This is a genomic window from Streptosporangium sp. NPDC049644, assembly GCF_040675205.1.
Lineage (GTDB): Bacteria > Actinomycetota > Actinomycetes > Streptosporangiales > Streptosporangiaceae > Streptosporangium > Streptosporangium fukuiense.
This window is the reverse complement of sequence record NZ_JBFAOJ010000008.1, coordinates 57,672-168,955: the sequence shown is the minus strand read 5'-3', so window position 1 is coordinate 168,955 and position 111,284 is coordinate 57,672. Positions and strand designations below refer to the sequence as shown.

General features: G+C 69.9%; 111 protein-coding genes and 1 pseudogene (2 of these 112 cut by a window edge). 64 read left to right on the top strand and 48 right to left on the bottom strand.

All coding sequences use genetic code 11. The annotated features are described in order from the left end of the window. From AB0J58_RS07235 to AB0J58_RS07215, 5 genes are all read right to left on the bottom strand, one after another. Window positions 1-71 carry the 5' portion of a hypothetical protein gene (locus AB0J58_RS07235; RefSeq protein ID WP_364211459.1) on the bottom strand. The gene continues 811 nt to the left of window position 1, outside the view, so 71 of the gene's 882 nt are visible here — the first part of the coding sequence; the start codon lies at window positions 69-71; its stop codon lies beyond the left edge, outside the window. Between the two features lie 261 nt (window positions 72-332). Continuing rightward, window positions 333-767, bottom strand: a complete 435-nt coding sequence (locus AB0J58_RS07230) for an acyl-CoA thioesterase (RefSeq protein ID WP_364211456.1) — start codon at window positions 765-767, stop codon at window positions 333-335. Beyond that, window positions 764-1,066: a hypothetical protein gene (locus AB0J58_RS07225; RefSeq protein ID WP_364211454.1), complete on the bottom strand. Its 303-nt coding sequence runs from the start codon at window positions 1,064-1,066 to the stop codon at window positions 764-766. The genes AB0J58_RS07230 and AB0J58_RS07225 overlap by 4 nt, the downstream gene beginning before the upstream one ends. A gap of 72 nt (window positions 1,067-1,138) precedes the next feature. Beyond that, complete coding sequence (locus tag AB0J58_RS07220) at window positions 1,139-2,023, bottom strand: TIGR03619 family F420-dependent LLM class oxidoreductase (RefSeq protein ID WP_364211451.1); 885 nt, start codon at window positions 2,021-2,023, stop codon at window positions 1,139-1,141. Between the two features lie 431 nt (window positions 2,024-2,454). After that, a complete protein-coding gene (locus AB0J58_RS07215) occupies window positions 2,455-3,387 on the bottom strand; it encodes a hypothetical protein (RefSeq protein WP_364211448.1) in 933 nt (310 codons plus the stop codon). 1,191 nt (window positions 3,388-4,578) lie between these two features. On the opposite strand from AB0J58_RS07215, the gene AB0J58_RS07210 reads away from it, so the two are divergent. After that, window positions 4,579-6,249: a TROVE domain-containing protein gene (locus AB0J58_RS07210; protein ID WP_364211445.1), complete on the top strand. Its 1,671-nt coding sequence runs from the start codon at window positions 4,579-4,581 to the stop codon at window positions 6,247-6,249. 157 nt (window positions 6,250-6,406) lie between these two features. Here AB0J58_RS07210 and AB0J58_RS07205 read toward each other — a convergent pair whose 3' ends face one another. Together AB0J58_RS07205 and AB0J58_RS07200 are read right to left on the bottom strand one after the other, a co-directional pair. Next, on the bottom strand, window positions 6,407-7,027 hold the full coding sequence (locus AB0J58_RS07205) for a hypothetical protein (protein WP_364211442.1): 621 nt from the start codon (window positions 7,025-7,027) through the stop codon (window positions 6,407-6,409). A gap of 204 nt (window positions 7,028-7,231) precedes the next feature. Next, a complete protein-coding gene (locus AB0J58_RS07200; protein WP_364211439.1) occupies window positions 7,232-7,987 on the bottom strand; it encodes a TetR/AcrR family transcriptional regulator in 756 nt (251 codons plus the stop codon). Between the two features lie 124 nt (window positions 7,988-8,111). Here AB0J58_RS07200 and AB0J58_RS07195 point away from each other — a divergent pair, with 124 nt between their 5' ends. From AB0J58_RS07195 to AB0J58_RS07180, 4 genes are all read left to right on the top strand, one after another. Next, window positions 8,112-9,044: an ATP-binding cassette domain-containing protein gene (locus AB0J58_RS07195; RefSeq protein WP_364211436.1), complete on the top strand. Its 933-nt coding sequence runs from the start codon at window positions 8,112-8,114 to the stop codon at window positions 9,042-9,044. Between the two features lie 24 nt (window positions 9,045-9,068). Further along, window positions 9,069-9,854, top strand: coding sequence for an ABC transporter permease (locus AB0J58_RS07190; RefSeq protein ID WP_364211433.1), 786 nt, complete (start codon window positions 9,069-9,071; stop codon window positions 9,852-9,854). A gap of 347 nt (window positions 9,855-10,201) precedes the next feature. Next, entirely contained in the window at window positions 10,202-11,068 is an 867-nt protein-coding gene (locus AB0J58_RS07185) for a hypothetical protein (RefSeq protein WP_364211430.1), read from the top strand. A gap of 245 nt (window positions 11,069-11,313) precedes the next feature. After that, entirely contained in the window at window positions 11,314-12,123 is an 810-nt protein-coding gene (locus tag AB0J58_RS07180) for an IclR family transcriptional regulator C-terminal domain-containing protein (RefSeq protein WP_364211427.1), read from the top strand. A gap of 10 nt (window positions 12,124-12,133) precedes the next feature. Here the strand turns inward: AB0J58_RS07180 and AB0J58_RS07175 are convergent, their stop codons facing one another. Genes AB0J58_RS07175 through AB0J58_RS07155 form a run of 5 tightly spaced genes read right to left on the bottom strand, consistent with a single transcriptional unit; the run spans window position 12,134 to window position 16,301 of the window. Beyond that, complete coding sequence (locus AB0J58_RS07175; RefSeq protein ID WP_364211424.1) at window positions 12,134-13,087, bottom strand: zinc-binding alcohol dehydrogenase family protein; 954 nt, start codon at window positions 13,085-13,087, stop codon at window positions 12,134-12,136. Window positions 13,088-13,091: 4 nt separating this feature from the next. After that, entirely contained in the window at window positions 13,092-13,454 is a 363-nt protein-coding gene (locus AB0J58_RS07170; protein WP_364211421.1) for a hypothetical protein, read from the bottom strand. Then, on the bottom strand, window positions 13,451-14,314 hold the full coding sequence (locus tag AB0J58_RS07165; protein ID WP_364211418.1) for an extradiol ring-cleavage dioxygenase: 864 nt from the start codon (window positions 14,312-14,314) through the stop codon (window positions 13,451-13,453). Before AB0J58_RS07165 ends, AB0J58_RS07170 begins: the two co-directional genes overlap by 4 nt. Before the next feature lie 12 nt (window positions 14,315-14,326). After that, window positions 14,327-15,148 (bottom strand): citryl-CoA lyase, encoded by an 822-nt coding sequence (locus tag AB0J58_RS07160; protein ID WP_364211415.1) that lies wholly within the window; start codon window positions 15,146-15,148, stop codon window positions 14,327-14,329. Continuing rightward, window positions 15,141-16,301, bottom strand: coding sequence for a CoA transferase (locus tag AB0J58_RS07155; RefSeq protein ID WP_364211412.1), 1,161 nt, complete (start codon window positions 16,299-16,301; stop codon window positions 15,141-15,143). The genes AB0J58_RS07160 and AB0J58_RS07155 overlap by 8 nt, the downstream gene beginning before the upstream one ends. A gap of 214 nt (window positions 16,302-16,515) precedes the next feature. On the opposite strand from AB0J58_RS07155, the gene AB0J58_RS07150 reads away from it, so the two are divergent. Beyond that, on the top strand, window positions 16,516-17,976 hold the full coding sequence (locus AB0J58_RS07150; RefSeq protein WP_364211409.1) for an amidohydrolase family protein: 1,461 nt from the start codon (window positions 16,516-16,518) through the stop codon (window positions 17,974-17,976). Between the two features lie 72 nt (window positions 17,977-18,048). Here AB0J58_RS07150 and AB0J58_RS07145 read toward each other — a convergent pair whose 3' ends face one another. From AB0J58_RS07145 to AB0J58_RS07135, 3 genes are all read right to left on the bottom strand, one after another. Next, window positions 18,049-18,786 carry a TetR/AcrR family transcriptional regulator gene (locus AB0J58_RS07145; RefSeq protein ID WP_364211406.1) on the bottom strand — a complete coding sequence of 246 codons (738 nt, stop codon included), beginning with the start codon at window positions 18,784-18,786 and terminating at the stop codon, window positions 18,049-18,051. A gap of 261 nt (window positions 18,787-19,047) precedes the next feature. Beyond that, window positions 19,048-20,340, bottom strand: a complete 1,293-nt coding sequence (locus tag AB0J58_RS07140) for a cytochrome P450 (RefSeq protein ID WP_364211403.1) — start codon at window positions 20,338-20,340, stop codon at window positions 19,048-19,050. A 231-nt stretch (window positions 20,341-20,571) separates the two neighbouring features. Then, window positions 20,572-21,237 carry an AIM24 family protein gene (locus AB0J58_RS07135; protein ID WP_343961309.1) on the bottom strand — a complete coding sequence of 222 codons (666 nt, stop codon included), beginning with the start codon at window positions 21,235-21,237 and terminating at the stop codon, window positions 20,572-20,574. A gap of 148 nt (window positions 21,238-21,385) precedes the next feature. On the opposite strand from AB0J58_RS07135, the gene AB0J58_RS07130 reads away from it, so the two are divergent. From AB0J58_RS07130 to AB0J58_RS07110, 5 genes are all read left to right on the top strand, one after another. Beyond that, a complete protein-coding gene (locus tag AB0J58_RS07130; RefSeq protein WP_364211400.1) occupies window positions 21,386-22,411 on the top strand; it encodes an aldo/keto reductase in 1,026 nt (341 codons plus the stop codon). 329 nt (window positions 22,412-22,740) lie between these two features. Beyond that, window positions 22,741-23,574: a CPBP family intramembrane glutamic endopeptidase gene (locus tag AB0J58_RS07125; RefSeq protein WP_364211397.1), complete on the top strand. Its 834-nt coding sequence runs from the start codon at window positions 22,741-22,743 to the stop codon at window positions 23,572-23,574. Then, the gene (locus AB0J58_RS07120) at window positions 23,571-24,725 is read left to right on the top strand and encodes a histidine kinase (RefSeq protein WP_364211393.1); all 1,155 of its coding nucleotides are present in this window, start codon (window positions 23,571-23,573) and stop codon (window positions 24,723-24,725) included. The genes AB0J58_RS07125 and AB0J58_RS07120 overlap by 4 nt, the downstream gene beginning before the upstream one ends. Further along, window positions 24,722-25,381, top strand: a complete 660-nt coding sequence (locus AB0J58_RS07115; protein ID WP_364211390.1) for a response regulator transcription factor — start codon at window positions 24,722-24,724, stop codon at window positions 25,379-25,381. The genes AB0J58_RS07120 and AB0J58_RS07115 overlap by 4 nt, the downstream gene beginning before the upstream one ends. A 229-nt stretch (window positions 25,382-25,610) precedes the next feature. Further along, the gene (locus AB0J58_RS07110; RefSeq protein ID WP_364211387.1) at window positions 25,611-26,870 is read left to right on the top strand and encodes a hypothetical protein; all 1,260 of its coding nucleotides are present in this window, start codon (window positions 25,611-25,613) and stop codon (window positions 26,868-26,870) included. 255 nt (window positions 26,871-27,125) lie between these two features. Here AB0J58_RS07110 and AB0J58_RS07105 read toward each other — a convergent pair whose 3' ends face one another. Beyond that, complete coding sequence (locus AB0J58_RS07105) at window positions 27,126-27,962, bottom strand: TetR/AcrR family transcriptional regulator (RefSeq protein WP_364211384.1); 837 nt, start codon at window positions 27,960-27,962, stop codon at window positions 27,126-27,128. Between the two features lie 114 nt (window positions 27,963-28,076). On the opposite strand from AB0J58_RS07105, the gene AB0J58_RS07100 reads away from it, so the two are divergent. The 5 genes from AB0J58_RS07100 (at window position 28,077) to AB0J58_RS07080 (ending at window position 31,798) form a co-directional block, all read left to right on the top strand. Beyond that, the gene (locus AB0J58_RS07100) at window positions 28,077-28,550 is read left to right on the top strand and encodes a flavodoxin domain-containing protein (protein WP_364211381.1); all 474 of its coding nucleotides are present in this window, start codon (window positions 28,077-28,079) and stop codon (window positions 28,548-28,550) included. A gap of 144 nt (window positions 28,551-28,694) precedes the next feature. Continuing rightward, on the top strand, window positions 28,695-29,348 hold the full coding sequence (locus AB0J58_RS07095) for a 4a-hydroxytetrahydrobiopterin dehydratase (RefSeq protein ID WP_364211378.1): 654 nt from the start codon (window positions 28,695-28,697) through the stop codon (window positions 29,346-29,348). Between the two features lie 341 nt (window positions 29,349-29,689). Further along, on the top strand, window positions 29,690-30,307 hold the full coding sequence (locus AB0J58_RS07090) for a TetR/AcrR family transcriptional regulator (RefSeq protein ID WP_364211375.1): 618 nt from the start codon (window positions 29,690-29,692) through the stop codon (window positions 30,305-30,307). After that, on the top strand, window positions 30,307-30,507 hold the full coding sequence (locus tag AB0J58_RS07085) for a ferredoxin (RefSeq protein WP_364211372.1): 201 nt from the start codon (window positions 30,307-30,309) through the stop codon (window positions 30,505-30,507). The genes AB0J58_RS07090 and AB0J58_RS07085 overlap by 1 nt, the downstream gene beginning before the upstream one ends. Before the next feature lies 1 nt (window position 30,508). Continuing rightward, the gene (locus AB0J58_RS07080) at window positions 30,509-31,798 is read left to right on the top strand and encodes a cytochrome P450 (RefSeq protein ID WP_364211369.1); all 1,290 of its coding nucleotides are present in this window, start codon (window positions 30,509-30,511) and stop codon (window positions 31,796-31,798) included. A 40-nt stretch (window positions 31,799-31,838) separates the two neighbouring features. Here the strand turns inward: AB0J58_RS07080 and AB0J58_RS07075 are convergent, their stop codons facing one another. Further along, window positions 31,839-33,257, bottom strand: coding sequence for a hypothetical protein (locus AB0J58_RS07075; RefSeq protein WP_364211367.1), 1,419 nt, complete (start codon window positions 33,255-33,257; stop codon window positions 31,839-31,841). A 43-nt stretch (window positions 33,258-33,300) separates the two neighbouring features. Here AB0J58_RS07075 and AB0J58_RS07070 point away from each other — a divergent pair, with 43 nt between their 5' ends. The 7 genes from AB0J58_RS07070 (at window position 33,301) to AB0J58_RS07040 (ending at window position 39,221) form a co-directional block, all read left to right on the top strand. Then, complete coding sequence (locus tag AB0J58_RS07070) at window positions 33,301-33,879, top strand: hypothetical protein (protein ID WP_364211364.1); 579 nt, start codon at window positions 33,301-33,303, stop codon at window positions 33,877-33,879. A 44-nt stretch (window positions 33,880-33,923) separates the two neighbouring features. Then, a complete protein-coding gene (locus AB0J58_RS07065) occupies window positions 33,924-34,454 on the top strand; it encodes a hypothetical protein (protein WP_364211361.1) in 531 nt (176 codons plus the stop codon). 42 nt (window positions 34,455-34,496) lie between these two features. Continuing rightward, a complete protein-coding gene (locus AB0J58_RS07060) occupies window positions 34,497-35,432 on the top strand; it encodes a methyltransferase domain-containing protein (RefSeq protein ID WP_364211358.1) in 936 nt (311 codons plus the stop codon). Between the two features lie 329 nt (window positions 35,433-35,761). Next, window positions 35,762-36,553 carry a hypothetical protein gene (locus AB0J58_RS07055; RefSeq protein ID WP_364211355.1) on the top strand — a complete coding sequence of 264 codons (792 nt, stop codon included), beginning with the start codon at window positions 35,762-35,764 and terminating at the stop codon, window positions 36,551-36,553. Next, window positions 36,550-37,167 carry a hypothetical protein gene (locus tag AB0J58_RS07050; RefSeq protein WP_364211352.1) on the top strand — a complete coding sequence of 206 codons (618 nt, stop codon included), beginning with the start codon at window positions 36,550-36,552 and terminating at the stop codon, window positions 37,165-37,167. Before AB0J58_RS07055 ends, AB0J58_RS07050 begins: the two co-directional genes overlap by 4 nt. Window positions 37,168-37,349: 182 nt before the next feature. Then, on the top strand, window positions 37,350-37,655 hold the full coding sequence (locus AB0J58_RS07045; protein ID WP_343961384.1) for an antibiotic biosynthesis monooxygenase: 306 nt from the start codon (window positions 37,350-37,352) through the stop codon (window positions 37,653-37,655). 423 nt (window positions 37,656-38,078) lie between these two features. Beyond that, window positions 38,079-39,221 (top strand): hypothetical protein, encoded by a 1,143-nt coding sequence (locus tag AB0J58_RS07040; protein WP_364211349.1) that lies wholly within the window; start codon window positions 38,079-38,081, stop codon window positions 39,219-39,221. Between the two features lie 587 nt (window positions 39,222-39,808). Here AB0J58_RS07040 and AB0J58_RS07035 read toward each other — a convergent pair. Continuing rightward, complete coding sequence (locus AB0J58_RS07035; RefSeq protein WP_364211346.1) at window positions 39,809-40,009, bottom strand: DUF397 domain-containing protein; 201 nt, start codon at window positions 40,007-40,009, stop codon at window positions 39,809-39,811. Further along, window positions 40,006-40,839, bottom strand: a complete 834-nt coding sequence (locus AB0J58_RS07030) for a helix-turn-helix transcriptional regulator (RefSeq protein WP_364211343.1) — start codon at window positions 40,837-40,839, stop codon at window positions 40,006-40,008. Before AB0J58_RS07030 ends, AB0J58_RS07035 begins: the two co-directional genes overlap by 4 nt. Before the next feature lie 880 nt (window positions 40,840-41,719). On the opposite strand from AB0J58_RS07030, the gene AB0J58_RS07025 reads away from it, so the two are divergent. Both AB0J58_RS07025 and AB0J58_RS07020 read left to right on the top strand, forming a co-directional pair. Next, a complete protein-coding gene (locus AB0J58_RS07025; protein ID WP_364211340.1) occupies window positions 41,720-41,944 on the top strand; it encodes a hypothetical protein in 225 nt (74 codons plus the stop codon). Further along, window positions 41,941-42,261 carry a hypothetical protein gene (locus tag AB0J58_RS07020; protein ID WP_364211337.1) on the top strand — a complete coding sequence of 107 codons (321 nt, stop codon included), beginning with the start codon at window positions 41,941-41,943 and terminating at the stop codon, window positions 42,259-42,261. The genes AB0J58_RS07025 and AB0J58_RS07020 overlap by 4 nt, the downstream gene beginning before the upstream one ends. Window positions 42,262-42,409: 148 nt before the next feature. Here the strand turns inward: AB0J58_RS07020 and AB0J58_RS07015 are convergent, their stop codons facing one another. Together AB0J58_RS07015 and AB0J58_RS07010 are read right to left on the bottom strand one after the other, a co-directional pair. Next, window positions 42,410-42,949 (bottom strand): YdeI/OmpD-associated family protein, encoded by a 540-nt coding sequence (locus AB0J58_RS07015; RefSeq protein ID WP_364211334.1) that lies wholly within the window; start codon window positions 42,947-42,949, stop codon window positions 42,410-42,412. Beyond that, window positions 42,946-43,353, bottom strand: coding sequence for a VOC family protein (locus AB0J58_RS07010; protein WP_364211331.1), 408 nt, complete (start codon window positions 43,351-43,353; stop codon window positions 42,946-42,948). The genes AB0J58_RS07015 and AB0J58_RS07010 overlap by 4 nt, the downstream gene beginning before the upstream one ends. Window positions 43,354-43,443: 90 nt before the next feature. Here AB0J58_RS07010 and AB0J58_RS07005 point away from each other — a divergent pair, with 90 nt between their 5' ends. Continuing rightward, on the top strand, window positions 43,444-44,394 hold the full coding sequence (locus AB0J58_RS07005) for a YafY family protein (RefSeq protein ID WP_364211328.1): 951 nt from the start codon (window positions 43,444-43,446) through the stop codon (window positions 44,392-44,394). A 29-nt stretch (window positions 44,395-44,423) separates the two neighbouring features. On the opposite strand, the gene AB0J58_RS07000 is transcribed toward AB0J58_RS07005, so the two are convergent. Next, on the bottom strand, window positions 44,424-44,942 hold the full coding sequence (locus AB0J58_RS07000) for a TetR/AcrR family transcriptional regulator (RefSeq protein ID WP_364211476.1): 519 nt from the start codon (window positions 44,940-44,942) through the stop codon (window positions 44,424-44,426). 155 nt (window positions 44,943-45,097) lie between these two features. Between AB0J58_RS07000 and AB0J58_RS06995 the strand changes: the two genes are divergently transcribed. Further along, window positions 45,098-45,973 (top strand): NAD(P)H-binding protein, encoded by an 876-nt coding sequence (locus AB0J58_RS06995; RefSeq protein ID WP_364211325.1) that lies wholly within the window; start codon window positions 45,098-45,100, stop codon window positions 45,971-45,973. Window positions 45,974-46,011: 38 nt separating this feature from the next. Here AB0J58_RS06995 and AB0J58_RS06990 read toward each other — a convergent pair whose 3' ends face one another. Further along, window positions 46,012-47,157 carry a methyltransferase gene (locus AB0J58_RS06990; RefSeq protein ID WP_364211322.1) on the bottom strand — a complete coding sequence of 382 codons (1,146 nt, stop codon included), beginning with the start codon at window positions 47,155-47,157 and terminating at the stop codon, window positions 46,012-46,014. 11 nt (window positions 47,158-47,168) lie between these two features. Further along, complete coding sequence (locus AB0J58_RS06985; RefSeq protein WP_364211319.1) at window positions 47,169-47,423, bottom strand: hypothetical protein; 255 nt, start codon at window positions 47,421-47,423, stop codon at window positions 47,169-47,171. Between the two features lie 158 nt (window positions 47,424-47,581). On the opposite strand from AB0J58_RS06985, the gene AB0J58_RS06980 reads away from it, so the two are divergent. Then, on the top strand, window positions 47,582-49,240 hold the full coding sequence (locus AB0J58_RS06980) for an MFS transporter (RefSeq protein WP_364211316.1): 1,659 nt from the start codon (window positions 47,582-47,584) through the stop codon (window positions 49,238-49,240). A gap of 31 nt (window positions 49,241-49,271) precedes the next feature. Then, a complete protein-coding gene (locus tag AB0J58_RS06975; RefSeq protein WP_343961416.1) occupies window positions 49,272-49,469 on the top strand; it encodes a 4-oxalocrotonate tautomerase family protein in 198 nt (65 codons plus the stop codon). A 54-nt stretch (window positions 49,470-49,523) separates the two neighbouring features. On the opposite strand, the gene AB0J58_RS06970 is transcribed toward AB0J58_RS06975, so the two are convergent. Further along, window positions 49,524-50,282, bottom strand: coding sequence for an SDR family NAD(P)-dependent oxidoreductase (locus tag AB0J58_RS06970; RefSeq protein WP_364211313.1), 759 nt, complete (start codon window positions 50,280-50,282; stop codon window positions 49,524-49,526). 130 nt (window positions 50,283-50,412) lie between these two features. On the opposite strand from AB0J58_RS06970, the gene AB0J58_RS06965 reads away from it, so the two are divergent. The 7 genes from AB0J58_RS06965 (at window position 50,413) to AB0J58_RS06935 (ending at window position 57,778) form a co-directional block, all read left to right on the top strand. Further along, on the top strand, window positions 50,413-51,186 hold the full coding sequence (locus AB0J58_RS06965; RefSeq protein WP_364211310.1) for an enoyl-CoA hydratase/isomerase family protein: 774 nt from the start codon (window positions 50,413-50,415) through the stop codon (window positions 51,184-51,186). Window positions 51,187-51,278: 92 nt separating this feature from the next. Continuing rightward, entirely contained in the window at window positions 51,279-52,709 is a 1,431-nt protein-coding gene (locus AB0J58_RS06960; RefSeq protein ID WP_364211307.1) for an aldehyde dehydrogenase, read from the top strand. Between the two features lie 47 nt (window positions 52,710-52,756). Then, window positions 52,757-53,173, top strand: a complete 417-nt coding sequence (locus tag AB0J58_RS06955; protein WP_343961425.1) for a RidA family protein — start codon at window positions 52,757-52,759, stop codon at window positions 53,171-53,173. Then, window positions 53,170-54,747 (top strand): amidohydrolase, encoded by a 1,578-nt coding sequence (locus AB0J58_RS06950; protein WP_364211304.1) that lies wholly within the window; start codon window positions 53,170-53,172, stop codon window positions 54,745-54,747. Before AB0J58_RS06955 ends, AB0J58_RS06950 begins: the two co-directional genes overlap by 4 nt. 21 nt (window positions 54,748-54,768) lie before the next feature. After that, window positions 54,769-55,290, top strand: a complete 522-nt coding sequence (locus AB0J58_RS06945; RefSeq protein ID WP_364211301.1) for a hypothetical protein — start codon at window positions 54,769-54,771, stop codon at window positions 55,288-55,290. Continuing rightward, window positions 55,287-56,762, top strand: a complete 1,476-nt coding sequence (locus tag AB0J58_RS06940) for an AMP-binding protein (RefSeq protein WP_364211298.1) — start codon at window positions 55,287-55,289, stop codon at window positions 56,760-56,762. The genes AB0J58_RS06945 and AB0J58_RS06940 overlap by 4 nt, the downstream gene beginning before the upstream one ends. Beyond that, window positions 56,759-57,778 carry an amidohydrolase family protein gene (locus AB0J58_RS06935; protein ID WP_364211295.1) on the top strand — a complete coding sequence of 340 codons (1,020 nt, stop codon included), beginning with the start codon at window positions 56,759-56,761 and terminating at the stop codon, window positions 57,776-57,778. Before AB0J58_RS06940 ends, AB0J58_RS06935 begins: the two co-directional genes overlap by 4 nt. Here the strand turns inward: AB0J58_RS06935 and AB0J58_RS06930 are convergent. From AB0J58_RS06930 to AB0J58_RS06915, 4 genes are read right to left on the bottom strand one after another with little or no spacing between them, the layout of a single operon-like run. Next, window positions 57,750-58,586, bottom strand: a complete 837-nt coding sequence (locus AB0J58_RS06930) for an IclR family transcriptional regulator (RefSeq protein WP_364211292.1) — start codon at window positions 58,584-58,586, stop codon at window positions 57,750-57,752. The two genes, AB0J58_RS06935 and AB0J58_RS06930, sit on opposite strands and share 29 nt — an antisense overlap. Window positions 58,587-58,630: 44 nt before the next feature. Further along, window positions 58,631-59,992: an MFS transporter gene (locus tag AB0J58_RS06925; RefSeq protein ID WP_364211289.1), complete on the bottom strand. Its 1,362-nt coding sequence runs from the start codon at window positions 59,990-59,992 to the stop codon at window positions 58,631-58,633. Continuing rightward, on the bottom strand, window positions 59,989-60,981 hold the full coding sequence (locus AB0J58_RS06920) for an NADPH:quinone oxidoreductase family protein (protein WP_364211286.1): 993 nt from the start codon (window positions 60,979-60,981) through the stop codon (window positions 59,989-59,991). The genes AB0J58_RS06925 and AB0J58_RS06920 overlap by 4 nt, the downstream gene beginning before the upstream one ends. A gap of 2 nt (window positions 60,982-60,983) precedes the next feature. After that, window positions 60,984-62,159, bottom strand: coding sequence for a CoA transferase (locus tag AB0J58_RS06915; protein WP_364211283.1), 1,176 nt, complete (start codon window positions 62,157-62,159; stop codon window positions 60,984-60,986). A 143-nt stretch (window positions 62,160-62,302) separates the two neighbouring features. On the opposite strand from AB0J58_RS06915, the gene AB0J58_RS06910 reads away from it, so the two are divergent. Together AB0J58_RS06910 and AB0J58_RS06905 are read left to right on the top strand one after the other, a co-directional pair. Beyond that, the gene (locus tag AB0J58_RS06910) at window positions 62,303-63,187 is read left to right on the top strand and encodes an alpha/beta fold hydrolase (protein WP_364211280.1); all 885 of its coding nucleotides are present in this window, start codon (window positions 62,303-62,305) and stop codon (window positions 63,185-63,187) included. Next, window positions 63,171-64,013, top strand: a complete 843-nt coding sequence (locus AB0J58_RS06905; protein WP_364211278.1) for an alpha/beta hydrolase — start codon at window positions 63,171-63,173, stop codon at window positions 64,011-64,013. Before AB0J58_RS06910 ends, AB0J58_RS06905 begins: the two co-directional genes overlap by 17 nt. A gap of 21 nt (window positions 64,014-64,034) precedes the next feature. On the opposite strand, the gene AB0J58_RS06900 is transcribed toward AB0J58_RS06905, so the two are convergent. From AB0J58_RS06900 to AB0J58_RS06880, 5 genes are read right to left on the bottom strand one after another with little or no spacing between them, the layout of a single operon-like run. Continuing rightward, entirely contained in the window at window positions 64,035-65,585 is a 1,551-nt protein-coding gene (locus AB0J58_RS06900) for an ABC transporter ATP-binding protein (protein ID WP_364211275.1), read from the bottom strand. Next, window positions 65,582-66,388 (bottom strand): ABC transporter permease, encoded by an 807-nt coding sequence (locus tag AB0J58_RS06895; RefSeq protein WP_364211272.1) that lies wholly within the window; start codon window positions 66,386-66,388, stop codon window positions 65,582-65,584. Before AB0J58_RS06895 ends, AB0J58_RS06900 begins: the two co-directional genes overlap by 4 nt. Further along, the gene (locus tag AB0J58_RS06890) at window positions 66,385-67,317 is read right to left on the bottom strand and encodes an ABC transporter permease (protein WP_364211269.1); all 933 of its coding nucleotides are present in this window, start codon (window positions 67,315-67,317) and stop codon (window positions 66,385-66,387) included. Before AB0J58_RS06890 ends, AB0J58_RS06895 begins: the two co-directional genes overlap by 4 nt. Window position 67,318: 1 nt before the next feature. Further along, the gene (locus AB0J58_RS06885; protein WP_364211266.1) at window positions 67,319-68,509 is read right to left on the bottom strand and encodes a hypothetical protein; all 1,191 of its coding nucleotides are present in this window, start codon (window positions 68,507-68,509) and stop codon (window positions 67,319-67,321) included. Then, on the bottom strand, window positions 68,506-70,074 hold the full coding sequence (locus AB0J58_RS06880) for an ABC transporter substrate-binding protein (protein WP_364211263.1): 1,569 nt from the start codon (window positions 70,072-70,074) through the stop codon (window positions 68,506-68,508). Before AB0J58_RS06880 ends, AB0J58_RS06885 begins: the two co-directional genes overlap by 4 nt. A 339-nt stretch (window positions 70,075-70,413) precedes the next feature. On the opposite strand from AB0J58_RS06880, the gene AB0J58_RS06875 reads away from it, so the two are divergent. From AB0J58_RS06875 to AB0J58_RS06865, 3 genes are all read left to right on the top strand, one after another. Then, window positions 70,414-70,653, top strand: a complete 240-nt coding sequence (locus AB0J58_RS06875; RefSeq protein WP_364211260.1) for a hypothetical protein — start codon at window positions 70,414-70,416, stop codon at window positions 70,651-70,653. 89 nt (window positions 70,654-70,742) lie between these two features. Then, window positions 70,743-71,603 carry an RNA polymerase sigma factor SigJ gene (sigJ, locus tag AB0J58_RS06870; protein ID WP_364211257.1) on the top strand — a complete coding sequence of 287 codons (861 nt, stop codon included), beginning with the start codon at window positions 70,743-70,745 and terminating at the stop codon, window positions 71,601-71,603. An 89-nt stretch (window positions 71,604-71,692) separates the two neighbouring features. After that, the gene (locus AB0J58_RS06865; RefSeq protein ID WP_364211255.1) at window positions 71,693-72,133 is read left to right on the top strand and encodes a carboxymuconolactone decarboxylase family protein; all 441 of its coding nucleotides are present in this window, start codon (window positions 71,693-71,695) and stop codon (window positions 72,131-72,133) included. Window positions 72,134-72,305: 172 nt separating this feature from the next. Here the strand turns inward: AB0J58_RS06865 and AB0J58_RS06860 are convergent, their stop codons facing one another. Continuing rightward, window positions 72,306-72,713, bottom strand: coding sequence for a helix-turn-helix domain-containing protein (locus AB0J58_RS06860; protein WP_343961470.1), 408 nt, complete (start codon window positions 72,711-72,713; stop codon window positions 72,306-72,308). A 74-nt stretch (window positions 72,714-72,787) separates the two neighbouring features. Between AB0J58_RS06860 and AB0J58_RS06855 the strand changes: the two genes are divergently transcribed. Then, window positions 72,788-73,618 (top strand): SDR family NAD(P)-dependent oxidoreductase, encoded by an 831-nt coding sequence (locus AB0J58_RS06855; RefSeq protein WP_364211253.1) that lies wholly within the window; start codon window positions 72,788-72,790, stop codon window positions 73,616-73,618. Window positions 73,619-73,809: 191 nt separating this feature from the next. On the opposite strand, the gene AB0J58_RS06850 is transcribed toward AB0J58_RS06855, so the two are convergent. From AB0J58_RS06850 to AB0J58_RS06830, 5 genes are all read right to left on the bottom strand, one after another. Beyond that, a complete protein-coding gene (locus tag AB0J58_RS06850; RefSeq protein WP_364211250.1) occupies window positions 73,810-74,439 on the bottom strand; it encodes a hypothetical protein in 630 nt (209 codons plus the stop codon). Next, window positions 74,426-76,024: a VWA domain-containing protein gene (locus AB0J58_RS06845; protein WP_364211247.1), complete on the bottom strand. Its 1,599-nt coding sequence runs from the start codon at window positions 76,022-76,024 to the stop codon at window positions 74,426-74,428. Before AB0J58_RS06845 ends, AB0J58_RS06850 begins: the two co-directional genes overlap by 14 nt. Then, entirely contained in the window at window positions 76,021-77,187 is a 1,167-nt protein-coding gene (locus AB0J58_RS06840; protein WP_364211244.1) for a toxic anion resistance protein, read from the bottom strand. Before AB0J58_RS06840 ends, AB0J58_RS06845 begins: the two co-directional genes overlap by 4 nt. A 34-nt stretch (window positions 77,188-77,221) precedes the next feature. Beyond that, complete coding sequence (locus AB0J58_RS06835; RefSeq protein ID WP_364211241.1) at window positions 77,222-78,334, bottom strand: hypothetical protein; 1,113 nt, start codon at window positions 78,332-78,334, stop codon at window positions 77,222-77,224. Between the two features lie 371 nt (window positions 78,335-78,705). Then, window positions 78,706-79,260 (bottom strand): YceI family protein, encoded by a 555-nt coding sequence (locus AB0J58_RS06830; protein ID WP_364211238.1) that lies wholly within the window; start codon window positions 79,258-79,260, stop codon window positions 78,706-78,708. Between the two features lie 238 nt (window positions 79,261-79,498). On the opposite strand from AB0J58_RS06830, the gene AB0J58_RS06825 reads away from it, so the two are divergent. The 3 genes from AB0J58_RS06825 (at window position 79,499) to AB0J58_RS06815 (ending at window position 81,516) form a co-directional block, all read left to right on the top strand. Next, window positions 79,499-80,086 carry a helix-turn-helix domain-containing protein gene (locus AB0J58_RS06825; RefSeq protein ID WP_343961484.1) on the top strand — a complete coding sequence of 196 codons (588 nt, stop codon included), beginning with the start codon at window positions 79,499-79,501 and terminating at the stop codon, window positions 80,084-80,086. After that, entirely contained in the window at window positions 80,083-80,814 is a 732-nt protein-coding gene (locus AB0J58_RS06820; RefSeq protein ID WP_343961486.1) for an SRPBCC domain-containing protein, read from the top strand. Before AB0J58_RS06825 ends, AB0J58_RS06820 begins: the two co-directional genes overlap by 4 nt. Window positions 80,815-80,919: 105 nt before the next feature. Next, window positions 80,920-81,516 (top strand): dihydrofolate reductase family protein, encoded by a 597-nt coding sequence (locus AB0J58_RS06815; RefSeq protein WP_364211234.1) that lies wholly within the window; start codon window positions 80,920-80,922, stop codon window positions 81,514-81,516. Here the strand turns inward: AB0J58_RS06815 and AB0J58_RS06810 are convergent. After that, entirely contained in the window at window positions 81,492-81,731 is a 240-nt protein-coding gene (locus AB0J58_RS06810) for a hypothetical protein (protein ID WP_364211231.1), read from the bottom strand. The two genes, AB0J58_RS06815 and AB0J58_RS06810, sit on opposite strands and share 25 nt — an antisense overlap. A 199-nt stretch (window positions 81,732-81,930) precedes the next feature. On the opposite strand from AB0J58_RS06810, the gene AB0J58_RS06805 reads away from it, so the two are divergent. Together AB0J58_RS06805 and AB0J58_RS06800 are read left to right on the top strand one after the other, a co-directional pair. After that, window positions 81,931-82,476, top strand: coding sequence for a carboxymuconolactone decarboxylase family protein (locus AB0J58_RS06805; protein WP_364211228.1), 546 nt, complete (start codon window positions 81,931-81,933; stop codon window positions 82,474-82,476). After that, window positions 82,473-83,288: an SDR family oxidoreductase gene (locus AB0J58_RS06800; protein ID WP_343961492.1), complete on the top strand. Its 816-nt coding sequence runs from the start codon at window positions 82,473-82,475 to the stop codon at window positions 83,286-83,288. The genes AB0J58_RS06805 and AB0J58_RS06800 overlap by 4 nt, the downstream gene beginning before the upstream one ends. Before the next feature lie 160 nt (window positions 83,289-83,448). Here the strand turns inward: AB0J58_RS06800 and AB0J58_RS06795 are convergent, their stop codons facing one another. The 3 genes from AB0J58_RS06795 to AB0J58_RS06785 all read right to left on the bottom strand — a co-directional run bounded on the left by AB0J58_RS06795 (window position 83,449) and on the right by AB0J58_RS06785 (window position 87,330). Further along, complete coding sequence (locus AB0J58_RS06795; RefSeq protein ID WP_364211225.1) at window positions 83,449-83,958, bottom strand: hypothetical protein; 510 nt, start codon at window positions 83,956-83,958, stop codon at window positions 83,449-83,451. Window positions 83,959-84,228: 270 nt separating this feature from the next. Next, complete coding sequence (locus AB0J58_RS06790) at window positions 84,229-86,076, bottom strand: APC family permease (RefSeq protein WP_364211222.1); 1,848 nt, start codon at window positions 86,074-86,076, stop codon at window positions 84,229-84,231. Window positions 86,077-86,106: 30 nt separating this feature from the next. Beyond that, window positions 86,107-87,330 carry an ammonium transporter gene (locus AB0J58_RS06785; protein ID WP_364211219.1) on the bottom strand — a complete coding sequence of 408 codons (1,224 nt, stop codon included), beginning with the start codon at window positions 87,328-87,330 and terminating at the stop codon, window positions 86,107-86,109. Between the two features lie 340 nt (window positions 87,331-87,670). Here AB0J58_RS06785 and AB0J58_RS06780 point away from each other — a divergent pair, with 340 nt between their 5' ends. The 10 genes and pseudogenes from AB0J58_RS06780 (at window position 87,671) to AB0J58_RS06735 (ending at window position 95,585) form a co-directional block, all read left to right on the top strand. Beyond that, window positions 87,671-88,573: an urea transporter gene (locus AB0J58_RS06780; RefSeq protein WP_364211217.1), complete on the top strand. Its 903-nt coding sequence runs from the start codon at window positions 87,671-87,673 to the stop codon at window positions 88,571-88,573. A gap of 21 nt (window positions 88,574-88,594) precedes the next feature. Further along, entirely contained in the window at window positions 88,595-88,903 is a 309-nt protein-coding gene (locus tag AB0J58_RS06775) for an urease subunit gamma (protein WP_343961505.1), read from the top strand. 126 nt (window positions 88,904-89,029) lie between these two features. Further along, a pseudogene (gene ureB, locus AB0J58_RS06770) lies at window positions 89,030-89,335 on the top strand (urease subunit beta); the annotation flags it as partial. 135 nt (window positions 89,336-89,470) lie between these two features. Next, entirely contained in the window at window positions 89,471-91,192 is a 1,722-nt protein-coding gene (gene ureC, locus AB0J58_RS06765; protein ID WP_364211214.1) for an urease subunit alpha, read from the top strand. Continuing rightward, on the top strand, window positions 91,192-91,890 hold the full coding sequence (locus AB0J58_RS06760) for an urease accessory UreF family protein (protein WP_364211212.1): 699 nt from the start codon (window positions 91,192-91,194) through the stop codon (window positions 91,888-91,890). The genes ureC and AB0J58_RS06760 overlap by 1 nt, the downstream gene beginning before the upstream one ends. Before the next feature lie 11 nt (window positions 91,891-91,901). After that, window positions 91,902-92,537, top strand: a complete 636-nt coding sequence (ureG, locus tag AB0J58_RS06755; protein ID WP_364211209.1) for an urease accessory protein UreG — start codon at window positions 91,902-91,904, stop codon at window positions 92,535-92,537. Next, window positions 92,519-93,463 (top strand): urease accessory protein UreD, encoded by a 945-nt coding sequence (locus AB0J58_RS06750; RefSeq protein ID WP_364211206.1) that lies wholly within the window; start codon window positions 92,519-92,521, stop codon window positions 93,461-93,463. The genes ureG and AB0J58_RS06750 overlap by 19 nt, the downstream gene beginning before the upstream one ends. 28 nt (window positions 93,464-93,491) lie before the next feature. Beyond that, window positions 93,492-93,998, top strand: a complete 507-nt coding sequence (gene crcB, locus AB0J58_RS06745) for a fluoride efflux transporter CrcB (protein ID WP_364211203.1) — start codon at window positions 93,492-93,494, stop codon at window positions 93,996-93,998. 1 nt (window position 93,999) lies between these two features. Then, complete coding sequence (gene crcB, locus AB0J58_RS06740; RefSeq protein ID WP_364211200.1) at window positions 94,000-94,356, top strand: fluoride efflux transporter CrcB; 357 nt, start codon at window positions 94,000-94,002, stop codon at window positions 94,354-94,356. An 83-nt stretch (window positions 94,357-94,439) separates the two neighbouring features. Next, the gene (locus tag AB0J58_RS06735; RefSeq protein WP_364211197.1) at window positions 94,440-95,585 is read left to right on the top strand and encodes an acyltransferase family protein; all 1,146 of its coding nucleotides are present in this window, start codon (window positions 94,440-94,442) and stop codon (window positions 95,583-95,585) included. On the opposite strand, the gene AB0J58_RS06730 is transcribed toward AB0J58_RS06735, so the two are convergent. Together AB0J58_RS06730 and AB0J58_RS06725 are read right to left on the bottom strand one after the other, a co-directional pair. Further along, window positions 95,572-97,080, bottom strand: a complete 1,509-nt coding sequence (locus tag AB0J58_RS06730; protein ID WP_364211194.1) for an alpha-N-arabinofuranosidase — start codon at window positions 97,078-97,080, stop codon at window positions 95,572-95,574. The genes AB0J58_RS06735 and AB0J58_RS06730 overlap by 14 nt on opposite strands. 347 nt (window positions 97,081-97,427) lie before the next feature. Beyond that, window positions 97,428-97,844: a VOC family protein gene (locus AB0J58_RS06725; protein ID WP_364211191.1), complete on the bottom strand. Its 417-nt coding sequence runs from the start codon at window positions 97,842-97,844 to the stop codon at window positions 97,428-97,430. Between the two features lie 60 nt (window positions 97,845-97,904). Here AB0J58_RS06725 and AB0J58_RS06720 point away from each other — a divergent pair, with 60 nt between their 5' ends. Further along, window positions 97,905-98,510, top strand: a complete 606-nt coding sequence (locus AB0J58_RS06720) for a TetR/AcrR family transcriptional regulator (protein ID WP_364211188.1) — start codon at window positions 97,905-97,907, stop codon at window positions 98,508-98,510. Between the two features lie 77 nt (window positions 98,511-98,587). Here the strand turns inward: AB0J58_RS06720 and AB0J58_RS06715 are convergent, their stop codons facing one another. Beyond that, window positions 98,588-98,860 carry a hypothetical protein gene (locus tag AB0J58_RS06715; protein WP_364211185.1) on the bottom strand — a complete coding sequence of 91 codons (273 nt, stop codon included), beginning with the start codon at window positions 98,858-98,860 and terminating at the stop codon, window positions 98,588-98,590. Continuing rightward, window positions 98,857-99,495 carry an HNH endonuclease family protein gene (locus AB0J58_RS06710; RefSeq protein WP_364211182.1) on the bottom strand — a complete coding sequence of 213 codons (639 nt, stop codon included), beginning with the start codon at window positions 99,493-99,495 and terminating at the stop codon, window positions 98,857-98,859. The genes AB0J58_RS06715 and AB0J58_RS06710 overlap by 4 nt, the downstream gene beginning before the upstream one ends. Window positions 99,496-99,743: 248 nt before the next feature. Between AB0J58_RS06710 and AB0J58_RS06705 the strand changes: the two genes are divergently transcribed. The 6 genes from AB0J58_RS06705 to AB0J58_RS06680 all read left to right on the top strand — a co-directional run. Continuing rightward, complete coding sequence (locus tag AB0J58_RS06705; RefSeq protein WP_343961524.1) at window positions 99,744-100,199, top strand: hypothetical protein; 456 nt, start codon at window positions 99,744-99,746, stop codon at window positions 100,197-100,199. 215 nt (window positions 100,200-100,414) lie between these two features. Continuing rightward, window positions 100,415-101,320, top strand: coding sequence for an SseB family protein (locus AB0J58_RS06700; protein ID WP_364211179.1), 906 nt, complete (start codon window positions 100,415-100,417; stop codon window positions 101,318-101,320). Then, window positions 101,317-101,706, top strand: coding sequence for a hypothetical protein (locus AB0J58_RS06695; protein ID WP_364211176.1), 390 nt, complete (start codon window positions 101,317-101,319; stop codon window positions 101,704-101,706). The genes AB0J58_RS06700 and AB0J58_RS06695 overlap by 4 nt, the downstream gene beginning before the upstream one ends. A gap of 175 nt (window positions 101,707-101,881) precedes the next feature. After that, entirely contained in the window at window positions 101,882-102,286 is a 405-nt protein-coding gene (locus tag AB0J58_RS06690) for a YbaB/EbfC family nucleoid-associated protein (RefSeq protein ID WP_364211173.1), read from the top strand. Next, window positions 102,283-102,630 carry a hypothetical protein gene (locus AB0J58_RS06685; protein ID WP_364211170.1) on the top strand — a complete coding sequence of 116 codons (348 nt, stop codon included), beginning with the start codon at window positions 102,283-102,285 and terminating at the stop codon, window positions 102,628-102,630. The genes AB0J58_RS06690 and AB0J58_RS06685 overlap by 4 nt, the downstream gene beginning before the upstream one ends. A gap of 57 nt (window positions 102,631-102,687) precedes the next feature. Further along, a protein-coding gene (locus tag AB0J58_RS06680; RefSeq protein ID WP_364211167.1) for a hypothetical protein crosses the window boundary here: on the top strand, window positions 102,688-111,284 show its 5' portion. Its footprint extends 1,108 nt past the window's final position; only the first 8,597 of its 9,705 coding nucleotides appear in the window; the start codon lies at window positions 102,688-102,690; its stop codon lies off the right edge, out of view.

The window sequence follows — 111,284 nt, the reverse complement described above, 5'->3', positions numbered from 1 at the left end:
GAGGCGGGACTCATGACGGCCGACACGGACGCGATCAGTACGGCGACTGCTGGGGCAGCCCATCGTCTCATGAGGCATCCGTCCTTGTTTTTAGGCTTTTGAAGCATTCAGCGGAAAAGTGAAGCTCAGCTCAGATGGTAACGGGTGCATTCCAGTAAGTGGCGGCGTCGAGCACACCTGCTATGAAGCGGAAGCGGTTCCTGAAACCCCGGCACCGCGCTTGATCTCCCTGTTGGAAGCGCTGACAGGGCGGATGTCACAGAAAACGATCAAGGGCTTGTGTGCGGCTGTGGACACCGGCGGACGATCTGAACAGAACGCCGCAGGTTCTTCTACCTGTTGGGCTTGAGGCCCAGAAGTTCCGGCCGGTCCGCTCGGATTCGCCATTCGTGCTCGGGGTCGGCGACCAGGCGGCGTGTCTTGATGTCGAGCAGTCCACTCACGTGGCTGACCTGGGCGGCCACGGTGCCGTCCGAATGCCGCAACTGATGGTGCACACGGTAGGTCTTGCCGCTACCCCATTCCCAGGCGCAGGAGACGTCGACCTGGTCACCGCCACGCAGTTCGCGGTGATACTTGATGACGGTCTCCAGATTGACGGGACCGACACCGCTGCCGAGAAGGTTCTCAATGGAGACTCCCGCGGCCTGGACGCAGGCGAAGCGCGCATGATCGGCATACTGGATGTAGAAGCCTCCATTGAGATGGAGTTGCGGGTCGATCTCGTAGCTGCGGACCTCCAGACGGACGCTGAATGGCTCGGTCAATTGGAGTCACCCCGTTCTGCCGGCCAGCTCAGCGAACGATCAGTCAGGTAGCGGCGGCCGTCGTCGCGGATTTCCAGCCAGTCGCCACGGACCCAACCGCCCGCTGCCTGGGGCGAGAAGCCGTGCTTGCGGAACAAGGCACTCGCCTCGGCTCTTGTCAGGCCCCGCTGTCCCCATTCGGAGATGAGTGCGCGATACCGGGTCTCCGTCGGGGTTTCGGCTTCGTCGGCGGAGACGGCGTCGGCCAGTGCCGCGAATCCAGCACTGATCTGGCGTAGCGCCGCGGCTACTTGACGCATCTGTGACGAGGGTGGCGGTTCCACGGCTATAGCTTATCAATTGATATCGATTGCTAAGCAATGACTATGCTCTCACCGGCCCAGAGGTGGATGGGGGAGGTGTTCGAGGAGGGCGAACCGCTGGGCGAACGCGGACATCTCCTCGCGTTGCTGGTCTGATTCGGTGGCGGTGGCACTCACGACGATGCGGGTCACGCCTTGAGCGGCGAATTCCTCCACCTGATCGATGGTCATGTCGATCGGCCCCGATCGCGTGTACTCCAGCGTTTCCGGGTTGCGGCCGGCCTCGACGGCGGTCGACCGGGCGAGGTCCATCTGGAGGGCTCGTTCATTCGAATCGAGCGCGCCGCCAGGGAAATAGCCGTCGCCGCGTCGTCCGGCGCGGCGTGCGGCCGCCCGGCTCGATCCGCCGATGTGGATCGGCAGGTGGGTGACCCCGTAGGGCTTTGGGAACTGGCACAGGTCATCGAAGGTGAAGAACTCCCCGGCGAAGCTGACACCGTCTTCGCCGCCGGCCCAGAGCAGCCGCATCACGTCGATCGCCTCGTCGGCACGACGCCCACGGGTGCTGAAGTCGACCCCCACCGCCTGAGCCTCACCGGGCAGGGCGCCGAGCCCCGCGGTCAGCAGCCGCATCCGCCCCTTGGACAGCACATCGATGGTCGCCAGACGCTTGGCGAGGACCACCGGATGATGGTAGGGCAGCAGCAGCACACCCGTTCCGAGCAGGATCCGTCGCGTAGCCGCGGCGACGAAGCTCAGGCAATCGAGCGGATCGAAGTACGGCAGCGACGGCGGGAGCTCAAAGCGCCCGACCATCGCACCGGGGTACAGCGCGATGTGCTCGGGAACATACAGTGTCTCGAAGCCGCAGTCCTCGGCATGCTGGGCGTAGGCCACGATCTTGTCGGGGTCGATGCCGTGATAGGGCGTGCTGTAGCTGACTGCGAACTTCATCGTCGCTCCTTCGGTTAGTCAGCCGGTGCGATGGATGGGCAGTCGCCGGTACTGCGGTGGCACCGTGGCCCCGCCATGCGTCGACAACCTTCCCCACCCGCTTGTCGCAGCCACGCTAGAACCTTGTCATCAGCGTCAAGGCAACTTGTGCCGGGTACGACTGCGGGAGGCGGACGATCTGGCCGTACCGCGAAAGCTGGGGTCGATCCACCTGTGAACAAGTGCTCCACCACCGGTCACCCGAACCGGCAGAAAGGCGGAGAGTAACCTGGTCGGGAAGGTGAGGGACCGTGATGACCGAAGACCATCGGGACGCCGTTCTTCCTGCCAGGGCACGAGTCTGCCAATTTGGACTCCGCCGTTGACTCGTAATGAAGTGCTCTGGGGGTAGATGTCGCTCCGGGTCGCATGGGATCCGTGTCGTTGTGTTCCTACCGGGTCGGTGTGAAGGACGAGATGACCAGCCAGACGGTGGTGGCCGCGATTACGGTTGCGATGACGAGATGCTTCGCCTGTTCGGGAATCGTGTTCTTCGATCGTTCGCGGATCATGTGTCGCGCCAGGCAGGCGGTTTCGGCCCAGGAGATCCGCTGCCGGGGGCTCCAGGCGGTCGATGCGACGAGGACGGCCGCGAGAAGCAGCGGCCACCGTACCGAATCGATGAGAGATGTCTGGAAGTCGTCGTCGTACCAGCGGACGTACGACACGACGTCGAGGAGCGGGAAGAGGAGGAGAACCGCCGCGGCCGTGGTGCCGGCCGGCCGTTCCCAGCGGGTGGAAGCCGCTGCCGCCAACGCGACGAGAACGACCGGCAGGCCGATCACGCCGGCATCGCAAGACCACTGTGCGAGGTCGCCCCAGAACGACTCCGGAGCCTCGATGCGGGTGTAGAGGACCACGAGGAACCTGTCGAACGTGACCGTGAAGCGGTGGAATGCCGCCGTCCACGCCGCGGCGCCGACGGCGGTCGCCCACAGGATGATCCCTTGCCATCTCCGGGGCAGTGGTGACCGGGCCGTCAGGAGCAGCGCCCCTGCGGCCACCGGATAGCAGGCGATCAAGGGCCAGGGTGGCACGGCCATCCGTTCCTGTCCGGTGCACGGGTCGGGACCCGGCAGGAGAAACGCGATGAAGAGTCCGAACGCGAGCACGGCGCCGACTGCGGCGACCGCCGTGAGTGTGGCCCGACGTGACCCGCGCAGGAGGAGGCCCGCCACGACGGCCGGCAGCAGGAGAACTGCCCAGAACAGCAGCTCTCCCGGCACGTTCTCCAGCGCGTAAGGACCCTCCGGCAGGTCGGAGCCCGTCGCGGAACAGAACCAGCCGACGCTCTGCCTGCCGACTTCGAAACTCGTCAGGATCACCGGCCCTGACACCGCCAGAACCGCACCACAGCGCAGCACCGCTGCCCTCGGGGATCGCACTTCTGATCCGGGTTCCTGTGTCACGGCACTCTCTTCCGGAAACGATCAACTCGGAGGGTAGCGGATGACCGCTGACTGAGCGGGAGGTTGGCTTTCTTCGGCTATCCCGCACTTCTGAGGTTCCCCTTGTGGTCAGGCTCCCGGGATCGGTGCCGAACGCCCGTGCCACCGCGTCGAAGTCCGGCAGATTTGACCACGTCAGGCAGGTGGGGTCCTCGGCGAACCAGGCTGAGATGAGCGCACCGTAATGTCAAAGGTGGGCGTTATGCAGTGGGAACGGATGGACCGTCGAGAAGCTGCACCGCGAAAGCTTGAACTCCCTGGGACATCGTTTGACGGGCTGAGTATCACGCGATGGCATCCACGACGTTCCTGGAGAGATGTCCCCTCGCCGCCTCATGAGCGTCAGGTCATCGCTAGGGGTGATTGCGTGACATTTCACGTGGTGCTGGAAATACAGGTGTGATGGACCGCCCTGCCCGGTAGCATCGCATGCAGTTCATCGGGCCTGGAGTTGGTGCGGGTAGAAGGACATCGGTTATCTCTTGCAAAGACTCTCCGATCTCTGTCCTGTATCCGCGCCTTTTCCTGACCCAGTGGTCTGGTCAGGTCTGGTGTTGGCACGGGTCGAAGCCTGTCGGTTATCCACTGTTAATGGGGCGGTTGCGGGTTCGAGTCCCGCCGCAGGTTTCGGCCTGTGTAGCTCAATCGGCAGAGCACCAAAAATACCGGTGAGCGTCCCCATATCCGTGCCTTCACCTGATCTGATCGTTCGTCAGTCCTGTCGGCGGTGCGGGTCGAATCTCGATCGGTTATCGCCTTCCAAGCGGGTGACACAGGTTCGAATCCTGTCGGGCCGACCACGTCGGCCTGTCGTCTAGCGGCCCAAGACACCTAAACGCCGGTCGGAATCCCCATATCCGCACCACCGGCAGGACTGACGAGCAGGGGAGCGGGTCGAAGAACGTCGGTTATCGGAACAATTTGTCGCGGGTTCGAATCCCGTCGCCGAGGTCTGGCTGCGGTGTAGCTCAGCCTGGTAGAGCGATTGTCAAACCCGGCGCTCATCACCACATCCGCTCCCCTTTCGCATATCCGCCCACGGGCGGGTCGAACAAGAGGGAGAGCAGCATGGCACGTGATCCGCTCGCGGGGATCTCCACGATCGCAACCCCGCAGACGCAGCGCATCCCCGGCCGCACCGACCAGGTCCTCAACAACGCCGGCGGCTACGTGTTCGCCAAGGACACCTGGAACCGGCTGGAGGACTTCCTGATCCTCGGCACCACGGGCGGCACGTACTACGTGGGCGAGGACAAGCTGACCGCGGACAACGCCGACGTCCTGTTCACCGCGATCAGCGAGGACGGGCCCCGCGTCGTCGACCTCATCGTGGCCATCTCCACCGCCCGGCCGCCCCGGGCGCCGAAGCCCCGCCCGGCCATCTTCGCTCTCGCCGCCGCGTTCGCCCGCGGCGACCTCGACACCCGCCAGGCCGTCAAGGCCGCGTTGCCGTTGGTGGTGCGGACCACGGATCATCTGGCGATGTTCGTCGGCTACCTGAAGAACCTCGGCGGCAAGGCGTCCCGTAACGGGTCCGGCCTGGTCGTGGGCCGCGCCCTGCGGACGGCGCTCGCGTCGTGGTTCCTGCGGGACGAGCCTGACAACGTGGCGTTCCGGGCGTGCAAGGCGATGCAGCGCAAGACGCCGCAGGGTGAGGCGCTCGCACTGCGGGACGTGCTGCGTATCGCCCATCCCAAGGCCGACACAGCACAGCACAAGGCGCTGTTCGGGTGGATCGCCGGCAACGTCACCGACGATCAGGCGCGCGAGGTACTGCCCGCGGTGGACCGGTTCGTCGCCGCGAAGGCCGTCACGTCCGTGGACGAGGCGATTCGCCTGGTAGGCGAGCTACGAGTGCCATGGGAGTTCCTTCCGGACGCGATGCTGCGCGAGTCCGCGGTGTGGGAGACGCTGGTCGACACAGTCGGCATGACCGCGCTGATTCGCAACCTCGCCCGCATGACGCGGCTTGGCGCGCTCAAGCCGATGGGTGACGCCACCGGCCGAGCGGTCGCGCGCCTCACGAACAGGGAGGCGATCGTTAGGGCGCGGATCCACCCGATGGACGCCTGGCTGGCCATGCGCGTCTACGCGTCCGGCACCGCCCAGCCGAACCCGCGCGCCGAGGTGCAGACGTGGAAGCCCGTCCCGGCGATCCTCGACGCGTTGGAGGAGACCTATGAGTTGGCATTCGGCTCGGTTGAGCCGTCCGGTAAGCGGCTCCTGGTGGCAGTCGACTCCTCGGGGTCGATGAGCGGCGGCTGGGGCGGACGCCTCGCGGTGGGCGGATCTCCGCTCGGCGCCCCCTACGAGGTGGGGTGCGCCATGGCGGTCATGCTGGCCCGTATCGAGAAGGGCAACGTCCACGTCATCGACGTCGACACGTCCGTCCACGCCTCGAAGGTGACGCCCCGCACGAACCTGCGGGAGATCGCCTCCTGGCGGCCCTCGGGTGGTGGTACGAACCTCGCGCTGCCGTTCGACTGGGCACGGCAGGAGCAGCTGAACGTGGACGGCGTCGTGGTCTTCACCGACAGCGAGACGTGGGCGGGTCGCTCTCACGCCTCCCAGTCGCTCACCGCGTACCGCAAGGCCGTCAACCCGCAGGCGTGCGTCGTGGTCGCCGCGATGACCGCCGCCGGCCACACGATCGGCGACCCGAACGACGCGGGTGTACTGAACATAGGAGGCCTGGACGCGTCGCTGCCGATGGTCGTGAACGGTTTTATCCGGGGCTGATCAGAGGGCGCGCGAGGGGTGAAGGCATGTCCCTCGCGCGCTCGTCAGACAAAAAAATCGATTTCCTGCAACGAAGGCCCCTGACCGCAGGTGTGGGGGGAGCCCAAGGGCGGTGGCGCCCGAGTCCGCGTGAACGTGTTCGCACGGACCCCGGCGATCACTTCCTGAGGGTCTTCTTGTACGCGGCGGCGGCTGCCTTGACGGCACTGGTGGCCGTCTGCGGATCGAACATGCTGTAGACCTTGATCTGTAGGTCTTCGCGTTCGGTGAACGGCCACTCCCCGCCGTTGTCGGGATCCCACCTGCGTAAACTCTGATTCTCTTCACATTTCAGGAGAAGCGTTTCACAGCCGCCTGCGACGACTTTCCAGTTGTGGAATCTCGCCCCGCATGCCGGGCGTTCCGTGAACACCCAGTCGATAACGTAGTTCCGAGGCCATTTTTCCGCTTTCCGTAGAGCGGCGAAATCCGTGTTGTGCTCGAAGAGCTGGTACTCCGAGTGGCTGGTGTTGAGTGTGATCTGCCGACCGTAGACGCCGACGTCCTGTTTGAACTGCACGCCGAGGCTGGGCGCCGTGATTATCAGGTCAGGGTAGTCGTTCGCCGAGTAACAGTCGACGACCTTGCCCTCGTCGTCCATGCCGCGCCGACGCGTCAGATGGAAGGTCGCAACGTTCTGCCCAGGCGTGATATTCGCATTATTGGCACGGAATTGCGCCGCGACAGTCGTTCGGGGATCGATGCCGTACTGGTCGACCGGAATGGTTTCTTTAATCATTTACGCTCCCGCGCCGGGGTGGTGTTGTCGCACTCGAACGCTACGTCTCGGTTCGTATCCTGTCGAGGCTGGACTTTTCTCCACCGAGCGGCTAGGCGGGAAGGCGGTCGTCGCATCGGCCTCCTCGGGTTATCTGCTTTTCGAAACCGGACTCGCCGACCCGACGGAAAAGACCGTCGAGAAACAGATCCGAGCGGCTTGGTGCTACCCCTGTCCCGTGGTTCTGCGCTCGATGAAGGCGGCCACGCCGTCCAGGTACAGGCCCAGGCTGAACTCGAACTCCCCTTCGACCTCCTCGTCGTAGGGGACTTCGGTCTCGAAGACGCCGGCGGCGATCACCTTGCTCAGTGCGGGAAACCGCTGCGCGTCCACTACCCGCGCCAGTGCCATGCCGTACTGACGGCCGAAGGCCTGCGGATTCTTCGCGTAACTCCTGGACAGGTCGATGCTCAGCCGGAGCTCGCCGTGCACCAAGGTCAGCAGGCCCATCACGACGCCGACCTTCTCCTCCTCGCTGAGGTCGGTGCCGTCCAACGCGCGCAACGCGCAGTCGAACCAGCGGAGGCTGTTGGGCCCCAGCGGTGGCCCGCTGATCGGGATCTGCGCGGTCCACGGGTGCTGTCGTGTCACCCCCAGCAGGCCCCGTGCCCACAGCGTCAGCCCGGTCCGCCAGTCCACGTCGTCCGGCAGGTCCGGTGGCCCGTCCGGAACCGCGTCCGACATCAGCAGGAGAAGCTCGTCCTTGCTCTTCACGTAGCGGTACAGCGCCATCGTGGCGTTGCCGAGCTGGGCGGCGACTCTGGACATCGACACCGCGGCCAGCCCCTCCGCGTCCGCCACCTCGATCGCGGCCCGGGTGATGTCGGCGACCGTGAGGGACGGTTTGCGCCCACGCCGCACCGTCTCGCGCAACCCCCAGAGCAGGGTCACCTCGGCGGGCAGTTCGATCTCGTCGGTCATCCGGTCCCTCTCCTCGCGAACACGGACACAGTCTAGGAACACCCCTTCCAGGCTCCGATGCGTATGGGTTACGCTTTTAGGCGTATCTCATACGCAATAACATCGTCACCCCCGAGGAGCGAGAGTGATCGTCGAGGCGACCGGCCTGCACAAGGCCTTTGGGCCCGCCAAAGTTCTGGACGGAGTGGACCTGCACGTCGCGGAGGGCACGGTCTTCGCGCTGCTGGGTCCGAACGGCGCGGGGAAGACCACCACCGTCCGCATCCTGACCACGCTGTCGCGGCCCGACCGCGGCAGCGTGCGGGTCGCCGGATACGACGTCGTGCGCGAAGCGACCAAGGTGCGCGGCGTCATCAGCCTGACCGGTCAGTCCGTCGCGCTGGACGACCAGCAGACCGGCTGGGAGAACCTGGTCATGATCGGCCGCCTGATGCACCTGGGCAGACCCGCCGCCAGGCGTCGTGCCACGGACCTCCTGGAGAGGTTCGACCTGGTGGACGCCATGAAAAGGCGGGTGAAGACCTACTCCGGCGGCATGCGCCGACGGCTGGACCTGGCGATGAGCCTGGTCTCGCAGCCGAGGGTGATCTTCCTGGACGAGCCGACCACCGGCCTCGACCCGTCCAGCCGGACGACGATGTGGGACGCCATCAAGGAACTGGTCTCGTCGGGGACGACGATCGTCCTCACCACGCAGTACCTGGAGGAGGCGGACCGGCTGGCCGACCGGATCGTGCTGATCAGCGGTGGCAGGGTCGCCGCGGCCGGCACGGCCGACGCGCTGAAGTCCCAGGTGGGCGGGGAGCGACTCGACCTGCGGTTCGCGGTGGAGGCCGACCTGGCCCGTGCCGCCGCGCTGTTCGACGTGCCGCGCGGCACCGACCCGCTCGTGCTGGGTGTCCCGTCCGACGGCAGCGCCGAGCACCTGTACCGGGTGCTGGACGAGCTGCGGATCGCGGGCGTGCCGGTGGTCAGGGTGTCATCGCACCGGCCGACGCTGGACGACGTCTTCCTGTCCCTGACCACCACCACCGGCCGGACCTCGGTCCAGGTCTGACCGGTTCTCGAAAGGAGCATGACCATGAGCACCATCGCCGTGCACGGCGGCGTCCGCAACGCCGTGAGCGACTCCATGACCATGATCGGCCGCAGCATCCGGCTCAGCCGCCGCAACGCCGACACGCTGGTCATGTCGATCGTCCTGCCGCTGCTGATGATGTCGCTGTTCGTCTACGTCTTCGGCGGGGCCATCGACACCGGCACCCGGTACATCAACTACGTGGTGCCCGGCACCATCCTGCTGTGCGTCGGTTACGGTGCCGCGTCCACCGCGATGTCCGTCGCGGACGACATGACCAGCGGCATGATCGACCGGCTGCGCTCGTTGCCGATCCGCAGCTCCGCCGTCCTCACCGGACACGTCGTCGCCAGCGTCGCCCGGAACCTGCTGTCCACCACCGTCGTCATCGGCGCGGCCGTCGCGATGGGCTTCCGTCCCGACGCGACGGTCACCGACTGGGTGCTGGTGGTCGGCCTGCTCCTGCTCTACGTGCTCGCGCTGTCCTGGCTGGCGGCCGGGCTCGGCGTGATCGCGAAGTCCGTGGAGTCGGCCAGCACGCTGAGCTTCCTCATGCTGTTCCTGCCCTACCTCAGCAGCGCGTTCGTGCCGACGAACACCATGCCGTCGTTCCTGCAGGCGGTGAGCGAGAACCAGCCGATCACCCCGGTGATCGAGACCGTCCGGGGGCTGCTGACCGGGACCCCGATCGGCGGCACCGGCCAGATCGCACTCGCCTGGTGCGTCGGCCTGCTGACCTGCTCGTTCGCCTTCGCCACCTGGCTGTTCCGTCGCCGTGCCCACGGCTGAGAAAGCGCCGCGCGCCGGCCATGCCGAAAGGGCGGCGCGCAGGAGCGGGCGCCCCTGTGAGATTCGGTGAATTGTTTTGATGGTTATCGAGTAGCCCGATTGCCGCTTTTTCTTGTAGGTGGCGGCTGCCCGCGCCACGCGGTTGCGAAAGGTTACCGACGTCCGGCGCCTCAATTGGCAAGATAGTCGCCCGGATGCCGGAATATCTGAAAATTCGGAAAACGAGGCGACTTGATTTCCGCGACGCTCCTTGTGTTCCGGGGAAGGGTTTCTTTGCCGATATTTAGAATTCCGGAGGTCTCGGCAATAGGCTCGGTGCCCGACAAAGACAATTTACAAGGGGTGATATGTCTAGTAAGCAACTTTTCATCAGGGTCGCGATCCTGGGGGTCGCCGTCGCTTCACTGACGCCGCTCACCGCGGCCGACGCCTTCGCCGAATCCGTCGCCACCACTGCCTCGCGCCTCGGCCGCGTCGCCGCGGCGGACGTGACCCGGCAGAGCGTCATCGACCGGGCGAAGACCTGGAATCCAGGCACTCCACAGCGAGTGCCGTACAGCCAGAGCAGGCACCACAACGGCTACCGCACCGACTGCTCCGGCTACGCCTCGATGGCGCTCGGGCTGGGCGCCCCGGGTCCGAATACCGTGGCGCTCGCCTCGCCGCGGGTGAGCAGCCCGATCGCGATGTCCGACCTGCTCACCGGCGACCTCGTCATCGACGCCGTCGGCGACAACAACACCCGGCACGTCGTGATCTTCGAGAAGTGGGCGAACGCCGAGCGCACGTCCTACTGGGCCTACGAACAACGCGGCGGTTACGGAACCGACCACCGCGTCCTCACCTACGGGCTGCGGCCGGGCAGCGAGTTCCGCGCCTACCGGCCGAGGGTGCTCGGTGGTGGCGGCGGCGATCCCGGAAGCGGTGGGAGGTACTGGGTCGACACGTTCGCCGACGCGACCGGCTACCGGGAACCGAACACCAACGATCCGCAGGGCACCCTCAACAAGGGCACCAACTACGTGTACTGCCGGATCTGGGGGGCCGAAGTCCGGAACGGCAACCAGTTCAACCACTGGTGGCTGCGAACCGACCTGGACCGTACGGACTCCGGCAAGAACGGTAGAGGTGCCTACGTCTCCGCGTACCACCTCGCCAGATGGGGCAACGACGAGGCCAAGGACAACGCGGGCCAGGACATCCCGAACTGCTGAGCGCCCCGCAGGTGACCGCGCCGGAGCATGGCCACCTGTCCGCCCAGCGATCGGAGACGGGTCGCCGTACCGACCGTCGGTCGGGGCGGAGCCACGACACGACATGGCGACACCCCCATCGTGCCGCGCCACGTGGACATATAAACTGGGCGGCGAATATGTCACACACTTGAGCAACCTGTCCGGATGCCGGTCCTCCGTAGCGGGGTCCGCCCTGTACCAACCCTGGCGTGAGGAGTCGGTGAATGCCGAGGGAAGGCGTAGGACCGGATTTCATCGAGGCACTGGCCCGGGGGCTGGAGGTCGTCACCGCCTTCCAGCCCCACCGGCCGGTGATGTCGCTGACCCAGGTGGCCACGGCGACCGGTCTGGCCCGGCCGACCACCCGGCGCATCCTGCTCACCCTCCAGGAGCTGGGCTACGTGCGTTCGTGCGAGGGCGGGTTCGCGCTGACCCCGAGGGTGCTGGATCTGGGCGTGGCCTACGTGCGCTCGATGGGGTTGTGGGACGTCGCCCGTCCGCATCTGGAAAGGCTCGTCGCCCGTACCGGCGAGTCGTGTTCGATCGCCCAGCTCGACGGCTCCGACATCGTCTACGTGGCCCGGGTCGCGGTGCCCAAGATCGTGGGCTTGGCCGTGCAGATCGGCACCCGGTTCCCTGCGCAGGCGACCTCGCTGGGCAAGGTCTGTCTGGCCGCGCTGTCTCCCGAGGAGGTGGACCGCGTGCTGGCCGAGCCGTCCCGCTCCGGGATCGAACCGCGGCGGCGGCTCAGCCGCGAGGAACTGGACGCCGAGCTGCGCGAGGTCCGCGCACGCGGCTGGGCGCTCACCGACGAACAGCTCGCACCCGGCATCCGTTCGGTCGCCACGCCGCTGCGTGACGGGTCCGGGCGCGTGATCGCCGGGATCAACGTCAACAGCCACGCCGCGGAGACCTCTCTGCAGCGGCTGCTGGAGGAGCACCTTCCGCCGCTGCTCCAGACCGCCGGTGAGATCAGCGCGGACTTCGCCCGGCTGGAGACGGTGCCTCAGGTGACCCGGACGACCGCGTCCTGACCGGCCGTACTCAGGGGATGAGGACGATCCGGCCGGTCGCGGTGCCCTCGTGCTGGCGCCGCCACGCCTCCCCGGCGGCCGACAGCGGCATGCTCTCGTGGGCGACGGACAGGTTGCCGAGCAGGGACTGTTCGGCGATCAGCGTGAGCGAGGCGGCGCGCCGCTCCGGGCTCAGCTCGTTGTTGGTGTAGCCGAGCAGGCGCAGTGATCTGCCACGGAGGGTGGCCGAGTCGATCGGGCAGGTCTCGCCCGCCGAGCCCCCGAGGTTGACCAGCCTGCCGCCGGAGCGCAGGGTGCGCGCGGCGGCCGCGGCCGGTACGCCGAACAGCGGGTCGAGCACCAGGTCGACCGGCCCGTCGATGACGGCGGCGAAGCGCGCCGCCAGTTCGGCGACGTCCTCGGTGTCGAGCGCGACGACGGCGTCGGCGCCGGCCCGCTCGGCCCGGTCCCGGGCGGCGGCGGACCGCGCACCCGCGACGACCCTGCGGGCACCGGCGATGCGGGCGAGCTGGACGGCCGCCTGACCGACCACGCCACCGGCGCCGAGCACCAGCACCTGTTCCCCGGCGGCCAGTTCACCGCGCCAGGTCAGCGCCAGGTGCGCGGCGACGGCCGACAGCCCCAGCGCGGCGATCGCCACCGGATCGACTCCGGCGGGAAGCCTGACCACGTCGTCCACCGGCACGCGGGCGACCTCGGCCATGCTCCCGTCCCCCGGTGCCATCCCCGCCGAGGTCGCGAACCACACCGGCCCGCCCTCGGCGGTCCCGACCCCCTGCACACCCGGCACGTACGGGGTCCGCGGCCTCCCGAAGTAGGACGTGCCGCTCGCGCACAGCAGGTCCAGCGGGGTGACGGGGGCGGCCGTGACCTTGATCAGCGTTTCGCCCGGGGCGGCCGCGGGCGCGTCCCGCCTGGCCGGCACCGGTGGGCGGCCGGGTTCGTGGATCTCTGTCGCACGCATGGGCTCAGGTGGCGATGTCGGGATAGGGAAGCGCGAAGTGCGCCAGGCGTTCGGCGTACTCGCGCTGGAAACCGAGCGGCTCTTCGTAGTCGCGTTCGAACATCGCGATGAAGAGGGTGAGGGTCAGGAACGGGTGCGCCCCGAGCTCGAACAGCTTCGGATAGTCGTGCTCGGCGAGCGCGGCGCGTTCGATGTCGTCGAAGCGCAACCAGGTGCTCGACTCGCCGTCGAAGCAGTTGAGGATGCGGTTGGCCTGCTCTCTCTCCCACCACTCCACGGTGTCCGAGGGGTCCTCGCGGTAGCGTTCGACGAGTTCGGGGTCGCGGTCGACGGTGTAGAGGAACTTGTTCAGCAGGTACTTGCTCACTGGCCGGCTCCGTTCGGGTACCAGGTGAAGTAGGCCTCCATGGTGTGGAACAGGTCGTAGGTGTCGACGTAGTCGGCCTTTTTGCCCTCGCCCGCGACGCCCATCATCAGCATGAAGTCCATGAAGCCGTGGGTGGCGTTGCCCGGGGCGTGCAGGCTGTCCAGAGTCACCTCCGACAGGCAGCCCTCAAGGTCGCCGGAGGAGATCCACTCCACGGCGCGCCGGTCGAACTCCGGGTCGGGGCCGTGCGGGCCGAACTGCCGGGGGCCGCCCAGTTCCAGCGACAGGTGCCCGGTGCCGATGACCGCGACCCTCATGTCCTGCGGCCAGGACTCCACCAGCTCCCGGATCGTCTTCCCGAGCTGCACGAAGCGCTTGGGCCGCGGCAGCGGCGGGGCGAAGATGTTGGTGTAGACCGGCACGATCGGCAGGTCGTTCTGCGGGCGCAGCGTGATGATCGGGCAGGTGATCGAGTGGTCGATCCGCAGCTCGTTGGAGAACGCCAGGTCGAATCCCGCGTCGATGCCCTCGCGCAACAGGTAGGCCGACAGGTCCTCCTGACCCTTGAGCAGCATGCGCGGCAGCCCGAACTCGCGTTGCTCGTTGTGGAAGTTGGCGTCGTAGAACGGTGCCTTGCCGATGAGGAACTGCGGCATGTTGTCCAGCCACAGCTGGTGGAAGTGGTCCGAGCCCACCATCACCAGCACGTCGGGACGAGCCCTGGTCAGCGTCTCGCGGAACGCCTCGACCTTGCGTACCCACTCGTCGGCGAACTCCGGACGGTCCGCACCCGTCGCGGTGCTCGCCCGGTAGTAGAACGGGTGGTGCGTGGACGCGACCACCGCGACCAGTTCGGCCATCGGATCTCCTTGTCAGGCGGGGTCAGAGGTGTACGGCACTGGCTCGACGGGCCGGTTGTTGAGGTCCACCGAGAGGAAGATGTCATTGCCGAGCGGATTACGTAGTTCCTCGGCGAGCTGCCCGATCAGCCCGGCGGTCCTGGCGAGCAGGGCGAACCCGCGCAGCAGCTCCAGTGGCAGGCCCAGGTCGGCCAGCGCGGCGCCGCACACCCCGGCCCCGTTCAGCGGCAGCGTCCGGCCCAGCACCTGCGGATGCGTCCGGCCGATCGCGGCGAACAACGACAGGTGCGGCCCGAACAGCCCTTCCTCGCCGGCGATCTCCATCAACCGGGGGGTGCGCGGGTCGCCCTCCTTGTGGATGTGATGGCCCAGCCCGGGAACGAACCTCCTGGCCTCGCGTCGCGCCCGGACGGTCTTCAGGGCGAGGGCGTCCCAGCCGTCGTCGTCCTCCGGCAGGCCGCCGTCCACCGAGGTCAGCACGTCGTGCAGGAAGCGGCCGGTGTCCTCGGTGACCCCCAGGAACCTCGATCCGCCGCCCAGCAGGCCCGCCGCGAGCGCGCCCTGCACCGAGTCGGGCGCCGACAGGTAGGTCAGGCGGGTGACGATCGCGGTCGGGGTGAAGCCGTGATCGGCCAGTGCGGCCAGGACGGCCTCGAACACCCGCACCTCGCCGCGCCCGGGCCGTCGCTGGGTCGCCAGCCAGAACGCCAGCTCGCCGAACCCGACCTCGCCCATGACATCCGCCGCCAGGTCGTGGCCGAGCAGAGTGATCGTCCTGAGGCTGGAGGCGCCGAGCGCGGTCGGGTACTCGGGGCGGTCGATCCGCTCAGCCACGGTCATCCTCCTCCGCGAGCCATTCGCGCAGCTCGACACCGTGCTCGTCCGGTTCCGGCGGCGGCAGCCGGTACCCGGCCGGGGTGCGCGAGAACCTGATCGGATGCCGCGTCGTCGGCACCGCCCGATCGCCCTCACCCACCTCCACGATCGGATCCAGCCCGAAGCGCTCGGCCATCGCGAACCCGCCGTCAACGGTGTTGATCGGACCGCTGGGCACACCGGCCTTCACCAGCAGCTCGAACCATTCGACCGCGCCCCGCTCGGCCAGTCGCCCGGTCAGGATCGGACGCAGCTCGTCACGGCGTTCGGTGCGGTCGGCGTTGTGCGCGAACCGCGGATCGTCGGCCACCTCCGGGATGCCCAGGACCTCGCACAGCCTGCGGAACTGTCCGTCGTTGGCGGCGGCGACGATCAGGTCGTTGTCGGCGGTCGGCAGCGGTTCGTACGGGAACACGCTCGGGTGCGCGTTGCCCATCCGGTAGGGCACCGTCCCGCCGGCCACGTAGGCGGAGCTGTGGTTGACCAGCCCGGTCAGCGCCGACGACAGCAGGTTCACCTCGACGTGCTGTCCCTGGCCGGTCGTGTCCCGATGGAGCAGCGCCGCGAGGATGCCGATCACGACGTGGTTGCCGGCCATCACGTCGAACACCGAGATCCCCGCGCGGTAGGGAGGCCCGTCCGGGTCACCGGTCAGGCTCATCAGGCCGGAGATGGCCTGCACCATCAGGTCGTACCCCGGTACGTCGCGTCCCTGCCCCGACCCGAAGCCGCTGATCGAGCCGTAGACCACGCCCGGGTTGGCCGCGCGGACGCTGTCGTAGTCGAGGCCGTACTTGGCCAGCCCGCCGGGCTTGAAGTTCTCCACCACCACGTCCGCCCTGCGGGCCAGCTCGCGGGCCAGCCCGGCGTCGGTCTCGTCGCGCAGGTCCAGCGTGATCGAACGCTTGCCGCGGTTGACGCCCAGGTAGTAGGTCGACACGTCGCCGCGAACCGGCGGCGTCCACGACCGTGTCTCATCGCCCCCCGGGCCCTCGACCTTCACCACCTGGGCGCCCAGGTCGGCCAGCAACATGGTGGCGTACGGCCCGGCCAGCACTCGGGAGAAGTCCGCGACCAGCACCCCCGACAGCGGCCCGTCGGCGATCTCCACTGATACCCAACTCCTTTGCTGGTCCGTCTAATGGACACATGTCCGTCATAGAGACTCTGGCAAAGCTGCGGCGCCCGTCAAGGGAGTCACACATGAAAAAGGGCGATTGACAGCCACAGCACGAGGCGCGACAGTACGAGGAAATATGTTGACCGGAGTACGGACATGCGTCCGGCAACCCGATCTGATCCGCGCGCGGTAAGGAGTTCTGGTGATGAGCGAACGGATTCGGTTCGAGCCCGGCCGGCCGACGGTGCTGCGCGGCGGCACGGTGCTGCCGATGGACGACGGGCGCCGGGTGCTCACCGACACCGACGTCCTGGTCGTCGGTGACCGGATCGTGGCCGTCGGGCCCGGGTTGCCCGTGCCGGACGGCACCGCCGAGATCGACGCGACCGACGGCATCGTGATGCCCGGAATGATCGACACCCACCGGCACATGTGGCAGACCGCGATGCGTGGTTACGGCGCCGACTGGACCCTGACGCAGTACTTCGTCTGGTACTACCTGGAACACGGCAGGCTCTTCCGGCCCGAGGACGTCCACGCCGGTAACGTGCTGGCCGCCATCGAGGCCATCGACGCCGGCGTCACGACCGTCGTCGACTGGTCACACGGCCTCCAGACGGTCGACCACGCCGACGCCGCCGTGGACGCGCTGCGGTCGGTGCCCGGCCGGTTCGTGCTGGCCTACGGCAACATCCAGCAGGCACCCGCCGAATGGAGCGCCGCACCGGAATTCCGCGACTTCGTCCGACGGCGGATCACCGGGGACGACATGCTCGGCTTCCAGCTCGCCTTCGACGTCACCGGCGACCCGTCCTTCCCCGAGAAGCCCGCTTTCGAGGTCGCCCGTGAGCTCGGCGTCGGGGTCACCACCCACGCCGGCGTGTGGGGTGCCACCGGCGACGACGGCATCCGGCTCATGCACGACCACGGTTTCATGACCGCCGAGACGGTGTACGTCCACGCCGCCTCGCTGTCCGCGGACTCCTACCACCGCATCGCGGCCACCGGCGGCTCCATCTCGGTCTCCACCGAAAGCGAGCAGAGCGCGGGCCAGGGCTATCCGCCCACCTGGGCCGTCCGGGCTCACGGCATCCCGGTGTCGCTGTCGATGGACACCAGTGTCTGGTGGAGCGGCGACCTCTTCTCCGCCATGCGCACCACGCTCGGCGCCGACCGCTCCCGCGAGCACATGGAGGCCCACGCCAAGGGCGACACCGTCACGCACTGCGGGCTGCGCGCCGAGCAGGTCGTCGACTGGGCCACCCGTGGCGGTGCGCGTGCCCTCGGCCGTGACGGCGAACTCGGCACCCTGGAGGCAGGCCGCAAGGCCGACGTCGTCCTCATCAAGAACGAGCACTCACCGGTCTCGTTCCCGCTGCTCAATCCCTACGGCCACGTCGCGTTCCAGGCCCAGCGGGGCGACGTGCACACCGTCCTGGTCAACGGCCGCGTCGTCAAGCATGAGCACCGCCTGCTCGGCGTCGACCTGGCCGCCGCCCGCCGGCAGGTCGAGCAGACCGTCGAGTACCTGCGGACGACGATGGGAGAGGAGACGTGGCGGCAGGGGATGAATCCCGACGTCCCCGAGACCACCCTCCTCGACAACCCCTACACCTACACCGACTACCACAGCGACTCGACCCACACCCGCCGGGAGTCCGAGTAGCGCCGGGGCCTCTGGGCGACCGGTCCCGGTGAGACGGGCCTTCGCGCCGGATGGCGGTGGTGCGGGGTCGCCCTACCCGTTCGCCGGGCCGGGGCGGTCCAGTCCGGCGCCGAGTTCGGCGATCGCCATGTCGAACCGCTGCCCCAACACGTCCGTGGGGGGTGTCCGGTCCGGGCCCGCGGCCGGTTCGAGCCACTGGTCGGTGACGACGCGCAGCGCCGCCAGGAGGGCGGCCGCGCACACCACCGGGTAGACGGAGCCCGCCGCCCGGCCGTCGACCCGGTCGGCGGTCGGGAGCGCCGCGGGCGGATCGCGGTGCAGACCGACGCGTTCGGCGATGGCCTCGGCCAGGGCCCTCTCCTGGGCGGCGAGCACGGCCATCTGCCGGGGTACCAGTGACGGCGCCTTGCGGATCAGCCGCAGTGCCTCGATGTGGTCACGGCTCAACGCGTCACTCCGGTCCATGATGACCAGCACCGCCTCGCGGAACGCCCGCAGGACCGATTCCGTCCGCGGCCGGTTCCGGAACTCGGTGACGAGCGCCTCCGCGGCGGCCGCGGTGGAGGCCATCACGGCCTCTTCCTTGCTGGAGAAGTAGTTGAAGAAGGTCCGCAGCGCGATGTCGGCCTCTTCGGCGATCTGCTCGACGGTGACGTTCTCGACTCCGTGGCGTACGGACAGGCGCAGTGCCGCCTGGCGTAGCGCGGCCCGGGTGGCCTGCTTCTTCCGTTCGCGGCGCCCGGTGACCGGCGCTGAGGCATCGGCCTTGGCGGTGCGGGTGTTCACCGTGGCCGATGCGGGGTGGGACATCCCGCCCTCCTCTCCTGCCACGGTCGGGCCACCTCGGCCCGCCTTCTACGGGCTGCGGGTACAGGCCGGCTTCCCATGATATTCAGCGAGGGGACCGCCGGGCTTACCCGGCGTCGCGAAACGGGACGGTGCCTACCTGGGCCGAGGGAAGCGAGAAGCCGCTCCCCTCGGGGGAGGAGTCACCGTGAGTTTCCTGTGGATGTCCGCCCGGTCCCGAACCCGGTCTCCTCCGAGCACGGGCGGGCGCCGGTCAGAACCTGATCAGGACCAGGCCACCGGCAGCGAGTGCACTCCGAAGATGAGCATTTCGTTGCGCAGCGGCACCTCGTCGGCGGGTACGGCGAGGCGCAGGTCCGGCAGGCGGGTGAACAGCTCGCCGAGCCCGATCCGCATCTCGACGCGGGCCAGTTGCTGACCCAGGCACTGGTGGACGCCGTGTCCGAAGGCCAGGTGCGGGGTGCGGGGGCGCTGAAGGTCGAGCCGGTCGGGTTCGGGCCAGTACCGAGGGTCCCGGTTGGTCTCGGGCGTCGCGATCACGACCGTGGCACCGGCGGGGATGTCCACTCCGCCCAGGGTGACGGGCTCGGTCGTGACCCGGCTGACACCGAGCTGGATGATGGTCAGGAAGCGCAGCAGTTCCTCGACCGTGTTGTCGATCAGGGTGGGGTCGGCGCGCAGCGCGGCGAGCTGGTCGGGGTGCTCCAGCAGCGCGAACGTGCCCAGGCCCAGCATGTTGGCGGTGGTCTCGTGACCGGCGCCGAGCAGGACGAGGGCCATGTCGACGAGTTGGGCGTCGGTCAGCGGCGGGTCCGCGTCGTGGACGAGCCCGGAGAGCATGTCGTCGGCGGGCCTGGCGCGCTTGTCGGCCACCAGGCGCTGGATGAACGCGTAAAGCTCGGCGCCGGCCTGGGCTCGTTCCTCTTGGCCGGAACCGGTGTTCAACGCGATGGCGGTGCGTTCCTGGAACTCCGCCCGGTCGGCGTAGTCGACGCCGAGCATCTCGCAGATGACCAGTGAGGGGAGCGGCAGTGCGAACGCCGGCACGAGGTCGGCCTCGGTGCCCGCCGCCTTCATCGCCTCGATGTGCCCGACGGCGATCTCGGTGATCCGCGCCTCCAGCGCCCGCATCCGCCGTACGGTGAACTGGCCCGTCAGCAGCCGCCGCAACCGGGTGTGCTCCGGCGGATCCATGAAGACGAAGAGCCCGTCCTCGCGGTTCTCGACGCTCGGCGGCGGTTCGTAGGTCTCCTTGGCCGCCATCTCGGCCACCTCGTGCGGTTGTAGCTGCGTGGCCTCGCGATGACGGACCCGGTCGGCGCTGAAGCGCGTGTCGGCCAGCACGGTACGGGCCTCGTCGAAGCCGGTCACCAGCCAGGCCTGCGCGCCGTTGAGCAGCCGCAGCGGCTGGACCGCGCCCTGACCGCGCCGCTGCCGCAGGCCGGATGGCGGATCGAACGGGCAGCGCCCCCGCTCCACCATGTCCGCGGGCAGGACCCGGCGCATCGCCGTGGGGGCGGCGCCCGGCGACTCCTCCCTGGAGCTGGCATTGCTCATCGGCACGTCCTGTTCCCGGGCGGGCGATCGGCCGCCCGTAGCGATAGGGGCCGGTCCAGGCTACTCGAAAACATGCACGTCGCGCATTAATGCCTGACATGCATACTCGTGGTGGAAAGCGCGACGAGCTGGAGCGACCGCGGCCGGGCAGAGCGGAGAGCGCCGCCGGCCCACCCGCCACGGGTACGGCCCGAACCGGTCGCGGACATCGCGAAACCGAAAGAACCGCTTCTACTGGGCCGGCACCACCGGCGGGCCCTCGCTCGCCTGGACGAGGACGAATCCCTGACCCTGGAAGGCGAGCTGCATGGCCTCGCCACTGCCGCGGCCGATCAGCGCGCCGACCTTCATCGTTCGGTTGACGCCCACGTGCAGGCCGGCACTCCAGCAGACCGCGGACTGGCCGTCGGCGAAGGTCGGCATCTGGGAGGTGTCGAGGAGCACCGGCGTGCCGTGCGCGGTGACCGCGACCCAGCCGGTGCCCTTGATCGTCATGTTGAACAGGCCGCCCGCGGCGATCCCCGCGCCCTGCACGCGCTGGATGTCCCAGGTGAGCTGGGGATCGAAGGCCAGCAGGTTGCGGCCGTTGACGGTGAGAGCCTCGTTCTCCAGGTAGAACAGGTGGATGTCGTCGGCGTTGTCGGCCAGGAACAGCAGGCCCTGCCCTCTGACGCGCATCAGCGGGGCGCCCTCGCCGGTCACCATCTTCTTGAACAGTTTTCCGACCCCGCCCGATCCCTCGTAGTCGAAGTCCATCTGGCCCTGGAAGGCGACCATCGACCCCTGCCTGGCGAGCACCTCGTGCGGTAGCCGGACGCGAAGCATCTTGGAGTTCTGCAGGGCGAAGTTGGCGGGAACCTGCTGGGAGTCCAGGTTCCCGAAGAGTGCGCTGCGCATGAGACTCCTTTTGATGGAGGCGGTCGACATGGGTAGTGACGAACGGGGACAGGATTCTGGTTCCTGGGAGCCCTGCGATGCTGGTGGTCGGGGGCGTCACGTCGCCCCCGAGGGAGGTTCCTTCGTATCGGCTATGAGAGGGCGAACAATGCGTACCACGACGCTCGGTCCCGACGGTCCCGAGGTTGGCGTTCTGGGTCTGGGCTGCATGGGGATGAGTTTCAGCTATGACCTGGCGACCCCGCGGGACGAGGCCACGCTGATCTCGGTGATCCACCAGGCGCTCGACGCGGGCATGACGCTGCTCGACACCGCGGACGTGTACGGGCCGTTCACCAACGAGGAGCTGCTCGGCCGGGCGCTGGCGGGCGGGCATCGGGAGCGCGCGGTGCTGGCCACCAAGGTCGGCACACTCACCCGGGACTCCGAGGGCAACCCCGTTCAGGGCCTGGACGGCCGCCCGGAGCACGTCCGGAGGTCGATCGACGAGAGCCTGAGCCGGCTCGGCACCGATTATGTGGACCTCTACCAACTGCACCGGGTGGATCCCGAGGTGCCGATCGAGGAGACCTGGGGAGCGCTGGCGGAGACCGTGGCAGCGGGCAAGGCGCGCCACATCGGCCTGTCCGAGGTGACGGTGGAACAGATCGAGCGGGCACGGTCGGTGCACCCGGTGACCTCGGTGCAGTCCGAGCTGTCGCTGTGGACCCGGGACTGGATGACCGAGGTACTGTCCTACTGCACCGAGCAGGGCATCGCCTTCCTGCCCTACTCGCCCTTGGGCAAGGGCTTCCTCACCGGGCGGTTCTCCTCGTTCGACGACCTGCCCGAGGAGGATTTCCGGCGGAGACTACCGCGCTTCCAGCAGGAGGCGCTGCGCGCCAACCTGGACATCGCGGTCCGGGTGCGTCAGATCGCCGAGCGCGTCGGCGCCACCCCGGCCCAGGTGGCGCTCGCCTGGGTGATGGCCCAGGGGCAGTACGTCGTTCCCATCCCGGGGACCAAGACCCCGAAGTACCTCGCGGAGAACGCCGGAGCGGCGGAGGTCGAGCTGAGCTCGGCGGATCTGGCCGAACTCGATGCCCTGCCCGCGCCGCGGGGTGACCGCTACGGAGCAGCGGACCCGGCCCGTCAGCCGTCGTGGAAGGACTGGTCGGCCGCCTCTCGCGGGTGATCTCCACGCGGCCCTTCCCGTCACCTGGCCTTCCCCCGATCGACGTCATGGTCTCTCTTCGGCGCCAGTGGTTTCCCATGCCGCCGGGAGCCTGATCGTTCGTGGCTCGCTCACCGGGCGGTCAGGTCGAGGCGGTCCGGGGATTGCCCGGTGCGGGTCTGGCCCGGATCCCGGGGCGACTCCCTACCGGGCTCTCCACCAGGGCTGTGTCCCCCGTGCGAGCTACCCGCGAATGTCAACCGCGTGGTGACGATTCCAAACCGTCGGATCCGTAGCGTTCTCGACGTAGCCGCGGCGCTCCGGCCGCGGGATCTGACAAGGGAGTCGTCATGCGCCTGTTGAAGCAGCTCGTGGCCGTCGCGGCGGTCGCCTTCGTCGGCAGCATGGGCGTGGGTGCGGTACAGGGGAACACCCTTCTCACCCTGGTCCTCGGTGTCGCGACAGCCGCGCTCGCGGTGTTCGTGTACGCCCGGGTGGTGCGCTGGTCCGAGCGCCGAGAGCCGGTGGAGGTGGCCACGAAAGGTGCCGCCGCCGCCGTCGGCCGGGGGACGCTGATCGGCATCGGGATGTTCGTGGCCGTCATCGCGAACATCGCCGTCCTGGGCGGCTACCGGGTCGTCGGCCAGGGCTCGGTGTCGGGCGCGGTCGCACTGTTCGGCTTCATGGCCGCGGCCGCCGTGACGGAGGAGCTGATCTTTCGCGGCATCCTGTTCCGGATCATCGAGGAACGTGCCGGCACCTGGCTAGCGCTGGCCCTGACCAGTCTGCTGTTCGGCATGTCGCACCTGTTCAACCCGAACGCCAGCCTGTGGGGCGCGATCGCCATCGCGATCGAGGCCGGCGCCATGCTCGCCGCCGCCTACGCCGCCACCCGCACCCTGTGGGTGCCGATCGGCCTGCACTTCGGCTGGAACTTCGCCGCGGCCGGCATCTTCAGCACCGAGGTATCCGGCAACGGCGCCACGGAGGGGCTGCTGCACGGCGTGACGTCGGGTCCGGCCCTGCTCACCGGTGGCGGGTTCGGGCCGGAGGCGAGCCCGTACGCGGTGGCGTTCGGCGCGCTGCTGACCATCGTGTTCATGTGGCTGGCCCACCGGCGCGGCAACCTGGTCCCCCGCCGGCGCGGTGCCCGGACCGACGCGACCGCTACGCTCTCCCAGTGATCGATCTCCGGCGGGTCCCAGACCTGTGGCGGCGGTGCGACGTCACGGTCCGGGATTTTCCGTTCGCGCTGCTGCTGGCCGTCGCGTCACTGCTGCCGGCGTTCCACGGCAACGGGACGCAGGTCGGCGACCTGCCGGCCCGCCCCTTCGACGCGCTGGCCGTCGTAGTGATCGCCCTGGAGTGCCTCCCGCTCACCGTGCGCCGACGGTGGCCGGCCCTCTGTCTCGCCCTGGTGTCGCTCGGTTTCGCCCTCGACCAGCTCCGCGCCTACCACACGTTCGCCGGCACCGCACTGGCCATCGCGCTCGTGAGCGCGGGCGCCTATCTGGAACGTCACCGGCGCGTCACCATGGTCCTTCTCTCCGCGGCGTACCTGCCGCTGGCGGTCGCGCTCGACCGGCTCGGCTCGACCGAGGGGCCGGAAGGTTTCGTGGTGTTCTACCTGCTGCTGGTCCTGGCATGGGGCATCGGGGCTTGGCTGCGCTCCACCTGGGCCGCCGAGGCCGAACGCCGCCGTCACGTCGCCGAGGCCACCCGTGCCGCCGAACGCACCCGCATCGCCCGCGAACTCCACGACGTCGTGACCCACCACGTGACGGCGATGGTCGTACAGGCCGAGGCGGCACGCTACCTGACCGCGGTACCCGATCGCCTCGACACGACCCTGAGCGCCGTCACCGACACCGGCCGGCGGGCCATCAGCGATCTGCGGCACCTGCTCGACCTGCTCAACCCCGACCACGACAGCGATGTCAGGACGCCGCCCGTCGGCGAACTCTCCACGCTCGTGGAGCAGACGCGCCAGGCCGGGCAGCCGGTGGAGTTCACCGAGGAGGGCAAGCCGGCGGAGTCGGCTGGCAGCGCCGAGTTCGTGGCCTACCGGGTCGTGCAGGAGTCCCTGACCAACGCCCTCAAATACGCCCATGGCAACCGCACCGTGGTCCGCGTGCGCTACGGCGAAAAGGAGATCACCGTGGAGGTCGGCACCGACGGCTCCGGCTCACAGAACGGCTCGCCCGGCGGGAGCGGGCGGGGCCTCGCCGGGCTCCGCGAGCGGGTCGACGCCCTGGGCGGCGAGTTCGACGCGGACCGGCGGGCGGACGGCGGCTTTGCCGTGCGGGCACGCATCCCCGCGGGAAGCCCGTCATGAACGCGCCGGTTCGGGTGCTGATCTGCGACGACCAGGCGCTGATCCGCACCGGGTTCGCGACGATCATCGGCGCGCAGCCCGACCTCGAGGTGGTGGGCGAGTGCGGGGACGGTCGCGCCGCGGTCGACCTCGCCCGCCGGCTGCAACCGGACGTGGTGGTGATGGACGTACGGATGCCGGTGCTCGACGGCATCGAGGCGACCCGCCTGCTGGCCGGTGCCGGGGTGGCGCATCCGGTCAAGGTGCTCGTGGTGACGACGTTCAACCTGGACGAGTACGTGTACGAGGCGCTGCGCGCCGGGGCGAGCGGGTTCCTGCTCAAGGACGCCCCACCGGCGCAGCTCCTGAACGGCATCCGTACCGTCGCGGCAGGCGCCGCGCTGCTGGCACCCGAGGTGACGCGGCAGCTGGTCGGCAGGTACGCGTCGCGGATCCGTCCCGCCGAGGGCACGCCGGACGACGTCGCGCTGACCCCACGCGAATTGGAGGTCCTGCGCCTCATCGCCGACGGCCTGTCCAACAGCGAGATCGCCGCGACGTTGGTGATCAGTCAGGAGACCGTCAAGACGTATGTGTCGCGCATCCTCACCAAGCTCGACCTGCGTGACCGCGTGCAGGCGGTGGTCTACGCCTACCGCAGGGGCCTGGTGACCTGAACCCGCCACGGCTGCCGGCTCACGCATGCCGCGGAAGGCGAGCTCGATCGATGTCCGGCCCATCGGTCGCTGAACGCTCGGCCTGAGCGAGCAAACACATGCTTGACGATCAGGGCGATACGCGATCTCTTAGGTGAAGCGGCCGAGCCTCAGGAGATCTTGACGCCATCGACGCGGCATGTTGTGATCCATATATCCGTTATTTCATACTTATTCAGTAGGAAATGGGGTGGCTGTGAGGTTTCTCCGGCGGATGGCCGCGACGGTCGCGCTCCTGGTGGGCACGGTCGGCATCCAAGTCGTCCAGAGCGGAGCGGCTCAGGCGGCCCTGCCCACCGCCGCCGTCGCGCTCGGCGACAGTTTCATCAGCGGGGAGGGCGCGGGGAACTACCAGCCCGTCGTCGACGCCTCCGGGACGGCGCAGGCCTTCCCCGGCTGGTCGGCGGCCAACAGCAACGCCTACTTCTGTCACCGGTCGGCGAACGCCTCGTTCTTCAAGGCGTCGTTCCCCGATATCCAGGACCGCTTCAACCTCGCGTGCTCCGGTGGCCAGCCCGCCGACATCGCCAACCCCTCCAGCGCCCGCGCCAAGGGCCGCTCCGTCGCCTCGCAACTCGACCAGCTACGCGCCGTCGCCCAGACCCACGACATCGACGTCGTCCTCATCGGCCTCGGTTCCAACAACACCCAGTTCACCTTCGGCGACGTGGCCACGGTGTGCGCCAACCGCTTCATCGCCGACGCCTGGACGGGCTGGTGGGAGTTCTGGGCCTACCTGGGCGGCGAGGTGCCGCAGGAGCCCTGCACCGTCTCGGACCTGGCCTCCGACGCCGAGGTCGCCACCGCCACCACCGAGACCACCGCCGCCCTGCGCCAGATCCTCGACACCCTCACCCAGATCGACGCCGACGGCGTCCACCGTGTGATCCTGCAGACCTACACCAACCCGCTGCCGCTCGACGTCGCCCCGCAGTACCGGGACGAGGACAACCGCACCGACACCCGCGACAAGTTCCGCGCCCTCGGTGCTGAGCGGTACGCCGCCGGCTGCCCGATCCACCGCGCGAGCCTCGCCCCCGGGCATGTGTTCTCCCAGAACCTCGGCTCCCTGGTCAAGAACGCCTACACCACGCTGGCGGCCGAGCGTCCGACGGCCGACCTGCGCGTACTGGACGTCCAGAAGGCCTTCGACGGGGCCCGGCTCTGCGAGAACCCCGGCAGCCCGACGGGCGCGCTCGCCACGCCGGTCCGGGTGCAGGACGGGCCGTCCGGCACGTTCGTCACCAGCCTCTCCGGCTGGGACAAGATCGGCGTCCAGCGGGTGGCGAACACCTGCGTCACCTACTTCCAGACCTGCCAGGAGTCATGGCACCCCAACGCCGCGGGCCACGCCGTCCTCGGCCAGTGCCTGACCGGCGCCCTCACCGCCGCGCCCCGCACGATCGTCACCTGCGCCCGCAACGCGAACGGCACGCTCACCATCTCCTGACGTCTCTTTTCGATACGCGACAGCGCGCGGGTTGCCGTAGGCGAGAAGTTCGTCGATCGTGAAGGGTGGTCAAAGCAGATCTCCGGCGACGCGCCGGGGATTCTCGCGGTGGCGTGGACCATCTCGAACTTCTCTGCCTGCTCGTATGCCTCTGGATGGGCGGCGAAGAAGGTATCGACGATGTCCGGGGCAAGCCGGCCACGCTCACCGACCAGGTAGCCGTCGGCTTTCGCCCGATCCCGGACGGGAAGAACGTCAGGTCCCGCGCCGGGCGTGGCCTTTCTCCACGAGGGTCGCGAGTTCGTCGAGGAGGGCGATCGAAGCGGCGATCCGTGTCGCGGTCCAGTGGACGGAGGGATCGGGTTCGAGGTAGGAGAGCATGGTGGCGACAAGGGCATAGGTCGTGCTCGTCCAGCGCGACTCCAGTGAAGAGCCGAACGCCCGGGCCTGGAACGACGTGCTCTCCTCGTTGACGGAGGCGCGGACCACGAACCCCATCAGGAGCGCTCCCATGGCTTGGGACATCAACTCGAAGCCTGCGTCGTCGGCCAGCGGAGTGGTGAGCCGGTACCCGAGCAGCTTCGGAAGGCGGCTGTACACGGCTGCGCGCTGTGCCACGAAGGAGTGCTCCGCCGCTGCCAGTTCGGCCGTGACGGCCGCGCGCAGGTCACTGTCGGGCAGGCTGCTGCAGGTCGCGCGGAGTGCGAGGTAGTCGCGCCATTCGCGCGAGGTCGCGAAGCGCTGGAAGTCAGCCTCCAGGGCGATGCGCAGGCCCTCGACGACCAGTGTCCGGCGTCCCGCCTCCGTTGCCAGTTCGCCCTGGTGCGCGGATATGAACCCCCGGAGAGCGTCGATCTCTTCGGTACCCTCCGGTTCGAGCCGGGTGTCGCGCACGACCCGCACGAGCACCTCGCGAAGGAATCCGGCCCGGCTCGGCCAGTGGCGGTAGGCCGTGGCCCGGGCGACTCCCGAGGTGGCGATCGCCTCCTCAAGGCTGATGCCGTCGAGACCCACCGTGATGCCGCGCTCGCGCACCCGGGTGATGGCGGCGTCGATGATCCGGTCGGAGGGCTTGCGGCGGGGACTGTTCACGCTGCTAGCATCTCAAATGAGACATCATGTCTCAAATTCTGCTTGAGGGAGGTGACCGCGTTTCGCCGCCGCTGCACGACTGGTTCATCGATGCCCGCAACTACTGGAGGAAAAATGCGTGTGGTCGTTGTTACCGAGTCCTGCTTCGGTAACACCTCACAGGTGGCCGAGGCCATCATCGAAGGGTTGCGCTCGGGCGGTGCCACGGTGGAGGCGGTATCGGCCGACTCCGCGCCGCCATCCCTGTCCGCCGATCTGGTCCTTGTTGGTGCGCCGACGCACAACATGGGCCTGCCCAGCAGTGCTTCGCGTAGCCAGGCCGCGCAGAAGGGCGGTAGCGCCCCGTCCTCTGGTGTCCGCGAGTGGATCGATCGGGTTGATTCGGTCGACGGTCGGGTCATCGCCTTTTCGACCACGACCGGTGGTCTGTTCGCCGGTTCAGCGAGCAAGGCGATCGTAAAGGCGTTCAAGCGCCACAAGATCCGAGCCGAACGTGGCACGGATTTCACCGTCATGGGCACGCCGGGCCCTCTGGCCGGCGGGGAACTGGCCCGAGCGCGCGAGTGGGGCCGCACACTACAGGTCTGATCCGTCCATGCCGAACCTGACCGGGCGCCGGCCTCGTCCTCACTTGAAGGACGGGGCCGGTGTGAGAGGACATGTCGGCGTACTTTTGGAAGTGCAGAGCTGAGTACGGTAAGCGGGCAAATCCGTAACACGCAAGAATGTCTTATGGGCAAACTGACCGGACAGCAGATCGCAGACGAAGGGCTGGACGGGTGGGCATACCTGCTCGACGGTCTGCAGACCCGCATCCACACCAAGAACTTCGCGACCGGGCTCTCGGTCGTCAACGCCATCGGCGCGGCAGCCGAGGAGATGAACCATCATCCCGACCTCAGCCTCCGCTACACCCACGTGGACGCTCGGTTGACCAGCCACGACGAGCGCGGGGTCACAGACCGCGACATCCGGCTGGGCCGCGTCATCTCCGCCATCGCTGCCGACGCCGGGGTGCGGTTGGAGTCCTCGAACATCTCCCGGCTCGAACTCGCCCTCGACACCCCGGCCCGAGCGTCGATTCTGCCGTTCTGGGCCGCAGTGCTGGCGACGGAGCATCTGTCCGGCCTCGATTACGGCGACGAGGTCCGCGACCCGGCCGACGTTCTGCCGACCGTGTGGTTCCAGACCTCCGGCAGCGAGGAACCCCGCCAGCGCTGGCATCTCGACATGTGGGTGGATCCTGCGCAGGTCCAGCCACGCATAGACGCAGCGCTCGCCGCCGGCGGCACGCTGGTCAGCGACGCGGAGGCACCGAGCTTCTGGGTGCTCGCCGACCCTGAAGGCAATCGGGCCTGCCTGTGTACCTGGCAGGCGCGTGGCTGATGTCAGCACCCGGCGGCCATGGCCAACGCGCCGATCAACCTCAAAGACGTACCGACATGTTGTCCGGCGTCGCCGAACATGACAGCGAGGCTTGAGGCCACCTGGGCACTGTCATTTTGATCAGGACGCCCGAACGACATTCAAAGTGACAGTGCGATCCGAGCATGGTTCGGAGGGACTCTGTGGCGAGGTGAGGCCATACCGCTCCTGGCCTATTTCGACGCTGGGGGTCAGAAACAGGCACCGGGTATGGCGGCGCCGAGGATGGGGCGGCGGAGGTGTCGCGGTGGTTATAGGACAAGGCTCTTGACGAATTAAATGAATGCTCTTTTACTTCGTGTATGGGGCGTATCGCGGGCGTCACCGCCGCCGAGACCCGGGAGCGGCTGCTGGACGCGGCGGCGGAGGTCTTCGCCAAGCGCGGGTACGACGGCACGCGGGTGGCCGACATCGCCGCGGCCGCGGGAGTGAGCAACGGCGCGCTGTACGCGCACTTCGGCTCGAAGGCCGAGCTGCTCGTGACCGCATTGCGCGCGCACGGGCCACGGCTGCTCGCCGACCTGTTCGCCGCCGACCCCGACCGGTCGATCACGGATCTGCTGCTCGTCATCGGCCGCCGGCTGCCCCGCCGGCGCGACGCCCGAGGTTTCCTCACCATCGAGGCGCTGGTCGCCGCCCGTCGTGACGAGGACGTCGCCCGATCGATGCGTGACTACGTCGGCGAACGCTCCGACTGGCTCGCCGGACTGGTGCGCATCGCCCAGAACGACGGCGAGCTCGATCCCACGCTGTCGCCGGACGCGCTCGCCCACTTCTGCCTGCTGCTCGCGATGGGCAGCGCGCTCGTCCCGGCCGGCCTGCACGGGGTCGACGACGCGGAGTGGAGCACGCTGCTCACCCGGGTCGTGGCAGGCCTCGCCCCTGCTGACGACACCACCGCACAGAGCGGAGCACCGTAGTGAGAGTCCAGATAAATTCTGAAAAATGCCAGGGACATGGCCGCTGCTACGACCTCGCCCCCACCCTGTTCACCGAGGACGAGGAGGGCTACGGGCAGGTCATCGCGGACGGCGTCGTGCCGCCGGGAGATGAGCAGGTGGCCCACCTGGCCGTGTCCAACTGCCCCGAACGAGCGATCGACATCGTGCAGGAGGTGTGACATGACCGGCGACGACCGCTTCACCCGGGACTTCCGGGAATCGCGGGCAGACCTGCCCGTCGGCACCCGCAACGAGATCATCACCGGCCCGGTCTCGGACTGGGCGACCGACTTCTCCCACCTGGAACCCGAGTGGGCCGCCGACCCGTACCCCATCCAGGACGACCTGCGGCAGCGCTGCCCGATCGCGCACACCGACCGGTTCGGCGGCGGCTGGCTGCCCACCCGCTACGAGGACGTCGCCGCGATCGCGTACGACACCGAGCACTTCTCCTCGCGGTCGATCGTCATGAGCAACTTCCGGCCGCCCCGGGAGGTGGCGCCGGTGGGTGGCACGCCGCCGATCTCCTCCGATCCACCGTTCCATCATGACGCGCGCAGGCTGCTGCTTCCGGTGTTCACCAAGAGCGCGGTCGCCAAGCGGGAGCAGGCGACGAGGGCGTTGTGCCACTCGCTCATCGACGGGTTCGAGGGGCAGCCCACCGTCGACGCCGCCCGCGACTACGCCCAGTACATCCCGATGCGGGTCATCGCCGACATGCTCGGCTTCCCACCCGAGGACGGGCCGCGGTTCCGTGAGTTCATCGAGAACACGCTCGAAGGCGTCAACCTGCCGCCGGAGGAGCGCATGGCGCGGATGGGGAGTCTGTTCGACTACCTGCTCGCGCAGGTCCGTGATCACGTCGACAACCCGCGTGACGACCTGACGACGTACCTCATCAACGCCGAGCTGTACGGCCGCAAACTCGACCCGTCGCACGTGGCCGGCACGATGGCCCTGCTGCTCATCGCCGGCATCGACACGACCTGGAGCGCGATCGGTGCGTCGCTGTGGCATCTGGCGAGGACCCCGGCCGACCGCGAGCGCCTGGTCGACGAGCCCGCGCTGCTGCCGACCGCGATGGAGGAGTTCCTCCGAGCCTACGCGCCGGTCACGATGGCCCGGCTGGTCAAGGAGGACACGCACTGGAACGGCGTCGACATGAAGGCGGACGACTGGATCCTGCTGTCGTTCCCGGCGGCCAACCGGGACCCGGAGCAGTTCGAGCGGGCGGACGAGATCGTCATCGATCGTGAGGTCAACCGGCACGCCGCGTTCGGCCTCGGCATCCACCGCTGCGTGGGCTCCCACCTCGCGCGGATGGAGCTGCGGGTCGCTTTGGAGGTCTGGCTTGAGCGGATCCCGAACTTCAGCCTGCACGACCCGGCGGCCGTGACCTGGTCCACCGGCCAGGTCCGCGGGCCTCGGACACTTCGGCTCCACATCGACCAGGCCCGGTCTCCGGCGTGAATCGTCCGTGCGTGGTGACAGACGTACCGATTGGAGCGGTTCAGCTGCGTCTCCGGAGCTCGCCTGTCGCCAGATGGAGGTAGTAGACGCGTTCGCTCAGGGAGGCGCGGACCAGGAAAAGGCCTTGTTCGGACCAGCCGAGGCCGACGTCAAGGAAATCGTCGCCGGGGAACTCAGGAGTGACGCTGGACAAACGCCTGCCGGTTTCTGAGTCGAAGGTCTCGACGCGACTCCCGAAGTCCCGGATGACCACAAGGCGTTTTCCGTCCGGTCGGAGGTGGTACGTGTCCGCGCGGGTGTTCTTTTTGGTCTTCCTGAGGGGAAGGCTCATCCGCGTCTTTCCTCGGTGGTCGAGCACGAGCACCTGAGAGGCCGTCGTGACCACGATCCCGCTCCTGTTGAGGGAGTGGACGCGTTGAGCATCGGGGATCGACATCGTGGTCCAGGTCTTGGTATCGATGATCCGGGCGCCTTCCCTGGTGAGGGCGACATACCTGTTCTGACCGAGGAACACGGGTGTGGGTACTTCGGCGTCGGCCAGGTTTTCGGTGAGGTGGTGAACGCCCTTGGCGTCCTGGTACGCCATGCGGCGGTCGTCTCTGCCCAAGTAGACGATGGCCTTTTTGTTGGGACTACGGATGAACGGCGCCTGCCGGGGTGCCTTGCCTTTTCTGGCGGTGTAAGGCGCGGCCTGCGGGAACGGTTGCCCGTTCACCAGCCAGTACCGGCAGGGATCGTCCATCTGATCGATCCACGGACAGGTGGGCGCCGCGTATTCGTCCACCTTCGTGAACACGGCCGTGTCCTTCCGGAACGACCTGGGCATCGAGTATTCGGGCAGTTCGCGCTGTGGTGGCTGCCCGGGAGTGAGCATCGTGCCCGCCAGCACGACCGCGGTTCCCGCGAGGTAGAGGTTTCGCGTTGACCATCGGTGAATCGCCAGACCGGCCCGGATCGTGTCCTCGGGTGCTTCGGTTGCCGGCCCGGTCCGCGGATTCCGGGCGGCAAACGATACGGCCGCCGTCACGATGATCATGATGACGGCATGGGTCAGACGTGCCGGAGTGGCGCCCTGGTTCGTCAGCAGATAACCGCCTGCCACCGCGGCACCGCCCACACCGAGCAGCCAAGCCTTTCGGTAGATCTCCATGTCGTGGCCCTCCGCGTCACCGTGATCGCGGAGCGTTGGGAACAGTGGTCGTACGTGGAGGAAGACGGAAACGACACACCAGCCCAGCACCAGGTAGAACGGATCGTCGGTGAAACACGCCAGGGGGGCGGCGAAGACGAGTGCGATCAGACGCCACCGGCGCAGACCGGCGAAGTGGTCGATGACCTGATGGGCGTTGGTCGCTGTGACGGAAAGGTTAAGGAGCGCGGTAAATCTGGTGAGTCGCTCCTGTGTGACTGGCATGGCCGCCACCAACACGGTGATTACGGCGGCTACCCAGGAGATCATTGGGGGTATCGTCACGAGATGCCACCATATATGGTTTTGAACCGTGGATTCAGGTGACATATGGCAGCAATTCGGCGTTGCTACCTGGCGCTCTCAGCGGGTGCGGTCGTTGGTCTCGGCGACGGTGTTCGGTTGCCTATCACTTGTGCTCATTGCGACGGTCATGTGGTGGTCGGGGGCGATGACTCCGCATATCCGATGGAGCATCAGCGATTTCTTCCTCTACCCCGAGGTGGACAAGAACGGTGTCCTATACGCCAACGTGCATATCGAGCTTGAAAACGAAGGGACATCCTTCACCCTCACCGGTCTCTCGGCAGAAATGCCGGGCCTCCGTCTGCTACCCGCTGACGAGGCGAAAAAGGAACGCTCCGTGGTCACCGTGAAGGGTGGTGGCTTCGAAACCGTGACGAGGCGCATTGTCATCACCGACTGCGCGGCGGTGCCACACGAGCCCCAGCCGGTCAGATTCACGTACGAAACCTGGATGGGGTCGGGGTCGGCGGAGGTGACGTGGGACTCATGGCAACTGACAGGATCCGAGGGGCGTCTCCAGGTCGCCTGGCAGCGAGGTCTCGCCGGCAAGGTCTGCAATGAAGTGGTGAGTTCGAAGTGGTTCTGAGAGGCGACTCGTCCGCGGCGGACAAGCCTGAAAGTTCAGGGGGTATGCGCCCGGTCGCAAAGATCGCCACCGGTTTCGTCTTCGTCTTCGGTGCCTTCCGCCTCAACGGTTTCGACCTGCTGTTCGACCCCGTCGGATGGGGTCTGTGCGTGTCCGGACTGTTCTGGTTGGAGCGATCCGTCGACGATCCCTTCGGCCGGGCCAGGCTGGCCGCTGTCGCCATGGTCTGCGCCTCGCTCGTCGCCACGATCGTGTCCCTCGCGGATTCGAGCCGTACCTTGTCGACCTCCTCTCTGGGGGAGGTGATCGGCATCGCCAACACGGCAGGTAGCTTGATCACCGTTTGGCTGGTCAGCGACGCCATCATCAGACAGATGCGTCCTCGCGGGGCCACCTCCCCGGCCGCCTTGCTCGACGTACTGCGCTGGGCCGTGGTCAGCTTGGGAGCGCTTGGCGTGTTGGCCGGTTACGGCTATGCCGATCTGGGAGTTTTCGCGTTGGTCGCCTGGTTCGCGGCCATCGTCGCCTTGATCGTCCTGCTCTACCACTCGGCCCGTCTGCCGTACCTCGCCTAGGCGCTCGGCATCCACCGCCGCGTGGGCTCCCACCTCGCGCGGATGGAGTTGCGGGTCTGGCTTGCGCGGATCCCGAACTTCGGTCTCCGCGACGGCGGCGAGGCTGACGGTCGGTCGCTCGACGTCGCCCAGTCATCCTTCACGTTCGGCTTCGGCGATCCTGGCGTGGAGGTTCTCGATGATCGCTTCCAGGCGGGGCCGTTCGCCTGGCCTCACGACCAGTACCGGGCGTCGAACACGTGCTTCCCTGAACCAGCGGTGGCCGGGCGGGCGGGCGGGAGTGAAGATCGTGATTCTCTCGTCTCAGCGTCAGGAACTACTGTCGCGGGCATGCTTGAACACGATGTCCTCAGTGTCACCCGTGAGGCCTACGATGCCGCGGCCCCCGTGTATGCGCAGCTGTTCCGCGGTGAGCTGCGTGACAGGCCCCTGGACCGCGCGATCTTGGGTGCCTTCGCCGAGGTGGTAGGCGCGGGTGGCGACGGTCAGGTCGCGGACCTGGGGTGCGGGCCTGGCCATATCACCGCTTACCTGGATGAGTTGGGGCTGGCGGTGTTTGGCGTTGACGCCTCTCCCGCGATGATCGAGTTGGCTCGACAGGCCTATCCGGGTCTGCGGTTCGACGTGGGTTCGATGGCCGCGGTGAACATCGCTGACGGTGTGCTGGGCGGCGTACTCTCGCGTTGGTCCGTCATCCACACTCCACCGCAGGAACTCCCCGCCATCTTGGCGGAGTTCCACCGTGTGCTGGCACCTGGCGGCCACCTGCTGATCGGCTTTTCGGCCAGCGACGATCCGTCCCACCCGACACAGGTCTTCGATCACACAGTCGCGCCGGCCTATCGGTGGTGGCCTGATCACCTCGCCGCGATGCTGCGCGAGTCCGGGTTGGCCGAGGTGGCCCGGATGGTTCGTGAGCCTCAGCCCACCGACCGACGGCAGTTCCAGGAGATTCACCTGCTCGCCCGCAAAGCCTAGGCAGGGGCTGTCCGGCCGATGACATGACCGCATCCGAACGGGAGTCGCCAGGCTCCAGGCGTCGACTCATGATCAGGTCTCACCGCCCATTCGAGCTCCGACGGTGTTGGACGCCTTACTCGCGCGACGCGCCTGATCACCGAGAGTCCCCCAAGATGAATTCGTGAACCCTCCGGGCGCCGAGGTGCGACAGGCAGATGTGAAATCAATGAGAAGCCGGCTCGGATGAGCGGCCGCTGGAGTTCGAGGGTCGCCGAAGGCGACCGTGAAGCGTTCGAGGTGCATGGTCACCCGTCGTTGTCCGGAGACGCCGTGACGGAGGTGGCGGCGTGACCGCCGAGGTGTTGGATGTGTCCGGATCGCGGGTCGTGCCGCCGCTCGCCCTGAACGAGGCCTGGCGGCTCCTGCGGCATCCGCTCACCCTGCTGGGCCTGGCGCTGTGGATACTGCGGATCGCCCAGGACGGCTGGGCGGGGCCGCGACCCGCGTTCGCCGCGCTGACCTCGGAGATGACCATCTTCTGGGGGGTTCCGGTCTTCTTCGCCGCGAACCTGGTCGCCGGCGCCGCGCGGCGGGCCGAGGAGACGCTGTCGGTCGTCCCCTGTGACCGAGAGCGGCGCACCGCCGCGCTCTGTCTCGCCGCTCTCGGCCCGTTCGCACTGACCTGTGCGGCGCAGGCCCTGCTGGCCGGACTCTACGTGATCACCGGCAACGAGCTGGAGCGTTTCCCGTCCCTGGCGGAGCTGGGCACCGGGCCGCTGAACGTGCTGGGGGCCTGCCTGCTCGGGGTGGCCGTCGCCCGATGGCTGCCGTGGCCGGGGGCGCCGGTGCTCGTCATGCTGGCGCTGGCGGCCTTCAACAAGATCATGTTTGATCACGGGGGCCAGTACATGCTCGGCTTCTACCTGGACTTCACGATCTGGGGGCCCGCACCGTACCTCGCCCCGGCGGGGTTCATCCCCGGGCACGCCGGTCCGCACGCTCTCTACCTGCTGTCGCTCGCCCTCGGGGCGGGGGCACTGGCGATGCTCAGGGACACCTCGCGGCGCGGGCTCTGGCTGGGGGCCGGGGCGGTCGCCGTGCTCTGCGTGGTGATCACGGGCATCGGGCAGCTTCCATGATCCGCCTGGCCCAGGCGGCCCTGCTGGCGCGGCTGAGCGGCAGGGTGATCCGATGGCAGCCGCTGCTGGGTGCGCTCCTGCTCACCGGCGCGGTCCTGGCCTGGCCCCATGACGAACCGCTCACCTGGAAGGGGGCGATCTGGTCGTTGCGGGTGATCGCCGCTCTGGTCACACTGGCCGTGGTGTTCGTGCTGGACGACGCGGCGGCCGACATGCTGGCGTCGGTCCCGCTGTCGCTGGGGGTACGGACCGCGCTGCGGGTGGGGTTCGCGCTGGTGTGGATTGTTCCGATCTGGGGGGTGTCACTGCTGGTCCTGGCGCCGGATATGCCGACGGTGTGGATCCTGTGGTCGACGGTGGAGCTGGCGGGGCTGCTCGCCGCGGGGCTGGCCGGCGCCGCGCTAGCCAGGAGGCGCGGCATGCGGGAGCCCGGTGTCGTGGCGGCGCCCGGTGTGGCGGGTGGATGGCTGCTGCTGTTCACCCTGCCGGGGCCGGTCGCGATGTTCACGCTCCGGCCGCAGGATTGGACAGAGGCGCATCTCCGCTGGTCGCTGCTGCTGGTGGCGGGTCTCGCGGTGCTGATCCGGATGTCGCGCGATCCGGCGCGGCGGTGAGCCGGGGACCGTTGGGCTGGACGAGGAATCCCCGGTCTCCGACGGCGACGGCAAGGCGGGAGCCACCCGGGCGGACGGCGGCCGGCTCGTCAAGGCGCGAGGCGCCGGGGAGCCGAATCATCTTGCCGACATGGTGTCGCTAAAATGCTGAGGTCAGCTGTCCCGATTCCCGAAGGACCACCATGTACGTAGTTCACAATCGCATCGAAGTCACCGCCGAACGGGCCGCCTCTTTCGAGGAGGCCTTCAGCGCCAGCATGCGCGCGACGCTCGCCGGGGTGCCCGGTCTCCAGCGCAGCCTGCTGATGCGCCCGACCAAGCCCGGGGACCCGTACGTGTCGACCATGGAGTTCGACTCGGCCGAGGACTTCCGTGCCTGGATGAAGTCCGACTCCTTCAAGGCCGCCCACTCCGATGCCGACGCGCCCGGCATGCAGGCCCCCTCGGCGATCGAGCTGTTCGACGTTCTGGAGGACTTCTCGGCCTGAACCACAGTCATGAGCGTGCGGCAGCACATCTGGTGGCCGCTGCGGTCGGAGGCGCGTGGCCGCGCCGACATCTTGTCGGGCACGTTGTCCGGCTTCGCCTTTCGCGTTACTCAGCGGATTCTAGATTGACTTCCATGACGGTAAGAGGCGGTGCGGGGCGGCGGGTGGTGCGGATTCACGCGCCCGCGTTCGCCGCGTGTGCCGAAGTCGTGTCCGTCCGAGCCCGTGGAGCACTGCGCTCGCCGAGCTACGCGAGGCCGCGCTTGGGAGGGTGGTTGTCGCACGCGTATGGGGAGAGGGGCCGCTGCCCGAGCATGATCCTCGTACGTCGGCGCAGTGGTCGAGATCCACGGGCCCGGTGGCGGACCGTCCACGACCACCTCCTGAAGCTCAAGCATCCGACCGCCGTGACGAGGACATCGCATGATCACCAAAGGCACTGTCGACCGCCTCATCCGCTTCGACAGCGGCGGCCTGCCGGTTCTCTCCATGTACGTCGCTGTGGGCTTTGACGAGTTCGAGGCCGTCCGTACCCGGGTGAACAGCCTCATCACCCGGATCCGCCCGCTCACCGAGGACCAGTCGCTCGACCGGCGGGCACGACTCTCGTTGCGGCAGGACATCGAACGCATCGAGGGCATACCGGAGCTCGGGCGGGGCACGGTCGGTGCCGTCGCGGTGTTCGCGTGCGGCGAGGGCGACCTGTTCGAGGTCGTGTCGCTCCCGCGCAAGGTGCGCGACCAGGTCGTGGTGGACCAGACTCCGTACGTCCGTCCCATGCTCGCGGTGCTCGACGAGTACCACCGCTGCTGCGTCCTGGTCGTCGACAAGGAGTCGGCCCGCGCGTGGGAGTTGTACCAGAAGGAGATGCGCGAGATCGGCGAGGTGCGAGGGAGCGTCCTGCGCAAGCCCGACTACGCGGGCTGGGCCGGTCTCGCCGAGTACACGGTCCGCAACAAGGCCGATGACCTCGTCAAACGCCACTATCGCCAGACCGTGAGCCTGCTCGACAGGCTCTTCCGCGCCGAGGACTACGACCTGCTGGTCGTGGGCGGTCGGCAGAACGAGGTCACCGTCTTCCTGGACTTCCTGCCGCAGCAACTGCGCACGAAGGTCGCGGGTGTCTTCAACGTCGACACGGGCAAGGTGGCGACGTCCGAGGACATCCGGGAGAGCGCCGAGCGTCTCGTCGCCGACTACGAACGTGCGGAGGAACGCCGTCTGGTGCAGGAGGTCTTCGAGAAGGCCGCCGTCGGCGGCAACGCCGCGATAGGGATCGACGAATGCCTGTGGGGCGGCACCACCGCCGCGATCGGCACCCTGCTCATCCAGGACGGTGCCGAGGTCCCCGGCGTGGTCTGCGACGAGTCCGGTTGGCTGGCCCGCTCCGGCCAGACCTGTCCGCTCTGCGGCGGTGCCACGCGCCAGGTCCCCGACGTCCTCGACGAACTGACCGAAACGGTCATCAACGAAGGCGGCTCCGTCGAACACGTCGTCGTCGACACCCAACTGAAAGACCACATCACAGCCGCCGCCCTCCGCTTCCCCCTACCGCCGAGACCCTGACGGGGACTTTCGCCCTCCACCCGACAGTTCGCCGTCCGCACGCACCGGTTCCGAACGGCGGCTATGGTCGGCACGCTCGCCGCCCTCGCCGTACCGGGGTCGCGTTACCGCACACGGAAGACTTTTCCCCACAGTCGATATACCCTCACCGTGCACCTGCGGCGCACATGATGAGGAGCGGCCTTGCTTCCTGATGGAGCGGAGGAGGTCCTCCTCGGGCTTGCCTACGAATTCGTGTACGCAGTGCTCATACTCGTCGGCCTGGTGTTCTGCGTCGGCTTGCTCATCGTCGTGACCGCCACGGTGATCATGGGTGCTCTTTACCCTGCGCTTCGCCGTCTTTCGGACCTCCGGCGGGGGCCTGAGTTCCAGGACGATCGTCAGCCGCAAGAATCGGCTCTGTGGTGGCTTGGGGAGGATCCTGGCCTTCCCCGCCACGTCCCAGGCGAGCCCAACATCCCGACTCCTTCGTATCAAGGCCGCCTATGACCGTTGGTGTCCAAGCTCCATAACTCGTGACCAGGCGGGAGCTCATGTGGCCGGGTGACTTCTCGGATGATTCCGGTTGCGCGACACACGGCGTTGGGTTAAATCTCTCCGTTACGGATGCCCGTCAGGAAGTTGTTCCAGGTTGCCGGGGAGAAGGTCAGCACTGGGCTCGATGGGTCCTTGCTGTCCCGGATGGCAACGATACTGGGCAGGTTCGTGGCCACCTCAACGCAATCGTTGCCGCTACCGCTGAGGCTGGACTTACGGAAATCAGCAGTAGACAGGTCGGGGGAGATCATGCCTTGCTCCTCATCGCAGCTATCAGTTTCGTGGATTCCTGGGGGGACAAGCACGCGCCGGTGAGGCGCTCGAACATGAGCATAAGCCTGCGGACCTGATCCGCCGCCTCCACATAGACCTCACCAGCCTGACATTCGGCGTATCCAATGTCGGGGTCTTCGTCGCCGAAGCTGAGGATGGAGAAGGCTCCTTCCAGTCCGATATGTGCACCGTTCGCGATTGGCAAGACCTGGACGGTGACGTTTGACCAATCCGAGATCTGAAGGATGTCGTCAAGCTGTTCGGTCATGATCTCGGGTGCTCCGATAGGGCGGTTCAGGGCGCCCTCATCCATAAGGACATGCAGCACCGATGTCTTTGAGCCGAGAAGGTTGATCTTCCGCGCCATGCGAGCATCCACACGGCGGTCCAGTTCGGAGCTGGTCAGGTTCGGCCATCCGGCCCGGATGACTTCGCGGGCGTAACCCTCGCTCTGTAGTAGTCCTGGGATCAGGAGTGGCTCCCATTTGTGGATCATGGTCGCCTCTGCCTCGAACTCGATGTAGCTGCCGGTGAACACGTCCGAGTAGGCCGTCCACCAGCCGCGTCGGGTCACCTCCCGGGCGAGCTGCACTGCGGCGTCGGCGGTGGCCTGGTCTACGCAGTACAGGTGGCAGATGGCCGCCACATCCTCGGTCGCCGGAGCGATCTTGCCGGTCTCGAACCGGTTGAGCTTCGACCTGGACCAGCCAAGTTGCTCGGCGGCGGCCTCGGTCGTCAGGCCGGTGGTCGCGCGCAGGGTGCGCAGCTCACGCGACAGACGGCGTAGACGGACCGTGGAGTGCTTCATGCGGTCAGTTTGCCGCAGCTCAATCGGTTCCTCCTGCTCAACGCAACAAATATGTGCGATGGGGTTGCCAGCCTGAGATTCTCACTGCATCATGATGCTCGTCACTTAGAGTAGGGAAATTCGAACAGTCGGTGACGGGTCTGCGCTCCGTGCTGACGCAAGCAGCCTTGACACAAATCGGGCTCGTCAGCGGTGTGGGCCACCGTCGACGAGCCCTTGATCAGGAAGGCGCTCTCGACCCATGGCCAGACCCAGTGCCCCACTTCTCGACTCGCAGACGGCAAGGGAACGCTGCGGTTGCTTCGTCAATGCGGCGCCGATGCCGATGGGCTGCGCTGCCTGCGGACATGCCCCCTACGCGCACGGTTGCTCCGACCGGCCCGCCGATCACGAGTACGCCCAGCCCTCCGGCGCGTTGATGGCCATCCGTCTGGAGGCCCGCCGTACCGGAGACCGTTGCCTGCCCTGCTTCGAACCGCCCGTGGCCCAGGCTGACGAGGCGGCGTCGGTGCCCGCGCGGTGGTCTGCTGAGCAGGTCCCCGCAGAGGTGATTCCGCCGGTGCCCGTCCAGCGTCGTCCCGAACGGCCCCTGATCACCGAGCCCGCCCCACCGGTGCGGATGCCCTGCCACTTTCGTCCGGTGCTCCCGTCCGGGGCCGCCCACACCAGACCGCCCCGGCTTGGCCACCGGCGTCATCTCGCGCCTCACGCCAGGCGAACGGCCACCCGCGCCCTGCGATGCGCGGTGGTCGCCCTGTCTTCGTACCGGCCACCCGGCCCGTACGACGTACCCCTCCATGTCCTTGCCCGCTGCACAAAGCGGGCCCGTTCACCGCTACCAACATCCGGACGGGCCCTTGATCGGATGGAGGTCCAATCAATGACCGATGCCAGATCCACCATCCCCGGCTGGCGGCTGATCCTCAGCGATGCCGGACGGCTGTGGGCCAGCCGGGAGCAGCCCTTCTCCCTGGCCGCGTTCCATGCCGGGGCCGAACGGACGGTCGACGCCGACAGCCTCGACGCCCTGCGCATCGAGACCGATCGGCAGGAGAGCATCGCCCGGGAGGCGCAGGAGCAGGCCACGGGGCAGGTGATCTCGTGATCCGGCGACGACCCGCCCGTCCTCGCGGGCGCCACCGCGACGGCCAGGGCGCCACCCCCGTGCCGCACTACACCTGGGACCACGAAGCCCGTGCTGAAGCAGCGATGCTGGAGATCACCTGGCCGGGTTGGGCCGTCCTGTACGGCACCGGCAGCCGTCTCTTCCACGCCATCGCCACCTGGCCCACCCCAGAACCCCTGCTTCTCTGCGACCGCACCGTCGAAGGGTTGAAGGCGCAGATGCGCGAGGCCGAGACGACCGCGCTCCTGCACCGCTGGGCCCTCACCTCCACCTCGGCTGGCATCGGACACTTCTGAGCAGGCACGGCGGCCCTCCCTTCCCCGGCCTGGGCCGCCGTGCTCTTGACGACGTACGGCGCGGGCGCGGGGGGAGGTATCCGCGCGGCAATCGTTCTCCAAGGTCAGTGGCGAAGATCGCTGGAGACTCACCAAGCCGGCGGCTTCCTCACTCCAGCAGGCTGGAGATCGTCTTGTGCAGGCGGGTCGCGCGTCCGGCCGGGGTCCTGGTCTTGAGCAGCGGCAGGATCAGCAGGTAGCGGCCGGTTTTGTCGAGTGCCTCGAAGCGGGCGGCGGCCTGCGGATTGGCGGCCAGTGCCCCGGCCAGGTCGGGCGGGACGGTGGCGTCGCGCTGGGCGGGGTAGGCCGCCGCCCACCGGCCGTCCGCCTGGGCGGCGGCGACCTCCGCCAGGCCGGGCGGCCGCATCCGTCCGGCGGCGGTCAGCACCTCCACGTGCTCGACGTTCACTCGCGACCAGGGGCTGCCCCTGCGGCGGCGTGAGTACCGTTGCAGGAAGGAATGCCTGTCATGGGACTTGCGGTGGCTGTCGATCCAGCCGTAGCAGAGCGCGACCTCCAGCGCCTGCCCGATCGTGATCAACGCTTCGGGCGATCCCTTCCTGGCGATCCTCAGCCAGACGCCGCCCTCGGACTCGTGATGCTCGGCCAGCCACGACTCCCACCGGGTGGCGTCCGCGAAGTGCATCATCGGCCCAGGACCTCCAGGTAGTGCCGGTTGTACATGATGCCCAGCACGTTGCCGAACGGGTCGGCCACGGACGCGGTGACGAAACCGGGGCCGTACTCGGTGAGCGGCGTGTGCGGCGTGGCTCCCAGGGACAGCAGCCGGTCCAGGGTGGCCCGCACGTCGTCGACGTGCCAGTGGACGATCGCGCCCCCGGGGGCGGTGGGCGCGCCCGGCGGGGCGTAACGCCGGTCGATGAGGCCGAGTTCGGCCTGGTAGTCGCCGATCCTGAACTCGTAGTAGGCGGCCGGCTGCCCGTTGCCCGGACGCTCGAAGTACGGCTCGACGTCCAGCAGGTCGACGTACCACTTCTTGGCGGCCTCCAGGTCGTCGGCCCAGAAGCTGACGGTGGCCAGTCCTCGCAACATCGGCGGTTCCCTCTTTCGGTCGGTGACAGTGACCATGTTCCGCTCCAAAGTGCTCACCAATTGAGCACTTTGTTGGAGAAAATGGGGTACATGCGCGCTGATCGTCTCGTCGCCACCCTTCTGCTCATGCAGGCCCGTGGCCGGGTGACCGCCGCCGAGCTGGCCGACGAGCTGGAGGTGTCCGTCGCCACCGCCCGCCGCGATCTGGAGGCGCTGTCCGCGGCCGGCGTCCCGGTGTATCCGCAGCCCGGACGGGGTGGCGGCTGGTCGCTCGTCGGTGGCGCCCGCACCGATCTCAGCGGTCTGTCGGCGACCGAGGCGCAGGCGCTGTTTCTGCTGGTCGGCCCGGCCGCGGCGGTCTCGGGTGAGGCCAAGGCGGCGCTGCGCAAGCTCGTGCGGGCGCTGCCGCGGACCTTCCGGGCCGACGCCGAGGCAGCCGCCGACGCCACGATGATCGACCCCACCCGGTGGGGTGAGCGTGACCGTCGTCGGCCCGAGCTGGTCGACCTGCTGCAGACCGCCGTGATCCGCAGGCGGAAGGTCCGGCTGACCTACACCGACAGCGCCCGGGAGCGGACCGAGCGGCTGGTCGCCCCGTGGGGCCTGGTCGACAAGGACGACATCTGGTACCTGCTCGCCGGGACCGAACGAGGGCGGCGGACCTTCCGCGTCGACCGGATCGTCGGGGCCGAGCCGACCGACCAGCCCGCCGAGCGCCCGGACGACTTCACGCTCACCACCGCGTGGCAACAGGTCGTCGGCGAGGTGGAGCGGCGGAGGTCAGGTACCTGGGCGACCGTGCTCATCGAGGCCAGGTTCGTGCCGGTGCTGCGAACGCACTTCGGGCGGCACTGCCACATCGACGCCGAGCTCGACCAGGGGCGTGTCCGGGTCCGCCTCGGCGCGCCGACCTCGCTGGACATCGCCCGGCACCTGGCCGGCTGGGGCGCGATGGTCGAGGTGGTCGAACCGCACTCCGTCCAGGCCGAACTGGCCCGGATCGGCGCCGAGCTCGTCGGCCGCTACACCGGCGGACACTGACCCGGAGTTCGGCCTTGGGCCGGCGCGCGTCACGCCAGGCTGTCGAGTTCGCGAACGAGGCGGGCTCCCTGCCGGGTCATGATCTCCGGGTCGCGCAGCGCATTGGAGAGCAGGGACATGCCCTGGTAGGCACCGACGAGCGTCAGCGCGAGGTCCTCGGGGTCGGCCACGCCCATCTGGCGGTACTGCTGTTCCACCCAGTCCAGCAGCCGGCGGATGGCATGGCCTGCCGCGAGGTCGAGGCCACCCTCGGTGCGCTTGTCGAGTTCGACGGCAAGGGTGCCCGTGGGGCAGCCGTAACGGGCCGTGATGTCGCGCTGGCCGACCCACGCGTTCACCAGGCCCTTGAGGCGTTCGCGTGGGTCGGGGAGCTGGTCGAGCCGGTCGGTGAGGGCCTTTAGGTGTTTGGTGTGCTCGGAGAGGGCGGCCTCGACGAGGTCGTCCTTGGTCTTGAAGTAGTAGTAGACGTTGCCCACGGGGACGTCGGCCGCCTGTGCGATGTCGGCGAGCGTTGTCTTCTCCACGCCCTGCTCATGCAGCATTCGCACTGCGGCGGCCGTCAGCCGCTCCCTTTTGCCCCGCTTCGTGAGGACATCGCTTTTCTTCAAGTCGGTCACCTAACTAACCATAGACAGCAGCGGGTTCTGCTGGCTATGGTTGAACTAAGTTAGTCAACTAACTCAGTCGGGAGAGAGCTCCCGGCATGACTGATCACAATCGATGGGGGAAGTTCATGATCGTAGTAACGGGAGCCACCGGCAACGTTGGCCGACCGCTCGTGCAGGCACTCGCGGCAGCCGGTGAGCAGGTGACGGCGGTGTCCCGAGGAGTCTTGGGCGTGGCGGTGCCGGAGGGTGTCCGGCACCGTCAGGTGGACCTGGCCGCCGCTGAGAGCCTTCGGCCCGTTTTCGACGGCGCTGACGCGGTGTTCCTCCACGACGGCGGTGCCGCCGTGCAACTGCTGAACCCCCAGGGCATCCTCGACGTCGCGAAAGCCGGCGGCGTTCGACGGGTCGTCCTGCTGTCCTCCCAAGGAGTCGCGACCCGACCGCAGTCGTTCTCCCATGGGCGCATGGGACTGTCCATCGAGGACGCCATCCGACGGTCGGGCATGGACTGGACGATCCTGCGGCCCGGTGGCTTCGCCTCCAACACCTTCGCGTGGGCCGAGACGATCCGCACGCAGCGCACGGCCGCCGCACCGTTCGGCGATACCGGACTGCCGTTCATCGACCCGGCCGACATCGGCGAGGTCGCCGCAGCAGCCCTGCACGAGAACGGTCACGCCGGGCAGGTCTACGAGTTGACCGGGCCCGCCCTCATCACACCCCGGCAACGAGCCGAGGCGATCGGCGACGCGCTCGGCGAGCCGATCCGGTTCATCGAGCAGACCCGCGACGAGGCCCGCGCGCAGATGCTGCAGTTCATGCCCGAACCCGTGGTCGAGACCACCCTCGACATCATCGGCGAGCCCACCCCCGCCGAGCAGCGGATCAGCCCCGATGTCGAGCGTGTCCTGGGCCGGGCGCCGGGCGCCTTCGCCGCCTGGGCCGAGCGCAGCGCCGCAGCCTTCCGGTGAGCACGGATTTCCTCGCTGATGGGACAGCGCATGTGCGGTCAGCGCTTGACGGCTCGCAGGACGACGAACCTGGGGTCGCTCGCGGCGACCTCGCAGTTGCCGAAGAGGCGGCGCAGTTTCGCGTGGTAGCCGAGGTGCCGGTTGCCGACCACCCACAGCTCGCCGCCGCGGCGGAGCGCGGCGCGGGAGCCGTTGAACATGCGCCAGGCCGTCGCGTCGGTCGTCGCGCGGTGCGTGTGGAACGGCGGGTTGTTCAGCACCAGGTCCACCGTCCCGGCGGGCATGCCCGACAGGCCGTCGGCCGCCAGGAACTCCGCGGTGGTGCCGGGGGCCACGTTCGCCCGGAAGGTGGCCTCCGCCGAGGCCAGCGCCTGGTAGGACTCGTCGATGAACGTCACCTGGGCTTCGGGGTTTCCCAGTGCGGCGGCGAGCCCGACCACCCCGTTGCCGCAGCCCAGGTCGACGACGCGTTCGGGGCCGCGGCGCCGCGGCAGGTTCTTCAGGAAGAAGCGGGTGCCGACATCGAGGCGGTCGGCGCAGAAGATGCCCGCGTGGTTGGTGACGGTCAGACCCGAGACGGCTCCGATCCCGGTGGGCAGCGGGTAGCTTCGCGGCCACGGGTTGTCGCCCCGGGGAAGCCCGGGGTCCGGTGCGCAGAAGATGAGCCGCGCCTTCTTGGCCGCCAGTGACGTCCTGGTCGGCCCGAGGATCCGTTCGAACAGTTGCAGTGTCGAGGTGTGGATCTCGGCGACCATCCCGGCGCCGACGACCACCGTGCCGGAATGCACGTGCGGTGCGAGGCGGTGCAGCTGGTCCTCAAGGAGCGCGAGGCTCTTGGGCACCCGGACGAGCAGCACGTCGATCCGGTCCGGCGGCGCGTCCCCGGTGGTGCGGAGCCGTATCGCCTCCCCGGCGACCTTGTTGCGCTCCAGGTTCGCCAGGGTCGCCTGCCGGCCGAGGAAGGAGTCGGTGATCTGCACGGGACGGTGATCGGCGAGCGCGGTGACCAGGGCGCCCCACCGGTCGCCCAGCACGACCACGGTGCCCGACAGGTCCGTCTGCTCGTCGTCGAGGTGCCGCAGGAGGTACTCGTCGGCGGCGTCCCAGGCGCGAAACGGGTCGCGGGGATCCTCGGGGAAGCGGGTGAGGTCGAACTCACCTCTCGACGTCGTGAAACGGTTCATCGCGCCTTAGGCTAGCTGAGCTGGTCACATCCCCCACATTGCCGGGACCGGTCGACCCTGCCCCTGCTCGCCCATGGGCATGACCCGCGCCCTTTCCCGGCCGACCTGGCCGTCGCCCCGATCTTCGGGATTTCCCTGGGAAGAGCGAGGACTGCGGTGCCGAGGTCGAGCCAGTCCTCGGTGATGGGGTGGCGCGTGGCACGGGCCGACTCCTCCGCGCGCAACGCCTCGGCGGTCCGATCGACCGTCCACGTGTTCGCGGTCATGGTGGCCAACCGTGGACCGTGGCGGGCACGACTTCCGTGGTATTCCCACACACCGGAAATCAGGTGGTTGCTTCCGTCACTGCCGGTCCTACGGTCGCTCCAACCCGTCGTCGTGCCCCGAGGCGGGGGGAAGCATTTCAGGCTGGAGGAAACCGCCGATGAACAAACAAGAACTCAAGGTAGTCGGTGCGTCGGCCATAGGTACGGCGTTTGAATGGTACGACTTCTTTCTATACGCGGCACTCGTCCCCGTAATCGGCAGCAACTTCTTCAGCGGCTACGGCGCGACGGCGCAGACCGTGTTCGCGCTGCTGACCTTCGCCGCAGGGTTCATCGTCCGCCCGATCGGCGCGCTGGTGTTCGCGCGGATCACCGACCTGGTCGGCCGCAAGGTCGTGTTCCTGATGACGCTGGTGCTGATGGGCGTCTCGACGGTCGCCGTCGGCCTGCTGCCCACCGCGGACTCGATCGGCATCCTGGCCCCGATCCTGCTGGTGACCTGCCGCATCCTGCAGGGACTCGCGGTCAGCGGCGAGTTCGGCGCCGCAGTCACCTACGTCTCCGAGTACGCCCCCGCGCGGCAGCGCGGGTTCTTCGTCGGCTGGCTGACCGGCACCACGGCGCTCGCCTTCAGCCTGTCGCTGGGCGTGCAACTGCTGGTGCAGACCATCGTGGGCGCGGACGCCTTCGAGCAGTGGGGCTGGCGGGTGCCGTTCATCATCTCCGTCGTACCGCTCGTGCTTTCGGTGTGGATCCGCAGCAAGCTGAACGAGAGCCCGCTGTTTCTGAAGATGAAGAAGGAGGGCACCCGGACCAAGGCGCCGCTGCGCGAGGCGTTCGGCTCGCGGGCGCGGGTGCGCATGGTGGCGATCGTGTTCGTGATGGCCGCGGCGCAGTCGTTCATCGGCTACCTGTCCACCGTGTACATGGTGACCACGATGAAGACCTACCTCAAGACCGACGCTTTCACGGTCAACGCGATCTTCATGGTGATCATGCTGATCGGGTTCTTCCTGTGCGTTCTCGCCTGCTGGGTGTCCGACAGGATCGGGCGACGGCCGGTGCTGTTCGCCGGGCTCGGGCTGGCCGCGGTGCTCGTGTTCCCCATCACCGGCGCCATCGTCTCGACGGCGAACCCGGAGCTCGCGCGGGCGCAGGAGACGGTGTCGGTCACCATCCAGGCCGACCCGGCCGAGTGTTCCTTCCAGTTCAATCCCGCGGGCACCGCCACGTTCACCTCCGACTGTGACCAGGCGCGGAACGTGCTCCAGTCCAACTCGGTCACCTTCGACCGGCAGGACACCATCGGCCCTACCAAGGTCCTCGTGAACGACACCGAGGTCTTCGGCGGTCCGCAGATGAAGGACGAACTGCGGGCGGCACTCAAGGCGGCCGGGTACCCGGTCGACGGATCGGCCAACACGATCAAGATCACCGGCATCGGGGATTTCTTCGACGGGCCCGTCCTCACCGTCGCGCTGCTGCTCCTCGCACTGGTCGCGTTCGCGCAGATGGCTCAGGGGCCGGCCGCGACGGCGATGGCGGAGGTGTTCCCGACCCGCGTGCGCGCCACCGCCCTCTCGATCCCTTACCAGCTCGGCGTCGGCATGTTCGGCGGGCTGCTGCCGGCGACGATGGTCGCGATCGGGGCCGAAGTGGGCAGCATCACCACCGCCCTGTGGTATCCGGTCGGCGCCATGGCACTGGGCCTGCTGATCCTGGCGTTCACCCTGCCGGAGACCAAGGGCGTGGACCTCGCCGAGGTGCGACTGGCCGGTGACACGGCCGAGGAACCCCTCGTACGCCAGGACAGCTGACCGTCCCATCCCAACCAGAAGGGAAGCCATCATGCCGATCATCGACGTCTCACTGCTGACCGGCCGTACCGAGTCCGAGCTGCGCGAGATGATCTCGGCCGTGCACGACGCGGTCGTGCGCAGCCTCGGGGTCCCGTCCGAGTCGGTGCGGGTCCTGGTGCGCGAGCTGCCGCCGACCCACTGGGCCGCGGACGGCGAGACGATCGCGGAGCGCAGGGCGCGCTCGTAGAAAGCACGAAGCGGGCCGGGGCCGACGTCGGCCCCGGCCCGCTTCGCGTCGCCGTCAGTCGCGGAAGTGCGTGCTGCTCCAGCCGCCGTCCACCGGGATGGTGAGGCCGGTGACGAAGGCCGCCTCGTCGGACGCCAGGAACGCGACGACCCGCGCGACGTCGATCGGCTCCCCGACCCTGGGCAGCGGGCGTGACCGGGTCACCAGGTCGTCGAAGGCGCCCGCGGCGATCTTCGCGCGGGTGGCCGGGGTCTCGATCAGGCCCGGCGCCACCGCGTTGACCCGGATGCCGCGCCGGCCGTAGTCGGCCGCCATCTGGCGGGTGAGGCTGGAGACCGCGCCCTTGGCCGCCGAGTACGGCGCGGACCCCGCGACCCCGGTCAGCGCGAACGCCGAGGACGTGTTGACGATCGCCCCGCCCGCGTCGCCGAATGCGATCACCGCGCGGCGGCTGAGCGCGAACGTCGTGCCGAGGTTGGTGCGCAGGAAGAACTCGAAGTCCTCGTCCGTGGTGTCGGCTGCCGGGCGGTCCCCGGCCCTGCCCGCGATGTTGGCGAGCACGTTCGGCGCGCCGACGGTCTCGGCGCAGTGATCGAAGACCAGCTCCGCCGCGCCTGCCGCGGTGAGGTCCGCGGCCAGCACGGCCACCTCGCCGCCCGCCGCCTCGTCCCGCAGCCCCAGCAGGCCCTCCTCATTGAGGTCCACAGCGAGTACCGCCGCGCCGCGGGCGGCGAACAGCGCGGCGGTCGCGCGTCCGATGCCCGACGCCGCCCCGGTGACGATCGCCGTCTTGCCGCGCAACTGCCCGTTCATGAAGCCTCCAGAAACCCGATGTCCATGCGCACCGATCATGCGCGTTGGCACAGTGCCCGGCCACCTGCGGCATTCCGCTCAATGAGAACCGGTCCTGGCGGCCGGAGCCCGCGTCCGGTCAGCTTGGGCCATGGATGTACGTGGACTGCGGGTGACGTTCCCCTCTGCAGGAGTCGCGCTGCTGGAACTGGACCGGCCGCACCGCCGTAACGCGTTGGACCGCACGCTGCTCGACGGGCTGCCCGCGGTGCTGCGCGAGCTGGACGATGACGCCGCCGTACGGGCACTGGTGGTGACCGGGCGCGGCGGCGCGTTCTGCGCGGGCGGCGACCTGGACGCGATCGGCGACCTGGGAAACGAGACGCCGCAGGAGGCGCGGGAGCGCATGACCCGCGAGTTCTCCATCGCCGAACTGCTGCTGGAGTTCCATGCGCCGACCGTCGCCGCCGTGGACGGCGCGGCCGTCGGCGCGGGGATGGCCCTCGCCCTCGCGTGCGACCTGCGGATCGGATCGCCCGGCGCGGTGTTCGCCAGCCCATTCATCAAGATGGCACTGGTCCCCGATTTCGGCGTGTCGTGGCTGCTCGCGCGGGCGGTCGGCGCGGCGCGGGCGACGGAGCTGGCGCTGTCCGGGCGCAAGGTCGCGGCTGAGGAAGCCGTGCGGATCGGCCTGTTCGACGTCGTCGTGGCCGATCCGCTCGCGCACGCGCTCGGCCGCGCCGAGCAGCTCGCGGCGGCGCCCCCCGAAGCGGCGAGGGCGACCAAGCGCCTGATCGCCGCGGCGGCCGGTGGCGGGTTCGCCCAGGCGGTGGACCGGGAGATCACCGAGCAGATCCGGGCGACGCGCTCGCCCGAGTTCGGGCGGCGGTGGGCGGAGTGGTCGCGCGCGGTGCGTGGCCGCTGACCGCGTTTCCCGGCGGATGGAAACCGTTCGTTGAGCGTGCGCTGATGGCACGCGGAGAGTGTACGGCACACCGAGAAAGAGGAGGACCAGGGGTGGAATCGTTCGGGCATGTCATCGCGGGCGAGGAGGTTGCCTCGGCCGATGGAACGACGTTCGAGTCCGTGGACCCGTGGACTCGGGAGCCGTGGGCCACGGTGGCGCTCGGTTCGGCCGATGACGCGGGGCGCGCCGTGCTGGCCGCGCGGTCGGCTTTCGACGAGGGGCCATGGCCGCGGATGAGCTTCGCCGAGCGCGGCGCGATCCTGCACCGCCTCGCCGACCTGCTGGAGAAGCACATCGACGAGCTGGCGGCGGCCGACACCACGGACATGGGCAAGCCGATCACCCAGACCACGGGCCACGACGTCCCCCGCGCGGCGCAGAACTTCCGGTTCTTCGCCGACCACGCGCGGCTCACCCCCGCCGAGACGTTTCCCATGCCGGCCGGGCACCATGCCTACACCCAGTACGACCCCGTGGGTGTCGCGGCCGCCATCGCACCGTGGAACTTTCCGCTCATGATGGCGAGCTGGAAGGTCGCGCCCGCGCTGGCATGGGGCAACACGGTCGTGCTCAAGCCCGCGGAGCAGTCGCCGGCCTCGGCCACCATCCTGGCCCGGCTGGCGATCGAGGCGGGCCTGCCGCCCGGCGTGTTCAACGTCGTCCACGGGTTCGGGCCGAACTCGGTGGGCCAGGCGCTGACCGAGTCGCCGCTGGTCGACCGGATCACCTTCACCGGCGAGTCGGCCACCGGCCGGCTGATCTCCAGGGCCGCGGCGGCCAACCTCACCCCGGTGAGCCTGGAAATGGGCGGCAAGGGCGCGAACATCGTCTTCGCCGACGCGGATCTCGACCAGGCGGTCAGCTGGTCCATCCAGGCGATCTACAGCAACAGCGGGCAGGTGTGCCTGGCCGGGAGCCGGCTGTACGTGCAGCGCGAGGTGTACGAGGAGTTCCTGGCCAGGTTCACCGCCGCGGCCGACGCGCTCGTGCTCGGCGATCCGAAGGACCCGGCGACGCAGATCGGCCCGCTGTCCTCGTGGGAGCACTTCACGAAGGTGACCGGTTACCTCGACATCGCGACCGCGGCCGGCGCGCGGCTGCACACGGGCGGCGTGGGCGAGGGGTGGTCCGTACGGCCGACCGTGGTAGTCGGCGCGGGGCAGCGCGACCGGGTCACCCAGGAGGAGATCTTCGGGCCGGTCGTGGTCGTGCTCCCGTTCGACGACGAGGCGGACGCGGTGGCGGCGGCCAACGACACGCCCTACGGACTGAACGCCATGCTGTTCACCCAGGACCTCTCCCGCGCCCACCGCGTCGCACGCGCGCTGCGGGTCGGCACCGTCTGGGTGAACTGCTTCTTCGTCAGGGACCTCCGCGCGCCCTTCGGCGGCGCGAAGAACTCCGGCGTCGGCCGCGAGGGCGGAACGTACAGCCGGGAGTTCTTCACCGAACCCAAGGCCGTCATCATGGAGATCTCGTGACGGGGGTCGCCGCACCGCGACCGCACGTCCGACTCAAGGAGCAGGTCATGACCGACATCCGACCCGTCAGCACCCGCAACGCACCCACCGTGGGCTTTTCCACGGGGACGGCCGCGCCGCTGTCCCAGGCGATCGTGCACGGCGACACCATCTACTGCTCGGGTACCGGGCCGCTGGACCCGGAGACCCGCACCATCGTCTCCGACGACTTCGCCGAGCAGGCCAAGCAGACGCTCGCCAACCTGGTCGCGGTCGTCGAGGCGGCGGGCGGCAGCCGGGAGACCATCCTCAAGTGCACCTGTTTCGTGCGCGACGTGGCGAACTTCCCGGTGTTCAACGCCGTCTACCGCGAGTTCTTCGAGGGCAATCCGCACTTCCCCGCGCGGACCACGGTCATCGCGACCCCGCACCGCACCGGCGTCCAGGTCGAGGTCGAGTGCGTCGCTGCCGTGAACCGGCCATGACCCTGGTGACCGACCTGGTCCTGCTCGGCGGCCGGGTGCACACGCTGGACACGCGCGGCACGGTCGCCGAGGCGGTTGCGATCACCGGTGGCCGGGTGTCCGCGGTCGGCCCGGCCGCCGACGTCGCACGCCTGGCCGGCCCGTCCACCAAGGTGGTACACCTGGCGGGCCGGACCGTGATCCCCGGCCTGGTCGACTCGCACTGCCACTTCGAGAACGCGGGCATGGACGGGCACACCGTGTCGTTCGCGGGCGTCCGCACGCTCGACGCCGCACTGGACCGGATCGCCGCGCTGGCCGCCACTCGCGAGCCCGGCGCGTGGGTGCAGGGGCAGCCGTGGAACCCCGCGCTCCAGCTCGTCGAGGGCCGCGGGCCCGACCGGTATGAGCTGGACCGCGCGGCGGGCGGGCGCCCGGTGTACCTGCCGGAGGGCCACGCCGCGACGGCCAGCACCGCCGCGCTGGAACGGTCCGGCATCGACCCCGGCGGGCACGACGGCAGGCTGGTCGAGGGCGCCATGCACACCGTCGCGCGGGTGGTCCCGGATTGGACCCGCGAGGAGCGGGCTGCCCAGCTCACCGCCGCCATGCGGGCGCTCAACCGGCGTGGGATCACCTCCGTCGTGGCGGGCGCGCTGCGGCCGGCGGACGTCGAGACGGTGCGCGAGCTGGCCAGGGACGGACGCTCCACGCTCCGCGTGGCCGCGATGGTCACGCCGACCGGCGAGCTCAACCCGTCCGTCCCGCTCGCGGACTGGCAGGCGCTGCTGGCCTCCGGCCCGCCCGCGCCCATCGGTCAGCACTACCTCACCCGGGGTATAAAGCTCCAGGTGGACGGTGGCATGACGCTCGGCACCGCGGCCACGCGCGAGCCGTACCTCACCCGTCCCGGCTACCACGGCGAGCTGTTCGCCGGCCGGGACCGGCTGGCCGAGCTGGTGGACGCGGCGCACCGCGCGGGCTGGCCGGTCGGCACGCACGTGGTGGGCGACGCCGCGATCGACCTCGCGCTCGATGTCCATGAGGCCACCCGGCACCGGGGCCTCCTGCCGGACGTGCTCATTCACGCCAGCCTGATCCGGCGTGACCAGATCGCCCGCGCCCGCGCGCTGGGCGTCCAGGTGGCCGCGCAGATCCCGTTCCTGTGGCGCAATCGGGCGGCCATCGCCGGCCACCTCGGCGATGCCCGCACCGAGGCCGCCGTGCCGCTGCGCGACCTCGTGGACGGTCTCGGGCTCGACGGCGTCGCGGCCGGCACCGACTATCCGATCAACGCGCTCGACCCGTTCCAGAACATCTACGCCATGACGACCAGGCGCGATGCGGCGGGCGAGGTCGTGGGGGGCGCGCAGGCGGTCACCCGGGCGGAGGCCCTGCGCCTCTACACCACGTCCGGTGCCGCACACACCGGTGAGCAGGAGGTGAAGGGCCGGCTCACCGCGGGCGCGCTCGCCGACCTGGCCGTGCTCGACGCCGACCCGCTCACCGCGTCCGACGACGAACTGCGCGCGACCGAGGTCCTGATGACCGTCGTCGGCGGCCAGATCGTGCACGACACCGGCCTGCTCGGCTGAGCAACACACCAGGAGGTAGCAATGCACCCCAGCCAGATGCCCATCGTCGAGTTGCGGAAGGCGGCCGGCGAACTGCAGGAGAGCGGTCGGCGGGTCAAGGTGTTGTGGCAGGAGAGCGAGTCGCTCGCCTTTCTCGCCCGTGGCCGCGAATACCGAAGCGAGTTCCACCTCAACCCGAGCGACGAGGTGATGTTCATGGTGCGGGGCTCCATGGACCTGCACTACCGCAAGCCGGAGGGCGGCTCGGACATCGCGGTGATCCCCGAGGGCGGGACCATTTTCACGCCGACCGGCATCGCCCACTCGCCCAGGTTCGCGCCGGACGCGTTCGTACTGGTCATCGAACGGCTGCGGCGGCCGGGCGAGCTGGACCGTTTCCGCTGGTTCTGTCCCGCCTGCGATGAGTTCCTGCACGAGGAGGCCGTCCACGTGAGCGACTACCGCACCGACCCGGTGGCGGGCGCCTACCAGCGGTTCTACGGCGACGTCGCCGCGAGGACCTGCAAGTCCTGCGGCACGGTCATGCCGGATGAGCGGCTGTGACGGCGATCGGCGGGCTGGTGCTCGACGCGTTGCGCGCGCGATCCGGCCACGTCGCGTTCCGGCACGGAAGCGCCGAGGTGACCTACCGCGAGGCGGAGCGGCTGGTGCTGGGCGTGGCGGATGCGCTGGCCGGGGCCGGCCTGCGGCCGGGCGACACGGTGCTGCAGATCCGGCCCAACGATCCGCTGCAGTGGCTGGTGAACGCGGCCTGCTACGTGGCGGGTCACCGCTCCGCTGCCCTGCCGCCGGGGGTCCTGCGCGGCGCGGCGCTGGCCGAGCGGCTGGACCTCGTCGCGCCGGACGCCGTGCTCGCCGAGCCGGGCGACCCGGACCTGGACGCGTGGCTGCGGGCCCGTCCGGAGGTCCGCATGCTGACCGACCGTGACCTGACCGCCGTGCGGGAGCCGGCCGTACGTGCGGCCGTGCCCGCGAGCGCGGTGGTACGGCTGGCGTTCACCTCCGGCACCACCGGGCCGGTCAAGGGCGTCGAGCTGTCCGGCGGCGCGCTGGGCGCGGTGGCGACCGCGCTGCGCGACACCCTTCCGTGGCCGGAACGGCCGCGCGTGCTGTGCCCGGAGTCGGTGTCCGGCGGCTTCGGCAACATGGTGCTGCCGACGCTGATGCTGGGCGGGACGTTCGTCATCCCGGAGCGTCCCGGCCCCGACGCGCTGCTGGAGGCCGCTGCGGCGCACCGCCCGACCGTGCTGATGGCGATGCCGCCCGCGCTTCGCGCCCTGCTGGCCCACCCGGGTGCCGCCGGGTACGACTGGTCGTCCCTGGCGTTGGTGGTCTACAGCGGGGCCTCGTTCACCGGTGAGGAGATCGACCGTGCGCACGCGCTGTTCGGCGAGGTGCTGTGCGGGGTGTTCGGCCAGGTCGAGGTGCCCAAGACGATCGCGTGGACCCGGCCGGCCGACCATCTGGACCCGCGCTTCCGCTCCTCGCTCGGCGTGCCGTTCCCCGGGACCGAGGTCCGTGTGTGCGGTCCCGGCGGCCGTGACCTCCCGGCGGGGCAGGCGGGGGAGCTGTGGGTGCGTGGCCCGACCACCGCGCACGCCTACGCCTTCCCCGCGGGCATGTCGGTCGAGGACGGGTGGCTGCGCACCGGCGACGTCTGCCGGCGCGACGTCGACGGCTGCCTGCACTATGTGAACCGCGTCCAGGACGTGCTGCGGATCGGAGACGCCTACGTGTGCCCGAGCGACCTGGAGGCCGTCGTGTCGCGGCACACCGGGCATCCGGTGGCGGTCGTCCCGACCGGCCCCGCGAGCGTCGCCGTTCTCGTCGAGGGCGTCGCGTCGCTGGACACGGTGTCGCTGGACACGCTGTCGAGGGAAACGGTGGAGAAGGCCGTGCGCGACGCGCTGCGCGACGCCCCCGTCACGATCGACGCCGTCGTCCCGGCCGAGCGGCTGCTCCGCGACGTCATGGGCCGGCTCGACCGCGCCCGGCTCGCCGAGGTGGCCGGATGAGCGACATCACGCCGGTGCCCGGTCCGGTGATCGACGTGCACGCCCATGCGCTGCCGACGCCCTTGCTGACCTGGCTGTCCGGCCGCGGCCTGGCCGATCTGTCCGACCTCGCCGCCGGCGTGGTCAGGATCGACCCGCTGGTGTCCGGGATACCGAAGGGCGCGCCGATCCCGCTGCCGGCCGCCCAGTACGACGTCGCCGTGCGGCTGGAAGACCTGCGTCGCACGAGTGTCACCCGCCAGCTCGTGTCGGTGCCGCCGTTCGTGACGTGCGCCGACGCCGCCGAAGAGCGGGACGTCCTGGCTGTGGTCCGCCGAGGCAACGACGCGCTCGCCGACCTCCTCGCCGGACATCGCGGGGTGCTCGACCCGCTCGGGTACGTACCGCTCGGCACGCCTGCCGCGCCGGACGAGGCCCGCCGCTGCCTGGACGAGCTGGGGTGCGCGGGCATCGCCATCGGCACCCGTGGCCTCGGCAGGGAGCTGGACGATCCCGTGCACGAGCCGCTGTGGGAGTTTCTCGCGGAGCGCCGGGCGTTCGTCTTCCTGCACCCCAACAGCGTCCCCGGCGGCCCGCGGCTCGCTGACTACTGGCTGCCCCAGCTGGCGGGCTACCCGATGGAGACCGCGCTCGCCGTCTCGCGGCTCGTGCTCGGCGGCGTCCTGGAACGGCACGACCTGCGGCTGTGCCTCGCGCACGGCGGCGGGTGCCTACCGTCCCTGCTCGGCAGGCTGGACCTCGGCTGGTCGCGCAAGCCGGTCGCCCGCACCACGCCGCGCCCGCCGAGCGACTATCTGCGCCGCCTCTACTACGACACCGCCACCTTCTCCACCCCGCTGCTGCGGCGGCTCGTCGAGGACTTCGGCGTGGACCACGTGCTCGTCGGTACGGACTACCCCTTCGAACTCGCCGACACCGACCCGCTCGGCACGGTCGCGGCGCTCAGGCTTGCACCCAGGGACGCGGCGACCGTCCGGGCGGGGACGGCTACCGCGCTGCTGACCGGATTGGCGTGACGGTGCCGGGCGGGCCGTCGGCCTCCGGCCCGCCCGTGTAGCCCTTGGCCAGCTCGCGGGAGATCGACTTCGCCGCCAACCGTAGCGCGGGCTCCACCGCTGCCAGCGACCGCGCGTGGGTGACGGTGTGCGAGACGACGGAGAGCGCGGCCACGACCCGGCCGTCGGGCCCGTGGATGGGGGCCGCCACGGAGGCCGTGCCCAGCGCCAGCTCCTCGGCGCATCGGGCGATGCCGGTCTCGCGGATTTCCTGCAGCGCCCGCATCAGCAGGCCGGGCATGACGATCGTGTGCGGCGTGTAGCGCTTCAGCCCGGCCGCGAGCACGGCCTGCCGCAGCTCGCGCGGCGCGTAGGCCAGCAGCACCTTGCCGACCCCCGTGACGTGCAGCGGCTGGCGCCCGCCGACGCGGCTGGCCACGCCGACCGAGCGGGGTCCCCACACGCGCTCGACGTAGAGGACCTCGTCGCCGTCGAGCACCGCCAGGTGGATGTTCTCCGCTGTGGCCTCGTAGAGGTCATGGATGAACGGCAGCGACACGTCCCGCAGCGTGCGCGGCTGCGGGCACAGCGAGCCCAGCTCCCACATGCGCAGCCCGATCCGGTAGGTCCCGTCGCGCCCCTTCTTCAACGCCCCCAGCTCGACCAGTTCGGCCGCGATGCGGTGCACGGTCGAGACCGGCAGTCCGGTGACGGCGGTCAGCTCCACGAGGCGGAGGGCGGGCCGTTCCTGGGAAAACGCGTTGAGCAGGGCGAAGACCCGGCTGGACACCGTCCGGCCGGCCTTGCGGGCGTCTCGCAGCGCGGTCATGGGGATAATCGTGGTTTCGGTCGTCGAAAACTCATCCATCCAGTTCACCGATGGTACCTTTCCGGGCGTCGCAGGTCATGAGCGAGTATGACGATCACGGCCGCCGCGACCACGGCCATCGCCACCGCGAGCGTGCGCGGTTCGGTGGGCATGGCGGGGTCGCCGGGAGCGAACGCGCCGACCAGCCCGACCGCGAGGATCGCGCCGACGTAGCGGGCCGACTGGAACAGGCCGCCGACCACACCGGACATGCCGGCGGGTGCGCGCTCGTACATCAGCCTTTGCAGGCCGAGGTTGCACAGCCCGTACGGCACGCCGAGCACCACGCCGTCGACCACGATGGCCCATGCGGGCGTCGCAGTATCGAACGTGGTGATCGCGGCGACCCCGGCCAGCAGCAGCCCGCCGCCGGCCAGCAGGGTCCGCCCGACGCCGAGCCGGCGCATGATGGGACTGCCGAGCACGGTCGCCACGACGCTCGTGGCCGCGATCGGCATGATCAGCAGCCCGGTGTGCGCCGCGTCGAACCCGAGTGCGGTCTGCAACCACGGCGGCAGCCCGTAGAACGCGCCGTAGTAGGCCAGGTTGAACAGCACGAACGTGCCGAGCACCGGCACCAGCCCGCGGGCCGCGCCGAGCGCGCGGACGTCCACGAACGGCTCGGCGGCACGCCGTTCCCACCACAGGAACCCGGTCCCGGCGACGACCACGGCGGCCAGGCCGGGAACCGAGACCCTCGGGAGGGCGAGCATCAGATCCAGCAGGCCGACCACCGCCACCGCGAACAGGACGACCCCCACCGGATCGATCGCACGGACCAGGCCCCCGCGTGCGGCCCGCCGCTCCTCGGGGCCGATCGCGCGCCATGCGAGCACCAGTGCCCCCAGCATGACCGGCAGGTTGACCCAGAAGATGGCCTGCCACCCGGCCCAGGAGGTCAGCAGCCCGCCGAGCACCGGGCCGACCGCTCCTGCGGCCGTGTTGACCGTCGCGACGGCGGACAGCCGCGTCGCGTCGCCGTGCCGCCGGATGACGACCATCGCGCACGGGAACGCGGTCGAGACGCCGGCGGCCTGCACGCACCGGCACAGCACGAGCAGCGGCAGCGACGTGGCCGTGGCCGCCACCGCGGAGGCGACCGCCGCCATCGCCATCCCGGCCGCGAACAGCCTGCGCGGGCCGACGCGGTCCGCCACCCGGCCGAGCACCGGCTGGCAGACGCACGCGGTCAGGTAGAAGACGGTGACGACCCACGTCGTCGTGGCCAGCGGCTGGGCGAGGTCGTGCTGGATGGGCGTGAGCGCCACCGCGACCATCGAGGAGTTGAGCGGAGCGAGCAGGGTGCCCGCGAGCAGCGCCGCCAGTGCCATCCTCGCCCTGCGGTCCGGCCGGACGGCGGTCGTCATCCCGTCGGACCGCCCGCCCGCAGCAGCAGCTTGCCCCGGACCCGGCCGTCGGCCAGCTCGCGCAGGGCACGCGGCCCCTGGTCGAGCGGGAGCACGTCGTGCACGTGGTGGCGCAGCCGACCGGCCGCGGCCCAGTCGAAGATCTGGCGCAGGTTCCGCTCCTGGGCCGCCCGGTCCCGCCGGACGAACTCGCCCCAGAACACCCCGACCACCGAGGAGCCCTTGACCAGCGGGATGTTCAGCCCGACGCGCGGGATGCCGCCGGAGGCGAACCCGACTATGAGATACCGGCCGCCCCACGCGACGGCGCGCACCGCCGCCTCCGCCACCGCACCGCCCACCGGGTCGAACACCACGTCCGCGCCCGCTCCGCCGGTCAGCTCCTTGATCGCGGCCTTGGCGTCGACGGCGTCGCCGTAGGAGAAGGTCTCGTGCGCGCCGTGTCGGCGGGCCGACTCCGCCCGCTCCGGTGTGGAGGCGCCCGCGATCACTCGGGCGCCGAGCAGATTTCCCACGTCCACGGCGGCGGAGCCGACCCCGCCCGCGGCGCCGAGCACGGCGAGCGTCTCGCCCGCGCGCAGCCCGGCCCGCTGGACGAGCGCGTGGTAGGCGGTCGAGTAGGCCACCAGGATCGCCGCGGCCTGCCGGTCGGTGACGTCGCCAGGCACTTTGGTGACCCGGTCCGCCCTGACCAGTACGGCGTCGCGGGCGCACCCGTACTCCTCGTTGCCCGCCACGCGGTCGCCGATCCGTACGGACGTGACCCCCTCGCCGACGGCCAGCACCGTGCCCGCGTACTCGCTGCCGGGGGAGAAAGGCGGCTCAGGTCTTACCACGTGCGTGCCCGCGATGATCAGTGTGTCGTGGAAGTTCAGCCCCACGTGGCTGACCGCGACCACCACCTCGCCGGGCCCCGGGCCCGGCGTCACCACGTCGGCCAGCTCAAGATCCTCGGGCCCGCCGAGCCGGGCGCAGACCAGCGCGCGCACGCTCACTCCCCGCCTCCGGGGGCGGACACCACACCCGCGGACAGGAAGCCGTCCACCTCGTCCGCGGAGAACCCGGCCGCGCGCAGCACCTCCACGGTGTCCGCGCCGAGTTCGGGGGGCGCCGTGCGCAGGCCGGGCAACTCGCCGTCGTAGCGGACCGGGTGCCGCAGCACGGTCGCCCGCTCCTCGCCCACCGGGAATTCCGCGAGCAGCTCTTCCGCGGCCACCTGGGGGTCGTCACGCACATCGTCGTAGGTGGCCACCCGCTCGAACCAGAACCCGCGCGGCTCCAGCCGGGAGGCGACCTCCGCGTAGGTCATCCCGGCGAGCACGCCTGCCAGCGCCGCGGTGTACTCCTCCCGCTTGGCTCGCCTGGCCCCTTGGTCGTAACCGGCCAACGCGGGGGAGCCGAGCGCGTCGCCGAGACCGCCCTCCGACCCGTTCAGCGCGATCACCATCGACGCGTCCAGCAGCCGGTACACGCCGTAGGGGGCGTCGATCGACCAGCATGCCAGCTCGGCGGGGCGGCGGACGTCCGTCTCGGTCCTGCGGCCGGAGTAGTACAGCGCGAGCGATTCCGCCTGCAGGTCGAGCCCCGCGCCGAGCAGACTTGACTCGACCCGCGTGCCCTCGCCGGTGGTCAGTCTGCGCGCGTAGGCGGCCAGCACGCCCATCGCGAGCAGCGCCGCGCCGTGCTGGTCCACGACGGGCGTGCCGGCCGCGGTGGGACGGTCGCCGGTGACGTCCACCAGCCCGGTGCGCGCCTGTACGAGCAGGTCCACCCCCGGCCGCCCGGCCATCGGGCCTCGAGAGCCCCAGCCGCTGGCCGAGGCGTAGACGATGTCCGGCTTGATCGCGCGCACCGCCTCGTACCCGAGGCCGAGCTTCTCCAGAGCGCCGCCTCGATAGTTCTCCAGCAGCACGTCGGCCTGCTCGATGAGCGGGCGGAGCACGGTGCGGGCGTCGGGGTGCTTGAGGTCGACGGCGATCGAGCGCTTGTTCCGGTTGACCGACAGGAACGTCACGCTGCGCCCGGCGACCCGGATCCCCGCGCTGCCGATCCTGCGCTCCCACGACCCGCCGGGCGGCTCGACCTTGACGACGTCGGCGCCGAGGTCGGCCAGGTACTGCGAGGCCGCGGGCCCCTGTACGAAGTGCGAAAAACTCAGCACTTTCATCGAGTCGATCATGTAGCCTCCCAGCAGCGGTGACACCGGCGGTACGACCGTAGGAACCTGCGGTCCCAGCCCCCAACGCCGCGTTCCCGCTGGGCGGAAACGCGCCCACGCCGGGCGGGCCTCGGTCCGGCACCATGGTCGCCATGACAAGAGGGCTGTCCCCGATACGCGTCCGGCTCCCGGGCTACGTGATCAACTGCGTGGTCGCGGGGCAAGGACCCGCGGCGCTGCTCCTTCACGGGTGGCCGCAGACCGCCCACGCGTGGCGCGAGGTGGTGCCGCTACTCGCCGACCGGTACACCGTCGTGGCCCCCGACCTGCCCGGCTTCGGGGCCGGTTCGCGGCCGGACGGCGGGTACGACAAGCGCACGGTGGCGAGCACTCTGGCCCGGCTCATGGCCGCCCTCGGGCTGACCCGCTACCACCTCGTCGGCCACGACGTCGGCGGCCAGGTCGCCTACCCGCTCGCCGCGCTGTATCCGGAGTCGGTGCGCAGCCTGACGTTCGTCGAGGCGGGCATCCCCGGGCTCGGCGAGAGCCTCGCGGCGGCGAACCCGCTGACCGGCGGGTCCTGGCACTTCGGCTTCAACATGGTGCCCGACCTGCCGGAATTCCTGCTCGCCGGTCGCGAGCGCGGCTATCTGGAGTTCATGTTCCGCCGCGACACGGTGGGCCTGTACGTGACCGGGGCGATCGACGACGCGGCCATGGACGTCTACACGCGTGCTTTGGCCGCTCCCGGAGCGGTGCGCGCCACAATGGCCTACTATCGGGCACTGCCGATGGATATCGCCGACAACCGGGAGCTGTGCGCCGCCGGGCCGCTGCGGATGCCCGCGCTGGTGGTGGGCGCGCGGCACGGCGTGGGGCTCGGCTGGCTGGACACGGTCCAGGAGGCCGTGGCGGACGTGTCGGCGCGCTGGGTGGAAGAGTGCGGACACTACGTGCCCGAGGAGCGCCCCGCCGAGCTGGCGCGGCTGCTGGCGGAGACGTGGCAGGAGGTCGAGTCGCGTGACCGGCACGAGTGACGTGGTGCTGATCCACGGGGCCTGGCACGGGGCCGGGCACCTCGTGGCTCTCGCCGGGGCGCTGACCGCCAGGGGCTACCGCGTCCTGGTGCTCGACCTGATGGGCCACGGCACCCGGGCCCGCTTCCCGGCGAGCTATCTCACCAGGGACGTCGCCGCGCTGCGCACGGAGGTGTCCCCGCTCGCGGGCCTGAGCCTCGACGACGTGGCGGCGGACGTGGTGGCCACGCTGCGCCCGTTCGCCGCCCCGCCGGTCGTGGTCGCGCACAGCATGGGCGGGACGGTGGCCACCCGGGTCGCCGAACTGGCCCCCGAGCTGGTGGCCGGGCTGGTATACGTCACCGCGTTCGTCCCCACCTCGCTGGGTCCCGCGGGCGCGTACCTGGCCCTGCCGGAGGCGCGGACCGCGCTCGGCGGCGGGCTCTACCTGGGCGATCCCGCGGCCATCGGCGCGGTGCGGATCGACCCGCGCAGCACCGACCCCGCCTACCAGGACGAACTGCACGCGGCCTACTTCAGCGACCTGGACCGCCCAGGCTTCCTGGCCATGGCCGCCTCCCTCACCCCTGATCAGCCGATGGCGTTCCTCACCACCCCGACCGGGGCCACGGCCGAGCGCTGGGGGACCGTGCCCCGGACCTACATCCGCACCACCCGTGACCGCGCGCTGCCCGTCGCGCTCCAGGACGTGATGATCCGGCACGCCGACGAGCTGGCCCCCGCGACCGCGTTCGCCCAGGCGACCCTCGACGCGGGGCACGCCGTCTTCGCCGGCGCCCCGGCCGAGGTGGCGGACATCGTCCACCACGCCCCGGCACGACGGTGACGACCATGCCGATCACGCCGATCACGCCGAGGTGCGGCCCACCGGCGGCCCACCCGGGACGGCGGCCAGCAGCTCGCGGGTGAACGGCGCCTCGGGGCCGGCGAGCACACCGGCGGTCGGGCCGGACTCGATGATCCTGCCGTCCCGCATCACCGCGAGCCGCCCCGCGGCGGCGGCCACCACGGCGAGGTCGTGCGAGATGAGCAGATAGGCCATCCCGTGCTTGTCCTGGAGCCGGCGCAGCAGTGCGAGGATCTGGGCCTGTGTCACCGCGTCCAGGGCGGACACCGGCTCGTCGAGCACGATCAGGTCGGGCGACGGCGCCAGCGCGCGGGCGATGGCGACACGCTGGCGCTGCCCGCCGGAGAGCGCCGATGGCCGCCGCCGGACGACCTCGGAGGGCAGGGCGACATCCTCCAGCAGGCGTCGCACCCGTTCCCGGCGCTCCGCCCGGGTGCCCGCGCGCAGCGCACGCAGCGGTTCCGCGATGATCCGGCCCACGCTCATCAGCGGGTCGAGCGACGCGTACGGGTTCTGCGCGACGAACTGCACCCGTCCGGCCCCGACGGGCGCGCCGTCCAGCAGTACACTCCCGCCCGTCGGCTCGACGAGCCCGGTGATCATGCGGGCGATGGTCGACTTGCCCGACCCGGACGCGCCGACCAGCCCGAGCGTGCCCGCCCGGTCCAGCGTGAACGAGGCACCCTCGACCGCGACCGTGCCGCCCGGATACACCTTGCGCAGGTCGTGGACCGCGAGCAGCGGGTCTCCCACGGTCGGCGCGGGCCCGGTCAGCGGCCGGGGGGCCGAGTCGAGCAGCAGCCGGGTGTAGGCGGCCTCCGGACTGCAGAGCACCCGCCCCGCCGGGCCTTCCTCCACGACACGGCCCTCGCTCATGACAGCCACGCGGTCCGCGCGGTCCGCAGCGACGCCGAGGTCGTGGGTGATCAGGAGAATGCTGGTGCCGTCCCTGGCCGCGACCTTCTGAATGAGATCGAGCACGGTCTTCTGCACGGTGGTGTCGAGCGCGGAGGTCGGCTCGTCGGCGATCAGTAGTGCGGGCCGTCCGGCGAGCGCCATGCCCAGCAGCACCCGCTGCCGGAAGCCGCCGGAGAGCTGGTGCGGGTGGCGGTCGAGCACCGCCGCCGGGTCGGGGATGCCCACGCGGCCGAGCGCGTCCTCAAAGGCGGCCTCGCCGGGCCGAGGGATGCCGGTCAGCCGCAGGGCCTCGGCGAGTTGAGCGCGCACGGTCATCAGCGGGTTGAGCGCGGTCCCCGGGTCCTGGGGCACGAACGCGATCCGCCGTCCGCGCAGCCGCCGCCATGCCCGCTCTCGCAGGCCGTCCACCCGCTCGCCGCCGAAGGTGACCCCGCCGCCGGTCACTCTGGCCGTGTCCGGCAGCAGGCCGGCCAGCGCGTGCGCGAGCGTGGACTTGCCCGACCCCGACTCGCCGACCACCGCCACGATCTGCCCGGCCTCCACCGTCAGATCGGCGCGGTCCACGGCCGGTCGGCCGCGCCCGGACGGCCCGTAGCGGACGGTCAGGCCGCGTACGGCCAGCAGGGGTGTCATCGTCTCTCCGATCGCGTGCGCAGCACGTGTCCAAGGTGGTTGACCGCGAGCACCACGGCGACGATGACGAGACCGGGCACGGTCGTCAGCCACCATGCCGAGGCGAGGAACGGGCGCCCCGCGGCGATCAGCGAGCCCCACTCGGGCGCCGGCGGCGGGGCCCCGAAGCCGAGGAAGCTCACGGCGGCGACGGTGAGGATGGCGTTGCCCAGTTCGAGCGTCGCCAGCGCGGTGAGCGGCCCCGCGGCGTTGGGCAGGACGTGGGTCAGCAGCACGGTGGGACGCCCGGTCCCGCACACCGCGGCGGCCTCGACGTACCCGGACCCGCGGACCCTGATGACCTCGGCGCGCATGATCCGGGAGAACACCGCCGCGGCCGACACGCCGACCGCGACGGCCACCTCGCGCGTCCCTGGCCCGAGCACCGCCACGATCACGAGGATCAGCAGGAACGACGGTACGGCGAGCAGCACCTCCACCCCGCGCATGACCAGGTCGTCCAACCACCCCCGCGCGGTTCCCGCCACCAACCCGATCGTCGAGCCGGCCAGGACGGCGATGCCCACCGCGATGACGGCGGCCTGCAGCGAGGGGGCGGATCCGTGCACGACTCTTGCGAACACGTCCCTGCCCAGCTCGTCCGTGCCGAACAGATGCGCGGCTCCCGGGGGCAGCAGCCGTTCCGTGAGATCACCGCGCAGCGGGTCGGCGGCGGAGAACAGGGCGGGCGCGAACGCGGCGGCCATGGCCGCCAGCAGCACGAGGGCCGACGGCACGACGCCGAGCCGCCTCGCGAACGTCATGCGGCACGCTCCCGCAGCCGGGGGTCCACCAGCGGATGCGCCATGTCCACCGCGAGCGTGAGCAACGTGACGACCGCCGTGGCCACCACGACCAGGCCCTGCAGCATGGGCAGGTCCCGGGTCGTGACCGCCGACTCGATCAGCCGGCCGAGCCCGTTGCGCGCGAAGACCGTCTCCACCACGACCGACCCGGACACCAGCCAGCCGGCCAGCAGCGCGATCATCGTCAGCGCGGGCATGGCGGCGTTGCGCAGCGCGTGCGCCGTCACCGCCCGCGCCCGCGACGCGCCCTTGGCTCGCGCGGTGTCGACGTACGGCTGCCGCATCTCCACGGTCAGCCGTTCAAGAAGAACCTGCGCCACGAAAGCCGACGACGGCACCGCCAGCGTCACAGCCGGCAGCACCAGACCGGCGAGCCCGTCCTCGGCCCTGGCGGGGAACAGCGGCAGCCCGAACGAGAACGCCTGCAACAGCACCAGCCCGAGCCAGAAGGTCGGGACGGACAGCGACAGGCCGGGCAGTGCGCCGAGCAGGCGGCGCAGCCACATGTGCCGGGTGTGCGCGGCCGACCAGGCGATCAGGAAACCGAGCGGGAGCGCCACCAGCAGCGCACCGCCCGCCAGCGCGAGGGTGCGCGGCGCTGCCTCGGCGATCGTCGCGCCGACGTTCCGCCCGGTCTGGAACGACGTGCCAAAGTCGCCGCGCAGGGTGTCGAGCAACCCGTCGAGATAGCGCTCGACCGCCGGGCGGTCCAAGCCGTACTCGGCCCGCAGCGCGGCCACCCGAGCCTCGTCCCCCCCGTTCTCCGGCCCCATCATGATCCGCACGGGATCGGCGGGCAGGACGTTGAAGGCCGCGAAGGTGAGCGTGTAGGCCGTCAGCACCACGGCCACCGCCTGCGTGAGGCGCCGCGCCACGAACCGGGTCATCTCAGCTCCGGATGTCCAGGAGGATCCGCTGCCCGCCGACCTCCTGGCCGGTGTAGAGCACCACGTTGCCCGGCCGTAGCCTGCCGAGCAGCGTGAGGGTCAGCGCGCGCTGCCCCCCGGTCGGGATGACGCCGCCCTCGGGCACCGCCACCTCCCCGTCCTGCCGCAGCACCGCGCACCCCGACCAGGCGTCGATCGCCGTGGCCGTGGCCGGCGGGTCTTCCGAGGCGGCCGGGCGGGCGGCGTAGCGGTGGCCGCGCAGCGCGCGCCCGAGGTCGGCCGTCCACTCGTGGCCGTCGAAGCCCACCACCAGGCTGAGCGTACGGGTCGCACCGGGACCGGGCGGGCCGGGCACCAGCCGGTCGGTCAGGCTGACCACCTCGACGTCGCCGATCACGCGCGCCGGGGCGGACAGCGTGCCCGCGGACTCCCCGTCCTCCTGCCCCTGGACGAAGTACGCGGTGTCCTCGGCGACCAGCGTCCCCTCGTGCCGGCTCAGCAGGTACGCCGGGCCGAGTAGTTCGCCGTCGAGGGCCACCGGCGGCAGGACCACCGCGCCCCCGTGCTGGAACCCGTAGGCCCCCTCGGCGTACCCGCCCGTCACGGCCTCGGCGGCGAACCGTACGATCGCCGCGTGGGCGATCCGCCGGGTCATCACCTGGACGGCGAACCAGTCGCGGGCGTCCTGGAGCCTGGTCAGACCGTCGGTGTCGGCGAGCACCCGCACCCGCGACGGGTCGGTGAACGGGATGAGGGCGTCCCGCAGCAGCACGAGCTGCCACAGCCACTCGTTGTAGAGGTTGCGCGCGGCGTGCAGGCCGGGACCGGCGATGAGCCGTTCGACCACCGGTGGAATCCAGGTGTATCCCACGCAACTGCTGTGGATGTCCGACGGGCCGGGCGCTCCCGTGCCGGGCACGGTCCTCACCAGGTCCAGGACCACCTTGGACACCGCGATGGCGTTCTCCCGCAGCTCGCCCCTGACGTCCTGGTCGGCGAGCCCGGCGTCCAGCCGCAGCGTCGCGTAAGGGCCGGACGTGCTCAGGCCGGCCTGGAGCCCGGCGATGAAGTCGGCCCTGGTGGCCTCGCCGCCGCCCGCGGCGGTGACCGCCGACTCCAGCAGCGTGCTCGCGGCGGCGACGAAGGTCACGGGATCCACCGCGCGGCCTCCGGCGAAGTCGTTCCATGTCATGCGCGTACCTCCGCGTCCTGGAAGATCGGCCGCCCCGACGCGTCGAGGCGGACCCCTGTCACCCGCTCCGCGAGCCCCACCGACGACGCCTGCTCGAAGAGCGGGATGCCGTGGCCGCCGGAAAGGATCGCCTTCGCCGCGGTCTCCACGGCGCCGGCGCGCTCGGCGGGATCGAGCACCGTGGCGATCCGGGCGATCGTGCTGTCCACTTTGTCCGGCTGAGTGCGCCGCAGCGGGTTCGCGCTCTCCACCGGGTACACGCTGGCGAGGACCGCGGGATCGCCTCTGGTCACTGCCCAGGAGACGAAGTCGTAGTCGCCCGAGCCCTGCCGCGCGCTGTTGGTGGCGTCGTCGAGCGGCGTCGGACGCAACTCGATCCCGACCTCGGCGAGCTGCTGGGCCATGAGCTGGTACACCGAGCCGTAAGGTTCGTTGGCCGAGTAGACCAGGTCGAACGACAGCCGCTGCGATCCCATGACGCGCACGCCGTCCAGACCGCGCCGCCAGCCGGCCTCGTCGAGCAGCCGGGCCGTCTCGTCGGGCGCGAACGCCAGGTCAGCGGAGCGGTCGGCGTAGCCGGGCGTGGTGGTGGCGAGCACGTCGGTCGCCGGGCGTTCCCCCGCCGCGAGCAGCGGCGCGAACCGAGACCGGTCGAGGGCGGAGCCGATGGCACGCCGTACCGCGGGATCGCGCAGCGCGGGCCGCGACTCGTTGGGCAGCAGCGTGAACACGATGCCGGGCCGGGTGGCGGAGAGCAGCCGGGGCCCCCGCTCGCCGAAGGACCGCTGGTCCTGCTGGAGCACCTGCAGGTCGGCGTCCAGCTGCCCGGAGAGGAGGCTGCCGTGCCTGACGCTCGGGTCGGTGACGATGGCGAAGGTCAGTGCGCGTACGCGCGGGACGCCCTGGTGGGCGGCCAGCTCGCTCGCCCAGGCGTATCCGGTGCGCGCGGAGAGCCGTACCTCCTCGTTGAGCGCGACCTGGCCGAGAACGAACGGCCCGGAGCCGGCGAGCGCGCCCGCGCAGCGCTGCTCAGGGGTCTTCCCGAGCGTGCCCGGGGAGAGCATGCCGAGCGTCACTGTCGAGGTGGCCTGGAGGAACTGCGCGCTCGGGGCGCCGAACCGCACCTCGACGGTCTTCGCGTCGGGCGCGGAGGCTCCCGCGTACCCGGCGAGGTAGCCCGAGCCGAGCGGGGACCGCGCGCCGAGCTTGGAGATGTCGTCGAGGTTGGCGACGACCGCGGCGGCGTCCAGCGGCGCGCCGTCGCTGAACGTCGCACCGTCGCGCAGGGTGAAGGTGAACCGCTTGGCCTGCTTGTCGACCTTCCATGACGTCGCGAGCCACGGCACGATCTCTCCGGTGCGCGGGTCCTGGTCGGTGAGCGAGTCCACGAGCTGGCGCGACACCTGGAGGTTGGAGGTCTGCGGGGTCTGGTGCGGGTCGAGGCAGCTCACCGGCGCGGCGAGCCCGACGGTGAGGGCGTCCCCGGCGGGCCGCTCGGCGTCCGCGGTTCCGCAGGCCGCGAGCAGTACGGCGCAGCACGCGAGTACAGAGGTCAATCGATGCACGGCCACCAGTCTGTGAGCCCGCCCCCGAAATCCCGAGACCCCGTTCTCACTCTGTGGAAAGCGGGCCGGGGTTTCCGCTCAGTGGAACCCGGGCGCCCCACCCCCTGCCACCAGGGGACGGTACATGGCGATGGCCACGTTCAGGACCTGACGGGCGACCGTCGGTGTGGAAGGTGGTCAGGACCAGTACCTCCGGAGCGCCGGGCCTCACCCGCGAGCAGGGATCCGTGCGACCGGCAACTTAAGTACCCCCCTCGGCCGCCGGCGGTCGACTTTGGTCGCCGCATGACCGTCCTAAGCCCGATTCCGCGCCGGGCGTCACCTGCCTACCGTGGAGCCATGACCTCCACCAACTCGAAGTCCCCCCTGGCCGGCCTGTCGGGTCTGCTCTGCTTCATCCTGGTCGCCGGTGGCGCGAGCGGCCTGCTGCACGAGTGGTTCGGCTGGATCCATTTCATGGGCTTCCTCCGGTTCCTCGCTCCCGAAGGCTACGAGATCTACAGCTACGCCCTAATGATCGTCCTCGGCTTCGCGATAGGCGCGGCCGGCAACGCGCTCACCCGACGAGGCCGCAGGTGAACCACTTCGGGTGACCGCCTCGGGGCCTGGGAGGAACGGATACGCGGGTCGGTGTCCGTCCCGTGCCACGCTGCTTGTAGCGTCCGCGTGTGACCGAGGAGGAGTGGGCCGAGCACCGGCCGGCGGTTTTCGGGGCGGCTTATCGGCTGCTCGGCAGCGTCGGCGACGCCGAGGACGTGGCGCAGGACGTCTGGCTGCGCGCGGCCGGCGCCGACCTGTCCGGGGTCGAGGATCTGCGGGCCTGGCTGGTGACGGTCGCCGCCCGCAGGTCCTACGACATCCTCCGGTCGGCACGGGTGCGGCGTGAGACGTACGTCGGTCCGTGGCTGCCCGAGCCGTTGCTGACCGGCCCGGACGCCGCCGAGCCGGTGCTCGTCGACGAGTCGGTGAGCATGGCGATGCTTCTCGTCATGGATCGGCTCACGCCGCCCGAGCGAGTCGCGTTCGTGCTGCACGACGTCTTCGAGGTGCCTTTCGACCGCATCGCCTCCGTACTCGGCGTCACCCCCGCCGCCGGCCGCCAGCTCGCCTCGCGGGCGCGGCGCCGGGTGGCCGCGACGCGGCGGCAGCCACGCGCGAGTCGCCCGGAGCGCGAGCGGGTGCTCGCGGCGTTCCGCGCCGCGTACGAGACGAGCGACCTGAAGGGGCTGGTCGAACTCCTGCATCCCGACGCGGTGTACGTCACCGACGGCGGCGGCAAGGTCTCCGCCGCGCGCAAGGTCATTTCCGGTGGTGAGCGGATCGCCATGGTGCTGTCCCGGGTGGCCGGGCGGTGGGGGCTCTTCCCGCTCGTTCCCCGCGAGGTGGGTGGGGAGCTCGCGCTGGTGGCGTACCGAGACGGGCGGATCGTCCTGGTCGATACCTTCGACATCGCGGTCGACGGGCGGATCCTGGCGATCCGGCGGGTGGTCAATCCGGACAAGCTTTCGCACGTCGGCCCGGCGCGCTGATTTTTTCTGGCAAAGGCCGTCACATCGGCGGGTGCCGTCTCGTCTCCCTGGTGAGAACCGAAAGAGAGACCGAGAAAGGTGGGAGCACGATGTCACGCTTGAACATCGCCGAGGTGGCGCCCGAGATGTACAAGGCGTTCCTCCACACGGAGCAGGTGATCTCGAAGGGACCGCTGGACGCCGTGGTCCGCGAGCTCGTCAAGATCCGTGGTTCGCAGCTCAACGGCTGCCTCTTCTGCATCGACATGCACATCCACGAGGCGCTGCGGCTCGGTGAGACGCAGGATCGGATCTACCAGCTGTCCGCCTGGCGGGAGTCGGAGCTGTACACCGACGCCGAGCGGGCCGCGCTGGCCTACGCCGAGGCCGCCACGGAGCGGCCCGACGGCGTGTCGGACGAGGTCTGGGACGCGGTGGCCGCTGCCTTCAAGCCTGAGCAGGCCGCCTACCTGGTCGCCCAGGTGGCGCAGATCAACCTGTGGAACCGCATCGCGGCGCCCATGCACACGCTCCCTCCGAAGCGAGGCTGACGGGGCGCGCCGGGACTCCCGGGTGACCTGGGCCGTCTCGTTCGGACAGGTCGGAATGTCGGCCGGACCGGCACGACGCGCCGGGCCCCGGCGAGGCCCGGCGCGTCGTGCCGCCGTGCAGGAGTCTGGCCGCGACGGCGGCTCTGACCTCGTACGTGAGCTCGGACAGATCCTATGTACCGACATGGCGGGATCGGACCTCGTTGATCTCCGCTTCGTGGAGCACCGCCCAGTCCGCCAGTGCCGACAGTGGTTGGAGCAGGGTGCGCCCCAGCGGGGTCAGGCTGTACTCGACGCTGGGCGGCACGGTCTGGTGCACCTCGCGTCGCACCAGCCCGTCGGTTTCCAGGCTGCGCAGCGTGCGGGTCAGCATGCGCTGGCTGATGCCCTCAATGGCACGGTGCAACTCGTTGTACCGGTACGGGCGCCTCCCGAGCAGGACCACCAGCAGCATGCTCCACTTGTCGCCCATGCGCCGGAACACATCACCGACGGGGCACGCGGCGAGCTCGTCGGCCGGCACCGGGCGAGGCAGCTCGTGGGCGAGTACCGAGGGAACACCGGTGTTCGTACCGGACATGAAACTGCCTTCTTTCAGTCTGCGGCGGGACGACTCACGATGGACCAGTTGATGTCGAGCCTATGGAGGACACCGTGCCGAGCCAACCGTCGAAGACCGTGATCATCAGTGGTGGCACCGACGGTATGGGCCGCGCGACCGCCCTGGAACGGCTTTCGAGGGGTGACCACGTCACCGTGATCGGCAGCAACGAGGCCAAGGGACGTACTCTGCTCGACCAGGCCGGGCATCCGAACCTGCGGTTCCTGCGGGCGGACCTGTCCTCGATCGCCGAGGTCGAGCGGGTGATCGCTCACATCGGCGAGGAACACGACACCGTCGATGCGCTGGCGCTGTTCGCCAACCGGGTGAACCCGAAGCGCAAGGAGACCGCGGATGGCTTGGAGTCCACCTTCGCCCTGTACTACCTGAGCCGCTATCTGCTCAGTCACCGATTGCGCCCGCTGCTCGACGCCGGCCCCGACCCAGTGATCATCAACGTCGCCGGTGTCGGAAACACCGCGGGCCGGATCCACTGGGACGATCCCCAACTGACGCGCCGCTACGGCCAGGTGCGTGCCCAGCTTCAAGCCGGCCGGGCGAACGACCTGCTGGGCGTCATGTTCGCCAACCAGGCCGGGAGTAAGGCGCGCTACGTTCTCTATCACCCCGGATTCACCCGCAGCGGGGTCGACGGCCACCCGAATCCAGTGGTCCGGGGATCGCTCGAACTGCTCGCGAAATTCTTCGCCCGCCCGGTGGCCGACGCGGTCCAGCCGATCGTCCAGTGGATCGACCGACCGCCGGCGGACCCGCTTTGCGCGATCGACCGGGGCAAGCCGGTCGAGAAGTCCCTGAAGACCCTCGACCCCGACGCCGCCGCCCGCCTGGCCGCCTACACCGAGAGCCTGCTCCGCGGCCGCTGAACCGCTCGACGGCCTACCGGTCACCGCATCGCTCGGATCTCGGTGGCCCCTGCCGCGCTGTCGTTTCCTCCCGGGCGTGAACGCCCGGGGTTCCCGCCGGATCACGCTGAACCCACACGAAGATCTCTCACGAGGTGCCCGTGACGGCCTGTCCGCCGCTCGCCTTTCGTGCCACCGGAGACGTCGGGCGGTCAGAGGTCCAGGCCGGAGCCGCCGAACCGGTCCTGGAGGAACCTGCCCTGGTCGCGCAGGGCCTGCTCGTCGCCTCGGTAGACCGACTCGGCCACCCTGCGCAGCTGGGTGTCCAGCAGGTCGAGCTGGGCGAGCAGTTCCTCGTGGGCGCTGCGCTCCCGCTCGCCGCGCCGGGTGAGCGCGTACGAGCGGGGCAGGTTCGCGTACGCCTCCAGGCTGGACGGCAGGTAGTCCCTGATCGTCTGCGACACGATGTGCAGGTGGTCGGGTGCGGAGGTGAGCGCGTCCGCCCGCCGGAGGATGTCGCGCACCACCTCGGCCAGCACGCCGACCCTCGCCACCACGTCGTCGGGGAACCGGTTCCCGCCGATCTTGGTCAGCAGGGTGTCCAGGTCGGCGTGGAGCCGCCGGGACTCCACCTCCGCGTGTGAGATCGTGAGACGTACCCGGTCCGCCGGGGCCAGCAGCGCCCCGACGCCGTACAGACCGGCGACCACGACGGGCCAGAACGACCCGGCGACGTCGAGGAAGACCAGGGCCACCCCGACGAGTGCCAGGGCGCACCCGGCGATGTTCCTGGTCGACCCGGCGTAGGCGAGGATCCGGCCGCCGGGACTACTGGTAGCCACGGATCTCCTTGAAAGCCGCGGCCAGCGAACCCTTCCGGGCGTCGAAGGTCGCCCCACCGGTGAGCTGGGCGATCTGCTTCATCTCGTTGACGTCGCTGTCGCCGAAGAGCACGACGAACGTCCGGAACCTCACGGGCAGTGACGCGTAGTAGCCGGCGAAGTCGTGGTACGAGCCGCCGTCGGTGTTCTCGCCGTCCGTCATCAGCACGATCGAGGTGAAGTCCCCCGATGCCGACGACCCGGCCTCCTGGTAGGCGGCCCGCAGGCTGTCGAAGATCGCCGTACCGTCGTGCGCCCGCAACGCCTCGCTGTACGCGCGGATCTGCTGGAGTACCGGTTCGGGGTTCCGGTCGGGCAGCGTGAAGGTCCGCGGGGTGCCGGGGGTCGTGTTGAACGGGATCATCGTGACCGTCTCGCGGTCGCGGAAGCGCGAGAACGACCCGCTGACGGAGGTGTCGGCGCCGGACAGGGCGGTCAGCGCCTGCTTGAGCGCGTCGATCCGCTCGCCCTCCATCGAACCGGAGGTGTCCAGCACGAACAGCGTCCGCGACGGCCTGCGCACCTGGTTGAGGTAGACGCCGATCAGCTCGTCGGCCGCGTCGCGCCGGTTGGGGAAGGGCAGCTCCACCAGCGAGGCGGACCCGAAACGCCGGTTCGGCCTGACCGCGGGGACGATCGGCCGGCGGTGGGTCGTGGTCATGACCTCCCGCTGGATCTCCGGGGTGCGCAGCCAGGCGGCGAGCTTCCCGTACAGCTCCCTCTTGTCCGGTGTCGCGGAGCTCAGCAGCGTGAGCGGGTAGTCGGCCGTCACCACCCCGTCGCTCGGGTAGATCAGCGTGAGTGGCTCGGGGAGCCTGCCGGAGGCGTTGAGCCCCAGCAGCACGGACTCGTAGTTGACGAGCCCGTCCACCTCGCCCTGCCTGACGTACGCGTCCGCGAGCCAGCCCGAGGAGCCGGAGGTGAGCGTCTGCGCCGAGAAGAACTCCTTCAGCCTGGGCGTCGCCGCGTCGATCTGGGCCTTGTCCACCGCCTCTCCGGCGTCGGAGAGCGCCGCCGTCACACCGACCAGCGCGGAGAATCCGGAGTTGGACGCCGCTGGGCTGGTCATACCGAAGGTGAACTCGTGGGCGCGTGCGGCTGAGGCGATGTCGCTCCAGGTCACGGGTTTGCGGTCCCAGCCGAGCTCGCGGGCCTTGGAGGCCTTCAGCCCGAGCAGCACGGGCGAGACCATGACCTTGGTCTGGGTCGAGAGCCGCGCGGTCGCCCCGTCGATCAGTGACAGGTAGCGATTGGAGGAGAACCACGTCGCGTCGTACTGCCCGTCCGCGCCGCCGCTCGCCACCTGGTCGGCTCCGTCGAGTGTTCCGGCGTACGACAGCGCGATCCGCACGCCGATCGCGTCCTGGGCCCGTCTGAGCAGCGGTTCCAGGTCGCCGATCTCGCTTCCCGCGAGGACGCGGAGCACGTCGGGACCGTCCACGGGGGTGGCCGGCGCGTCGGTCCCGCCGCACGCGGCCGATGCCGTCAGCAGGGTCAGCGCGGCCAGTGCCCGCCTGATCGGACGAGAACCCGTTCGTGCCCTCATCGCGGGAGCGCCCCTTCGCCGTCGTGCCGGGAGCGTTCCAGGTAGGTGCGCGCGTGGTCGAGTTCGACGGTCAGGCTGTCCACGGTGATCGCCATGTTCTCCACGGCCTTGGCCTTGAACGTGTCGATCATGTCCATGGTGGAGTAGATGTTGTCGAACGCCCTGCGTAGCGCGTCCATGTCGACCGCGGTGGATGCCGCCTGGGTCTGGATGTCGGCCGCCTGCGTGCGCAGCATCTCGCTGGTCGCCACGATCAGGTCGGAGGTGGTGGCGTTCAGCGCCGTGATCTGGTCGAGCACCAGCTTCTGGTTGGCGAGAGCCTGCGCCACGGTCACGGCTGTGCGCAGCGCCGCGATCGTCGTCGTGGTCGCCCGGTCCACGCCCTTGATCAGTTCGAGGTTGTTCCTGCGGATCAGATCCAGCGCGAGGTAACCCTGGGCGGACACCGCGAGCTGGGTCAGCAGGTCCTGGTGCTTCTGCCGGATGCCGAACAACGCGTCCGAGCGGAGGGCGGTGGCCTTCTCCGGGGCGGCCGCCTCGACATGCATGATCTTGTCTTCCACCGCGGCGTCGAGGGCGGCGGCGAGCAGGGCGTACTCCTGCAGGCGCTTCATCGACTCCCACAGGTCGGCCTTCTCTCCCTCGATGGCCGCGTTGTCCTTACGCAGCTCGTCCTGTCCGGACCTGAGGGCGCGGATGATGTCGTCGATGTGCCGCTGTGCCGACTGATATTTCGCGAAATAGTCGCGCAGCTTATCGCCGAACGGGATCAGTCCCAGCAGCTTCCTGCCCGGACTGGACGCCTGCTTGGGGTCGAGGTCGACGATCGTCCGGCGCAGCGCGGTCAGCTGCCCGGCCACCGCCGCCTGCGCGTCCTTGCCCTCGCCCCTGGCGGAGGCCAGCGTGGCCACCGGACGCTTCAGCATGCGGTTCGCCACCTGGGAGGAGGCTCGGATCTCCGAGTCGCCCATGGAGGTGATGTCGTGCACCTTGCGGGTGAACTCCGGCGACCGCGGGTCCAGGCCGCTCAGCTCCTCGGCGAAGTCACCCGCCTTCTCCGCCAGTTCGGCGTCTCGCCCCTCCGGGACCGGCAGCATGGTGGCCGCCTTATCCACGGGCACCTTGGCCACGGGTTCCGGCGGGCTGAGCACGAGATCGCTCACGGTGGTCTCTCCTCGAAGCGGTGGGAAGGCGAGGTCAGGGGGTGGGTGAGGGGACCACGCCGGATCGGTAGAGCCCGTCGATCGCGGTGATCATGCCCTCCAGCCGTTCGTAGTCGGGCGGCTCGACCACGTCGATCAGGCCGGCCGGCAGCGGAGCCCCGGTCGTGGCCACCAGGTCGTCGAACGCCTTGGCACCGGCGGTGCGGAAGCCGTACAGGGCCGCGAGGCGCCCGAGTTCCGGGTCCTCCTGCAGGAGCCGGCCGACCTCGGTGCCCCGCGCGTCGAACGGCACGAGGGTGTGCTTGCTGAGGACCGTGGGCGAGGGGTAGAGCAGCCGCATGTCGGGGCGGATCAAGCCGTCCCGCGCGAAGAGGTGCGAGGCGTACTGCGCCTCGTAGATCATGACCATGGGCGTCTTCCCCATCCCCAGGGCCAGGTAGTCCTCGAACGGAGCCTCGGTGGAGGTCTCGGAGTACCCCTGGTCGAGGAAGAGGGGAGCGACGGCTCCGGCGACCTCGGTGCCCTGCGCGCTTGAGGTGATCACGTCGTCGCCGTTGGCCACGTAGCCGGCGATCGAGAGGTACATCGCCGCGGAGTTGGAGGTGCGGATGTCGGTGGTGGTGAGCAGGACGCGCTTGCGCGCCGGGTAGGCGGTGTTGCCCGGCAGCCTGTCCCACCGGGTGCCCTTGACCACCAGATCCAGATATTTCTTGATATCGAGCACCCGGTAACCCTGGCCGGAGTCCCGCACGACGCCCGCCTTGGTGAGCACGTCCGCGATCGGCTCGAAGGTGGCGATCGCCATGGGAGAGGAGAACGGCGCGAACGTGTGGGTGGCGCCCCGGTCACGCTTGATCTTCTCGGCCGCCGGAGCGCTGGACGGGAACGCGAATCCGTACTTCCTGAGATCCACCGAGGCGGCGATCTGGCGTGATCCGGCGGTGTCGACCTCCACCCGGAGGCCGTGTTCGGCGAAGACCGCCCGCACTCGCCGATCGTCGAAGAACGGCTTCTTCTCCGATCCGATCACCCCGCGCACCAGGGTGAGCTCCCGCGTCTCCGCGCCGCCACGGTTGCCCACCACGACCGCCGCCACTACGGCGGCGCCGAGGAGCAGCGCCAGCCCGACGCCGATCCAACGCTTCATGTGATTCCTCGAAAGCTTGCCTCATATAGCCATAAATCAGCGTTCTGCATTGAATTATGTGAGATATGACGACAGAGCGGAGTGAGGCATCCATGATGCGCTGACAATTCAGCTTTCATTCACCTTCGCGCCATAAAGTAAGGCGGGCATGCCGTCACCTACCGCGATCTCGGCTGTCACGGCCTCCTGTTTCCGCGCACCTTGAGCGGGTCCGGCGGCGATTTCCGCGGGTTCACCCGCAGCGGGGCCCGAAAAGCCGGTGTCGGCGTGAGGTCTCAGGAGATGGGGCCAGGTGACGGGGGCGAGGCCTCACCGGTATCGGTGAGCACCTGTGGACGACCTCGACCATGGACCAGAGTCCGAGCCCGGGGTCACCGTCCCGGGAGGAGGCCGGTGTCGAATCGCACCTCGACGTCGTCGCTGACTTTGAGCGCGCCGAAGAACGCCGAATACGGCCGGATGCCCCACTCGGTCTGCACGATGGTCACCGAGCCGCGTACCCGGTCCTCGGTCAGCAGGCCCTGTAGCGTGACGGGCCGGGTGACGCCGACGACGGTGAGATCACCCTCGATGCGAAACGACTCCGCCGTTCCGCTGACCCGGGTCGACCGGAACGTGATCGTCGGATGACGATCGACGTGCAGGACCTTCTCCTGAAGGTTTTTCTTGATCTCCCGGCGATCGGAGTCCGTGAGCGGCTTGACGCCGCCGGTTCCCTCCCGGACTTCGAACGACCCGGCGTCGACCTCGACGGTCACCGAGGAGCCGGCCGGATCGGCGATGTCGATCGTGGCCTCGCCGTGCCAACGGGTGACCTCGATGGTGAGGTCATGGCCGGCCTTCGCGCCCAGCCCGCTACGGGTCGTGTCGACGACGAGCCGGCCGGACTCAGGTCCCAGCGTGTAGCTACCAGAGGTGATGCCCACCACGTCAGGCTATCCCGCACCCGAGAGCTCACCCCGGCGCGTGCGTCGGCATGGCGAAGACCGGGACCGGAGCCGACGCGTTCTTGGCCGCCGGTCGCTTCTCGCGGGCGGGGATCGGGTAGCCGCGATCCGACTTCGGTACGTGCGGGCTCGGCAGGGGCTCGCCGGGGCACGAGCCCGATGTACCGACGAATAGGACTTCCTTGACAATTTAATTTGTCGGTCATAGCCTGTGGTCATGCAGGACATCGCCGTGATCGAGGATCCGGCCGCCGCCGAGGTCTCGCTGGACCCCATCCGGGCCCGGCTGCTGGCCGAGCTGAGTGAGCCCGCCTCCGCGACCATGCTGGCCGCCAAGGTCGGCCTGCCCCGACAGAAGGTCAACTACCACCTCAAGACGCTTGAGGCGCACGGGCTCGTCGAGATGATCGAGGAGCGGCGCAAGGGCAACGTCAACGAGCGCATCATGCGCGCGACCGCGGCCTCCTACGTGATCTCCCCGGCCGCGCTGGCGTCGGTCGAGCCCGACCCGGCCCGCTCTCCCGACCAGCTGTCGGCCGGCTGGCTGCTGGCCGTCGCGGCCCGGCTGGTCCGCGACGTAGGGGCGCTCATCGCCGGCGCCGCCAAGGCGCGCAAACGTGTCGCGACCTTCGCTATCGACGCCGAGGTGCGCTTCGCCTCGGCCGCCGACCGGGCCGCGTTCGCCCAGGAGCTCGCCGGGGCCGTCACGGCCCTGGTGTCCAAGTACCACGACCAGTCCGCCGAGCACGGCCGCGACCACCGGATCGTCGTCGCCGTCCACCCGAGCACGAAGGAAACCCGATGACGCACCCGTTCGAGCTGAACCAGGAGATCGAACTCAGCGCCACGCCCGAGCAGGTCTGGGACGCGATCGCGACCGGGCCGGGCGTCGACTCCTGGTTCATGGGACGCACCGAGCTGGGCACCGCCGAGGGCGGCCCGGCGAACCTGACCATGCTGGGCCAGACCGAGCAGGCCACGATCACCGCCTACGAGCCGGGCGCCCGCCTGGCGACCCGCAGCGAGCAGGCCCCCGACGGCCAGTTCATGGCGTTCGAGTACCTCATCGAGGGGCGCGCCGGCGGCACCACCGTGCTGCGGATCGTGCAGAGCGGCATGCTCGGCGACGACTGGGAGACCGAGTTCGAGGCCATGCAGGCCGGCTGGCCCATCTACCGGGAGACCCTCAAGCAGTACCTCGCGCACTTCACCGGCCGCACCCCATCGGTCACCACGGCCTTCCGGCCCGGAGCGGGCGGTCCGGACGCGGTCTGGAAGACCGTCACCCGGGAACTGGGCGTCACGCCGGACGTCGCCGAGGGCGACGACGTCCGTCTCCCGGACGGCTCCGCCGGGGTCGTCTACTACGCGAACCTGCCCGTCAACCTGGGCGTCCGGACGGATGAGGGCCTGTACCGGTTCATCCACTCCGGTACCGCCCGCGGCGACGCCCTCGTGCTCGGCCACCAGAACTTCGCGGGCCGCGACGAGCAGCCCGCGTGGGACACCTGGATGGCCGAGCACTTCGGCTGACCGGCCGGTGCCGGACCAAGACGAGCAGCACCTTCGTCCCCCCCGCACCGCGACCAGATCAGCGGTGCCGGAAATCAGCGACGCGAACCCGGAGGAGCCAGTCCCATGCGCATCGTGATCATCGAGTTCATCAGCTTGGACAGCGTCGTGCAGGCGCCGGGCGGACCCGAGGAGGACACCGACGGTGGTTTCGCCCACGGCGGCTGGTCGCACCCGTTCTTCGATCCGGAGGTGCTGGGCGGCGCCTTCGACGACGCGGTGGCCAAGGCCGGGGCACTGCTGTTCGGCCGCCGCACGTGGCAGACGATGGCCGCGGCGTGGCCCGGGCGGGCCGGTGACCCGTTCGCCGACCGGATGAACGCCATTCCGAAGTACGTCGTGTCCAGGACGCTGGGTGACGACGAGCTGACCTGGAACAACACCGTCCGCATCCCCGGCGACGAGGCCGTCGCCGGCATCCGGAAGCTGCACGGGAGCGACGGCGGCGATCTGGTGGTGATGGGGAGCCCCACGCTCGCGCGCACCCTGCTGAGCGAGGGCCTGGTCGACGAGCTCCGACTTATGATCATGCCGGTGCTTCTCGGCGGCGGGAAGACGATCTTCCCCGACGGCGGTGTGTCGCGCACGCTCGAACTGACCTCCACGGCCATCAGCGACAAGGGAGTGCACCTGTGCACCTACCGGCCGGTCGCCGGGGGGTAGGTCGGGTCGACGGCGGCGAACCTCACCTTCGAGCAGGCGGCGGCCGTTCCCGTCTCGGCCCGCACCTCCCTGCGGAGTCTTCGCGAGGCGGGAAGGGCGCAGCCGGGGCAGAAGGTTCTGATCATCGGTGCGGGGGGAGGCGTGGGGACGTTCGCGGCGCGGCCGGCCAAGGCGTTCGGCGCGGAGGTCACCGGCGTGTGCGGCAAGGTCGTCATCACCGTGTGAGATGTGACCGGTGGGGGCACACCTTTCAACGCGCCGTTGCTCCTGCCACGAGACCTGTCATCGTCGGCCGGTGCTCGACTTGATCGCGGGATCTCCGAATTGGATTCCAGTGTCTGGGGATGCTCTTCGTCGTTCGAAGTACACGCTCGGGGAAATCGGCGCCACGATCGATCGAAGGGTTGGCAGGGCATGACGACACGTATTCCGCCGTTGCCCGAGGGCGAGGGGGATGAGCAGGCACGGCGCCTGCTCGACGGGCTGGCCGTGGGGGGTGACCGGGTGCCGAACATCTTCACCACGTTCGCCAGGCATCCTCGGCTGCTCCGGCGCTGGCTCGGTCTCGGGCAGCACCTGCTGCGCGAGTCGACGCTGCACCCGCGGGAGAGGGAGATCGTGATCCTGCGTACCGCCGCGCTGTCGGGCTCCTCCTACGAGTGGGCGCAGCACGTGGTCATCGGGCGGCGGGCCGGGCTCACCGAGGAGGAGATCGACCGCATCGCCGCGGGCTCCGAAGATCCCGGCTGGGCGGACGACGACCGCGTACTGCTGCGGGCGATCGACGAGCTGCACGGCGGGCACGACCTGTCGGAGGCGGCCTGGACGTCGCTGTCCACCCGCTGGGACACCCACCAGGTGATGGACTTCACGATGACCGTCGGCTTCTACACGATGACGGCGATGGCGCTGAACACCTTCGGCGTCGAGATCGATCCCGACCTGGCAGGTGCCTCGTGACCGACCGGCTGGAGGGGTACGCCGCGATCATCACCGGTGCCGGACAGACCCCCGGCCAGATGATCGGGAACGGCAGGGCGACGGCACTGGTCTTCGCCCGGGAGGGCGCCAAACTCGTCCTCATCGACCGCGACCTGGACTCGATGCTGGTCACGGCGGGGTTGGTCGAGGAGCAGGGCGGAACCGCGGTCACCGTCCAGGGTGACGTGTCGGTGGCCGACGACTGGTCGACCGCGGTCGCCACCTGTGTCGAGAGCTTCGGCCGCCTCGACGTGGTGCATCACAACGTGGGCGTGGCCATCGGAGACGGCTCAGCCACCTCCGTCGAGCCCGACGACTGGGCGCGGACCATGATGATCAACTCTGGCAGCATCCTGCTGATGGCCAGGGCGGTGCTTCCCGTGATGCGGGCCGCCGAGCGCGGTGTGATCACCAACATCTCCTCCATCGCGGCCATCGCCGGAAACCCCTCTCCCGGCAATCCGCCCATCACCTACAAGATGTCCAAGGCGGCCATGAACGCCGCGACCCAGCAGCTGGCCCTGGAGAACGCCCGCTACGGAATCCGGGTCAACGCCATCATGCCGGGCCTCATCGACACCCCGCTCGGCGTCGACCTGGGCGCGGCGGCGTACGGCTTGGACAGGGAGGAGTACGCGGCCCGCCGCCACCAGCGGGTCCCGCTCAAGGGCGGCATGGGCACGGCATGGGACATCGCCAACGCGGCCCTCTTCCTGGCTTCGGAGGAGGCTCGGTTCATCACCGGCGTCCTGCTCCCGGTCGACGGAGGGCAGAGCGCCAGGATCGGCTGAGACGCCGGTCTCGGCGCTGCCTCGCGCGCTGTGGGCGCGCCCCACCGGAGGGGACGGGAGCCATGCGGCCATGGTCCGCATGGCTCCCGCCACCGTCGATGCCGTCAATGACGAGAGGTTTCCGGCCGGTCCGCTTCCCCGGGAAGCGGACCGTCATCGGTTAGCGGGGTCGGGGAGGCCATGGCGGCGGGTACGGAGGCCGCCACGGGACCGGGTACGAGTTCGGGTACGGCGGTCGCCAGCCGGGATACGGGGGCCGCCAGCCCGGGTACGGCGGGCGCCAGCCCGGGTACGGCGGGATCGGGTACGAGTTCGGGTACGGCGGTCGCCAGCCGGGATACGGCGGTCGCCAGCCCGGGTAGGGAGGCTGCCAGCCCGGGTAGTACGGCTGGCCGACGGTGCCGGAGATGGGCACGCAGTCGTACTGCGGGCACGGCGTGGTGAAACACTGCTTGGGAGAGGGCACGCAGACGCGGCCGGGGCCGCAGTTGACCGCCGCGCACGGCGATCCCGGGTCGCACTTCCCCGCCTTCTGCGCGGCCGGCGCGGCGGCGATGGCCGCCTGTGCGGCCGGAGCGGTGGACACCCCGTCCGCCCAGGCCGTGGTCGTAACGGCCGGTGATCCGGCCGCCGTGACCAGGGCCAGCGCCAGGATTAGTTTTCGAAGCATTTTTCCCCCAGATGTCATGATCGGTTCTGCCTCTCTGGCGATGCTCGCACCGGCCATTCCTGCTGAGGGCAAAGCGACCATCAGAAAGTCGGCTGGCTTGCGGAGGATTAGGTATTGCTTCTGGGCGACCGGCATTTTAACTGGAAATATCATGCCAATTCGGGCGGCCCAACTGCCGAGTGTGACACTTAAATCAGCTTATGACGTGATACTCAAATCAACCTATAGGTAACGCATAGCGTAAAAAGCCACTTTAAGCGCTGGTGTCGTCTATGTATTGATTCGGAAGGGCAGCAGGCAGACGAGCACGTCCGTGTGCTCCCGTAGCACGACCATCAGGAAAAGGTCACGCTGGTTGTGCAGTACCCGATGGCGGAAGTGCCGCGGTTCGACGGTGGGAATGAGCACGGCGACCCATTTGCCGCTGTCGGCGACCTGCCGGATGTAGTCGAGAACGGGACGGACCACGGTGTGCTGCGGGCTGTCGAGGATCTCAAGACGGACCCCCGGATCCCACAGGTTCCACCGCGTCCGCAGGTCGTGCACCTCCTCCTCGGCGAAACACACCGCGACGACCACCACCTCACCACCGAGGGCCAGGCCCGCGCTGACGGCCCGTTCCGTCCTGGTGGTGACGTCCGAGACCGGGATGATGATCACTTTCCCGGCTTCGGCGACCGCCGCGGGCCGGGTGGGCCTGGGCGGTGTCCGCCCGACCCCGAGCTGCTTTTCGACCGCGGTGTAGTAGCGCTCGATGCGGGCGAAGAGCAGGATGAGCAGCGGGATGACGATGGCGACCACCCAGGCGCCCTCCAGGAACTTGGTGGTGAGCAGCACCAGGACGGCGATGGCGGTCAGCAGGGCGCCGGTGCCGTTGAGCAGCGCCCTGCCGAGCCAGCGGGGCGGGCGCAGGGTCGCCCAGTGCCTGACCAGGCCGACCTGGCTGATCGTGAAGCCGATGAACACCCCGATGGCGAACATCGGGATCAGCCTGTGGGTCCGCGCGTCCACCGCGATCAGTATCACGGCCGCCGCCACCGCCACGGCCACGACGCCGTAGCGGTGGACGGGACGTTCGGTGCGCAGCGCGAACAGGTGGGGCAGGCGGTTGTCGCGGGCCAGCAGGCTCAGCAGGACCGGCAGGCCGCCGAAGCTGGTGTTGGCGGCCAGTGCCAGGGCGAGCATGATCACGAGGTTGGTCGCGTAGTACGCCCAGCCCGTGCCGTAGGCACCGGCGGTCAGCTGGGCGAGGACGGTGACGTCATGCCGGGGCTGTACCCGGTCGCGGTGGATGAGCAGCGCCAGCCCGACCAGCATGGTGCCGAGCAGCGCGCCGAGCAGCAGTTCGGTCCGCTGTGCCCGCGCGACCTTCGGCTCGCGGAACATGGGCACGCCGTTGGCGATGGCCTCGACGCCGGTCAGCGCGGAACATCCGGAGGAGAATGCCTTGAGGATCAGCAGCACCCCCAGCGTGTCGGTCACCGGGACGTGCATGGGAGCCCCCACCACGGCCGCCGGATGGGAGCGGGCCAGCCCCAGCACCACGACGCCGAGGACGCTCACCACGAACAGCGCGGTGGGCAGCATCAGCACCCGCGCGCTCTCGGCGATGCCGTACAGGTTCACCGCGGTCAGCAGGGCCAGTCCCACCAGGCAGATCGCCAGGAGATGCGGGGCCAGGACGGGGAAGGCCGAGGCGAGGCTGGCGGCGCCGGCCGCGAGACTGACCGCCACGGTGAGCACGTAGTCGACGATGAGCGCCGCGGCGGCCAGCAGGCTCACCCGCTCGCCGAGATCGCTCTTGGCCACCGCGTAGGAACCACCGCCGTTCGGATACACGGCGATCACCTGGCGGTAGGAGATCACCAGCACGGTGAGCAGCACGACGATGGCCAGGGTGATCGGCAGCGTGTAACCGATCGCGGCGCCACCGGCGGCGACCAGGATGAGCGCGATCGCCTCCGGCCCGTAGGCGACCGAGCTGAGAGCGTCGAGCGACAGCGCGGCCAGCCCCTGCAGGCTGGTCAGATGCTGCCTTTCACCCTCACCGTGGCGCAGCTGGGGCCTGACGCGCCAACTGACGTGAACAGGGCGGTTCAGTGGGCGGTGCGGGGTCATGGTGACGATCCGTCACGGCGGGCGCCGGGCTCACCCCTCGGCAAAGCCCACGTCCGAGCCGACGCGCTGCTCCTCCTCGGTCGCTCGCATCCGGAACAGCCTGTCGACCACCTTCCCGATGACGAACGTGACGATGAAGCTGTACAGGCCGACGGCCAGGACACCGGCCACCTGCTTGCCCAGCAGCGCGACCGACCCGCCGTAGAAGAGGCCGGGGGTCCCGACGAGCTCGCCGGTGGCGAAGAACCCGAGCAGCACGATGCCGGTGATACCGCCGGCCCCGTGGAAGCCGACCACGTCCAGGGTGTCGTCGTAGCCCAGGACCAGTTTCATCTCGACCGCGTACGTGCACACGAGGGCGGCGATGATGCCGACGACGAGCGCGCCCTCGACGTTGACGAACCCGCAGGACGGGGTGATGGCCACCAGCCCGGCCAGGGCGCCGTTGGTCGAGCCCATCCTGGTCAGGTGCCGGAAGCGGATCCACTCCACCAGCCGCCAGGTCAGCATCCCCGCGCAGCCCGCGATCATCGTGCTGAGGAACGCCCGGGCGGCCAGCGGGCCGTCGGTCAGCGCGGAGCCCGCGTTGAAGCCGAACCAGCCGAACCAGAGCAGGGCCAGGCCGAGCAGGACCATGGGGATGTTCTCCGGCGTCGGGGCGCCCCTGCGCCGGAAGGCGACACCCGGCCCCAGCACCAGGGCGAGTGCCAGCCCGGAGATGCCCGAGTTCAACTCGACGACCAGCCCGCCGGCGAAGTCCAGCAGGCCCCACCTGTGCAGCCAGCCGGAGGTGGAGAACACCCAGTGCGCGACCGGCGCGTAGACCAGGGTCATCCACAGGACGCCGAAGAGCATCCACGGGCCGAACCGGGCCCGTCCCGCGATCGAGCCACTGATCAGCGCGACCGTGATGATGGCGAAGGTCAGCTGGAACAGCGCGAAGACGTACGTGGGGATCTGCTGGTGCAGCGTCTCGGGGGTGATGTTCGCGAACCGGAAATTGCTCCAGCCGATGAGCCCGGCACCACCGAGGTCATTTCCGAAGGCCAGCCCGTATCCGTAGGCGAACCAGATGATGGTCACCAGGCTGATCGAGATGAAACTCATGTAAAGCGTTGTGAGTAGATTTTTGGAACGGACCATGCCGCCGTAAAAGAAGGCCAGTCCCGGAGTCATCAACAGCACCATCGCGGTGCTGGTCAGCATCCAGGCCGAATCACCGGTGTTCAGCCCGCTCGATATCCAGCTGCTCATTCCGACTGACATTATGGCCCCTTCGTTCCTTTTGCTCCTTCGGCTCTTTCCGTGCCCGCCGGCGGAGATGCCCTGACCCACATGGTTGGCGTCTAAGTCAGGAGTTAACCTCAGCACCTTTGATATTTGACTAAATGCTGGCCTTGGTTGATATTTGCCGGTTCGGCACATGGAAAGTAGTGCTGTGTGCCCACATCGTGGATTCACCTTTGAAGGCCGTCCGTGGGCGGGACGCGCGCCAGCGGCGGGAAGGGCGACGTTTATGACATCGGCGTTTCTGTCGTCGGGCTCATCCGGAGGTGAGCACCCTGCCAAGGGGCGCCGCGCGCTGGAGTACCTGTTGACGATCCCCCGCGGGGTCGCCCAGGTCGATTTCCAGCCCAACCAGTGGACCGGCCTGGTCTTCATCGTCGCGTTGTTCGTCGGCGGCTGGCGGTTCGGCGTCTTCGGCCTGCTGGGCACGGTCGTCGCCACGGTCACCGCGTACCTGTTCGGCGTCACCTGGGACCGGGTCTCGGTGGGGCTGGAGGGTTTCTGCGGCACGCTGATCGGTGTCGGCCTGGTGCTCTACCTGGAAGTCCGGTGGATGACCGTGCTCCTGGTCGTCGCCGGGGCGATCGCCGGGAGCGTGCTCACCTCGGCGCTGAACGTGCTGCTCACCCCGTACAACCTGCCGACCTTCACCGCGCCCTTCTGCGTGATCACCAGCGTGATGGTGATCGGCGGGCCGTCCTTCAGCCGGATCTGGGCGGAGCACGCGCGCTCGGCCCCGCCGTCGGCCACCGCTCCGGGCACCGCGATGAGCTGGCACGACTTCTGGCGGGGCACGCTCAGCGGCGTCGGCCAGGTGTTCTTCCAGAACCAGTGGTACGTCGGCCTGATCTTCCTGATCGGGTTATTCGTGGCCGGCTGGGTGACCGGGCTGGTCGCGCTCCTCTCCAGCCTGGTCGGCCTGTTCACCGGCTGGGTGCTGGGCGCGCAGGCGGCCGATCTCGGAGCCGGCCTGTACGGCTACAACTCCGTGCTGACCGGGCTCGCGCTGTGGGGCACGTTCGTGCTGGTGAACAGGGTGAGCGCGGTCTACGCGGTGATCGGCGCGGTGTCCGCGGCCGGCCTGACCGCCGCCGTCGGCAACCTGTTCGCCATCACCGGCGGTCACACCCTCACCTGGCCGTTCGTCCTGGTGAGCTGGGTGTTCCTGGCGGCCATCCCGATGTTCAAGAAAATCCAGCGCGCCGGATAGCCGTGCGGAGAAAGGACCCCGATGAATCTCACACCACGCGAGATGGACAAGCTGCTCATCTTCCTCGTGGCTCAGCTGGCCGAGCAGCGCCGCGGGCGCGGACTGAAACTGAACTACGGCGAGACGGTGGCGTTGATCAGCTCGACGATCGTGGAGGCGGCCCGGGACGGCAAGACGGTCGCCGAGTGCATGGAGTTGGGCAAGCAGGTGGTCGGGCCCGACGACGTGCTGCCCGGAGTGCGCGGAATGCTGAAGCTGCTGCAGGTCGAGGCCGTCTTCGACGACGGCACCAAGCTGGTCTCCTGCCATGATCCGGTCGGCGGGAAGTGATGCCCGGGGAACGCGCGCTCCTGCCGCTCTGCGGACCGTCGGCCGCGGCGGCCGGACACCACCACGACCACGACGACCACCACCACGGCCTCCGGGCGGTGGCGAACCCGAAGGGGGCGACATCCCATGTCGGATGACGACGTCTACATCTATGGCGAGGGACAGATCGAGCTGAACGCCGGTCAGCCCCGGGCGAAGCTGACCGTGCACAACACCGGCGACCGGGCCGTTCAGGTGGGCTCGCACTTCCATTTCTTCGAGACCAACCGCGCGCTGAGATTCGACCGGGACAAGGCGTTCGGCAAGCGCCTGGACATTCCTGCCGGTACCGCCGTCCGGTTCGAGCCCGGAGACACCAAGGAAGTGAACCTGGTCGAGTACGGCGGGGGTCTGCGGATCGTCGGTTTCGGTGGGCTGCTCAACGGAAGCGTCCGCTCGCGCGAGGCGCATCGCGAGGCGCTGAAAAGGATGCGTGAACGCGGCTATCTCGACGAGCCGGGTGACTCCCCGGCGGCCTCGTCGAAGAAGAACGGCTCCCCGGGCTCCAAGAAGAAGGGCTGAATCCCGATGACCACGATGAGTCGTAAGCAGTACGCGTCCATGTACGGCCCGACGGTGGGCGACCGGATACGCCTCGGGGACACCAACCTCGTCGTCGAGGTGGAGAAGGACCACACCGAGGGGCACTACGGGGACGAGGCTCAGTACGGGGGCGGCAAGACGGCCAGGGACGGGATGTCGGCCGACCCGGCCTCGCAGAACGCCACGGTCGCGCTGGACCTGGTGATCACCAACGCGGTGGTCATCGATCCGGTCCTGGGCATCGTCAAGGGCGACATCGGGATCAAGAACGGCAGGATCGCCGGGATCGGCAAGGCAGGAAATCCGCACACCCAGAACGGGGTCGACCGGCGGCTCATCATCGGCGCGGGCACCGAGGTGATCTCCGGCGAGAACCTCATCGCCACCGCCGGCGCGATCGACACCCACGTGCACTTCATCTCCCCGCAGCAGGCGCGGCACGCGCTGAGCAACGGGATCACCACCCTGGTCGGCGGGGGAACCGGTCCCGCCGACGGCACCCGCGGCACCACCTGCACCCCGGGACCGTGGAACATCGCCCGCATCCTGCAGGCGTACGAGGCCATCCCGATCAACGTCGGGGTGTACGGAAAGGGGAACAACAGCCTGCCGGCCTCCCTGGAGGAGCAGCTCAAGGCGGGTGCCTGCGGGCTGAAGGTGCACGAGGACTGGGGGACCACGCCGGCCGTCATCGACTGCTCGTTGTCCGTCGCCGACGCGTACGACATCCCGGTGACCATCCACACCGACACGCTGAACGAGGCCGGGTTCGTCGAGGACACCATCAGTGCGATCAACGGCCGGGCGATCCACACCTACCACTCTGAGGGCGCCGGCGGCGGGCACGCCCCCGACATCCTGCGAGTGACCGGGGAGCCCAACGTGCTGCCGGCCTCCACGAACCCGACGCTGCCCTACACCGGCAACTCGGTGGACGAGCTGCTGGACATGACGATGGTCTGCCACCACCTCAGCTACGACGTCCCCGAGGACCTGGCGTTCGCGGAGAGCCGGGTGCGTGCCGAGACCATCTCCGCCGAGACCGTCCTGCACGACCTGGGCATCATCAGCATCGTCGGGTCGGACTCGCAGGCGATGGGCCGGGTGGGCGAGTCGTTCACCCGCACCTTCCAGATCGCCCACCACTGCAAGGACAAGCGGGGCGCGCTGCCGGAGGACTCCGAGCGCAACGACAACTTCCGGGTGCTGCGATACCTGGCCAAGCTGACCATCAACCCGGCCCGCGCCTCCGGGATGGCCGACACGATCGGCTCGCTGGAGGACGGGAAGCTGGCCGACATCGTGCTCTGGCAGGTGCACTCCTTCGCGGCCAAGCCCTATCTGGTCGTCAAGGGCGGCATGATCAACTGGGCCCAGTCGGGCGACCCGAACGCGTCCCTGCCGACGCCGCAGCCGGTCTACTACCGGCCGACGTTCGGCGCCTTCGGCACCGCGCTGAAGGAGACCTGCGTCACCTTCATGTCGCGGGCCGGGATCGACGCGGGCGTGCCCGAGCGGCTCGGCCTGCAGCGGATGGTCCGGGAGGTACGCCAGTGCCGGACCGTCGACAAGCGCCACATGCTGCGCAACTCGACGCTGGCCGACATCATGGTCGATCCGGAGACCTACAAGGTCTCGGTGAACGGCAAGCCGGTCAGCATCGAGCCGGCCACCAGGCTGCCGCTGAACCGGCTCTACTTCATCTGATGAGCCTGACCGACCTGGGCCCGCTGCTCGCCCAGTTGCAGCTCACCGACTCCGGCTTCCCGAGCGGGCTGTACACGCTCTCGCACGGACTGGAGGGGTACGTCCAGCTCGGCGCGACCGGATCGGCGGACCTGCGCGGCCTGCTGACCGATCTGCTGTACAACTCGGTGGGGCCGGGGGACGCGACGGCCCTGGTGCTGGCGCACCGGGCCGCCGGAGTGGGCGACTGGGACCGGCTGGTCGAGGTCGACCGACGGCTGCACGCGATCAAACTCAACCGCGAGCAGCGCTCCGCCTCGATCAGGACCGGCCGGCAGGTCCTCGACACGGCGGTGTGGGCGTTCGCCTCGCCGGAGGCGGCCCGGCTGGCGGCCCTGGTGGCGGAGAGGGCCGCGCCGGGCAACCACGCGGTCGTGGTCGGCGTGATCCACGCCGGCATGGGCGTGCCCGTCGCGCACGCGGTGGCCGGTGACCTGTACGCCTTCGCCGCGGGCTGGACGGCGGCGGCGGTGCGGCTGGGCCGCACCGACTTCCGCCGGGCCCAGCGGATCCTAGGCGAGGTCCGGCCGGACCTCGCCCGGGTCGCACGGGCGGCGCTCGCCGCCGAGGACCCCATGGAACTGAACGGCTCGGTACCCGTCGCCGACACGGTCTCGGCCGCGCACGAGCGGGCAGCGGCCCGCCTGTTCATCACCTGAGAGGGCACGAGATGGAACCGCGGAAGGTGTTCAAGGTCGGTGTCGGGGGGCCCGTCGGGTCCGGCAAGACGGCACTGATCGAGATGTTGGTCCCCGTTCTGATCGCCAGGGGGCACAGCCCCGGCGTGATCACCAACGACATCTACACGAAGGAGGACGCCGAACACGTCCGCCGCACGATGGCCGGGGTGCTCGACTCCGAGCGGATCGTCGGGGTCGAGACGGGGTCCTGCCCGCACACCGCGGTCCGTGACGATCCGAGCATGAACCTGGCGGCGGCGGCCGAGCTGCTCGACCGGTTCTCCGACATCGACATGCTGCTGTTCGAGAGCGGCGGCGACAACCTGACGCTCACCTTCAGCCCGGTGCTCGCCGACGTCTACATCTTCGTCCTGGACACCGCCGCGGGCGACAAGATGCCGCGCAAGCGCGGTCCGGGCACCACGGACTCCGACCTGCTGGTCATCAACAAGATAGACATCGCCCGGTACGTGCGCACCGACCTGTCGGTGATGAAACGGGACGCGCACACGGTGCGCGGGGCGGGGCCGGTGGTGCTGACCGACTGCCTGACCGGCACCGGTGTCGCCGAGGTCGCCGACTTCATCGAGGCGCGGCTGGAGGCGATGTGCGTTCCGGGGCGGTGATCGACCATCTGGTTCCGGAGCGCTACCAGCCGGGGTGGCTGCCGGCCTCGGTGGCGCGCCATGCCGCCGACCTGGACATGCTGCCGGTCGGCAGCCCCGGCAAGGTCGGGGTCCTGCACCTGGCGTTCGAGCGGGTCGGCGGGCGGACCGAGCTGACCGGTCACTACCAGAAGACACCGTTGCAGATCACCCGCCCGCTGTACTACGACCCCGAGCGCCCGGACATGCCGTACCTCATGTTCATGTCGTCCGGCGGCGGCGTTCTCCAGGGCGACCGCTACCGCATCGACGTCTCCTGCGGCGAGGGCTCGTCCGTCCACCTGACCACCCAGGCCGCCACCCGGCTCTACCGGATGGAACAGGACTACGCCACCCAGCTGGTCAACCTCACCGCGGGGCCGGGCGGATACCTGGAGTACCTGCCGGACACCGTGATCCCGTTCGCCGACTCGCGGTACTACCAGCGGCTCCGCGTCACCGTCGCCCAGGACGCGACGGTGGTGCTGGGCGAGACGCTGATGGCCGGCAGGCTGGCGCGGGGGGAGCGGCACGCGTACACGGCCTACTGCAGCGACGTCGAGGTGCGTGACACCTCGGCGCGGCTGCTCTTCGCCGACCCGCTCCGTCTGGTGCCGGGGGAACGGCCGGTGACCGGACCCGCGGTGATGGCCGGATTCGGGCTGCTGTCCTCCCTGTACGTCGTCACCGCCGCGCAGCCCGCGCGACTCGTGGCCGACACGATGCACGCGGTGCTCGCCGGCACCGGGCTGCGGGCCGGGGCCAGCGTCCTGCCCGGGGATCGGGGGGCCTGGGCCCGCATCCTCGGGGACAGGTCTCCCGAGGTCGAGGCGGCACTCCAGCTGACCTGGAACGCCGTCCGCGAGCTGCTCCTGGGAGTGCCCGCGCCGGACCGCCGCAAGCAGTGACATTCGCGTATCTGGAGGAAAGCCGACAATGGGAGATTCGGGCGAGGCGGGAAGCCGGCTACTCCGGCGTGAGCACGCCGAGACCGTCGCGCTGTACCGGGGCACGGGCCCACCGCGTCATCCGGGGCTGCGGCCCAGCGCGTTCGCGGACATCGCCTTCGGAGGTGCGATCGGGGCTCTGCTGCGTTACCTGATCACCGAGGTGATGCCCGGGGCGACGCGGGGTTTTCCCTGGGGCACCTTCCTGGTGAACATGCTCGGTTGCCTGCTCATGGGCCTGCTGACGACGTACCTGCTGGGCGGGCGGCAGCACGCCTCCACCCGGCTGTTCCTGGTGACCGGCTACCTGGGAGGTTTCACCACGTTCTCCCACCTCATCGATGGGATACACCGCCTGGTCGACAACGGGAGGTGGGAGATGGGCCTCAGCTACGGGGTACTCAGCGTGGTGGTCGGATGGATCGCCATCGCGGTGGGGCTCTACCTCGGGCGGCTGATTCCGCATCCCGGCGGCGGAACACGGAGGGTGGTGTGACATGTCCGTCCTCCTGGTGCTCATCGGCGGCGGCTTCGGAGCCATGCTGCGCTACCTGCTCGACACGAAGGCCAAGGCGCGGTTCGGCAAGGCGTTCCCCTGGGGGACGCTGGTGGTCAACCTCCTGGGCGCGGGACTGCTGGGCCTGCTGCACGGCGTGGGGGTGGGGACCGAGTGGGAGGCGCTGGTCGGCACCGGTTTCTGCGGTGCGCTGACCACGTTCAGCACCTTCGAACTGGACACCGTCCATCTTTTCCAGGACGGCGCGTACGCCAAGGCCCTCGTGAACGCGATCGGTAGCCTGGTGCTGGGCTTTGTCGTCTTCGCGATCCTGTACGCCCTGTTCCGCATGGTGTGATCGCCGTTCGGTGGCCGGGGCGGAGATGACGCGGCGGGCCGGAGAGACCCGAGGACCAGCATCTATCGCTTAAAGTCGGGCGAATGGCCCCGACTCCCTCCCGGCTGGCCTGGCTGGACGCCCTGCGGGGACCCGCCGCGCTGGCCGTCGTGCTGCACCACTCCGGGTGGACCTTCATCCCGGGCCTCTGGGCCGAGGTGGACCGCAGGATCGACGTCGGCACCTGGGGCGTCTTCGTGTTCTTCCTGGTCAGCGGCTACATCATCCCCGCCTCCCTGGAGCGGCGCGGCGACCTGCGGGTCTTCTGGACCGGACGGGCGTTCCGCCTCCTGCCCCTGTTGCTCGCCGCGCTAGGTCTGGCGCTCCTGCTCGCTTACGCCGGTGCGCTCGCCCTCCATCCGGGCGTGAGCACCCGACCCGCGCCGCTCGTCGCCCTGGGGAACCTGACGATGCTGCAGGAACTGCTCGGCGTGCCGGCCGTCATCGACGTGATGTGGACGCTCTCCTACGAGATGGCGTTCTACCTGATGGCGGCCGGGCTGTTCACCGTGCGGCAGGCGCACCGGTCGGCGGCGGTCGCGATCGTCCTGGCGGTGTCGGCGGTGCCTCTCGGACTCCTGCTGACCCGTCCGGTCATCGGTGGCCGCGCCGACCTGGCCGCCGCGCTCCTCGGCGTCGCGGTCGTCGTGGTCGTCGTGGTGTCGGCGACCGCGCGCGGCGGGGCGCGCACGGCCGCCGCGGCGACGGGCGGCCTGCTCGGGCTGGCGCTGGTGATCCTGGGCAGCAGGATCGGCGCCTGGCAGGGCCTGACCGTGCTGGCCATGATGTTCGCCGGTACGGCCGTCCACCGTGCCGAGCAGGGCACGATCCGATGGCCCGCCGCCATCGCCGCCGTGCTGACGGTCCTGGCCTGCGGGGCCCTCGCCAAGGACGATCCCGGTTGGGCACCCGCGCTTTTGCTGGCCGTCGCCTTCTTCGGCGGCGCGTTCGCGCTACGGCACAGGTCGTTCCCCCGGTGGCTCGCCCACCTCGGGGTGATCAGCTTCTCCCTCTACCTGCTCCACCCGCTGCTGCTGCGGGTGAGCCCGAACCTCCCGCTCTTCCTCCTCGCGCTGCTGCCGCTCTGCCACCTGACCCACCGGCTGATCGAGGCCCCGGCCCAGCGCCTCGGCAGGCGGGTGAGCCGGGGCCTTCAGGTGACGCGGCCGGATGGGGCTACGGGCGGATGAGCCTGATCACGTTCCATGAGACGGCGGGCAGGGTGATCTCCAGGGTTCCGCCGTCGAGCCGGACGTCGGCGTTCGCGCGGGGAACCACCGTGTCCGGGGCGTCGGCGGTGTTGCGGGCGTAGGGATCCGGGCCGGACAGGACCGCGGCCTCGGCGAGCCGTACCTGGCCGAGGGCGCGCAGCTCGGCGGTGAGGGTGAGCGGCCGGCCCGTCGAGCGGTTGACGGCGAACAGCGTGGTGGCGCCGCTCTCCTCGTCGTGGGTGGCGACGGCGTCGAGGGCGGCGACCTCTCCGAACCTCGCGGTCCGGTGCGTGGGGGAGTCCGGCTCGACCCGGAGAACCTGGCCGGTCGCGTGCCGGGAGGCCTGTGCGAAGGGGTGGAAGGTGGTCTGCCTCCAGGCCCGGCCGCCGGGTTCGGTCATGATGGGGGCGATGACGTTGACCAGCTGGGCCAGGCAGGCGGAGGTCACCCTGTCGCCGTGCCGCAGCAGTGAGATCAGCAGGCCGCCGAGGGTCACCGCGTCGGCCAGGTGGTAGTGGTCCTCGAGCAGCGGCGGGGCGATCGGCCAGTCCCGGGGTGGTTCGGCGTTCTGGAAACGGGACAGGTACCAGACGTTCCACTCGTCGAACGAGATGTTGATCTTCTTCTTGCTCCTGAGCCGGGCACCCACGCTGTCGGCCGTCGCCACCACCGAGTCGATGAAGTGGTCCATGTCGGAGGCCGAGGCGAGGAAGCTCGCCAGGTCGCCGTCGTGCTCCTCGTAGTAGGCGTGGCAGGAGATGAAGTCCACCACGTCGTAGGCCTCCTCCAGCACGGTCGCCTCCCAGGCGCCGAAGGTCGGCATGCTGGAATTGGAACTCCCGCAGGCCACGAGCTCCAGGCCCGGGTCGATCACGCGCATGGCCCGGGCGGTCTCGGCCGCCAGCCGTCCGTACTCGCGGGCGGTCTTGTGGCCGATCTGCCACGGGCCGTCCATCTCGTTGCCCAGGCACCACATCCGCACCCCGTGCGGCTCCTTGGCGCCGTGGGCGGCCCGCAGGTCCGACAGGTGGGTTCCGGTCTCGACGTTGCAGTACTCCAGCAGGTCCAGTGCCTCGGCGATGCCCCGGGTGCCGAGGTTGACCGCCATCATCGGCTCCACCCCGGCCTCGCGGGCCCAGGCGACGAACTCGTTCAGGCCGAACTCGTTGGTCTCGGTGCTGTGCCAGGCCAGATCGAGCCGGCGGGGCCGCCGGTCCCGCGGGCCGACACCGTCCTCCCAGCGGTATCCGGACACGAAGTTCCCGCCGGGGTAGCGGGCCGTGGTGACCCCCAGTTCGCGGGTGAGTTCCAGCACGTCACGCCGGAAGCCCTGCCGGTCGGCGGTGGGGTGGCCGGGCTCGTAGACACCGGTGTAGACGCACCGGCCGAGGTGCTCGACGAATGTCCCGAACGTACGGCGACTGACGGGGGCCACCCTGAACGCGGGATCGAGGGTGAGGTACGCGGACAGCACTGAGGTCTCCTCGTGTGCGGTGGGCGCCGGCTTCCGGCGCCCACCAGGCTCGTGGATTACCGGGAAGCTGGGCGACCCAGATTGTTAGCGTTAACATGACGAGGGGGCAACGGTTGCCTGGGTGAGTGTCGACGCCCCCGAAGGGGCGGGTCAAGTATGAGCCGGATCACACCGGCCTCGGATCCGGATGCCGGCGGGAGGCGTTCGAGCCTGGTCGTCGTCAGTCCCCGGTGGTGCGTCGTGCCGGCTCTCCCGGCCGCACGGCGCCGGAGAGGGTCCCTCCCGGTGTCCGGAGGGCCGCGAGACCCGGAGGGTGGCGCCGCCCCCGGGTCTCGCGGCCGTCCGGGTCACGGAGCGGCGTACTGTCCGGCGTAGGCGGCGGACGGCTCGGTCGGGGTGATCACGTCGATGAGCACGCCGCCGGGTGCGGCCACGATGAAGTGCCGCTGCCCGAACTCCTCGGTGCGCAGCGTCAGCTCGACCGGGAGCCCCGCCCGTCGTACCAGCCTGTCGTGCTCGGCGTCGACGTCGGCCACCTCGAAGTTGAGGATCAGCCCTCGCACCGCCGAGCGGTACTTCTCCGGCACGGTCGGATGGTCGTGGTCGACGAGCGCCAGCTCGTAGTGAGGCGGCTCCGGTCGTCGCAGGCTCACGTACCAGTCCGCCTCGAACACCGTCTCGAAGCCGAAGAACCGCTGGTAGAAGTCACGGGACTCGGTGATCCGATCGGTGCAGACGACCGGGTAGAAGCTGGTGAGGGACACGTCCCCCTCCTTTCCGCATATTCGCATACCGTTGGTATGTGGAGTTAACATACCATCGGTATGCCAACGATGGGAGCCGCGATGGATCGCGTACGGCAACGGCTGGAGACCAGGCGGACGCTGGTGGCGGAGGCCAGGACGCTGTTCGCGCGGCACGGTTACGCCGCGGTGAGCCTGGCGCAGATCGTCGGGGCGGCGGCCGTGACCAAGGGCGCCCTCTACCACCACTTCGACAGCAAGGCCGACCTCTTCCACGCGGTCGTCGAGCAGGTGCAGCAGGAGGTGGGCGAGCGGGTCTCGGCGGCGGCGGACGCGCACGACGACCCGTGGGAGCAGCTGGTCGCGGGATGCCGGGCCTTCCTCGCGGTAAGCCGCGACCCTGACGTACAGCGGATCATGCTCGTCGACGGACCCGCGGTGCTCGGCTGGAACGAGTGGCGGGCCATGGACGAGGCGTCCTCGGCGCGGCACCTCACCGAGGCGCTCGTCACGCTGATCGAGACGGGAGTCATCGCCCGCCGGCCCGTGGAGCCGTTGGCCCACCTGCTGTCCGGCGCGATGAACGAGGCGGCCCTGTGGCTGGCCCGCTCGACGGACCCCGGCGACCTCCCGGCCGTCACCGAGGAGCTGTCGCGCCTGCTCGAATCCCTGCGAGACCACCGGTAGGCGGCCAGGGCACACTCACCTCCGCGTCCGGAGCGGAGTGCCCCGCTCCCGGCCGGAGAGCGGGGCGTCGACGGTGGTCAGCCGGTCGCCTGGGCGACGCCCTCGGGGGCGCCGTGCCGGATCATCGCCACCACCGCCTCGTGTATCCCCTCGCCCCTGCCCGCTGAGACGGGGAGCGGGCTGCCCGTGGCGACGTACCACTCCTCCGCGCCGGTGTACTGCACGCGGACGGCGGCCCGACCACCGGCGATCTCGGTGACCACGGTGAGGTCTCCGGTGACGGTTCCCACCTCGTCGGTCATCACCCCACCGGGGCCGGCGGTCACCTCGGACCGGTACCGCTCGTTCATTCCGCGCCGCAGGTGTCGAGCATGCCCTGCAGGGCCGCCCGCTCGGCGTCGGTCACGGTGAGGCCGTAGTCGAACTTCACGTCGGTCCAGGCGCGCGCGTAGGTGCACCAGTAACTCACCAGCGGCGGGCGCCACTGGTCCGGGCCCTGGTCGCCCTTGCTCCTGTTCGACGCGGCGGAGACGGCGATGAGCTGGGAGTTCTTCAGGTCGTTCGCGAACTCGCCCCGCTTCTCGGTGGTCCAGACGTCGGCGCCGGAACGCCACGCGTTGGCCAGCGGGACCACGTGGTCGATGTCGACCTGGCTCGCGGAGCTGATCATCCTCCCGTCGTAGGCCGACTTCCAGGTGCCGGAGATGGGCCGGCACCGGCCGTCCTGGAAGACGAGCGAGCCCTCCCTGGCGAGGACCTTCTCGCGGGTGTTGCAGGCGCCGCCCTGAGCGGACCAGTGCGGGAACCTGGCGCGGGAGTAGCCGGTCATCGGGCGCGGCTCCGCGGTCTTCAACTGGTCGAGTTCGGCTTGGGCGACGGTGACGGACGGCGGCTCGGGAAGAGCCGCCGGTGCCGTCGCGGCGGTGGCGGGCAGGGACAGGACGAGGGCGGACGCCGCGGCGCCCGTCAGCATGAGGATCTTCACGCGCCAGCACCGTAGTGATCGATACCGCCGCCCGGCCGCTCCAGCGCGCGCTCATGGAGATCCCTGCCGGAGCGATGGCGTGATCATGACTCGGTTCGATCCCGGGCCGCCGTGGAAAGGCGTGAATGCGTAATAGTGCACTCTTCGGGATGAGTGTGGATTCGTACGCAGAAGGGTTCTTCGTAACTTCCTAACGTCTGGGGTGTCCGAACGACAAGTCTCCACACCGCACTCAGGGGAGCATGAACATGAGCACGAAGCGCGCACTTCTCGCCGGAGCGGCCCTGGCCGGTTCGCTGCTGGCCGGCGTGGCCGTGGCCCCGGCGGCGACGGCCTCGACCGCCCCGCAGCAGGCCCAGACCTTCAGCAAGCACTTCTTCGGCCCCTACTACTCCGGCTTCGGCCGAGGCGAGGACTTCGGGCACCGGTCCTACTACAAGGGCTACTGGACCAAGGAGGGTGGCCGCTACTGGTTCTACGGCGACCTGTTCGACCGTGACCGCGACCGCTCCTACAGCTATGTGTGGTTCAAGTGGCACGACCGCTTCGGCTCGCACACCAAGGTCTTCAAGACCCTCGGTCACGGTGACATCGACCGGTTCGGCGGGTTCAAGAAGAGCAGCGGCTTCGACGACTTCAAGATCCGGGTTTGCGAGGGCACCGACAAGTTCGACGACTGTGGTCGCTGGGGCGACGCCTTCTGAGCCGATGGGCGTCTCCTCGCAGCGGTCAGGGTACGGAGCCCGGTCGACGACGGACCGGGCCCCGTCGGGCCCCGGCCGGGTGCCGGTCTCGGCGCGCCGGTGAAGGCCGCCCGCGACGGCCACGGCCGCCGAGCCACACCGGGAACATTCGCCGACCTGCGGTGACAGGCCCCTCCGGGTGACGCCCGTCTTTGATCGTTAGTAGTGTCTTCCGCGTGTTGTCCTCGAACCCGACCCCGGTACCGCCCTCCAACCCGTTCGAGGAGCGTCTCTGGGCGGCGTTCGAGGCCGCCCGGACGGCTCTGTGCCTGAGCCTGCTCAAGGACGCCGACTTCGTGCTGCCGGTCACCCGCGCCGCGGCGGAGGGGACCGAGCCGGTCGCCTGGCCGACGGCGACCGACGGCGAGCGGACCTGGCTGCTGGCCTACACCTCGGCCGAGATGATGACGCCGGCCATCGGCGGCGTCACCGGGCACCACCGGATCGTTTCGATGGTGGAGCTGGCCGCGGGCTGGCCCGACTCCCGCTGGGGGCTGGCGGTCAATCCCGGGCTGCCCGTCGGCTTTCTCCTGGAGTCCGGCACGGTGGCCAGACTCGCCGTCCCCACCCTGGCCCAGGACCTCGCGCTCGCCCCCGAAGCCGGTGTCCCCGTACTGCAGAAGCCGCTGAGCCCGGCCGACATCCAGGATCTGCTCACCGGTGGTGAGCCCCGGGTCTCCGGCTACTGCCATCACGCCCTGGACGTCTCGCACATCGCCACGCCGGCCGTGCTGGCCGACGCGCTCGGCCGGCCCGACATGCTCACGGCCGACGGCGGGCTCAACCTGCTGCGCTGGCGTCCGGCCGGTCTGAGCCTGTACCGAACGCCGTACGGAGGGGTGGACGAGGAACGCCGCGAGGCGGTGGCCGGGTGGGTGGTGGAGGAGCCGCCGTTCGTGGGGCTGGGCCTGGTGCCCAACGTTGACCAGACCATCCGTGAGTACAAGGTGTACGGCGTCGGGCTCACCCACGGCGCCGAGATCTGGGAGCTGACCGCTCGGGGGACCGAACACCGGCGCGCGTTCTACCACGGCGACCTGCGGCGCTGGCTGCTCGTCGCAACCCGGACGGACCTGTCATGACCTGGCACTCCTACCGTGCCCGCTGGCAGGGCGTCGACTATCCCGCCAGCCCCGACTCGTCCGCGCTGGAGACGTGGCTGCGGCTCCGCCTGACGGAGCCGGCCGAGGGCTTCGAGGAGGTCGAGCCCGGCTGCCACGTCCGGACCGTCCCGGCCGCCGAGTGCGAGTCCGTGCACTTCGTGACCATGGTCTGCCGGTGGCGTGGCGTCGACTTCCAGGTGCACGACGAGCGTGCGGGCGAGCTGCTACTGGAGTACCTGGGCGGTTCCGCGCCCGAGGCGGTGGCGCTCGGCCTGGAGCGGATCGAACGCGGCGTCTACCGCGGCTGGATCCCGCGCGACGAGGTGGGCGAGATCCAGGAGTGCGCGGTACCGCTGGACCTGTGAGGTTCGGCGGTCTCCTCGGTGTCGAGGGAGATGTTCCCCCCTGGCACCGAAGAGGCGTTTTGGTGGAAAATCGGCATTTTCTACCTGCCTCTTGTCGAATGATGTTCATGTGGCAGAAACTGATCAGTAACACTTACGGCACCTGAGGGGCAGGTGCGCATGGTGAGGGGGTGCCGTGACGGCGTTCGGCGACGGGGATGCCGCCGGCCTGCAGGCCTATGCGGACGAGCTGCGCACGACCTTCATGCGGCTCCAGGACGAAGGCGCCGAGCTGCACGCCAAGGCCAGGGCCGTCCAGGTGACCGAGACGTCACGCGACGGCCTGGTGTCGGCCACCGTCGGGTCGCGCGGTGAGCTGGTCCGGCTCGACATCGACCCTCGCGTCTACCGGCGTCCCGACGCCCGGAACCTGGCCGACTCGATCCTGGAGACCGTCCAGCGGGCGGCGGCCAAGGCGCAGGAACGGATCATCGAGGTCTTCGAGCCGCTGATCCCGGCCGACCAGATGAAGCTCCATCTCACCGGCGATCTCGAATCCCTGATGGCCCAGCTCGCCGACCAGATGGAGGGGAAGCGGTGAGGAACCCCGACGACGGACTGGATATCCTCACGCCCACGGTGGAGCGGGGGATGTCGCAGTGGGACGTCATGTCCGGCGATCTGGAAAAGTTCTGCACGCCGCAGATGACCCGGATCATGGACCTCCTGGAGGCCGCGCCCTGGGGCGGCGGCACCGAGGGCCGGGCCTTCCAGGAGGCTCTCATCCGGAACGGCGGGCCCAGGCTGCTGCTCTTCAACGGCGCCCACACCATCCAGCAGATCGTCGAAGCCGGGCCGAGGCTGCGCCAGACCCTCGGCAACTCGCTGGGCACCGACGCCGCGATCGCCGAGGACCTCGCCCGGGGCACGGTGCGCCAGATCTGACCCGTGCGGTCTGAGACGCGCGGCGGGCCGGAGGTGGAGTGACGGAGCGGGGGCAGCATGGCCACGGGTACGGGCACGGGCCTGGACACGGGTACGGGGGATCAGAGCGGACGGCCGACCCGGCAGGGCGTGGCCCGCATCACCACGGACGTCAGGCCCGCCTGGGAGATCGACGGCCTGCCCGACTGGGTGCTGTACACGGTGATCCCGCTGTTGTCGGCCGGACAGAAGTGGCCCGAGGCCAGCGAGAGCCGGCTGTCGGAGCTGGCCCAGGCACTGGAGGGGCTGGGCGCCGGGATCAAGCCGTACGCCGAGCCCGCGGGCCAGGCGGTCCGCACCATCGTCACCGGCCTGCAGATCCCGGCCACCGCCGACTTCGTCGGACGCGCCCAGCACCTGTACGGCGAGCAGGCCGGCCTGGCCGGCCTCGTCCGGGGCGGGAACAGCTATGCCGCACAGGTCGACAACTTCGCCGTCGAGACGCAGTACTCCAAGCTCTCCATCAACGTGGCGTTCTGGATCACGATCGTCGCCATCGCCATCGCGCTCTACGTCGCCTTCTTCACCGCCGGATCGACCGCCCCGCTGATCGGCCCGTACGCGGCGGCGGCCCGCTCGGCCATCAGCCGCATCCTCGTCCGGCTGGCCACCCTCGCGGGCCGGGAGGTCGGTGCCACCGGCCTGGCCCGGCTCACCGTGCTCAGCGGCGCGACCGGCCGGGGCCTGATCACCCGGATACTGGCCTCGCCGATCGGCAGGGAGCTCATCGAGGAGGTGAGCGAAGAGCTCCTCATCGACGGTGCGGCCCAGTACCAGCAGATAAAGCAGGGCACCCGTAAGGAGTGGGACTGGAAGAAGTCCCAGGCCGCCGCCGTCGGCGCGGGCACCGGCGCGCTGGTCGGCATGGGGGTGGCCGGCCCGGTCTCCCGGATCACCAGGGGTGTACCCGGTTTCGGGGGGCGGGCGCTGAACACCGGTCTCAGCAACGTCGCGGGCTCACCGGCGGGCAGCTTCGTCGCCAACGGCCTGGTCTACGACCAGTGGAGCAACCCGTTCACGGCCGACTCGATAACGGGCGCGTTCTTCGGCGGCGTCGGGCGTACCGGGACGATCAGCCCGACCAACCCCGAGGTCTACGTCGCGCTCGCCAACCCGAGCACGACCCTGGCCTCCGCCTACGACGCGGCGGCTCTCGCCGACGCCGTCCGCGCGGGCGGGGGTTCCGGAGGCGCGGCGGGCGGCTTCGGCGGCAATGCCGCGGGCAGCGACCCCACCACCGGCGGCCCGAGCGGTGGCGGTCCGAATACGGCGGGTGCCGCCGTCCCCGGCGGCGGAGCCGGGTCCTCGACGGGCGGCACCCGAGGCGGCACTCCCGCCTCGTCCGGTACCACGGCCTCGCGAAGCGGCCAGGTCACCGCGGACCCGGGAGACAGCGGCAGGCGCACCTCGCCTTCGGCCGACGCGGACGGCGCCCGGCGGGGCTCGTCGCAGACGAGCACCGACACCGACAGGGCGGTGACCACGACCCCGGATGCCCGGGAGGAGCAGGAGGACGGCCAAGAGCCGCGAGCCACGTCGAGCACGCCGGACGGGCCCGCCGACCAGACCGCGTCCACCCATGCCGCTCCGGACACGGCACCCGCCGCGCAGGGCACGACGGCTCCGGACACGGGCGACACCACTCCCAGGGCCGCGCCGGACGCCCAGACCGACACCACCCCCGCCGCCACCCCGGACGGTACCGTCTCTGACGGCACCAGGGCGGACACGGCCGCCCCCGATGCCACCGATCCGGGCACCTCCGACGCCGCCCCCCGGCCTGAGAGCACTCCTGAGACCAGCACCGGCACCCCTCCGGCCGGTGACACCGCCACGGCTCCCGGCAACACCCCGGCTCCCGACACCGCGCTCGCCCAGGGGCCGGTGACCCCCCTCGCGGCCAGGGCCAGGGACGCCGTCAACCAGGTGCTGGCCGACGGGTATACGGACGCCGTGCTGCTACCCGACGGGGACCTCATCGTCCCGGTCGCCGGGACCGACGTCGTCGTCCCAGCCGCGACGGTGGCCCGGGTGCGGAACCAGGTCGAGCAGCGTGGGGCGCAGGCCGACGACGACACGCTCCGCGCCGAGGCGCGGGCCCTGCTCGACGAGGTGCTCGTCACCCGCCTCGCCTCCGACGACGAGGTGTACGCCGCCCTCCTCGCCGCCGCGCAACCCGCCGGCCTCAGAGCGCACGGCGCGCTGCAGTACGCGCTGCGGCGTATGGTCCCGAACGCCGTCAAGCTCGCGGACGGTTCACTGCTCGTGTCGGACGCGTCGGGTGACTACCTGATCGACTCCGAGTTCCTCGGGCGGCTCCGCTCCCTCCTGGAGACTTCGGCCCACGCCGGCCGGAGCCCGGCCACGCTGCGGACCCAGGCGCTCGTGGCCCTGAACGGGACCATGGCCTTCGGCAGGGCCACCTCTCCCGCTCCCGCGCGGGTCACGAGCCGTCCCGGCACGGTCACCTCGCGGCCGATCGCCCACACGAGGTACGTCACCGACGGCCGGCCCGCCGGACCCGACCTCAGCCTCGACGAGGTGCACGCCGCGATCGACGCGCTGCTGGCGTCCGACTTCCTGAATCAGGGCGTACGGGGGTGGGAGTGGTCCGCGGACGGCTCGACGCTGCTGGTGCGGACCGACGAGCACGGTGTCCAGCATTTCCGCCCCGACGTCGGCGGAGTGCGCTCCGGCAACATGGCCGAGACCGATGTCAGGACCGGAGACGAGACCGATCCGCACCGGGTCCGCTTCACGCCGGGCATGGCCGGCGACCAGGTCGGGCGGGTCTGGCTGCACGAGATCACCGACACCCTGCAGCGGGTGGCCGCTCCCCCCGCCGCCAGACAGGGTGTCATCCGCAGGATGCTCCCCGGCAGGCCGCAGCGGGAGACCGTCGACGAGTGCGTGACCGCGCGACTCAACGAGCACGCCTTCCTGGCCCGCAAGTGGCTGGCGGCGACGTCGCCGGCCGAGAGACGCCTGCTCCAGGTCGACCTGGACGGGGTGGCCCGCGAGCTACGCGAGCACGGGCAGGTCCCGCCGGCCCTGCCCTGGCGACCGGTCACGCCCGAACGGCCGGCCCACACGCCCGCCGTACCGGCCGAGACCCCGACGGCCGACGAACTGCGGACGTTGATCGACGCGGTGACCCTGGCCGAGGCCGAGCTCAGGGGGCAGATCGCCGCGCACCAGGACAGCGCGCAGCAGGCCGACCTCGCCGCGAGGAAGGCCAAGCACGAGGCCAAAGAAATCTCCCGCATGCACGACCAGGGCAAGCACGAGCGAGCCCGTAAGAAGCGGAAGGAGCGCGACGGGCACCGCGCCAAGCGGGCCAGGCATCTGCGGATCGCCCAGGCGTACTCACAGGCGCTGTCCAAGGCGGAGGTGACCCGGCAGGCCTACGAGACCGCGCTCGCCAGAGTGGAGTTCGCGGGCCGGGCGACCGGACAGGAGGCCACGCTGGCCCGGGCGAGCGTACGCGCCGGGCTGACCGTGGCGGGCGAGCGGCACGCGGAGTATCTGGCGGCGGTGCAGGAGGCGCTCCCGCAGGCGATCGCCCTGTCCAGCGCGCTCCCGACGGGGAGCCTGCCGCACCTGACCGCGCTGACCGACAGGATCAACGACGGGCTGGCCGAGCGGGGGATCGGCCGCCGGTTCACGCCCGAGGAGTTGCAGCACATCCTGCGCGCCGACTTCCGCAAGATCGTATCCGTGGACGGCATGGTGATGCGGGTCGGCGAGGCGCCGACGGCCGAGCTGAAGATCAAGCTCACCCTCTCCGACATGGTGGAGATCCTCGACCCGGCGATCAAGGCGTCCGAGATCATGCTCGGTACCCTGCCGCAGGGCGGCCAGTCGATCCGCTCCACCGAGGCCGGCAGCGGTGGCCTGTCGGTGGGGTTCAACACCGGAGTGCTCGCCCCGCTCCTCCCCGAGGGAAGCCTGTCCCAGGCAGTGGTCCAGACGGTGGGCGTCGCCGTCGGCGTCAACGCCGGGCGCGGCTGGTCGCGCGGCCCCAGCGCCGCCGAATACTCCCTGGAAGGGCAGGTGGAGGACGACAGGGGCGAGTCCATGCTGTTCGACGCCGCCGCCACCTGGGAGGTCCATATCCGCACCTCCCGGGAGAACGGCTGGCAGGAGGTCGCGACGGTCGACTCGGGCAACCCGGAGGACGCCGCCTCGCAGCGTCTCTGGATCTCGCACGTCTACGCCGACCAGCCGCCGAGCAGCACGGTGACCGTCGATCCGGCCAAGCGGACCGACGCGCTGCCCCAGCACGTCCCCAGCGACCTGTCCGGCCTGAACGAGCTGGCCGAAGACGTCATGGGAAAACTCGGGGAGAAGCACACCGACATCGGCGACATCACCCGCGACCACATCCGCACGATCATCGCCAAGGAGCTGCCCGGCAGACTCGGGGAGGCGGTCAACGCCCCGCACGGGATGATGCGTACCATCACCGACCCGCGCGGCCGGCCCATCGCCACCGTGACGATCAAGTCCAGGCCGGTGTGGCAGCTGGCCACCCCGGTCGGTCAGCCCAGCCGCGACCAGTGGCAGGAGCTGCTGCGGATCGGTTTCTCCAACGCCTCCGGCAGCGAGTCGTTCGGCGGTTCCCTCGGTGGGTCCCTCTCGGCGAATCCCACCGTCCCCGGAATGGCCGACGTCAACGGGCCCGGTGACTACGACCCGACGCTCGGACCGGGCGGGAACGGCTCCCGATCGGTCTCCCGATCCGAATCGGCGTTCGCGAACGGCCAGGCGATCCACCCGGGTGTCCAGCGCTACACCGGGCACACCCAGGGCTACAGGATGGTGTTCCAGCACGAGATCTCCGTGCACCTGGTGGGCGACGCCGGACCGAGGCCCACGGTCCGGGGCGAGAGCACCGCGCTGCTCCGGATCCCCGAGACGGACGCCTACCGCTACGGCCTGCCCGTCGACAGCGCGGCCCTGCTCCGTGACGCCGAAGGGAGGCCACTGCTCGACGCCGACGGCGACGAGATACTCAGGGACGACCCGGCCAGGACCCCTCCGCCGGGCCGGTTGCCGGAGCTCCCCAGCTGGCTCGGCAACGGTCCCGGTCAGATGCGGGGGGTGGGCCCGGGCCAGGTACAGCGGCTGACCGGGGTGGACGAGTTCACGAAGGACCTCCTGACGGAGCTCGGCGCCCTCGGTGTGGTCCCGAAGTTCGACGCCGCCGGCCTGCCGACCTACTCCGGCAACGTGCTGGAGCGGGCCGTCCAGATGACCAACCTGCGCGAGGTGCTCGAACAGCTCTCCGCGGCGCGACTGGAGACCGGCTACGACCAGGCGGCCCAGGACGGTGTCCCCTTGAGCCTGGTCCGCTACGCGCGGAACGCGGCGCCCGAGGTCTACACGGTGCGAATCCGGCTGGAGCAGGATTTCGACGACGCCTCCTACGTCGGGCGCACCGACGCCCAGGCCGTGGTCAACCTCGACATCGGCTCCGACACCGCGGGCCGTTCCAGCGGCCGGTCGTGGAACGCGGGCGGCGGAGTCTCTCTCGGCAGCAAGGAGGGGCCCGCCGAGGGCGAGGACGGGCTGACCGGCAACGTCGGCGTCAACGGCGGCGGCAACCACAGCCGTTCGATCGGTTCGAGCGCCGCCGCCACCGTCAACCGGGTGACTCTCGTGGAGAGCAACGGCGAGGTCGCGCTCTTCGACGTCGGCCACAAGCTGACGGCCGAGATCATCCACCGGGGCAGGACGGTGTCGAAGCTGGAGGCGGACGGCAGCGCCCGGTTGGGGTTCGCGGCCGACCTGCTCCCGCTCGCGAAGGCACCGGCCCCCCATCCGGTCGGCACACCTTCCGAGGAGATACTGAGCAGGGCGACGCTGCTGCACATGGACACCACCGGCATGCTCGACGCGGCGGCCGGCGTGCTGCCCCGTGGCATGCGCGCCGACTCCGCCGCCTACCATCACCTCGCCGCGTTCACCAATGTGCGGAGCCTCATCGCGCATCCGGAGTGGCGCGGCACGCCGTACCGCAGCGGGGTGGGCGTCCGCCCCCAGGGCGCGTTGCCCACCCAGGCGTCACTGTCGATCACGGGCGCCTTCGGCGAGGCGGAGCTGCTGGGCATGGCAGACCTGGTGGTCGGTGACATCAACCTCACCCTGGGCAGCGCCGGCATCTCCTGGGGCGGGTCCTGGGGCCACTCCGCGGGCACCTCGGGCAACCTGTCCGACTCCGACGGCGGCGCCACCTCCAACGACGGCGGCGGTGCCGGCCACTCCCGCTCGGCCGGCCGATCCGGATCGCACTCCGAGCTCGACATCTGGGGTCGGGAGCGGCTGACCATCGAGGTCGGCAAGCAGTACATCTTCCGCAGCAAGGTGAGCTTCGCCCTCACCGGTCAGGAAGGCATCGCCGACCCCTCCGAACTGGGCGGTGGCCTGCCCGGCACGCCCTCGAAAACCCGGCACGACGGCCGGACCGTCATGTACTCGATCCCCGAGTACGACGCCCTGACCCTCTACACCGACGGCAAGCTCGACCTGCCTCTGCATCAGGTGGCCGACGCGGTGGAGAGGTTCCGCAACGGCGGCATGACACTCGACCGGACCCTCGCGACCTCGCTGCTCCAGAAATATCTGCTGGAGCTGGGCAAGGCCCGTAGCGCGGGGCAGGACACCGGCTTCGCCGACCGCCACACGCCCGAGGCGCTGGTCGAGGCGCTCGGGAAGGTGAGCGGCCTGGCGCAGACGGTGGCCGACTCAGAGGGCAAGAACGCGGAGCAGTGGCTCAAGAACGCGTTGAGCCGTTCGGCGGACCTGGTGAGGCGGTTGAGCCGGATCCAGGTGGCCCCGCACTACGCGCAGACGATGGGCGTGAGCCTGGTGGAGTCCTTCAACGTGAAGGACTCCACCGGCACGCCCGTCTCGATGCTGGACGCGGTGAGCGCGGCCGTCGACGAGGTCGCGCCCGGAGCGATCGCGGCCGGCCCCGTCCTCAGCAGCAGTCTCAGGGGAGACCTCGCCCTCGACCGGGTCGAAGGTCACCTCGACGCGATGCTCAGCGAGCGGGGCTTCGTCAAGGGCTACCAGACGCTGGCCGATCCGCACACCGGCCGGGCCGAGCTGGTCACCGTCCGCGCGCGGCTGGTCCCCAAGAACCCCGACGCCGCAGACGAGGCGACGCTCCTGGGCCACACCTACGACGCGGGCATCATCCAGCAGGACTACGGCTACCGGGAAGTCTCCGACTCCCGTTCTTACAACGGCTCCCACGGCTTCGGCGGGGAGAACAGCCACTCCGGCACCGACGACGGAAGCACGCGCGGAGTCGGGACCGACCGGGGCCGCTCGTTCTCGGCGTCGAGCACCGAGCAGCACACGAAGATGCAACGGACCGCGCAGTTCAACGGCCTGGACCGGGTTCGGCAGGAGTTCACGCTGATCGTCGAGGTCGAACGCACCCCGGTGCGGATAGGCCCGGTGCGGAGCAGGGTGCGTGGCGCGGTGGACCGGGTCAAGGGCCGGCCCACCAAGAAGGCGGTGTTCAGACATGACGCCACGCTGGTCAGGCGGTTGCCGACCGGTATGACCAGGCCGGTGGACGACCGGCGGCCGGAACCGGCGCCGGTGATCGACCCGCGGCGGGTGGAGGTGCCGCCCGCCCACTACGTGAACTCGGTGCAGGCGGCATCGGACCCGCGCACGGGCCGCAGCCTGTTCGAGGTGATCCGGCAGCAGCTCGCCTCGATGCTCGGCGACGGGGTCACCAGAGAGCAGGGCGCCAGGCTGGACGCCCGGCTCCTGCCGGTGCCCATGGCCGCCGCGTTCGCGCGGATGGCCGGACCCGGCGGGCACGAGCTGGTCCGCGTGGTGCGCAAGGGCTTCCACCATCAGGGGGTGGACGTCCGGGTCGAGACCCGACTGTCGGACCTGCAGGTGGTGGCGGGCCCCTTCGACGCCGAGATCGGCGAGGTCGACCGGGTGATGAACACCGCCGGCACGTCGGCCTCGCGCAGCCGCCTGTTGCCCCTGAGCGGAAGCACGGGCGGGTCGCAGGCACAGACCGGCACCAGTGTGGGCGTCTCACGGGGGGAGCAGGCGTCGGAAGGCGTCTCCAACTCCAGCGGCGTGCGCAAGGAGGCCAGCAAGTTCGAGAACGGCAAGGCGGTGACCGTCCGCGTCCGGGTGGACTACGACCTCACCTTCCAGCACAAGGCACGCCTGCCGAACGGTGGCGAGAAGCCGGTCAAGGATCCGGTTCGGATGCCCGGCGCCGCCTCGGGCTTCGCCTATCTGACCATCTTCGAGGCCGACCTGGCGGAGATGAACGCCAGGCTGGAGGCCGGACTCGGAGTCGGCACCGACCGGCGCTTCGACGACGGGAGCCGGCCGACCTTCAGCCACATGCCCGCCGAGAACCGCCAGGGTCTGATAGACCAGCTCACCGACGCCCGGGTGGCGGCCCGCGAACGGCATGCCGTCGCCCGGGTCGCGGTACGCGAAGGCAACGTCATGCACCGCTATCTGGCGGCCCCAGACGGCTCGCTGCACAGCGAGATCCCCGACGGAGGTTTCGCCCAGGCGTTCGCCACGCTGCCGCCCCGGCCCCTCACGGCGGCGGCGCGGCA

Excerpts from the sequence above, each read along its gene's own strand:
- AB0J58_RS07225 (WP_364211454.1), bottom strand. The coding sequence starts at position 1,066 with ATGCGTCAAGTAGCCGCGGCGCTACGCCAGATCAGTGCTGGATTCGCG.
- AB0J58_RS07220 (WP_364211451.1), bottom strand. The coding sequence starts at position 2,023 with ATGAAGTTCGCAGTCAGCTACAGCACGCCCTATCACGGCATCGACCCC.
- AB0J58_RS07210 (WP_364211445.1), top strand. The coding sequence starts at position 4,579 with ATGGCACGTGATCCGCTCGCGGGGATCTCCACGATCGCAACCCCGCAG.
- AB0J58_RS07205 (WP_364211442.1), bottom strand. The coding sequence starts at position 7,027 with ATGATTAAAGAAACCATTCCGGTCGACCAGTACGGCATCGATCCCCGA.
- AB0J58_RS07200 (WP_364211439.1), bottom strand. The coding sequence starts at position 7,987 with ATGACCGACGAGATCGAACTGCCCGCCGAGGTGACCCTGCTCTGGGGG.
- AB0J58_RS07190 (WP_364211433.1), top strand. The coding sequence starts at position 9,069 with ATGAGCACCATCGCCGTGCACGGCGGCGTCCGCAACGCCGTGAGCGAC.
- AB0J58_RS07185 (WP_364211430.1), top strand. The coding sequence starts at position 10,202 with ATGTCTAGTAAGCAACTTTTCATCAGGGTCGCGATCCTGGGGGTCGCC.
- AB0J58_RS07180 (WP_364211427.1), top strand. The coding sequence starts at position 11,314 with ATGCCGAGGGAAGGCGTAGGACCGGATTTCATCGAGGCACTGGCCCGG.
- AB0J58_RS07175 (WP_364211424.1), bottom strand. The coding sequence starts at position 13,087 with ATGCGTGCGACAGAGATCCACGAACCCGGCCGCCCACCGGTGCCGGCC.
- AB0J58_RS07165 (WP_364211418.1), bottom strand. The coding sequence starts at position 14,314 with ATGGCCGAACTGGTCGCGGTGGTCGCGTCCACGCACCACCCGTTCTAC.
- AB0J58_RS07150 (WP_364211409.1), top strand. The coding sequence starts at position 16,516 with ATGAGCGAACGGATTCGGTTCGAGCCCGGCCGGCCGACGGTGCTGCGC.
- AB0J58_RS07145 (WP_364211406.1), bottom strand. The coding sequence starts at position 18,786 with ATGTCCCACCCCGCATCGGCCACGGTGAACACCCGCACCGCCAAGGCC.
- AB0J58_RS07140 (WP_364211403.1), bottom strand. The coding sequence starts at position 20,340 with ATGAGCAATGCCAGCTCCAGGGAGGAGTCGCCGGGCGCCGCCCCCACG.
- AB0J58_RS07135 (WP_343961309.1), bottom strand. The coding sequence starts at position 21,237 with ATGCGCAGCGCACTCTTCGGGAACCTGGACTCCCAGCAGGTTCCCGCC.
- AB0J58_RS07130 (WP_364211400.1), top strand. The coding sequence starts at position 21,386 with ATGCGTACCACGACGCTCGGTCCCGACGGTCCCGAGGTTGGCGTTCTG.
- AB0J58_RS07125 (WP_364211397.1), top strand. The coding sequence starts at position 22,741 with ATGCGCCTGTTGAAGCAGCTCGTGGCCGTCGCGGCGGTCGCCTTCGTC.
- AB0J58_RS07115 (WP_364211390.1), top strand. The coding sequence starts at position 24,722 with ATGAACGCGCCGGTTCGGGTGCTGATCTGCGACGACCAGGCGCTGATC.
- AB0J58_RS07100 (WP_364211381.1), top strand. The coding sequence starts at position 28,077 with ATGCGTGTGGTCGTTGTTACCGAGTCCTGCTTCGGTAACACCTCACAG.
- AB0J58_RS07095 (WP_364211378.1), top strand. The coding sequence starts at position 28,695 with ATGGGCAAACTGACCGGACAGCAGATCGCAGACGAAGGGCTGGACGGG.
- AB0J58_RS07090 (WP_364211375.1), top strand. The coding sequence starts at position 29,690 with ATGGGGCGTATCGCGGGCGTCACCGCCGCCGAGACCCGGGAGCGGCTG.
- AB0J58_RS07080 (WP_364211369.1), top strand. The coding sequence starts at position 30,509 with ATGACCGGCGACGACCGCTTCACCCGGGACTTCCGGGAATCGCGGGCA.
- AB0J58_RS07075 (WP_364211367.1), bottom strand. The coding sequence starts at position 33,257 with ATGATCTCCTGGGTAGCCGCCGTAATCACCGTGTTGGTGGCGGCCATG.
- AB0J58_RS07065 (WP_364211361.1), top strand. The coding sequence starts at position 33,924 with ATGCGCCCGGTCGCAAAGATCGCCACCGGTTTCGTCTTCGTCTTCGGT.
- AB0J58_RS07060 (WP_364211358.1), top strand. The coding sequence starts at position 34,497 with ATGGAGTTGCGGGTCTGGCTTGCGCGGATCCCGAACTTCGGTCTCCGC.
- AB0J58_RS07050 (WP_364211352.1), top strand. The coding sequence starts at position 36,550 with ATGATCCGCCTGGCCCAGGCGGCCCTGCTGGCGCGGCTGAGCGGCAGG.
- AB0J58_RS07045 (WP_343961384.1), top strand. The coding sequence starts at position 37,350 with ATGTACGTAGTTCACAATCGCATCGAAGTCACCGCCGAACGGGCCGCC.
- AB0J58_RS07040 (WP_364211349.1), top strand. The coding sequence starts at position 38,079 with ATGATCACCAAAGGCACTGTCGACCGCCTCATCCGCTTCGACAGCGGC.
- AB0J58_RS07035 (WP_364211346.1), bottom strand. The coding sequence starts at position 40,009 with ATGATCTCCCCCGACCTGTCTACTGCTGATTTCCGTAAGTCCAGCCTC.
- AB0J58_RS07030 (WP_364211343.1), bottom strand. The coding sequence starts at position 40,839 with ATGAAGCACTCCACGGTCCGTCTACGCCGTCTGTCGCGTGAGCTGCGC.
- AB0J58_RS07025 (WP_364211340.1), top strand. The coding sequence starts at position 41,720 with ATGACCGATGCCAGATCCACCATCCCCGGCTGGCGGCTGATCCTCAGC.
- AB0J58_RS07015 (WP_364211334.1), bottom strand. The coding sequence starts at position 42,949 with ATGATGCACTTCGCGGACGCCACCCGGTGGGAGTCGTGGCTGGCCGAG.
- AB0J58_RS07010 (WP_364211331.1), bottom strand. The coding sequence starts at position 43,353 with ATGTTGCGAGGACTGGCCACCGTCAGCTTCTGGGCCGACGACCTGGAG.
- AB0J58_RS07005 (WP_364211328.1), top strand. The coding sequence starts at position 43,444 with ATGCGCGCTGATCGTCTCGTCGCCACCCTTCTGCTCATGCAGGCCCGT.
- AB0J58_RS06995 (WP_364211325.1), top strand. The coding sequence starts at position 45,098 with ATGACTGATCACAATCGATGGGGGAAGTTCATGATCGTAGTAACGGGA.
- AB0J58_RS06990 (WP_364211322.1), bottom strand. The coding sequence starts at position 47,157 with ATGAACCGTTTCACGACGTCGAGAGGTGAGTTCGACCTCACCCGCTTC.
- AB0J58_RS06985 (WP_364211319.1), bottom strand. The coding sequence starts at position 47,423 with ATGACCGCGAACACGTGGACGGTCGATCGGACCGCCGAGGCGTTGCGC.
- AB0J58_RS06980 (WP_364211316.1), top strand. The coding sequence starts at position 47,582 with ATGAACAAACAAGAACTCAAGGTAGTCGGTGCGTCGGCCATAGGTACG.
- AB0J58_RS06975 (WP_343961416.1), top strand. The coding sequence starts at position 49,272 with ATGCCGATCATCGACGTCTCACTGCTGACCGGCCGTACCGAGTCCGAG.
- AB0J58_RS06970 (WP_364211313.1), bottom strand. The coding sequence starts at position 50,282 with ATGAACGGGCAGTTGCGCGGCAAGACGGCGATCGTCACCGGGGCGGCG.
- AB0J58_RS06965 (WP_364211310.1), top strand. The coding sequence starts at position 50,413 with ATGGATGTACGTGGACTGCGGGTGACGTTCCCCTCTGCAGGAGTCGCG.
- AB0J58_RS06955 (WP_343961425.1), top strand. The coding sequence starts at position 52,757 with ATGACCGACATCCGACCCGTCAGCACCCGCAACGCACCCACCGTGGGC.
- AB0J58_RS06950 (WP_364211304.1), top strand. The coding sequence starts at position 53,170 with ATGACCCTGGTGACCGACCTGGTCCTGCTCGGCGGCCGGGTGCACACG.
- AB0J58_RS06945 (WP_364211301.1), top strand. The coding sequence starts at position 54,769 with ATGCACCCCAGCCAGATGCCCATCGTCGAGTTGCGGAAGGCGGCCGGC.
- AB0J58_RS06935 (WP_364211295.1), top strand. The coding sequence starts at position 56,759 with ATGAGCGACATCACGCCGGTGCCCGGTCCGGTGATCGACGTGCACGCC.
- AB0J58_RS06930 (WP_364211292.1), bottom strand. The coding sequence starts at position 58,586 with ATGACCGCGCTGCGAGACGCCCGCAAGGCCGGCCGGACGGTGTCCAGC.
- AB0J58_RS06925 (WP_364211289.1), bottom strand. The coding sequence starts at position 59,992 with ATGACGACCGCCGTCCGGCCGGACCGCAGGGCGAGGATGGCACTGGCG.
- AB0J58_RS06915 (WP_364211283.1), bottom strand. The coding sequence starts at position 62,159 with ATGAAAGTGCTGAGTTTTTCGCACTTCGTACAGGGGCCCGCGGCCTCG.
- AB0J58_RS06910 (WP_364211280.1), top strand. The coding sequence starts at position 62,303 with ATGACAAGAGGGCTGTCCCCGATACGCGTCCGGCTCCCGGGCTACGTG.
- AB0J58_RS06900 (WP_364211275.1), bottom strand. The coding sequence starts at position 65,585 with ATGACACCCCTGCTGGCCGTACGCGGCCTGACCGTCCGCTACGGGCCG.
- AB0J58_RS06895 (WP_364211272.1), bottom strand. The coding sequence starts at position 66,388 with ATGACGTTCGCGAGGCGGCTCGGCGTCGTGCCGTCGGCCCTCGTGCTG.
- AB0J58_RS06890 (WP_364211269.1), bottom strand. The coding sequence starts at position 67,317 with ATGACCCGGTTCGTGGCGCGGCGCCTCACGCAGGCGGTGGCCGTGGTG.
- AB0J58_RS06885 (WP_364211266.1), bottom strand. The coding sequence starts at position 68,509 with ATGACATGGAACGACTTCGCCGGAGGCCGCGCGGTGGATCCCGTGACC.
- AB0J58_RS06875 (WP_364211260.1), top strand. The coding sequence starts at position 70,414 with ATGACCTCCACCAACTCGAAGTCCCCCCTGGCCGGCCTGTCGGGTCTG.
- AB0J58_RS06865 (WP_364211255.1), top strand. The coding sequence starts at position 71,693 with ATGTCACGCTTGAACATCGCCGAGGTGGCGCCCGAGATGTACAAGGCG.
- AB0J58_RS06860 (WP_343961470.1), bottom strand. The coding sequence starts at position 72,713 with ATGTCCGGTACGAACACCGGTGTTCCCTCGGTACTCGCCCACGAGCTG.
- AB0J58_RS06845 (WP_364211247.1), bottom strand. The coding sequence starts at position 76,024 with ATGAGGGCACGAACGGGTTCTCGTCCGATCAGGCGGGCACTGGCCGCG.
- AB0J58_RS06835 (WP_364211241.1), bottom strand. The coding sequence starts at position 78,334 with ATGAAGCGTTGGATCGGCGTCGGGCTGGCGCTGCTCCTCGGCGCCGCC.
- AB0J58_RS06825 (WP_343961484.1), top strand. The coding sequence starts at position 79,499 with ATGCAGGACATCGCCGTGATCGAGGATCCGGCCGCCGCCGAGGTCTCG.
- AB0J58_RS06820 (WP_343961486.1), top strand. The coding sequence starts at position 80,083 with ATGACGCACCCGTTCGAGCTGAACCAGGAGATCGAACTCAGCGCCACG.
- AB0J58_RS06815 (WP_364211234.1), top strand. The coding sequence starts at position 80,920 with ATGCGCATCGTGATCATCGAGTTCATCAGCTTGGACAGCGTCGTGCAG.
- AB0J58_RS06810 (WP_364211231.1), bottom strand. The coding sequence starts at position 81,731 with ATGACGACCTTGCCGCACACGCCGGTGACCTCCGCGCCGAACGCCTTG.
- AB0J58_RS06805 (WP_364211228.1), top strand. The coding sequence starts at position 81,931 with ATGACGACACGTATTCCGCCGTTGCCCGAGGGCGAGGGGGATGAGCAG.
- AB0J58_RS06795 (WP_364211225.1), bottom strand. The coding sequence starts at position 83,958 with ATGCTTCGAAAACTAATCCTGGCGCTGGCCCTGGTCACGGCGGCCGGA.
- AB0J58_RS06790 (WP_364211222.1), bottom strand. The coding sequence starts at position 86,076 with ATGACCCCGCACCGCCCACTGAACCGCCCTGTTCACGTCAGTTGGCGC.
- AB0J58_RS06785 (WP_364211219.1), bottom strand. The coding sequence starts at position 87,330 with ATGAGCAGCTGGATATCGAGCGGGCTGAACACCGGTGATTCGGCCTGG.
- AB0J58_RS06775 (WP_343961505.1), top strand. The coding sequence starts at position 88,595 with ATGAATCTCACACCACGCGAGATGGACAAGCTGCTCATCTTCCTCGTG.
- ureC (WP_364211214.1), top strand. The coding sequence starts at position 89,471 with ATGACCACGATGAGTCGTAAGCAGTACGCGTCCATGTACGGCCCGACG.
- AB0J58_RS06760 (WP_364211212.1), top strand. The coding sequence starts at position 91,192 with ATGAGCCTGACCGACCTGGGCCCGCTGCTCGCCCAGTTGCAGCTCACC.
- ureG (WP_364211209.1), top strand. The coding sequence starts at position 91,902 with ATGGAACCGCGGAAGGTGTTCAAGGTCGGTGTCGGGGGGCCCGTCGGG.
- crcB (WP_364211203.1), top strand. The coding sequence starts at position 93,492 with ATGGGAGATTCGGGCGAGGCGGGAAGCCGGCTACTCCGGCGTGAGCAC.
- crcB (WP_364211200.1), top strand. The coding sequence starts at position 94,000 with ATGTCCGTCCTCCTGGTGCTCATCGGCGGCGGCTTCGGAGCCATGCTG.
- AB0J58_RS06735 (WP_364211197.1), top strand. The coding sequence starts at position 94,440 with ATGGCCCCGACTCCCTCCCGGCTGGCCTGGCTGGACGCCCTGCGGGGA.
- AB0J58_RS06720 (WP_364211188.1), top strand. The coding sequence starts at position 97,905 with ATGCCAACGATGGGAGCCGCGATGGATCGCGTACGGCAACGGCTGGAG.
- AB0J58_RS06715 (WP_364211185.1), bottom strand. The coding sequence starts at position 98,860 with ATGAACGAGCGGTACCGGTCCGAGGTGACCGCCGGCCCCGGTGGGGTG.
- AB0J58_RS06705 (WP_343961524.1), top strand. The coding sequence starts at position 99,744 with ATGAGCACGAAGCGCGCACTTCTCGCCGGAGCGGCCCTGGCCGGTTCG.
- AB0J58_RS06695 (WP_364211176.1), top strand. The coding sequence starts at position 101,317 with ATGACCTGGCACTCCTACCGTGCCCGCTGGCAGGGCGTCGACTATCCC.